This window comes from Dyadobacter soli (assembly GCF_900101885.1).
GTDB lineage: Bacteria > Bacteroidota > Bacteroidia > Cytophagales > Spirosomataceae > Dyadobacter > Dyadobacter soli.
Genome location: NZ_FNAN01000002.1, coordinates 57,672 through 173,014 on the forward strand (window position 1 = coordinate 57,672; position 115,343 = coordinate 173,014).

The 115,343-nt window shown below is 51.6% G+C and carries 96 protein-coding genes and 1 pseudogene (1 of these 97 only partly in view); 43 read left to right on the forward strand and 54 right to left on the reverse strand.

From position 1 onward, the window contains the following. Positions 1-851: 851 nt before the first annotated feature. Positions 852-1,061 carry a KTSC domain-containing protein gene (locus BLQ88_RS02485; RefSeq protein ID WP_090146415.1) on the reverse strand — a complete coding sequence of 70 codons (210 nt, stop codon included), beginning with the start codon at positions 1,059-1,061 and terminating at the stop codon, positions 852-854. A 9-nt stretch (positions 1,062-1,070) separates the two neighbouring features. After that, positions 1,071-1,724 (reverse strand): lipid-binding SYLF domain-containing protein, encoded by a 654-nt coding sequence (locus BLQ88_RS02490; RefSeq protein ID WP_229212542.1) that lies wholly within the window; start codon positions 1,722-1,724, stop codon positions 1,071-1,073. Between the two features lie 234 nt (positions 1,725-1,958). Between BLQ88_RS02490 and BLQ88_RS02495 the strand changes: the two genes are divergently transcribed. The 3 genes from BLQ88_RS02495 to BLQ88_RS02505 all read left to right on the forward strand — a co-directional run bounded on the left by BLQ88_RS02495 (position 1,959) and on the right by BLQ88_RS02505 (position 5,513). Next, complete coding sequence (locus BLQ88_RS02495) at positions 1,959-2,438, forward strand: Dps family protein (protein ID WP_090147082.1); 480 nt, start codon at positions 1,959-1,961, stop codon at positions 2,436-2,438. Between the two features lie 99 nt (positions 2,439-2,537). Continuing rightward, entirely contained in the window at positions 2,538-3,878 is a 1,341-nt protein-coding gene (locus tag BLQ88_RS02500; protein WP_229212543.1) for a cytochrome P450, read from the forward strand. Between the two features lie 21 nt (positions 3,879-3,899). Next, positions 3,900-5,513: a Na+/H+ antiporter gene (locus tag BLQ88_RS02505; protein WP_090146420.1), complete on the forward strand. Its 1,614-nt coding sequence runs from the start codon at positions 3,900-3,902 to the stop codon at positions 5,511-5,513. Positions 5,514-5,852: 339 nt separating this feature from the next. On the opposite strand, the gene BLQ88_RS02510 is transcribed toward BLQ88_RS02505, so the two are convergent. Genes BLQ88_RS02510 through BLQ88_RS02525 form a run of 4 tightly spaced genes read right to left on the reverse strand, consistent with a single transcriptional unit; the run spans position 5,853 to position 12,768 of the window. Continuing rightward, positions 5,853-6,797, reverse strand: a complete 945-nt coding sequence (locus BLQ88_RS02510) for a bifunctional metallophosphatase/5'-nucleotidase (protein WP_090146422.1) — start codon at positions 6,795-6,797, stop codon at positions 5,853-5,855. Next, positions 6,772-7,533, reverse strand: coding sequence for a 5'-nucleotidase C-terminal domain-containing protein (locus tag BLQ88_RS02515; RefSeq protein ID WP_229212544.1), 762 nt, complete (start codon positions 7,531-7,533; stop codon positions 6,772-6,774). Before BLQ88_RS02515 ends, BLQ88_RS02510 begins: the two co-directional genes overlap by 26 nt. 45 nt (positions 7,534-7,578) lie before the next feature. Next, positions 7,579-9,168, reverse strand: coding sequence for a RagB/SusD family nutrient uptake outer membrane protein (locus BLQ88_RS02520; protein WP_229212545.1), 1,590 nt, complete (start codon positions 9,166-9,168; stop codon positions 7,579-7,581). A 24-nt stretch (positions 9,169-9,192) separates the two neighbouring features. Continuing rightward, positions 9,193-12,768, reverse strand: a complete 3,576-nt coding sequence (locus BLQ88_RS02525) for a SusC/RagA family TonB-linked outer membrane protein (protein WP_090146426.1) — start codon at positions 12,766-12,768, stop codon at positions 9,193-9,195. Positions 12,769-13,133: 365 nt separating this feature from the next. Here BLQ88_RS02525 and BLQ88_RS02530 point away from each other — a divergent pair, with 365 nt between their 5' ends. Then, on the forward strand, positions 13,134-13,529 hold the full coding sequence (locus BLQ88_RS02530; protein WP_090146428.1) for a hypothetical protein: 396 nt from the start codon (positions 13,134-13,136) through the stop codon (positions 13,527-13,529). Between the two features lie 72 nt (positions 13,530-13,601). Here BLQ88_RS02530 and BLQ88_RS02535 read toward each other — a convergent pair whose 3' ends face one another. Then, positions 13,602-15,743, reverse strand: coding sequence for a M43 family zinc metalloprotease (locus BLQ88_RS02535; protein ID WP_229212546.1), 2,142 nt, complete (start codon positions 15,741-15,743; stop codon positions 13,602-13,604). Positions 15,744-15,909: 166 nt separating this feature from the next. Here BLQ88_RS02535 and dinB point away from each other — a divergent pair, with 166 nt between their 5' ends. Further along, on the forward strand, positions 15,910-17,028 hold the full coding sequence (gene dinB, locus BLQ88_RS02540) for a DNA polymerase IV (protein WP_090146430.1): 1,119 nt from the start codon (positions 15,910-15,912) through the stop codon (positions 17,026-17,028). Here the strand turns inward: dinB and BLQ88_RS02545 are convergent. Then, positions 17,023-18,207 carry a putative sensor domain DACNV-containing protein gene (locus BLQ88_RS02545; protein ID WP_090146432.1) on the reverse strand — a complete coding sequence of 395 codons (1,185 nt, stop codon included), beginning with the start codon at positions 18,205-18,207 and terminating at the stop codon, positions 17,023-17,025. The two genes, dinB and BLQ88_RS02545, sit on opposite strands and share 6 nt — an antisense overlap. 263 nt (positions 18,208-18,470) lie before the next feature. Between BLQ88_RS02545 and BLQ88_RS02555 the strand changes: the two genes are divergently transcribed. Genes BLQ88_RS02555 through BLQ88_RS02565 form a run of 3 tightly spaced genes read left to right on the forward strand, consistent with a single transcriptional unit; the run spans position 18,471 to position 22,273 of the window. Beyond that, positions 18,471-20,294, forward strand: a complete 1,824-nt coding sequence (locus tag BLQ88_RS02555) for an ABC transporter ATP-binding protein (RefSeq protein WP_090146435.1) — start codon at positions 18,471-18,473, stop codon at positions 20,292-20,294. Next, positions 20,295-21,230 (forward strand): glycosyltransferase family 2 protein, encoded by a 936-nt coding sequence (locus BLQ88_RS02560; protein ID WP_090146437.1) that lies wholly within the window; start codon positions 20,295-20,297, stop codon positions 21,228-21,230. Further along, on the forward strand, positions 21,227-22,273 hold the full coding sequence (locus tag BLQ88_RS02565) for a glycosyltransferase family 2 protein (RefSeq protein WP_090147088.1): 1,047 nt from the start codon (positions 21,227-21,229) through the stop codon (positions 22,271-22,273). The genes BLQ88_RS02560 and BLQ88_RS02565 overlap by 4 nt, the downstream gene beginning before the upstream one ends. On the opposite strand, the gene BLQ88_RS02570 is transcribed toward BLQ88_RS02565, so the two are convergent. Further along, complete coding sequence (locus BLQ88_RS02570; protein ID WP_090146439.1) at positions 22,203-23,117, reverse strand: glycosyltransferase; 915 nt, start codon at positions 23,115-23,117, stop codon at positions 22,203-22,205. The two genes, BLQ88_RS02565 and BLQ88_RS02570, sit on opposite strands and share 71 nt — an antisense overlap. A 127-nt stretch (positions 23,118-23,244) precedes the next feature. On the opposite strand from BLQ88_RS02570, the gene BLQ88_RS02575 reads away from it, so the two are divergent. Next, positions 23,245-25,200: a sialate O-acetylesterase gene (locus tag BLQ88_RS02575; protein ID WP_090146441.1), complete on the forward strand. Its 1,956-nt coding sequence runs from the start codon at positions 23,245-23,247 to the stop codon at positions 25,198-25,200. Between the two features lie 33 nt (positions 25,201-25,233). Beyond that, positions 25,234-27,363, forward strand: coding sequence for an outer membrane protein assembly factor BamB family protein (locus tag BLQ88_RS02580; protein WP_090146443.1), 2,130 nt, complete (start codon positions 25,234-25,236; stop codon positions 27,361-27,363). Here the strand turns inward: BLQ88_RS02580 and BLQ88_RS02585 are convergent, their stop codons facing one another. Next, positions 27,364-28,296, reverse strand: a complete 933-nt coding sequence (locus BLQ88_RS02585; protein ID WP_090146445.1) for an aldo/keto reductase — start codon at positions 28,294-28,296, stop codon at positions 27,364-27,366. Between the two features lie 136 nt (positions 28,297-28,432). After that, complete coding sequence (locus BLQ88_RS02590; protein ID WP_090147090.1) at positions 28,433-28,849, reverse strand: hypothetical protein; 417 nt, start codon at positions 28,847-28,849, stop codon at positions 28,433-28,435. Positions 28,850-29,083: 234 nt separating this feature from the next. Here BLQ88_RS02590 and BLQ88_RS02595 point away from each other — a divergent pair, with 234 nt between their 5' ends. Beyond that, complete coding sequence (locus tag BLQ88_RS02595; RefSeq protein WP_090147092.1) at positions 29,084-29,701, forward strand: GDSL-type esterase/lipase family protein; 618 nt, start codon at positions 29,084-29,086, stop codon at positions 29,699-29,701. A 15-nt stretch (positions 29,702-29,716) separates the two neighbouring features. Continuing rightward, positions 29,717-30,442 carry an esterase family protein gene (locus BLQ88_RS02600; RefSeq protein ID WP_090146446.1) on the forward strand — a complete coding sequence of 242 codons (726 nt, stop codon included), beginning with the start codon at positions 29,717-29,719 and terminating at the stop codon, positions 30,440-30,442. Here the strand turns inward: BLQ88_RS02600 and BLQ88_RS02605 are convergent, their stop codons facing one another. The 10 genes and pseudogenes from BLQ88_RS02605 to BLQ88_RS02650 form a co-directional block, all read right to left on the reverse strand. Then, positions 30,443-31,351 (reverse strand): hypothetical protein, encoded by a 909-nt coding sequence (locus tag BLQ88_RS02605; protein WP_090146448.1) that lies wholly within the window; start codon positions 31,349-31,351, stop codon positions 30,443-30,445. A gap of 11 nt (positions 31,352-31,362) precedes the next feature. Next, on the reverse strand, positions 31,363-32,067 hold the full coding sequence (locus BLQ88_RS02610; RefSeq protein ID WP_090146450.1) for a hypothetical protein: 705 nt from the start codon (positions 32,065-32,067) through the stop codon (positions 31,363-31,365). A gap of 34 nt (positions 32,068-32,101) precedes the next feature. Further along, entirely contained in the window at positions 32,102-32,464 is a 363-nt protein-coding gene (locus BLQ88_RS02615; protein WP_090146451.1) for a hypothetical protein, read from the reverse strand. A gap of 107 nt (positions 32,465-32,571) precedes the next feature. Then, a complete protein-coding gene (locus tag BLQ88_RS02620) occupies positions 32,572-34,290 on the reverse strand; it encodes a PQQ-dependent sugar dehydrogenase (protein WP_090146453.1) in 1,719 nt (572 codons plus the stop codon). A 109-nt stretch (positions 34,291-34,399) separates the two neighbouring features. Then, positions 34,400-34,744 carry a hypothetical protein gene (locus BLQ88_RS02625; protein WP_090146455.1) on the reverse strand — a complete coding sequence of 115 codons (345 nt, stop codon included), beginning with the start codon at positions 34,742-34,744 and terminating at the stop codon, positions 34,400-34,402. A 249-nt stretch (positions 34,745-34,993) separates the two neighbouring features. Then, positions 34,994-36,874 carry a RagB/SusD family nutrient uptake outer membrane protein gene (locus BLQ88_RS02630; protein ID WP_090146456.1) on the reverse strand — a complete coding sequence of 627 codons (1,881 nt, stop codon included), beginning with the start codon at positions 36,872-36,874 and terminating at the stop codon, positions 34,994-34,996. Between the two features lie 10 nt (positions 36,875-36,884). Beyond that, positions 36,885-40,049: a SusC/RagA family TonB-linked outer membrane protein gene (locus tag BLQ88_RS02635; protein ID WP_090146458.1), complete on the reverse strand. Its 3,165-nt coding sequence runs from the start codon at positions 40,047-40,049 to the stop codon at positions 36,885-36,887. 642 nt (positions 40,050-40,691) lie between these two features. Next, positions 40,692-41,477 (reverse strand): annotated as a pseudogene (locus BLQ88_RS02640) (SDR family NAD(P)-dependent oxidoreductase). Between the two features lie 5 nt (positions 41,478-41,482). Then, positions 41,483-42,343, reverse strand: coding sequence for an alpha/beta hydrolase (locus BLQ88_RS02645; protein ID WP_090146460.1), 861 nt, complete (start codon positions 42,341-42,343; stop codon positions 41,483-41,485). A 75-nt stretch (positions 42,344-42,418) separates the two neighbouring features. Further along, positions 42,419-43,798, reverse strand: coding sequence for a Gfo/Idh/MocA family protein (locus BLQ88_RS02650; protein ID WP_090146462.1), 1,380 nt, complete (start codon positions 43,796-43,798; stop codon positions 42,419-42,421). Between the two features lie 131 nt (positions 43,799-43,929). On the opposite strand from BLQ88_RS02650, the gene BLQ88_RS02655 reads away from it, so the two are divergent. Next, the gene (locus tag BLQ88_RS02655) at positions 43,930-44,412 is read left to right on the forward strand and encodes a DinB family protein (protein WP_090146463.1); all 483 of its coding nucleotides are present in this window, start codon (positions 43,930-43,932) and stop codon (positions 44,410-44,412) included. Positions 44,413-44,458: 46 nt separating this feature from the next. Here the strand turns inward: BLQ88_RS02655 and BLQ88_RS02660 are convergent, their stop codons facing one another. Beyond that, positions 44,459-45,097: a 3-keto-disaccharide hydrolase gene (locus tag BLQ88_RS02660; RefSeq protein ID WP_090146465.1), complete on the reverse strand. Its 639-nt coding sequence runs from the start codon at positions 45,095-45,097 to the stop codon at positions 44,459-44,461. A 225-nt stretch (positions 45,098-45,322) separates the two neighbouring features. Between BLQ88_RS02660 and BLQ88_RS02665 the strand changes: the two genes are divergently transcribed. Then, positions 45,323-47,725 (forward strand): PAS domain-containing sensor histidine kinase, encoded by a 2,403-nt coding sequence (locus tag BLQ88_RS02665; RefSeq protein ID WP_090146467.1) that lies wholly within the window; start codon positions 45,323-45,325, stop codon positions 47,723-47,725. A 10-nt stretch (positions 47,726-47,735) separates the two neighbouring features. Here BLQ88_RS02665 and BLQ88_RS02670 read toward each other — a convergent pair whose 3' ends face one another. Next, positions 47,736-48,026 (reverse strand): GNAT family N-acetyltransferase, encoded by a 291-nt coding sequence (locus tag BLQ88_RS02670; RefSeq protein WP_090146469.1) that lies wholly within the window; start codon positions 48,024-48,026, stop codon positions 47,736-47,738. Positions 48,027-48,098: 72 nt separating this feature from the next. On the opposite strand from BLQ88_RS02670, the gene BLQ88_RS02675 reads away from it, so the two are divergent. Next, entirely contained in the window at positions 48,099-49,100 is a 1,002-nt protein-coding gene (locus BLQ88_RS02675) for a phosphotransferase enzyme family protein (RefSeq protein WP_090146471.1), read from the forward strand. 34 nt (positions 49,101-49,134) lie between these two features. Beyond that, positions 49,135-49,653, forward strand: a complete 519-nt coding sequence (locus tag BLQ88_RS02680) for a hypothetical protein (RefSeq protein ID WP_090146473.1) — start codon at positions 49,135-49,137, stop codon at positions 49,651-49,653. Positions 49,654-49,685: 32 nt separating this feature from the next. Here the strand turns inward: BLQ88_RS02680 and BLQ88_RS02685 are convergent, their stop codons facing one another. Continuing rightward, positions 49,686-50,603 (reverse strand): sugar phosphate isomerase/epimerase family protein, encoded by a 918-nt coding sequence (locus BLQ88_RS02685; RefSeq protein ID WP_090146475.1) that lies wholly within the window; start codon positions 50,601-50,603, stop codon positions 49,686-49,688. A gap of 107 nt (positions 50,604-50,710) precedes the next feature. On the opposite strand from BLQ88_RS02685, the gene BLQ88_RS02690 reads away from it, so the two are divergent. After that, on the forward strand, positions 50,711-51,208 hold the full coding sequence (locus BLQ88_RS02690) for a VOC family protein (RefSeq protein ID WP_090146477.1): 498 nt from the start codon (positions 50,711-50,713) through the stop codon (positions 51,206-51,208). 3 nt (positions 51,209-51,211) lie between these two features. Here the strand turns inward: BLQ88_RS02690 and BLQ88_RS02695 are convergent, their stop codons facing one another. The 5 genes from BLQ88_RS02695 to BLQ88_RS02715 all read right to left on the reverse strand — a co-directional run bounded on the left by BLQ88_RS02695 (position 51,212) and on the right by BLQ88_RS02715 (position 55,508). After that, positions 51,212-51,547, reverse strand: a complete 336-nt coding sequence (locus BLQ88_RS02695; RefSeq protein WP_090146479.1) for a type II toxin-antitoxin system PemK/MazF family toxin — start codon at positions 51,545-51,547, stop codon at positions 51,212-51,214. Then, the gene (locus BLQ88_RS02700; protein WP_143016787.1) at positions 51,547-51,768 is read right to left on the reverse strand and encodes a hypothetical protein; all 222 of its coding nucleotides are present in this window, start codon (positions 51,766-51,768) and stop codon (positions 51,547-51,549) included. Before BLQ88_RS02700 ends, BLQ88_RS02695 begins: the two co-directional genes overlap by 1 nt. Positions 51,769-51,836: 68 nt before the next feature. Then, positions 51,837-52,973 (reverse strand): glycoside hydrolase family 5 protein, encoded by a 1,137-nt coding sequence (locus BLQ88_RS02705; protein WP_090146483.1) that lies wholly within the window; start codon positions 52,971-52,973, stop codon positions 51,837-51,839. Positions 52,974-53,054: 81 nt separating this feature from the next. After that, the gene (locus tag BLQ88_RS02710; protein ID WP_090146485.1) at positions 53,055-55,115 is read right to left on the reverse strand and encodes a M56 family metallopeptidase; all 2,061 of its coding nucleotides are present in this window, start codon (positions 55,113-55,115) and stop codon (positions 53,055-53,057) included. A gap of 30 nt (positions 55,116-55,145) precedes the next feature. Beyond that, positions 55,146-55,508 (reverse strand): BlaI/MecI/CopY family transcriptional regulator, encoded by a 363-nt coding sequence (locus tag BLQ88_RS02715; RefSeq protein ID WP_090146487.1) that lies wholly within the window; start codon positions 55,506-55,508, stop codon positions 55,146-55,148. Between the two features lie 194 nt (positions 55,509-55,702). Here BLQ88_RS02715 and BLQ88_RS02725 point away from each other — a divergent pair, with 194 nt between their 5' ends. Further along, entirely contained in the window at positions 55,703-56,227 is a 525-nt protein-coding gene (locus tag BLQ88_RS02725; RefSeq protein ID WP_143016788.1) for a PIN domain-containing protein, read from the forward strand. Positions 56,228-56,390: 163 nt separating this feature from the next. On the opposite strand, the gene BLQ88_RS02730 is transcribed toward BLQ88_RS02725, so the two are convergent. From BLQ88_RS02730 to BLQ88_RS02760, 7 genes are all read right to left on the reverse strand, one after another. Further along, positions 56,391-57,398, reverse strand: a complete 1,008-nt coding sequence (locus BLQ88_RS02730; protein WP_090146493.1) for a sugar phosphate isomerase/epimerase family protein — start codon at positions 57,396-57,398, stop codon at positions 56,391-56,393. 28 nt (positions 57,399-57,426) lie between these two features. Continuing rightward, complete coding sequence (locus tag BLQ88_RS02735; protein WP_090146495.1) at positions 57,427-58,551, reverse strand: redoxin domain-containing protein; 1,125 nt, start codon at positions 58,549-58,551, stop codon at positions 57,427-57,429. 289 nt (positions 58,552-58,840) lie between these two features. Beyond that, on the reverse strand, positions 58,841-60,424 hold the full coding sequence (locus tag BLQ88_RS02740; RefSeq protein WP_090146497.1) for a SusD/RagB family nutrient-binding outer membrane lipoprotein: 1,584 nt from the start codon (positions 60,422-60,424) through the stop codon (positions 58,841-58,843). Positions 60,425-60,469: 45 nt separating this feature from the next. Then, on the reverse strand, positions 60,470-63,889 hold the full coding sequence (locus BLQ88_RS02745; RefSeq protein WP_090146499.1) for a SusC/RagA family TonB-linked outer membrane protein: 3,420 nt from the start codon (positions 63,887-63,889) through the stop codon (positions 60,470-60,472). A gap of 237 nt (positions 63,890-64,126) precedes the next feature. After that, on the reverse strand, positions 64,127-65,158 hold the full coding sequence (locus BLQ88_RS02750) for a FecR family protein (protein ID WP_090146501.1): 1,032 nt from the start codon (positions 65,156-65,158) through the stop codon (positions 64,127-64,129). 18 nt (positions 65,159-65,176) lie between these two features. After that, positions 65,177-65,731: an RNA polymerase sigma-70 factor gene (locus tag BLQ88_RS02755; RefSeq protein WP_229212547.1), complete on the reverse strand. Its 555-nt coding sequence runs from the start codon at positions 65,729-65,731 to the stop codon at positions 65,177-65,179. Between the two features lie 553 nt (positions 65,732-66,284). Then, a complete protein-coding gene (locus tag BLQ88_RS02760) occupies positions 66,285-66,485 on the reverse strand; it encodes a hypothetical protein (protein WP_090146504.1) in 201 nt (66 codons plus the stop codon). A gap of 174 nt (positions 66,486-66,659) precedes the next feature. Between BLQ88_RS02760 and BLQ88_RS02765 the strand changes: the two genes are divergently transcribed. The 8 genes from BLQ88_RS02765 (at position 66,660) to BLQ88_RS02800 (ending at position 70,504) form a co-directional block, all read left to right on the forward strand. Then, entirely contained in the window at positions 66,660-67,067 is a 408-nt protein-coding gene (locus BLQ88_RS02765; protein WP_090146506.1) for a VOC family protein, read from the forward strand. Next, positions 67,057-67,599, forward strand: coding sequence for a YdeI/OmpD-associated family protein (locus tag BLQ88_RS02770; RefSeq protein ID WP_229212548.1), 543 nt, complete (start codon positions 67,057-67,059; stop codon positions 67,597-67,599). Before BLQ88_RS02765 ends, BLQ88_RS02770 begins: the two co-directional genes overlap by 11 nt. Before the next feature lie 77 nt (positions 67,600-67,676). After that, positions 67,677-68,225, forward strand: a complete 549-nt coding sequence (locus tag BLQ88_RS02775; protein ID WP_090146507.1) for a GNAT family N-acetyltransferase — start codon at positions 67,677-67,679, stop codon at positions 68,223-68,225. 119 nt (positions 68,226-68,344) lie between these two features. After that, a complete protein-coding gene (locus BLQ88_RS02780; protein WP_090146509.1) occupies positions 68,345-68,575 on the forward strand; it encodes a hypothetical protein in 231 nt (76 codons plus the stop codon). A gap of 105 nt (positions 68,576-68,680) precedes the next feature. Continuing rightward, positions 68,681-69,244: a Panacea domain-containing protein gene (locus BLQ88_RS02785; RefSeq protein ID WP_218132882.1), complete on the forward strand. Its 564-nt coding sequence runs from the start codon at positions 68,681-68,683 to the stop codon at positions 69,242-69,244. Further along, positions 69,210-69,641 carry a hypothetical protein gene (locus tag BLQ88_RS36990; protein ID WP_218132883.1) on the forward strand — a complete coding sequence of 144 codons (432 nt, stop codon included), beginning with the start codon at positions 69,210-69,212 and terminating at the stop codon, positions 69,639-69,641. The genes BLQ88_RS02785 and BLQ88_RS36990 overlap by 35 nt, the downstream gene beginning before the upstream one ends. A 238-nt stretch (positions 69,642-69,879) precedes the next feature. Further along, positions 69,880-70,143 carry a type II toxin-antitoxin system HicA family toxin gene (locus BLQ88_RS02795; protein WP_090146512.1) on the forward strand — a complete coding sequence of 88 codons (264 nt, stop codon included), beginning with the start codon at positions 69,880-69,882 and terminating at the stop codon, positions 70,141-70,143. Then, entirely contained in the window at positions 70,136-70,504 is a 369-nt protein-coding gene (locus tag BLQ88_RS02800) for a type II toxin-antitoxin system HicB family antitoxin (RefSeq protein WP_090147095.1), read from the forward strand. Before BLQ88_RS02795 ends, BLQ88_RS02800 begins: the two co-directional genes overlap by 8 nt. 67 nt (positions 70,505-70,571) lie before the next feature. Here BLQ88_RS02800 and BLQ88_RS02805 read toward each other — a convergent pair whose 3' ends face one another. Continuing rightward, positions 70,572-74,429 carry a PVC-type heme-binding CxxCH protein gene (locus BLQ88_RS02805; protein ID WP_090146514.1) on the reverse strand — a complete coding sequence of 1,286 codons (3,858 nt, stop codon included), beginning with the start codon at positions 74,427-74,429 and terminating at the stop codon, positions 70,572-70,574. A gap of 182 nt (positions 74,430-74,611) precedes the next feature. On the opposite strand from BLQ88_RS02805, the gene BLQ88_RS02810 reads away from it, so the two are divergent. Further along, complete coding sequence (locus BLQ88_RS02810) at positions 74,612-75,499, forward strand: hypothetical protein (RefSeq protein ID WP_090146517.1); 888 nt, start codon at positions 74,612-74,614, stop codon at positions 75,497-75,499. A 112-nt stretch (positions 75,500-75,611) separates the two neighbouring features. Here BLQ88_RS02810 and BLQ88_RS02815 read toward each other — a convergent pair whose 3' ends face one another. The 4 genes from BLQ88_RS02815 to BLQ88_RS02830 all read right to left on the reverse strand — a co-directional run bounded on the left by BLQ88_RS02815 (position 75,612) and on the right by BLQ88_RS02830 (position 79,220). Beyond that, entirely contained in the window at positions 75,612-76,520 is a 909-nt protein-coding gene (locus BLQ88_RS02815) for a bestrophin family protein (RefSeq protein WP_090146519.1), read from the reverse strand. A gap of 51 nt (positions 76,521-76,571) precedes the next feature. After that, positions 76,572-77,024, reverse strand: coding sequence for a hypothetical protein (locus tag BLQ88_RS02820; RefSeq protein WP_090146521.1), 453 nt, complete (start codon positions 77,022-77,024; stop codon positions 76,572-76,574). Positions 77,025-77,176: 152 nt separating this feature from the next. After that, a complete protein-coding gene (locus BLQ88_RS02825) occupies positions 77,177-78,538 on the reverse strand; it encodes a HAMP domain-containing sensor histidine kinase (protein ID WP_090146523.1) in 1,362 nt (453 codons plus the stop codon). After that, entirely contained in the window at positions 78,522-79,220 is a 699-nt protein-coding gene (locus BLQ88_RS02830) for a response regulator transcription factor (protein WP_090146525.1), read from the reverse strand. Before BLQ88_RS02830 ends, BLQ88_RS02825 begins: the two co-directional genes overlap by 17 nt. A gap of 162 nt (positions 79,221-79,382) precedes the next feature. On the opposite strand from BLQ88_RS02830, the gene BLQ88_RS02835 reads away from it, so the two are divergent. Next, positions 79,383-83,066: a BamA/TamA family outer membrane protein gene (locus BLQ88_RS02835; RefSeq protein ID WP_229212549.1), complete on the forward strand. Its 3,684-nt coding sequence runs from the start codon at positions 79,383-79,385 to the stop codon at positions 83,064-83,066. Positions 83,067-83,129: 63 nt separating this feature from the next. Here the strand turns inward: BLQ88_RS02835 and BLQ88_RS02840 are convergent, their stop codons facing one another. Beyond that, positions 83,130-84,059: a Fic family protein gene (locus tag BLQ88_RS02840; protein WP_229212550.1), complete on the reverse strand. Its 930-nt coding sequence runs from the start codon at positions 84,057-84,059 to the stop codon at positions 83,130-83,132. A 158-nt stretch (positions 84,060-84,217) separates the two neighbouring features. Then, complete coding sequence (locus BLQ88_RS02845) at positions 84,218-84,475, reverse strand: hypothetical protein (RefSeq protein WP_090146527.1); 258 nt, start codon at positions 84,473-84,475, stop codon at positions 84,218-84,220. A 590-nt stretch (positions 84,476-85,065) separates the two neighbouring features. On the opposite strand from BLQ88_RS02845, the gene BLQ88_RS02850 reads away from it, so the two are divergent. Next, positions 85,066-87,189 (forward strand): type IA DNA topoisomerase, encoded by a 2,124-nt coding sequence (locus tag BLQ88_RS02850; protein ID WP_090146528.1) that lies wholly within the window; start codon positions 85,066-85,068, stop codon positions 87,187-87,189. 2 nt (positions 87,190-87,191) lie between these two features. On the opposite strand, the gene BLQ88_RS02855 is transcribed toward BLQ88_RS02850, so the two are convergent. Beyond that, positions 87,192-87,434 (reverse strand): transcriptional regulator, encoded by a 243-nt coding sequence (locus BLQ88_RS02855; RefSeq protein ID WP_090147099.1) that lies wholly within the window; start codon positions 87,432-87,434, stop codon positions 87,192-87,194. Between the two features lie 192 nt (positions 87,435-87,626). Here BLQ88_RS02855 and BLQ88_RS02860 point away from each other — a divergent pair, with 192 nt between their 5' ends. After that, positions 87,627-88,472, forward strand: a complete 846-nt coding sequence (locus BLQ88_RS02860) for an aldo/keto reductase (protein WP_090146530.1) — start codon at positions 87,627-87,629, stop codon at positions 88,470-88,472. Positions 88,473-88,474: 2 nt separating this feature from the next. Continuing rightward, the gene (locus tag BLQ88_RS02865; RefSeq protein ID WP_090146532.1) at positions 88,475-89,224 is read left to right on the forward strand and encodes an SDR family NAD(P)-dependent oxidoreductase; all 750 of its coding nucleotides are present in this window, start codon (positions 88,475-88,477) and stop codon (positions 89,222-89,224) included. On the opposite strand, the gene BLQ88_RS02870 is transcribed toward BLQ88_RS02865, so the two are convergent. The 3 genes from BLQ88_RS02870 to BLQ88_RS02880 form a co-directional block, all read right to left on the reverse strand. Then, positions 89,225-90,580 (reverse strand): amidohydrolase family protein, encoded by a 1,356-nt coding sequence (locus tag BLQ88_RS02870; protein WP_090146534.1) that lies wholly within the window; start codon positions 90,578-90,580, stop codon positions 89,225-89,227. 44 nt (positions 90,581-90,624) lie between these two features. Next, positions 90,625-91,791 (reverse strand): Gfo/Idh/MocA family protein, encoded by a 1,167-nt coding sequence (locus tag BLQ88_RS02875; protein ID WP_090146536.1) that lies wholly within the window; start codon positions 91,789-91,791, stop codon positions 90,625-90,627. 118 nt (positions 91,792-91,909) lie between these two features. Next, entirely contained in the window at positions 91,910-92,743 is an 834-nt protein-coding gene (locus tag BLQ88_RS02880) for a DUF481 domain-containing protein (RefSeq protein ID WP_090146538.1), read from the reverse strand. 58 nt (positions 92,744-92,801) lie between these two features. Here BLQ88_RS02880 and BLQ88_RS02885 point away from each other — a divergent pair, with 58 nt between their 5' ends. Further along, positions 92,802-96,197: a DEAD/DEAH box helicase gene (locus BLQ88_RS02885; RefSeq protein WP_090146541.1), complete on the forward strand. Its 3,396-nt coding sequence runs from the start codon at positions 92,802-92,804 to the stop codon at positions 96,195-96,197. Here BLQ88_RS02885 and BLQ88_RS02890 read toward each other — a convergent pair. The 4 genes from BLQ88_RS02890 to BLQ88_RS02905 are packed head-to-tail and all read right to left on the reverse strand — an operon-like array spanning position 96,194 to position 100,815. Continuing rightward, complete coding sequence (locus BLQ88_RS02890; protein WP_090146543.1) at positions 96,194-97,336, reverse strand: glycoside hydrolase family 18 protein; 1,143 nt, start codon at positions 97,334-97,336, stop codon at positions 96,194-96,196. The two genes, BLQ88_RS02885 and BLQ88_RS02890, sit on opposite strands and share 4 nt — an antisense overlap. A gap of 30 nt (positions 97,337-97,366) precedes the next feature. Next, positions 97,367-98,539, reverse strand: coding sequence for a fibronectin type III domain-containing protein (locus BLQ88_RS02895; protein ID WP_090146544.1), 1,173 nt, complete (start codon positions 98,537-98,539; stop codon positions 97,367-97,369). A 55-nt stretch (positions 98,540-98,594) separates the two neighbouring features. After that, positions 98,595-99,497 carry a magnesium transporter CorA family protein gene (locus tag BLQ88_RS02900; RefSeq protein WP_090146546.1) on the reverse strand — a complete coding sequence of 301 codons (903 nt, stop codon included), beginning with the start codon at positions 99,495-99,497 and terminating at the stop codon, positions 98,595-98,597. 46 nt (positions 99,498-99,543) lie between these two features. After that, on the reverse strand, positions 99,544-100,815 hold the full coding sequence (locus BLQ88_RS02905; protein ID WP_090147101.1) for an NAD(P)/FAD-dependent oxidoreductase: 1,272 nt from the start codon (positions 100,813-100,815) through the stop codon (positions 99,544-99,546). 237 nt (positions 100,816-101,052) lie between these two features. Here BLQ88_RS02905 and BLQ88_RS02910 point away from each other — a divergent pair, with 237 nt between their 5' ends. After that, entirely contained in the window at positions 101,053-101,910 is an 858-nt protein-coding gene (locus BLQ88_RS02910; RefSeq protein WP_090146548.1) for an SDR family oxidoreductase, read from the forward strand. Here the strand turns inward: BLQ88_RS02910 and BLQ88_RS02915 are convergent. Both BLQ88_RS02915 and BLQ88_RS36635 read right to left on the reverse strand, forming a co-directional pair. Continuing rightward, positions 101,907-105,785, reverse strand: a complete 3,879-nt coding sequence (locus tag BLQ88_RS02915; protein ID WP_090146550.1) for a PAS domain S-box protein — start codon at positions 105,783-105,785, stop codon at positions 101,907-101,909. The two genes, BLQ88_RS02910 and BLQ88_RS02915, sit on opposite strands and share 4 nt — an antisense overlap. Positions 105,786-105,990: 205 nt before the next feature. Beyond that, entirely contained in the window at positions 105,991-106,167 is a 177-nt protein-coding gene (locus BLQ88_RS36635; protein ID WP_176884874.1) for a DUF6496 domain-containing protein, read from the reverse strand. 122 nt (positions 106,168-106,289) lie between these two features. On the opposite strand from BLQ88_RS36635, the gene BLQ88_RS02920 reads away from it, so the two are divergent. The 5 genes from BLQ88_RS02920 to BLQ88_RS02940 are packed head-to-tail and all read left to right on the forward strand — an operon-like array spanning position 106,290 to position 109,458. After that, complete coding sequence (locus BLQ88_RS02920; RefSeq protein ID WP_090146552.1) at positions 106,290-107,630, forward strand: amidohydrolase family protein; 1,341 nt, start codon at positions 106,290-106,292, stop codon at positions 107,628-107,630. 7 nt (positions 107,631-107,637) lie between these two features. After that, entirely contained in the window at positions 107,638-107,946 is a 309-nt protein-coding gene (locus tag BLQ88_RS02925; RefSeq protein ID WP_090146554.1) for a DUF6922 domain-containing protein, read from the forward strand. Beyond that, entirely contained in the window at positions 107,943-108,527 is a 585-nt protein-coding gene (locus BLQ88_RS02930; protein WP_229212551.1) for a nucleotidyl transferase AbiEii/AbiGii toxin family protein, read from the forward strand. The genes BLQ88_RS02925 and BLQ88_RS02930 overlap by 4 nt, the downstream gene beginning before the upstream one ends. 25 nt (positions 108,528-108,552) lie before the next feature. Then, the gene (locus BLQ88_RS02935; RefSeq protein WP_090146558.1) at positions 108,553-109,062 is read left to right on the forward strand and encodes a cupin; all 510 of its coding nucleotides are present in this window, start codon (positions 108,553-108,555) and stop codon (positions 109,060-109,062) included. A 27-nt stretch (positions 109,063-109,089) separates the two neighbouring features. Further along, complete coding sequence (locus tag BLQ88_RS02940; RefSeq protein ID WP_090146560.1) at positions 109,090-109,458, forward strand: VOC family protein; 369 nt, start codon at positions 109,090-109,092, stop codon at positions 109,456-109,458. Between the two features lie 51 nt (positions 109,459-109,509). On the opposite strand, the gene BLQ88_RS02945 is transcribed toward BLQ88_RS02940, so the two are convergent. After that, the gene (locus BLQ88_RS02945; RefSeq protein WP_090146562.1) at positions 109,510-110,388 is read right to left on the reverse strand and encodes an alpha/beta fold hydrolase; all 879 of its coding nucleotides are present in this window, start codon (positions 110,386-110,388) and stop codon (positions 109,510-109,512) included. Positions 110,389-110,673: 285 nt separating this feature from the next. On the opposite strand from BLQ88_RS02945, the gene BLQ88_RS02955 reads away from it, so the two are divergent. The 5 genes from BLQ88_RS02955 to BLQ88_RS02975 form a co-directional block, all read left to right on the forward strand. Beyond that, positions 110,674-111,717 carry a hypothetical protein gene (locus BLQ88_RS02955; RefSeq protein WP_090146568.1) on the forward strand — a complete coding sequence of 348 codons (1,044 nt, stop codon included), beginning with the start codon at positions 110,674-110,676 and terminating at the stop codon, positions 111,715-111,717. Further along, the gene (locus tag BLQ88_RS02960) at positions 111,714-112,868 is read left to right on the forward strand and encodes a glycosyltransferase (RefSeq protein WP_229212552.1); all 1,155 of its coding nucleotides are present in this window, start codon (positions 111,714-111,716) and stop codon (positions 112,866-112,868) included. The genes BLQ88_RS02955 and BLQ88_RS02960 overlap by 4 nt, the downstream gene beginning before the upstream one ends. Positions 112,869-112,902: 34 nt before the next feature. Continuing rightward, positions 112,903-114,057, forward strand: a complete 1,155-nt coding sequence (locus BLQ88_RS02965) for a glycosyltransferase (RefSeq protein ID WP_090146570.1) — start codon at positions 112,903-112,905, stop codon at positions 114,055-114,057. Between the two features lie 62 nt (positions 114,058-114,119). After that, on the forward strand, positions 114,120-115,046 hold the full coding sequence (locus tag BLQ88_RS02970; RefSeq protein WP_090146572.1) for a glycosyltransferase family 2 protein: 927 nt from the start codon (positions 114,120-114,122) through the stop codon (positions 115,044-115,046). Beyond that, a protein-coding gene (locus BLQ88_RS02975; protein WP_090146574.1) for a putative colanic acid biosynthesis acetyltransferase crosses the window boundary here: on the forward strand, positions 115,003-115,343 show its 5' portion. Its footprint extends 226 nt past the window's final position; the window shows 341 of its 567 coding nt (coding positions 1-341); it begins with the start codon at positions 115,003-115,005; its stop codon lies off the right edge, out of view. Before BLQ88_RS02970 ends, BLQ88_RS02975 begins: the two co-directional genes overlap by 44 nt.

Here is a 115,343-nt window from a genome sequence, read left to right on the forward strand (position 1 = left end):
GAAGCCGGTGTTGGGCATGCAACCGACAGTAACGTGACGCGGGAAGTTTGTTATGTTGTTGCATCCCTGACGGGATTATCAGATCGCATCGCAATGGTATTAATCTACCAATATTACATCGCTACGCGATTGGATTTGAGGTCATGATTGACCGGGGTTACTGGTGAGTGAAATCCATCAACTCGGGCTGGCTGCGCTGGCTCGAAAGTCATCACCGTCATAGCAAATACGGTCCTGAGACATTTCCTTTGCCTAAATGTGCATTCCCGCATTCTTTTTGTAAAGTGTTTAGTTGATACAAATACCAAAATCGTAGTTTCGGAATCGGACGAGCGAAATGCCGTCAGGCATGCAACATTGGTAGTAAAACCAACGCAAGGTCACCTCGGCGAATGCCTTTGGGCATGCAACCGATCCGTATTGTGACGCGGGACGTTTGTTATGTTGTCACATCCCTGACGGGATTATCAGATCGCGTCGCAAGGGCATTATGCTAACAAGGTTACATCGCTACGCGATTGAAAATGGACCGCGGTAAACCTGACGTTCGGGTTACCGGAACGTTTATACACCTTGAACCTGAAATGATTGGCTGATTTAAAATCTGAAATGATGTCGCGCATAAAACGGCGATGATGAATTGAATATCGAATCGACTGCGGATCAGGTGAAGGCGTTGGCCCGGAGGGCCATCCCGTTTATAGCAAATGCAGTCTCGGCGAATTTTTTGGCTCCGGAGGAGCCTCCTCGCGGACGAAGAAGGAGGCTCCTCCGGAGCCGGGAAATGTGGTGGCGATATGGTTTGCTATAAACAGGTTGCCGCTCTGCGGCTTGCGATTACACCGCCGCGGTCAATCATTCCCTCCCTCCACCTTCTCAAACTCAAAATTCCCCTTGATATGCTTATTCAAAAACGTCCCCTTCGAACCGGAGGTTTTCATAGCCTGGTACACTTCCCAGGGGACGTTTTTGTAGTCGTACACCATCCCGGAAACATATACGATGCGCAATGTTTCCTTCTCCTCGTTGTAGATCATCTGGGCAACGACGCTGGATGGCATGGCGGGGTTTTAATTAAAATCATCCAATGTGTCGCGCAGCTTGTCCACCGCTTCGGATGAAATGTTTGAATCCGTAAAAATCGATTTGACGGTGGCTTTGCTGCCGTAGAGGCCGGTATTGGCGCGCACGTCGACGTCGAGCATAGCGCCGTTCACGGTTACGCCGGCGAAAAGGCCTTTGGACCGCGAGTAGGAATATACTTCGGCTTCCAGCTTGTAGTCGGTCGTGGCGGAGGCGTTTTTGCTAACCGGGCCGGCCGCTACGGATACGTCGCCGCCGAGGGTGTAGTCGCCTTTTTCGATGTTCATCAGTGATTTTTCACTTTTGAATACCAAAACTAAATCCACGGCCTGCACGCCTATCTGCGCGCCTACGCTGCCGCCGGTGATAGTCACAAACACCGGGTCGCTCCATTTGCCGTCTTCGCGTTTGATCATTGCGAGGCCGCGGCCATGCTTGCCGCCGACGATCAGACCGCCGTTGATCATTCTCGGCACGATGATAATGCCTTTGGAGGCTTCAATGAGCTGTCCGGGAATTTGTATTCCGTTGAAATCACTCAGTACGGAAGTGGCGGCGTTTATCTTTTCTTCTTCTTTGTTTTGTGCGAAAGAAGGGGCTGAAATGGCTAGTCCGATCAGGAGGAAGGCTTGCATTTTCATTGTTTTCAACTTGTTGAGGAACATAATTATTGGGATTAACAGGTATAAAAAAGGTACTTCAAGGATCGTGCCTGTCGGTATCAAAAACCGCGTTCCGACAACAGGAACAGGTATTCTGACATCGATCCGGCATTATCCGCAACTTTTAACGCAGGACCTGGCGGTTTCTGATCCGTTGGTATGATTTTGATGACATTTTTACATGAAACAATGTCAACCCCAATCACATTTATTATGGATGCCAAAGCAATCAGTCTGAGCGAAACCGACGTGAAACCTGTTGTGGATCTGCTGAATGACTACCTAGCCAACTACCACATTCATTACCAAAAACTGAGAGGCTGCCACTGGAACATCAAGGGGCAAAACTTTTTTACCCTGCACGTGAAATTCGAAGAATTGTATACCAATGCGCAGGAAACGATCGACGAGATCGCCGAGCGGGTACTCACCCTGGGTAAGCCGCCGCACAGCCGTTTCGCGGATTATATCAATGAATCGGAGATCAAGGAGATCAATACCATCGGCATGAAGGACCTGGATATGGTCGATGCCGTACTTGATGATTTCGGCAAGCTCATCGCCCTCGAACGCGAGCTCCTTACCGCCACCGAAGAAGCCAGCGACGACGGTACCAACGACATGGTGAACCGTTTCATGCAGTTCAAGGAAAAGAATACCTGGATGCTGCGCTCGTTCGCCGGGAAGAAATAAATGAAACCTATGCACACCCATGGCCGCGTTTTCAAATGAAACGCGGCTTTTTTGTGCATTGCATTGTGCGAGGGATTAGTTTATTTGCGGTAATTCTCCATGCCTCATACGAAAATGCGTCCCATTCCCGAATTCAAAGTCGGCCCAGTTCCGTTGCTCTCCGCGATCCGTTTTGCGCGCGATCCGCTCCGTTTTCTCCGGCAGGGCTTCGACGAATGCGGGGATACGTTCAAAATCCGGCTTTTCAGGGAATTTATCGTCACGCGTGACCCGGCTTTTTTCCGGCACGTGCTGCAACAGCACCATAAGAATTTTAAGAAAGGCAATTCGGTCAAACTGCTGCGGCCTGTACTTGGTAACGGACTGGTGATCAGCGACGGCGATTTTTGGTTACGACAAAGAAGGCTCGTACAGCCCGCATTCCATCGCGAGCGCCTTTTGGAATTGTTCATCACCATGGGCGATCTAACGGCCGCCTTCCTGGAAGAACTGGAAGCATTCCGCGGCAAAGCGGCGATCGATATCGATGCCAAAATGATGGGTATTACCTCCGACATCGCATTGAAAACGCTGTTCGGGAATATGAATACCGAGGATAAGGAGCAGATTTACCGGCAGGTAAGCCGCACGCAAACTTACCTCGTTACCCGCGTACGCAAGCCGTACCGACTGCCGCTCATGGCCATTAACGGCGAAGACCGGCGTTTCAAATCCGACCTGGCGTATTTCAACAGCCTGGTTTACGACTTTATTCGCAAACGCCGCTTGTCCGGCGAGACGCCCAACGACCTGCTCCAACTGCTCCTCGACAGCACGGACGAGGAGACCGGCGAGCAAATGAACGACGAACAGATCCGCGATGAAGCGATTACCATGTTTGCAGCCGGCCACGAAACATCCGCAACCGGCCTCAGCTGGCTGCTTTGGGAGCTTTCGGCGCAGCCGGAGGTCCTGGCCCGCATCCGAAAAGAGAGCGAGATATTTGAAACAGTACCCGGCTTCGAGCAGCTCGTTCAAATGCCCTACACCCGGCAGGTTGTGGAAGAAGGCCTTCGCCTGTACCCGCCCGCGTGGACGATGACGCGCGAGAGCACGGTCGATCAGGAAATTGAAGGTTATGGTATTCCAAAAGGCAGTTCGGTGTTTATGTCGATCTTTGAATTGCATCGAAATCCCAACTTGTGGGAAAATCCCGGCGCATTCAATCCGGAGAACTTCCAGCCGGAAACCGTCAAAAACCGGGCGAAATTCAACTACCTGCCATTTGGCGCCGGGCCGCGGATTTGCATCGGGCAGCAGTTCGCATTGATGGAGATGCAGCTCGTGCTGGCAGCGCTGGTTAAGCGCTTCGACTTCGTGCGCGAGCCTGGTGCGAGCGTGGGAATGCATCCGCAGATTGTTTTAAAATCGACCAACGGTATTAAATTGAACATCCGATAAGCCGATACTGAACGAATTTTTATGCACGAATCCATTATCCTCTATCTTTCGCTGGTGGTGGTGATCATGTTCCTGGTCATGCTGGCGCAACGGATCAAAATCGCCTACCCGATCGTGCTCGTGCTCGGCGGGCTTGCATTGAGCCTCGTGCCCGGACTGCCTTCCGTGGAGATCGACCCGCAGCTGATTTTCCTGATATTCCTGCCGCCATTGCTTTATGAAGCCGCCTGGGCTACTTCCTGGAAAGATTTCTGGAAATGGCGGCGCGTGATCGGCTCATTCGCATTCATCATCGTAATTCTCACCTCGTGCGTGATCGCGTACGTATCGCAGGCGGTCATACCCGGGTTTACGCTCGCGCTGGGCTTCCTGCTGGGCGGTATCATTTCCCCGCCCGACGCGGTGGCCACGACTTCTATTTTGCAAAATGTAAAAGTCCCCAAGCGCCTCATTACCATCGCCGAAGGTGAAAGCCTGCTGAACGACGCATCGTCGCTGATCGTCTTCCGTTTCGCATTGGTAGCGGTTGCGTCGGGCCAGTTTGTGCTTACCGACGCGATCGGCAGCTTTTTCCTCGTAATTATCATGGGATTCGCCGTCGGCCTGGGCATCGCACTCATCTTCTACGCAATCCTCCGCTGGCTTCCCACCACGCCAAGCATCGACACTATTTTGACGTTCGTGGCACCGTATGCGATGTACATTACGGCTGAGGAATTCCACTTTTCGGGGGTGATCGCCGTCGTTACCGGCGGGCTGTTCCTTTCGCGGAACCAGCACAGCATCCTGAGCCATCTGAGCCGCATTCAGGGTATTAATGTATGGTCCACGGTCGGATTTGTACTCAACGGCATTGTATTCATGCTGATCGGTCTGGAACTGCCGGTGATCATCCAGGGCCTCGGGGACGCATCCCTCGGCGAGGCGATCAAATACGGACTGATCATCTCGGCCGTTGTCATCGTCACCCGCATTGCCAGCACATTGGGCGCCTCCATTTTCACCGTCTTTATCAGTCGCTTCATCCAAACCGCCGACAGCAGCCCCGGCATCCGCATGCCGCTGCTCTTCGGCTGGGCAGGTATGCGCGGGGTAGTTTCCCTTGCCTCGGCGCTGTCTATTCCACTGCTCCTTAATAATGGGCAACCGTTTCCGGAACGGAATATGATCCTGTTTATCACATTTGTGGTGATATTGGTAACACTTGTATTTCAAGGACTTACATTACCTATCATCGCCAGATGGCTGCGAACGGAGGACCGTGACTATGAAATACCGGCACATGAACAGGACGTCATTATCCGCCGGAAACTCTCCGCGGCCTCCCTGGATCTGATCAATACAAAATTTGCCCGGGAAGTAGACGGCAATGAGCTGTTACAGAGCCTGAAATCGAAGCTGGAAAGCGACATTGGCTTTCTCGAACACGTGCGCAACTCGGAAGTCGGTGACGCGGGGCACGCCTACATCGGCCGCTACCAGGAAATCAATAAGGAACTCCTCGAACACAAACGCCGCATTCTGCATCAATTCAACAAAAAAGAAACCTACGAAGAAGAAATCATCCGCCAACACCTCGCGCAGCTGGATTTGGAAGAAGAGAAGGTGCGGCAGCAGTTTTTGCATATGGATTGAGGGAATTGGGAATGAGTGACCGGGTTGCCGAAGCGATGAGCGAGTGAATGGGTCGCCGCGGAATGCGGAATACAATCGCGTAGCGATGTAATATTGGTAGCAAAGAGTTTCGGATACGATTTAAAATCCCGTCAGGGATGTAACAACAAATCGGTGGCGCCAGGGTTGTCATGCCATGTTGTTACATGCCTAGCGGCATTCGTCGAAATGTGTGCCGGTCTCTGGTTTGCTACCAATATTGCATGCCTGACGGCATTTTTCGCAGTGGATATTAAGGACGTCGAAATTTTTCGCTCAGTTTGAGCCACCGCAAAGCGAAACCGGCTATTGTTCAATTCACTACCCTAACAAACGCCCCCCAACCGGCAGCACCGCCGAAACCATCGTCTTCCCGCCTTTGTCCCGATCAAAAAAGTAATCCAACCGCCCCAAATTGATACCTGCAAACCCAACTTGGTTAATGGTCGTGACCTTCCCGTCCAGGTTCAAAACGGTCTCTGGTTCTTTCATGAACGTGTGCGTGTGGCCGCCGATGATGAGGTCGATGCTGCGGGTGGATTTGGCCAGGATCTGGTCGGAGACTTTGTTTTCCTTGTATTTGTAGCCCAAATGCGACAGGCAGATCACGAATTCGCAATGCTGGTCGTTTCTGAGCAATGCGGCCATTTCATTGGCTTTGGCGATCGGGTCGAGGTAGATGGTTTCGAGGTAATTCTTTTTATTCACCAAACCTTCCAGTTCGATACAAACGCCGAAAACGCCTATTTTCAGGCCGCCTTTCTTGAAGATTTTATGGGGTAACGTCTTCCCTTTCAGTTCAGTATTGCTGAAATCGTAGTTGCTGACCAGGAATGGGAAGTTGGCGTGCGGAAGCTGCTTTACGAAACCGGCAATGCTGTTGTCGAAATCATGGTTACCCATCGTGGCGGCGTCGTAGCCCATTTGGCTCATGATCGTTAATTCGAGTTCGCCGCCGTACAGATTGAAATACGGCGTACCCTGGAATACGTCGCCTGCGTCGAGCAAAAGTACATTAGGCTGTTCGGCGCGGATTTGCTTCACCAATGCGGCACGGCGGGCTACGCCTCCGAGGCCCTGGTTGCGCGAACCGTCCATCGGGAACGGGTCGATGCGGCTGTGGACGTCATTCGTGTGGAGGATAGTGAGGTGTACCACCGAATCGCGCTTCGCGAATGCGGGTAGCGTGCCCAGGCCCAACGCAGCGGCCGCCAGACCGCCCTTTTTGAGGAAATCCCTTCTATTTGTCTGAAACAATTCTTCCATCGAGTTGAGCGGTAATTTTCTTGCCCTGACGCGTCAGGTCGCTGATATTTTCGAATAATGCTTCCCTAACCTTCTGGTTGATTTCCCGGCGTTCGAGCGGGTTGCGAAGGCATTCGAGGTCGTCGCCGCCGTCGGCGAGGTAGTCGTAAGTGAGCAGGTTGTAGTTTTTGTTGCTATCAAAAGGCTCCCCGCCGATCGTGACGTCGTAGGCTTTGTTATCCCTGATTTTCATGCGGATACCGGCCACGGGTTCGCCGTCTTTTTTAGCTATAAAATCGATGACCTGCTGCACATTCGGCCCCGACAGTTTGAGCACAACCATTTCATTTTCAAACGGCATGAGCTCGAAAACGTGGGAAACCGTGATGTTACCTTTCGGGAATGTGGTACGCAGGCCGCCTTTCGTCGCCAGCGTAAACTGAATGGTGGGATCTTTTTTCAACCCCTCTTTGAGCATCGCATCGGCGAAGAAGTTGCCCATTAGGGTTTCCGGATCGGAAGGCTTGGTGAGTGCCTGGTCCGTCTGGCCTACTACCCGGTTCATTTCAGCCTGCATTTTGTCTTTGTAAGGCTGATAGTACCGGATAATAGCAGAATCGGCACCGACCGACTGGTCGATGCCGTACTGTTTGTATTCGCTTTTGGAAACGGCGAGGTGCTTCTGGCATGAAGCCAGCAGGCCGAAGCCCGCGAGAAGTACCGCACCGTAAACCGGTCTGAAATGCGTTTTCATCATGTAATTTAAAAACCGGAAATTACATCCGAAACTCCGTATTTCCTGCTACCAGCCGTCATTCTGCCGCAGATTCGGGTTCGCGTCGATCTGCGATTGCGGAATGGGATAGAGTTCCAGGCGCGGCGTGTAGGGGATCAGCACATTGTCGACGATCTGGTCTTCGGACATCGCGGCGATCTCTTCCTGCAATGTACCCCAGCGGCGGATATCGAACACGGTGTTGAATTCCCCGCTCAGTTCCAGCCTGCGTTCGGTACGGATGGCCGTGCGCAACGCCGCTGCGCCGGATGCTTTCGAAGGTGCCGCCTTCGCACGGGCACGTACGCGGTTGAGCAGCGATAGTGCCTCCGCAGGTTTGCCGCTTTCTACCGACGCTTCCGCGAGCATTAGCAATACATCCGAAAACCGCATTTCGATCAGGTCCGCGCTGTAACCTTGCACGGGAGCTCCCGGCGGACGGGCCTGGCGCGCCAGTTTACCAAAAGCGACGCCATATTTGAAATCGTCATGGGCAAACGGTTGCTTGGTGCGCTGATTGAGGTAATGCGAGGTTTTCGCGTCGTAAATGATGCTGTCGCCCGGCTCGGCACCCGCGCGGGCGCCGCCCGTGAATGCATAGCGCGATACCAGCGTAAAATCGCGGCGCGTATCGGTTTTGTCGAACAGTTTGTAATAATCATAGGTCAAACCGTAGTTGGTTTGCTCATCGCCGTTGACGAGGCCCGAAGGGAACAGATGGAATGGCAATATGTTCCCATTCTGGTTCGACGGATTAACAAAATAGCCAAAGGACAATACGATCTCGCGGTTACGCTCATTGGCCAATGCGAAAACATCGGCAAAATTAGGCAGCAGCTCCATATCGTACTTCTCTTCATTGACCGCTCCCACGAGTTCGCTCAGCTTCTCGATGGCCTTCTGGTAATTTTCAGTCTTGTTCAAAGGCTTTCCGGCCATGGTAAGATACACCTTGCCCATTAATGCTTTCACCGTTCCGGCAGAAACGCGGCCCAGCTCCGCCCCGCCGCGCGAATCCGGCAAAATCGGTTCCGCGAATGTGAGATCGGCCAGAATAGCGTCGTATACTTCTGCTTCCGTGGCACGGGGCGCAAAAATCAGGTCTTTTTCTTCAAATGATTTGATTTCCTTCAAAATTAAAGGCACGCCGCCGAACAGCCGCACGAGGTTGAAGTAGGCATATGCCCGCAGCACACGCGCTTCGGCAATGTAGGGATCAGCCTCCTCCTCCTCGCCCGGAACCGCCATCGTAGCATTGTCGATCACAGTATTAGCGCGGTAAATGATTTTGTAAAACCGCGACCAGACCGATTCGAATGCACCTGAGACCGAGTTGTGTGCGAAACGATAGTAAGGATCGGCGCCGGAGCCGAGAATGCCGGCCGTGGCATAGCGGTGGCCCGATTCGGTGAGCACGAAGCGGTTGAAAATGTCGGAATGGTCGGTGGTGGTCCAGGCCTGGTACACCCCGATCGTCGCCTGGTTCAGGCCGTCCTCGTCCTTGAACGCCACATCCTTGCCGAGCGAGGAATAAGGCGATTCTTCGAGGTTATCCTTGCAGGAAGTAATGCCCAGCAGGGCCAGCAGCATTACGGATATCTTGATATGTATTTTCATGTTTTTCAAATGCATTGGTCGACACTAGAAATTGCAGGAGAACCCGATCGTATACGAACGCTGCGCCGGGTAAGCACCGTAATCGATGCCTTGTTGCAGCAACGATTGAGCATAGGAACTCACCTCAGGGTCGAAACCGGAGTAGTTGGTTAAGGTCCAGAGGTTGGTACCGGTCACAAAAAGCCGCGGGTTCTGGATCGGGCCCAGTTTCGGGAAGGTGTAGGAAACAGTGAGCATTTTCAGGCGGGCGAAACTACCGTCTTCCAGCATCACCGAGTTGATATCCCCCGAGGCAATGCCCCGCTGCACACCTGGATATTTCACATTGTTATGCGGCCGGGCTTCGGTGTAGCGGTTCTGGAACCATTCCTCCGACTGGTTGAACCCTACCCCCCCGTAATCGACCACGCCATTGCTGATATAGAACCGCGTCAGGTTCAGTACATCGTTTCCGACAGAACCGGTAAACAATGCATTCACCGAGAAATTCTTCCAGGTAATGTCATGGCTCCAACCGAAGGTGAAGTCGGGCGTGGACTTGCCGAGTACAACCCGGTCGTCGGCGGTGATAATGCCGTCACCATTCACATCCGAATACTTCCAGGCGCCGTAAAGCGGGCTGCCTTTCGAGCCGGGAGGCCGCGGGCCTTCGAAAGTGGCGAATTTAGGGTTACCATCGGCGTCGAAATCGTCTTTTTGACTCAAACCGCCCACAAGGTAGCCGAAGAACCGGCCTACTTCCTGTCCGGGCTCCAATATGCCGGATACGCCGCCCAGCAGGTTGCCATTAATGCTCACGTAATCAGGCTGGGTACGGTCGCCCAGGTCGATAAGCTTATTAATATTTCGGGAAATGTTCAACCTTGTGGAGTAAGTCACATTCTTTTTCTGGATGATATTTCCCTGAATGCTCAGCTCCACGCCGCGGTTACGCATGGTTCCGTAGTTATCGATGATCGTCGCCACACCCGCCTGCGTAGGCACCTTGCGCGGTTGCAGCAGATCGGAAGTCACTTTGTTGTAATAATCAAAACTTAATACAATGCGGTCTTTCACTGCATTGAAATCAAAGCCGACATTGAACTGCCGCGTCCGCTCCCACGAAAGGTTCGGGTTGGCGATCGTGTTCGGAAAAACCCCGGTATTGATCACCGAGCCATCTCCGCCGGGTCCCATTTCGTAAAAACCGGCACTGTAAAGCGAAAGTGACGAGTAAGGCGAGATCGCCTGGCTACCTGTTTCACCATAAGATGCGCGGAATTTGGTATTGGTAATGAAAGTAACTCCCTTCATAAATTCCTCCTGATCGAGGTTCCAGGCGACGGCCACAGCGGGGAATATCCCGTACTTCTTGTTGGCTGCGAAAGCCGAAGCACCATCAGCACGTACCGAGGCATTGAGCACATACCTGCCTTTAAAAGAGTAGTTCGCACGCAGGAAGCCCGATTGCAGAATGCGTTTTTCCTTGAACGACGCGATCACCTGCGACGACGCGCTGCCGATGTTATCGACCCCGAAAAACGGCACGGCGAAGCCCGACGAGCTGGTGTTGACGAATTCAACAGTCTGGTCGTTATATTCCACACCCAGCGTCGTATTGAGGTAATGGTTCTTTTTGAACGTCTTTTCGTATTGCAGGTATGAGTTGAAGTTATAGCTATACGTATTGGCGGTATTATTGCTGCCCTTTCCTTTGACCTGGTTACCCTCTGCCGTAGACGGCGGCAGGAATACTTTCCGGCGGGTGAGGTTCTGGTTACCGGCGAGGCTTACCACGAGTTGCAGGCCGCTCGCGATTTTGAAATAGTTCTCCACGTTCACGATCGAATAATCGCTTTGGGTGACATCCGTTTTGGCCATCAGTTCATTATAAGGGTTGGAAAAATAATAACCCTGATAGTTTGGAATACCTAAACTATTGTTGCCCAGATAGTCGACTTCCAGCGTAGGTGCGGCGCGCAGCCCGTCCATCAACCCGCCCGAGCTCGGCCACGCGCGTGAGGAAGTTATGGCCCGGTTGGTTCTCTGGCGGCTGAATGAAACCTGCCCTTTGACCGTGTACCAGTCGTTGATCTCGTTATTCAGGTTCACACGCAGGCTCGCCCGGTCGTTGTTCGAATTGATAATGGTACCCTTGTCTTTGAGATAATTACCTGAAATGTAGTAGGAAGATTTGGGGCTACCTCCCGACAAACTCAATGTAATGTCCTGCCGGAAACTCGGCTGCGTAATGGCGTCCACCCAGTTGGTGTTCGTCATGGCGCTGTCCAGGTTTTCGAACGGCGGGTTACGGTCGGTTACGCGAAAGCTTTCATTGATCACCTCCGCATATTGCCGCGAGTTCATCATCCGGATCGGGTTGGCTACCCGGCCGAAAGAAGTCTTGTTGACGAGTTCCACGCGGCCCTCGCCCCGCTTGCCGGATTTAGTCGTGATCAGGATTACCCCATTCGCACCGCGCGAGCCGTAAATGGCCGTTGCAGAAGCATCTTTGAGGATTTCCATGCTTTCGATATCGTTGGGGTTAATGCCGTATAAGCCGTTCTGCGTGTAGGAACCATAGAAATTGGTCCCTGCTTCCCGGTAAGGCGGCATCGGGAATCCGTCGATCACGTACAGCGGCTCGTTGTTACCGCTCAGCGAGTTGTTACCGCGTATGCGCACCACCGCCGAAGCGCCCGGCTCTCCCGAGCTTTCCACAACCTGCACACCCGTTGCCCGGCCCTGGATCGCCTGGTCGATGGTATTGATCACCGCCGACTTGTATTCCTGCGAGGCCACCCGCGAGGTCGAACTCGCAAGATCGCGCTTGCTCTGCGCACCGTAACCGACCACTACCACTTCTTTCAATGCCTTGGCTTCGGGAGTGAGCTGCGCATTATAGGTGCTAAGGCCGGTGATGGCTACTTCCTTGGTTGTGAAACCTACGAAGCTGTACACCAGTATGCCGCCTTTCGCGGGTACCTTCATCTGGAAAGAACCGTCGGGCTCGGAAATGGCCTGGATCTGGGTTCCTTTCACCAAAACTGCCACGCCGGGCATTCCCACGCCCTTTTCGTCTTTCACCACACCTTTGATATCGCGTGCATCGGGACCTGCGTCGGTAATGCCGCCGGGAGCGGGTTTCTGGGCAGTGGCCGAATCGGGCGTTTGCGTTGCATTCTGCGCCGGTTGTGCCAGATTGGTGTTCGCGGGCTGCGCGGGAGCGGCTGTGCTATCAGCTTTGCCAGCGCTGTCGGGTTTGGTAACGGCTGCGCCTGGATTGTTCAATGTATCTTTCTGAGGGGCCGGTTTCACCAGCGGGTCGAAATTCTGCGTGGGTTTCACCAAAGGTGAGGCGGAGGATTTGGATGCAGAATCGGAAGTATTTTGAGGCTTGGGAAGGGTGTCGGAGGCCGGTCGGGTCGATGTGGAATCGGGTTTCCGGACTGGGGTGCTGAGCGTATCGGGCCTGGTCTTTCGGGTGGAATCCGGCCCGACCTGCTGCGCGCTACTTCGCGATATCGGGCCCGAAAACAGTAACAGGAAGAAACCGATCCTCAGGAAAATGAGCGGGAGCGAACAAGGCACAGGCTCATTGACGCGTTGAGTTTTTCTCATATCAATCTTGGCTAAGTGACGGGACAATGCCCCGGAAATAAAAGTTGATTAGCCGCTACAAGACAAAAACCATACCGTTACGTTTCTCCGCAGGATAAAACAGGCACTTCTGAATGCTGTAAGAGTTCTACAAAACACCCACGAATTATATTTACACCACTAACCTATGCACCTATATGACGGGAGCTTCCGAAGCACCCGCGTCATCGCAAATGCCCACTTGATCGTAATTTTTCAAATATCGATGAAACGGGTCCTATTATTTTTGGAAACATCATGGTTACGATTACATTTGTCAAAACGCCCACACGAGGCGGGTTTGAAATTTGCCAAGTTTTAAGGAGTGTAAAAAACCAACTTCGACCATGCGCCAGGAACAACTGCTAACTGCCGACTACATTGAGTCTCAGATCGGAAACGTAATAGAATACTATATCCGCTGGGAATTTGAAGAAGATCCTTTTTACGGTAAAGCCCGTATCAAAGGTCTGGTAGAGGACGAGACTGGCGGGTTGAAGATCATTTGCGATGTGATCGAAGGAAGCGACCTCGAACTGGCCTACGAGCAGGAAGAAGTCTTCATGTACTCCGACCATCACCCCATCTACACCGGCCAGTTCCCGGAAATCTATTCCGCCAACTGGGTGAATACCGACGGTAAGAAGAAAAAACAGATTTTCATAGCCCCAGCGAATGAGAACGCCAAAGAGTTCGCTGTTTCCCAGACGAATAGCAAGGTGGTGGTGAAGCGGATATATTAGTTTAATGAGTGAATGAGTGAATAGTCGTTCAAAGTCCATTCACTCATTCACTCATTGACTCATTGACTCATTCTAATTCTTCACAATCTTCCTAGTCAGCACCCTATCCTCAAACTCTGCCTTCACTACGTACAGCCCTGACGGGTAGGTCGTTAAATCGAAGTTATAGATGTTTGAAGCTACTTCCCCCGTAATGACGGTTTCCCTTATTTTCTGGCCCGTTGCATTGTAAATCGAGACGGATTTCAGCTTCTCGGGATGTGGGTAGAACTGTACCGATACCTGGCCGCTCGTCGGGTTAGGCATTACGAGGAAGCCAGCTTCTTTGAGGTTCGGATTGACGGTAACAGTCCTGATATTGATATCGTCGAGGTAAATATCGTTTTCATTACCATTGATATTCAGGAACGCGACGAGGATTTCACCCTGTCCGATGAAGCTTCCCAAATTGATTTCCTCACGCCGCCATTCGTTCACCCCCGGCGTGAATGCGGTACGTGTGGCCGTGCTGCGCGTGATGAGGCTCGATCCCCATTTTTTGTAGACACTTGTGTAAGTCTGTCCGCAATCTGTACTAATAAGCACCTGCAAGGTATCCCACACGTTGCCCTGGGCAGCGGAGTTGGTATACGTCGCAGCGGCAACCTGGAACGACACAAATGCGGAGTCGACGCCCGCGATGCGCACCGTTGGCGAACGCAGGTAATCGCGCTGGCCTACCACCTGATTATCAAAGTTGCCGATCTTCACAGAAGCGCTGCCGGTTTTGGATGCGGAAGTGGTTTTCTCCCAGGTAGAGCCGCCGTCTTCATTGACAATGTCCCATCCCTGCGGCGGGAACAGCCCTTCGAAACCTTCCCTGACAGGCGCCTCGAACGGTTCGTAATAAATGAAATCGAGGCTCAGCGCGTCGTTGGAAGTATCTTCATCGGCTGCCCCGTTCGGATTCGAAGTAGAAATGCTCAGCACGTGGTTGCCTTCTACGGTGGTGAGGGCCGATAATGTCACAGTAGCTTCGGCGTAGGTAGCCAGCGAGCCGGTCCAGTTGTAATTCTGCACCGTCCCATTGTCGATCACGGCGTGGATGGTTACCGAAGTGAGCGTTTCGCTACCCTTGTTCACGAGCGTGATCTGCGGCGTGAGCGAATTGGTGCATATCCGCTGCGCCGGTTGGCGGATCGCTTTCAGCGACGCATCTTTTTTCTTTACGTCCACGGGCGTACAGCCATTCGACATCGCCAGCAGCGAACGATAGGTGTTGAACGCCGTTTCCATTCTTGCGACCTGCATTTTCGTAAACATGAACAGGCAGGCATCGGGCGTGTAATCCATGTAGTTTTGGTACATAATGCCCGGGGAAGTGGTAGTACAGCGGTCGGTCACAATGCCGGTCTGGCAAGTGGTGGTGCTGTTGCTTTGGTTGGGGGTATCGTCCACCTCGTCGGTGCCGGCGCAGGAGCCGTTATCGTCACCCCAAATGTGGTATAAATTGAAATAATGCCCTATTTCGTGAGTCAATGTTTTGCCTTGATTGAAACCGGTGGCGGTTCCGTTGGGCAATGACGCATAGTCGACTGCCACGCCCTGCTCGTCTTTCACACCGTCATCGGGAAAAGTGGCGTAGCCTAATGTGGTGCTCGAAAGGTCGCAGATCCAGATATTGAGGTATTTGTCGGTATCCCAGGCATCCGCCCCGCCCGATTCGGCGTGTTTCACCTGGTTGGTGGTGTAGTCGAATGAATTGCGCGTGGTGGTGTAGCGCACGATCCCGGTCGAGGGCGCGTCGTTGGGCGTACGCTGCGCGAGGCAGAACTGAATGCCCGATTGCCCGAACAGCGATTTGAAATGCGAAGGAACTTTGTCTGCGCCCGCATTGGTACCCGCGTAATCTTTGTTGATCGTGTCGAGCTGCGCCATAATCTGCGCGTCGGTCACCATCGATTGCCGGCTGAGTACGACGTGGAATACAACGGGAATGGTAACCAGGCCGGTTGTACGCATTGTTTTGCCAGAAGCAACCCTTTCGCGGATGAGCTGTTTCAAACGCAGCTCCCGCTGATCGAACATCAGTTTGAGCGCCGGCTTGTCGGTAAACCGTTTTTGAAGCAGCTCCATCGACGCGCAACGGTCCTGCGCCTGGGCGGCGCCGGAGCTAATGCGGAGAAGAAGAAGGATGGCGAAAAAGTATTTGATCAATAGTATAGGATGTCGCATCGAAGTTTTCCAGGGAACTGAGTAAATGAATGGCCCGCTAGTTACATACCACTCGCGGATTTATTCACCTACTACGAAAAAAAAGTGCCCTGTGATGCGAATGCAATGTTATTTAATTTGTTTTTAATTGACATAAACCCCTATTAGCGGAAAAATCGCCCAATCCATGCAGGAAACGCCCAACATAAAGCCAGTCCGCAAGATCATCCATATCGATATGGATGCATTCTACGCGTCGGTGGAGCAGCGCGATTTCCCCGAATACCGGGGCAAGCCGCTGGCTGTGGGTGGCTCTCCTACCGGTCGCGGCGTGGTGGCGACGGCGAGTTACGAGGCGCGAAAATTCGGGGTGCGGTCGGCGATGCCTTCGCGGCAGGCCATTCAGCTTTGCCCGCAGATCATATTCGTGCATCCGCGGTTCGAGGTGTATAAATCTGTTTCCAGAAGCATTCGCGAGATTTTCTCCCGTTACACCGACCTCATCGAACCGCTTTCGCTGGACGAAGCTTACCTGGATGTGACGGAGGACAAAATGGGCATCGGTTCGGCAATGGAAATTGCGAAACAGATCAAAAAATCCATTAAAGAAGAGCTCAACCTGACTGCCTCAGCGGGTATTTCGATTAACAAGTTTGTAGCTAAAATCGCTTCCGACATTAATAAACCCGACGGCCTTACATTCATCGGGCCTTCCAAAATCGAGCGTTTCATGGACGACCTGCCCGTGGAGAAGTTTCACGGCGTAGGAAAAGTGACTGCCGATAAAATGAAGGGAATGCAGCTTTTCACGGGTTCAGACTTGAAAAAGCTGTCGGAAGACCAGTTGGTCAGCAATTTTGGAAAAACAGGCCATTTCTTTTACAGAATCGTCCGTGGGATCGATGACCGTGAGGTACAAACGCACCGCGAAACGAAGTCGCTCGGAGCAGAGGATACATTCACCTACGACCTTACCACGCTCGACGAGATGAACAAGGAGCTCGACCGCATTGGCGTGACCGTCGCGAACCGACTCGAAAAGAACCAGCTGAAAGGCCGTACCGTGACTTTGAAAGTCAAATTCAGTGATTTTACACAAATAACCCGCAACCAATCTTTCGCCCACCCCATCGGCGACCTCGATACCATTACCGAAACCGCCAAACAGCTGCTCGAAAAGCTCGACCTGGAAGATAAGGCGGTGCGGCTGCTCGGCATTTCGCTATCCAATTTCCATGAACCGGAAGTTAAATCGCGGAAATACAAAGACCCTGAGCAGCTCGAACTCTTCCCTTTCGGATCATAGCAACAATGCGTCGACCCGGTGCGCCTGCACCATATTCTCGCATTTGGACCAGGAAAATATCGTAAAGCGACCGTCCTGGGAAGCGACCAATGCAATGGAGTCGCGCTGGTCAAACACAAACTGCGCCGCCGACAAATGCCGCGTGCCACCATTCTGCACCGGATGCACGACCATAGCCGTGTTTCCGATAACGGGCTCGGTGATCAGGATTTCTTCGACGGGCTTTGCATCCTGCGCACGGCCGATCTTCGCGCCGAATGCGAGTAGCTCGTAGCGGTCGTTGATGACCGTGGCCCCGTCTACGGCCGTAAGTCCGGCCATATTGGCCACTGCGGAACTGAACTGGTTCTGCCAGGTGATCGGGTTCGGGTCTTCCACGTATTTGCGGTGCAGGTCGGCCAGTTCGGAGAATGGCGGCTGGACGTCGTAGGTAATCGGGTGGATGATCGAATCGCTCCAGCGTTCCTTGCCTTTGGGAACCACCAGCAATATCCCGCCGCGCTCGTGGCTGCGCATGGACGCGGCCAGCTGCACGAGCAGGTTGGGATAGTCGCTCCACAATGTAGTCGATGAAAAACCCATCAGCGAGTTGATCAGCGACGGGCAATCTTTCACCTTCCGGCTTTCTTCGTTCACAATCTTTACCTGGTCGCCTTTCAGCACGGCCACGTTCACGAATTTGCCGAAACCTTCCACCCGGCGGTGCTTTACCACCAGCATGCCCGGCTCGATCACTTCCAGCACGAAACATAACCCGGGGATCACGCGGGTGGTGCCCCAGATACGCAGCTCGCCGTCTTCCGGCCACACGCCCAGGTGTATCCCCGAGCGCTCTACCGCGGGTGCGAGCTTGGTAAGCGTGTTGGCGCTTAATGTAAGTTTTTCCGCAAAAATGAGGGGATGCTCGGCCGCTTGCGGCGGCAGGTAGGCGATCGAAACTTTCGGCGAACGGCCTTCCTCGCGGCGCAGGCTGGCCCAGAATGTCGTATCGATGATCGTTTCGATGATCCGGGGATCGGGCCGGGGTGCGAGTTCCTGCTCGTAGTATTTGGAAACCGCCTCGTGGTGCCGTTCAAAATGGCTGGCAACCAGCCCCGCCACCGACCGGGCTGCCTTATAAGTAGTTACAGGCACGGAGTCACCTGTTTCAATCGAAAATATATCGGGATTCGTGATCATCGTCTGGCGGTTTACTTTTGAACAACGACTTGTTTTAAAAAGTTGGGCTCTGCGCCGATTGTCCGCTTTTTTCCGCTTTCTGCTCATTGCTTCCAACCTTTCGTCCGGCCCCGGCATCGTACTTACCAGCGGCCTGCCGGGAATTAATTGATGTCACGGACAGTTGTTTCGCCAGATAAGCGTTAATTTGCGCGTTAATCCGAAAAACCCGGTTTCGGTTTTTTTTACTTCCGGCATGCGGCGAGTATGCCATATATCCAAGAATGAAAACATACTTCAGACTATTATCTTTTGCTCAACCGATTGCCAAATTTGCTGTCCCATACATCATTTGTACCCTGCTGGGAGTAGTATTCAATACATTAAACCTGGCCCTGCTGGCGCCGCTCCTGAATACACTTTTTCTTAACCAGGGGGGAGCGCCGGACCCAAGGCCTGAAAACGGCTGGCTTGATCCTACGGGCATGCTCAACTACTACGCGCAGCAGGCCAACCTTACTTTCGGGCCGCATGGTGCATTGCAGGTTGTGTGTGCGGTAATCGTCGGTTCCGTACTGCTTTCGAATATATTCAAATATTTCTCGCAGCGGATCATGGAAAACCTCCGTATCCACACGCTGCTGAACCTTCGCAAGCAAGTGTTCGACAACGTGATGGACCTGCATGTGGGCTATTTCAGCAACCAGCGGAAAGGGGATATCATTTCAAAGATCGCATCCGACGTCGGCGTTGTACAGTTCTCGGTAACCAGCACTTTGCAGGTAGTATTCAAGGAACCGATGCAATTGCTGGCTTATGTATTTATGCTCTTCGCTACTTCGGCCAAGCTTACCTTTTTCGCCATCCTGGTTATCCCTGTTTCCGCGTTCCTTATCTCGAAGATTGTGAAAAGGCTGAAACAGCAAGCCGCGCTGGCGCAGCATTATTTCGGGCTGATGATCAGTTACCTCGACGAAGCGCTGACAGGCATCAAAATCATCAAGGCATTCAATGCGACAGAGGCTATCAAGGACAAATTCCATTCGGAAAATATCCGCTACTCGGACCTGGGGCGCAAAATGGCGAAGCGCCAGCAACTCAGCTCGCCGGTATCCGAATTTTTGGGTGTTACCATGGTCGCCATTATCGTTTTGTACGGCGGATCGATCATTCTCGATAACAATTCCGATCTGGACGTTTCCAAATTCGTGACCTATATCGGCATTTTCTCGCAGGTAATGCGCCCGGCAAAAGCATTAACGGAGTCATTCAGTACCATTCACGCGGGTATTGCCGCAGGCGAGCGCGTACTCGACCTCATCGACGAAAAACCGGAGATACAGGATTCGCCCAATGCGGTCGATATGAAAGATTTCAAAGAATCGATCCGCCTGGAAAATGTGTCGTTCTCCTACCCTTCGCGGCCGGTGCTCAAAAATATTAATGTGACCATTCCGAAAGGTAAGACGGTGGCATTGGTCGGGCCTTCGGGTGGAGGCAAGTCTACATTCATGGATCTTTTGCCGCGTTTTATCGATACTGCCGAGGGCCAGGTGCTGATAGACGGTACCGATGTGCGACAGATCAAACAGGAATCGCTGTGGTCGATGTTCGGGCTGGTGAACCAGGAGTCGATGCTCTTCAATGATTCTATTTTCCAGAACATCGCATTCGGGAGCCCGGACGCGACGTTGGAACAGGTGCAAGCGGCGGCGCGCATTGCCAATGCACACGAGTTTATCATGGAAACCGAAGAGGGCTATTACAGCAACATCGGGGACCGCGGTATGAAGCTTTCGGGTGGTCAAAAACAGCGTATCTGCATTGCCAGGGCCGTTTTGAAAAACCCGCCGATCATGCTCCTCGACGAAGCGACCTCAGCCCTCGATACCGAATCGGAAAAACTGGTGCAGGAAGCATTGAACAACCTGATGAAAAACAGGACTTCGCTCGTGATCGCACACCGCCTGAGTACCATCCAGAGCGCCGATATCATCCTCGTACTGGAAGAAGGCAAGATCATCGAACAAGGCAACCACGCCGAGCTCATCGCGCGCGACGGGCTGTACAAGCGCCTGATCGACATGCAGCAATTCACCGACGTTTAAATGGAAATCCAGCCGCTGATATCCATTGCCCTGTGCACTTACAATGGCAGCGCATTTCTCCGGGAACAGCTGGATTCGGTCCTCGGGCAGCGGTATACCCACTGGGAACTGGTAGTCGTGGATGATTGCTCGACCGATTCCACACGGGCTATTTTGGAAGCGTATGCGGGAAGCGATGCGCGCATCAGCCTACATTATAACCCGCAAAACCTCGGCTACAACAAGAATTTCGAGAAAGCATTGGGTTTCTGCCAAAGCGAGCTCATTGCGATATGCGACCAGGACGATATCTGGCATCCGGAAAAGCTCGAAAAACAGGTGCGGCTCATCGGCAACCATACTTTGGTTTACCACGATTCCGAGTTTGTGAACGCGGAAGGACAGTCGATGAACCGGCGCATTTCCGACAAACTGCGTTTTTACCGGGGCGGCGCACCAGAAGTTTTCCTGTTCCTGAATTGCGTTTCAGGCCATAGTATCTTAATGAAAAAGAGCGTGTTGCAAAAATCGCTGCCATTCCCGGCCGACTTTCATTACGACCAGTGGCTTGCATTCAACGCCGCCTGCATGGGTACCATCGATTTCCTGCCGGAAGCGTTGGTCCAATACCGCCAGCATTCGAGCAACAACACGGATATCCTCGCATTGAAACCGGTGGAAAAAAGTGTGGATCAAAAAGTGCTGGCGCTGGAAATGGAAAGCCGCTGGCTTATGCTCTGCGCACGGCAATGCGCGGGCAAGGCACACGGGCTGATCAATGCATTATACAGCCAGAGCCTCCGGCGCAACGACCGCTTTTTCGACGCGGCGTTTGGGATACTCGTCTGGAAACACCGCGATACATTGCTGCGGCTTCTGAAAAAATCGGATACCAGCAAGTTTTTTTATGCGCTCCGAAAGGCATGGGGCACAAAAGCCAAAATGACAGCAAAGTGAACAACCAACCCGATTCTGATATTCAAAATACCTCCTACCCGCTCGTTTCGATCGCATTGTGCGTTTACAACGGTGAAAAGTACCTCGGCGAGCAGCTCGATTCGCTCGTAAACCAGACTTACCCGAACATCGAAATCGTAGTTGTGGACGATGGCAGCAAGGACCGCTCGCGCGAGATCCTGCGTGCCTACGCGGAGAAGTACCCGTTTTTCAGGATTTTCGAAAACACGGCGAACCTGGGTTATGTGAAGAATTTCGAAAAGGCGATCGGCCTTTGCGCGGGTGAATACATTGCGCTGTGCGACCAGGACGATATCTGGGACCTTGAAAAAATCAGCAAGCAGGTGACCGGCATCGGTGATAACCTGCTGATTTACCACGATTCGGCATTCATGGACGAGCAGGGTCGGCAAATGACCTGGAAACGGAAAATGTCGGACATTATCCACCTCTACCGGGGCGACGATCCGAAGGTTTTCTTGTATTTCAATTGCGTTTCGGGGCACAGCATTCTCTTCAAACGCGACCTGCGCGACGAGTTTCTGCCGTTCAATCCCGACCATTTCCACGATCACTGGATTGCCTACGTGGCCGTAAACCTGGGCAGTATTGAAGTAATCCCTGAAACGCTGGTTAGGTACCGCCAGCATACGACCGCTTCTACCGACATTTTGAACAAACGGAAGAAAATCCGGAAGAATTACCACGAAAACCGCGATATCAAGAAGCTACGCCGGGATTTGAAATGGGTACAGCAATGCGCCTCATTCAAAAATAACCGTGACCAGCCCTTCCTCGACCGGCTCCGCTCGTTGTTCGAGGAGCGGCTCGAATCTTTCTTTTCGTTTGAATATGCCGGTATTATCCGAGACAACTACGAGAAACTATACTTCATTCCGGTTTACAAAAAGTCGAAGAAGGTAGCATTCGTTTACCGGCAGATATGGGGCTTGCGCGCAAAGTTGCTGTGGGCTAGGTTCTTTGCTCGTCCGGAAAGGGAAGAATATGTAGTTTCAACTTCAGAAGATGAACGAAACCCTTGAAAACCACACGCGTGGACATCTGCTTCGTTTTGGAACTATGCCAGAGCATTGTCTGGATTTGCCAGTAGCTGTACTTCCAGCGTATCATTTGCTCGACGACCTTTTTGAATGACCTTTTTTCGATATCGTACATTTCATTTCCCCGCATCACCGAGGTCGTCTGCGGCAACGCGTAGCTCCATTTTTTGTGCAGTTTCAGTATCTGATCCAGCCATTGCTTGTTGAAATTGCCTTCTGAGGCGTGCTTCATGAGCACGTCGTAAGTCACCATGATTTTGTAATGCGGGAAAACGCTCAGGCAAAAATCGAGATCGTAGCAGTGAAAGCCGGTGAGGAGCTTACTATCGAAGGGAAACCGCAATGCAATGTCGCGGCGGGTACAAAACCAGAGACCATCCACACACACGACCCTGCTAAGCCGCTCGTTCCTGGGGTTATGATAAGCGTGAATCTCCTCCTTCTCGTTGAACTTATAGCCTTGAAGCACATTCTGGTAGGACCTTTCCTCTGAATGAAATTCCAGCTGGTACCAGCCCTCCGGCGCAAGCGATTTATAACCGCCTCCCGCCACGCCCACGATTCCAATTGCCGGGTCACGCTCAAAGATTTGCGAGACAACAGCTCCCCAATTTTCAGTCCTGATTTCAATATCCTCATGCATGAAACAAACCAGGTCGAAACGGGCCATCTTCGCACCTTCATTATATACTTCACAAATACCCCGCGGCGTGGCACGGTTATCGATCGCGATGATTTCGTGGGGAATGCCTACGGTTTGGCGGATATTTTCGGAAACTTTGGACAACTCGGCCTGGTCGGCCGAACAAATAACAATGGAGATCATGGCGTATACTTGAATAGGGGCTAAAAGTAATGCCAAAATCCCTAATGCGAATGCCTGTGCGCACAAATCCAGTAGAATCCGCCCACTTGCGACATTTATAGATAACCAAAAATCATTTCTGCTCTTCATGAAACGCGTATTGATATTACTGCTCCTTGCATGTGCGACGTCGTCGTTCGCGCAAGTCAAATTTGCCCGGCTGTTCTCCGACCACGTCGTGCTACAACGCCAGAAGCCGATTCCCGTCTGGGGATGGGCCAAACCAGGCGAAAAAGTGAAGGTAACCCTGGCGGGGCAGGCCATGGAGGCAAAGGCCGACCCGGCCGGAAAGTGGCGCGTGAATTTCAAACCGTTGGAGGCAGGCGGGCCGCATTCGCTGCAAGCGAGTGCCAAATCAGGCAATGCGGCGGTGAATGACGTGCTCATCGGCGAGGTATGGCTTTGCTCGGGGCAATCGAATATGGAATGGCCGGTGTCGGCGGCTAAAAACTATGAGGATGAGCGCAAAAACGCGGATTTCCCGCAAATCCGCCATTTCCGTGTCGACCATGTGGTAACGCTCCAACCCGAGCAGGACCTGGCAGCCGGCGAATGGAAAGTAGCGAATTCTGAAAACGTCGGCGGCTTTACCGCGGTGGGTTTCTTTTTTGCCCGTGAAATCTACCAGAAACTGAATGTGCCGATCGGCATTCTGCATTCATCGTGGGGCGGCTCGCAAATAGAAGGCTGGATCAGCAAGGAAGCCATGCTGAGCAATGACGAATTGCGGTCTTATGCGCAAAATCTGCCTAAAACCTGGGAAGAAGCGGATGCGATCATGGATAAAAAGCTCAAAAAACACCTCTTCAAAAGTGCTACGTACGACCCTACCTGGGAAGATGAAAAGAAATACATTTCGCCTGATGTGGATTTCACAAGCTGGCAAAAAACGGCCGATGGTGTTGGCCAATGGGACTGGAAAGGGCTTATGGGCTTCCGTGGCAAAGGTTATATGGCCAAAGAGGTGGGAATAGCGTCGGACTGGGTGGCCAAACAAACTACCCTTTCGCTGGCAGAAAACGACGGACTTGTGGAGGTGTATGTCAATGGGAAACCGGTTTACGAAGGTGCCGTCAAAGGTTCGCGCAAAATCCAGCTCCCTGCCAATACCTGGAAAGAGGGGAAAAACATCCTGACCATTAAAACCAGCAGTATGGCCAGCGCGGCGTGGTTCGGTCCGGGATTTACGGGCTCGGCCAACGAAATGTTTGTGGAAGACGGAAGCCGCAAAATAAGCCTGGCCAAAGACTGGTACCTGATGCCCGCATTCGCTGAAAAACATGAGTACGCGCATTTGATGAACAACGTGGGCACCACGATTTACAATGCGATGATCGTGCCGCTGCTGCCGTTCGCCATTCGCGGATCATTGTGGTATCAGGGTGAGAGTAATGCGGGCCGCGCATACCAGTACCGCCAGTCATTCCCGCTCATGATCAACGACTGGCGTAAGCTTTGGAATGACGAGTTTTCGTTTTATTGGGTGCAGCTATCGAGTTACGGTATTGATCACGACAGCAACAAAGGCAGCAACTGGGCCGAGCTTCGCGAAGCGCAGAACATGACATTGAGCCTCCCCAAAACCGGTATGGCCGTGACTACCGACGTAGGTGATCCCAACAACATTCACCCGACCAACAAACAGGACGTCGCGCACCGCCTCGCTACCAATGCATTGAAAAACGACTACGGCCAGAATATCCCTTACGCCTCGCCGCTGTATGACCAGATGCAGGTGGATGGTAGTAAGGCCGTTATTTCGTTCAAAAACGCAGAAAATGGGCTCATGATCAAGGACCGGCATGGTTACTTGAAAGGTTTTGAGGTCGCAGGTGACGACAAGGTTTTCCATTATGCCAAAGCGGAGATCCAGGGTAATAAAGTGGTCGTTTCGAGCCCGAAAGTGAGCAAACCGGCTGCGGTGCGCTACGCCTGGGCAGATGCGCCGGAAGATGCCAACCTGTACAGCGTGGACGGCTTCCCTGCCAGCCCATTCCGTACCGACTCCTGGCCGGGCATTACCGTAAACGCCCGTTTCGAGTAACCTCCTTTTTCAGACCTGATTTTTCAATATTCTATGCTAAAACCCTTATCGTGGTGTATCGGCGGCATTGCATTGCTGCTGGCTGGCGCACAAACAGTTAAGAACCAAAATGACGACCAGCGCGAATGGCGCGAATACCTCGGCGGCCCCGACCGCAACCATTACTCGCCATTGACGCAGATCAATAAGGACAATGTCAAAAACCTGAAAGTAGCCTGGACCTGGTCCATGCCGGATTCGGGGCAAACGCAGGTGAACCCGATCGTCGTTAATGGCGTGTTGTATGGCGTTACCGCCACCGTACAGGCATTCGCGCTCGACGCCGCGACCGGCAAGCAGCTTTGGATATTTGGTGATAAGTCCAAAAATGGCTCCAATACCAGCCGCGGCCTCACCTACTGGGAGGACGGCGACGACAAGCGCATCCTGCACGCCATGGGCGCTTACCTGTACGCATTAGACGCGCGCACGGGGAAAGTGATCGAAAGCTTTGGCGAGAATGGCCGCATTGACCTGCATACCGGCCTTCCCGAGTCCGCCCAAAACAAATACATGGTTTCCAATACACCTGGAACAATTTTCGAAGACCTGATCATCATGCCATTGCGGCTTTCGGAAGATTCAGACGCAGCTCCGGGTGACTTGCGCGCATTCAATGTGCGCACGGGCAAGCTTGCGTGGACATTCCATACGATCCCCTACCCCGGCGAATTTGGCTACGAAACCTTCCCGCCCGATGCCTACAAGAATACATTTACCGGCGCGGCCAACAACTGGGCAGGCACCGCCATCGACCGCAAGCGCGGCATTCTGTTCGTTCCGACCGGCTCGGCAGGTTATGATTTTTATGGGGGTAAACGAAAAGGCGCTAACCTGTTCTCCAACTGCCTGCTGGCGCTCGATGCACGCACAGGCAAGCGCCTCTGGCATTACCAGACCATGCACCACGATCTCTGGGACCGTGACCTACCCGCACCGCCCAACCTGATCACCGTCACACAAACCGGTGCCGACGGCAAACCACGCAAAATCGACGCTGTCGCGCAGGTCAGCAAGCAGGGATACGTTTTTATTTTCGACCGTGTGACGGGAAAGCCATTGTTCCCAATTAAAGAAGTAGCTGCGCCCAAAACCGCATTACCCGGCGAGTACCCATGGCCCACTCAGCCCGTACCAAGCAAGCCGGCGCCCTATGCGCGGCAAGCCTACACACTCACGGAGAACGACATCAGCATTCACGCGCCCGACCGCGATTCATTGAAAATCAAATTCAAAGGCTACAAAAAGGCACTTTTCGCGGCACCCAGCAAAGAAGGGACTGTCATTCTCCCCGGCTTCGATGGCGGGGCGGAATGGGGCGGCGCTGCGGCCGATCCCGACGAGGGCATCTTGTACGTCAACAGCAATGAAATGGCGTGGATACTCACGATGAAAGACACGCCGAAAGCCAGCGAGCTGTCCAACCTGAGCCCCGGCGAGAAGGTTTACACCACCTATTGCGTAACCTGCCATGGACCTCAGCGGAAAGGCAATGCGAAAAGCGGCTACCCTTCACTCGTCGACATCAGTACCCGCCGCGACAAGGCATTTGTGAACCAGTTGCTAACCACCGGGAAAGGTATGATGCCCGGTTTTACGATGTTGACAGCTGCCGAGAAGCAGTCGCTCGTTTCGTTCCTGTTTGGTGATGAGAAAGTGGAAGCCGTTTCAGATATGCCCGCTTCGAAGAAAGTTTACCTGCCTTATCAAAGCACGGGCTACAACAAGTTCCTCGACGCGAACGGCCTGCCGGCCATTTCGCCACCCTGGGGCACACTCAATGCGATCGATTTGAACACTGGCAAGTTCCTTTGGAAAATACCATTCGGGGAAGTGGAATCGCTCAAAGCGAAGGGCGTGCCTACAACGGGTACCGAAAACTACGGCGGGCCGGTGGTTACCGCGAGCGGGTTGCTTTTTATTGCTGCTACCAAAGATGGAAAGTTCAGGGCATTTGACAAAAAAACCGGCAAATTGCTTTGGGAAACGCAATTGCCGGCTGCCGGGTTTGCTACGCCCGCTACTTATGAGGTCAATGGAAAGCAATATGTGGTGATCGCCTGTGGCGGCACCAAGCTGGGTACTAAAAAGGGTAACCAGTATGTGGCCTTCGCATTGGAATAATTAAACTCCCGCGATCCATTCAACCATCTTTTTCCTGCCCGCCTCGTCGGGCAGGCGGCCTTCACCGGCGCCAAGATTGTCGACCAGGTGCTTCACGTCCGAAGTACCTGGGATCACGCAGGTAACGGCGTCGTTGCTGATGATGTATTTCAGGAAAAACTGCGCCCAGGATTTGATATCGTAATCGCCCGCCCAGGACGGTAACTCCTTCCCTTTCACCGCACGGAACAATGCGCCCTGCTCGAACGGCTCGTTGATGATTACCGCCACACCTTTATCCCTAGCCGCTTTCAGCAGGCTTTTCTCCGCATTCCGCGAGCGTATGGAATAGTTGAATTGTACAAAATCGATGCCTTCGGATTTCACGATTTGTTCCAGCCTTGAATGCGCGGCGTCGGTATAATGCGTGATGCCGATGTACCGGATTTTACCCGCTGCTTTCCAGTCTTTAAGCGTTTTGAGGTGTGTTTCCCAATCCTGCAAGTTGTGCACCTGCATGAGATCGATCTTTTGCCGCCTCATTTTCCGCAGCGAAGCATTCATCTGGTCGATACCTTCCTGCTTACCGGTGGTCCAGACTTTGGTAGCGAAGAAAAACCGGTCGTTCAGTTTCAAATCCGTCGTCAGATCGCCGATTACCTGCTCCGCGCGCCCGTACATAGGCGAGGCGTCGATCACTTTGCCACCCATTTCCTGCATTCTTTGCAAAACCTCCTTCAATGGCGCACGCTCGGCTGCACCGGCTCCCACGTCGAACTGCTGCCACGAGCCCAGGCCCACCACCGGCAGGCGTTCACCGGTCGACGGTATTTTTCTTTCCAGTATCATTTTGAGGTCATTGTTTGCGGAGGAAGAAAACGGGTTTAGGGCCAGTCCGGCACCGGCGGCAGCCAATCCGGCCAAAGCCTCTCGTCTTGTAAAAATATGCTTCATTAGCTGGTTAATGGGTTTTTGGAATGTTCAAGATACGAACAAAATGCGTTGGGAGCACTTGCGGGGCTAAAAATGAGAAAAGGAGCCAGGACAATCCTGGCTCCTTTTGCTGCACTTCACACCAAATCTGAATCTATTACTTTTTTACGATGGATACTGCGATCTTGTAGTCTTCCAGCTTAGGCGTTTTGGAAAGTTCCGGGTAAGGAAGCACTTCCGATACGGTGATCACATACTCCACGCCGCCCAGCTTAAACAACTGTTCGTTCTTTGCATTGCCCTGGAACTCGAAATTCACATTCACCTGATTAGAAGCGTCGGAAACCGCGAACACCAATTTTGCGCTTCCCATTGATACGCAATTGGCGTTCATCGGACAGCGGCTGTCGGTTACTTCTTTGAGCTCCACTTTCAAATCGCTTCCGGAAGTGCGGACTGTCGTCGCCTTTTGATAACTCAGACTGATCGGGTTTGGATCGGGGACCGCGCTTTCTTTTTTATCGCAGGAGATGGCTGCGATACAGATTAATGCGAGTAAAATCGTCTTTTTCATGCCAATAGTAGTTTTTGAAATATAATGCAGAGAAACCGAACCGCGGGCGATGGTTGTAACCGATTTATAAAAAATTATATTTCTCCAAGCAGGCGCACTGCTTTCTCCACTCATTTTCACAAAACTTTGATAATTCTCATTCCGGTGACTATTATTTAACTGTATGTTAATGTGGCATACTTATTTTTACGGATATCCACCCAAAAATCAGCGGGATACGAAATACAGGAAAATATGGTCTGGTACGAAGAGGAAGTACAAAGAGTAGAAAAAGAACGATCCACATTGAATTACGAACCCGACACGATCTTCTACGGGAGTTCGAGCTTTACATTGTGGACCGGTTTGTACCAGGATTTTACAGAATTGAAGCCCATTAACCTCGGTTTCGGCGGTTCGACGCTCGCCGCCTGCGTGTGGTTTTTCGAACGTATTATGTCCACCGTGAATGCGCCGTCGCGAATCGTGATCTACGCCGGCGACAATGACCTGGGCGACGGACGACACCCGACGGAAGTACTGCTGTTCTACCGCCAGCTCATCGCATTGATCAGGGCCCGATATGGGGATATTCCGTGCTTCTTCGTCTCGATCAAGCCCAGTCTGCAACGATTTGAGATCATCGGGTCCATCAGAGCGGCCAATGAGCTGATCCATGAGGAGATCGAGAAAGATGCCAACCAGCACTACATCGACATTTTCCCGCTAATGGTGAATTACCAGGGGTATCCGCGCAAATCGCTTTTCGAAGCGGACGGGCTGCATTTGAGTGCAGATGGCTATGCCATATGGAAGAAAGTGATCAGTGAAAAGATATACGCCGTTATCGGGGCACTTCAAAAAACTTCTTAAACAAACCGCTTTGTCATGGAAAGGGCGTATCACAAATGGTTTAGTCCCACTTTGGGCCGGTATATGGAGATGCTCGTATTTGGCAGCGAGGGAATTCCGGTGATATTTTTCCCGACCCGGTCGGCCCATTTCTATGACTTCGAAAACTGGCGCGTCATCGATGCGATGAAAGACAAGATCATAGCAGGCAGCATCCAGGTCTACTGTGTCGACAGCATCGATAGCGAAAGCTTCTATTCCGACGCTCCCCCGCCACTGCGTATTGCCCGTCACATTCAGTATGAAAAGTACATCCTCAACGAAGTGGTACCATTTATACGCATTCAGAACAAAAAGCGCGAGCTGGTGGCGGCCGGTTGCAGCCTGGGCGGCTACCATGCGGTGAATATTGCATTCAAGCACCCGGCCTTGTTTACAAAAGTTGTCGGTATGAGCGCCCGTTACGATCTCACGCAACCGCTACCCTTTTTCGCAGACTTGTTCGACGGGTATTTTGATGAAAATATTTACTTCAATATGCCCAACCATTTCGTCCCCGGCATTTCGGACCCGTGCCTGCTGCAACAGCTGAGGGATATGGATATCACGCTCGTGATCGGGCGCGAGGATACTTTTTTGGATAATAACCGCCATTTAAGCGATTCCCTCCATCAGCTCAGTGTGCCACATCAGTTTTACATCTGGGATGATGAGGCACACCGGCCGCGGTACTGGCGGGAGATGGTGAAGATTTATTTGTGATTAATCGACCAGTTGAAGGAAATGCAGGTCGTCGGAATTGGCCGAGGTTAGTAAAAATGTGCGCGTGGATGCCAGATACACCATTCGGTCTATCGAAAACGGCAAATCCAGCGACGAAAGGCTTTCAGGCTTGCCTGCTACTCGCAGGATGTCGATCCCGTGCATTCCTTTATTAAATATCATGTAGTCGTCTATCAGTTCAAAAGACCGGGCCGCTGTTGAAAGGGAATACGCTGCGGTAAATTTGCCTTCGTGATAGTCATAGATTTTCAGGTAACCCATCCCGACAGCGAACATCTTTCTACCATTTGGAGCGAACGCGATTTGGTAGCAAACATTGGGAAGCTGATCGATCTTGACAGTTTTCTCGAATCCTTCCGCATCAAAAGGCTGGGCATACAATTCACCATAATTCGTGCCGTAAACAATCACATTTTCAGCTGGATGCAGCATTTCTGCCGTTTTGCCTTTCCCTTTAACCTTCACTTTCGCAACTTTGACGATATCACTGCCGGCGGCTTTAAGCAATGCAATTTCTTTTTCTTCCAGATAGAGCAATACCGAGTCGTGTGCTTTAAGCGGAACGGGACGGAAATTGGGATGGTATTTATTACCCTGATGGATTTTCAGGTAATCTTCGACATTCAGCAATTGAAACCCTGAAATCCCGGCTTCTCTGATTCCTTCGTAGAAAGGGTCGGAAACACGGTCATCGTAAACACTGCCAAATTGATAGGCATTCTCCTTGTCTGTCGTGCGCCAAAGGACGTTCACTGAGCCATCTGTATCCAGGCGTACCATGTTCCAGCTATCGCTGATCAGGAATGCGCCTTCATTGTTCAACGTCCAGATGATCAGCGGCTTTTTGCCGAGCGGCGAAGGAATGCTTTTCGTTAGTGTGAGTTGCATGGCAGTAGGGTTTAAAAGATTCCATTTTGATACAAACTATCCGACTTTAACCGCCTTACCTCCGCCTGGAATGCCTCGGAGTTCTGTTCCCCGTCGATTGCGATCAGGTAGTCGTTTACCCGGAAATCTTCGATGGCAACATCGTGGTACTGCATGCATGGCTGGATTTCGCGGACGTAGGAATAGCCGCTTCCGCTCTGTTGCAGGCATTCGAAAAATACGACACGAACGAATGCGGATTTGGCCGAAAGCAATTGCGCGTCGTAGTCGGACAGTACGTGCTGATCAACAGCCAGCGGCTTGGAGGTAAATTCGAGCGTTTTGTAAAGTGAATGCTGTGCGCCTTGCTTTTCACCGAACCAGCATTCCAGCTTTACATTGACCAATGCCTGTGTATTGTTGGCAATATGGAGCGTGAGCTGGCTGCGTTTCTGGGCAGGAAACCAGGCGTACAAATCTCTGGCGCCGCCTTTGATAGCAGGTACCAGGAGAAACAGCAACGGAATGCAGAGGATCGCGAGGCCGATGGTTTTGTTTTTCCAGAAAAGCAGCGCCAGCAATAGTATGCCGAGCAGCCCGGCCAGGTAGAAGATCCCGATCGCCCACCCGACCGAGCTATCGCCGGCCGGAGCGGGTTTCACGAGGTAGTAGACCACCGCGATCAGTAGAATCAGGGAGAAAAGTCCCAGTAATGCGAGGTAGGTAAACTTGATCATTTCAGTAATAGGTGTGTGTCAGCGACATTCCGGCTCAAACTTCAAAAGGGAGGTCGTACTCCCTTGTATTAGGCTTCGAACTACGCGTTTTTACAGTAATGCGGGCTTTGAGAGGGCTACCCAGCACGAGGAAATATTTCACGTACTGGTCTTCGTGGTAGGTCCAGGATTTGTCTTCCAGCAAATATTCCGAGGCGCCTTCCTTGCCGGCCTTGTAGGCCCATTGCTCTACGATATTGGGTTCGTAGGTCACGAAATGCCCCATGCACATGATCTGCACGCCGGGCTGCGAATTGTTTCCCAACTCTGTGCAGCCCTCTACGAGCACACTTATACTGGAATTGTCTTCGAGGTCTTTTACCGACCATTGGTCGAGTACGGTTTTAACATTGGCCATAATAGATGTTCTGAGTTTCCATTTAATGAGGGCTGCAAAGAAACAACCCCCATTGAGAATCAGGACAATTCAATTATTTACCGGCCGGCAAAAACTATTTTACGCCTTCAAGGCTGATTTGTCGCGTAAGCCTTGCTTACGCGCCGGATCTTGCCGTCGCTTTTGGTCGTGATATACAGCTCTTTGGTAAACCGGTCGTACTCGATCCGGACATCCACCCTTTTCGATCCCGACATTTCGATCAGGTTGGTTTCCTTTCCATCTCGCACGATCATCAGCTCATACACCGACTGATCGCTCAGTTTCGGATCGATATTGGCATAGAAAATACGGCCGTTGACTATGTCCCCGAATATGTATTTGTCCTTCAAAGCGGCTATCGGACCTTCGTACACGTAGCCGCCGCTGATCGCATTGCCGTCGATGTGGTCGTATTGCAAAAAGGGCCTTTCGAACTTTCCACCTTCGGCTGCGGGCACGGGATACACGTTTTTGAGGTCTTTGGAAGAAATCCCGAAATTGCCCTCGCGCACATTCCAGCCATAATCTCCGCCTTTAACAATCACATTCACCTCTTCGAAATTCGATTCCCCTACTTCTGCGCTGAACAGCTTGCCATTATGCCATGCGAGCCGGTGCGGATTCCGAAAACCATAGGCATATATTTCTTTATAAACGCCACCATTATCATTCACAAACGGGTTGTCCGCAGGGATGCCGTAATGCCCGTTTTTACTATTATTCCCCAGCGGATCGATGCGGATGATCGTACCGAGCAATGAATGCAGGTCGTGGCAAAGCTCAGGGTGTTTGCTGATCGTGGAGCCGCCGTCGCCGGTACCTATATACAGTAAGCCGTAATCTTTGTCCCCTTTTTTAGCCTCGGGGTTGAAGCCGATATCCTGTGTGCCGTGTACCACATTCGGCACATTAATCCGCAGCAATTCCCTTCTTTCACCTTTGAAAACATTGCTTTTGACATCGTCGATCTTCCATTCCGAAACGACCCATTGCAATGCTACTTTAATTGAATCATTGTATTTGTAATCGGCGGGTTTGCCTTTGGGCGACTCCGTGTGCGTAATGTAAATCAAGCCATTCTGCAAGTAATCCGGATGGAATGCGAAGCTGCCGAGGCCAGTACCCAGGCCGGGTTCGTTGACATAATCTTCGACCTGGTTCCGCAAATCCAGAAAGGTCGTTACCTCTTTTCCTTTGATGCGATGAATAATGCCGCGCTGGTCGCTCACGTATAGCGTGCCATCTTGCGACGGGTGCGGGCGCATGTTCGCGATGCGCGTACGAGGCATTTTATCGCTGGATGGAGGGATCGTTACGAAGTCTTCAAGTTCAATCCTAAGGCCGGTTTTGATGACAGGCTGTGCTAAACGCGCATTGGACGCGGTATCGATTTTGACTTCGAGCGGAGCAATATTATGAAGTTTCGTTTCCGAAGTAATGTACCCCAGGATCGAGCGGATTTCTTCATCCTTCAAAAAATCAAACGGCGGCATGATCATCTTATACCGTTTGGAAAGGCTCACTGCCCGTGCATTACCCGATTCGATAGCGTGATTGGGATTTTTGATGAATGCGATTAGTTCCTTTTCCGAAAGCACATGGGTAACGCCGCCCAGCCGCGGGCCTATTTCCTCCTGCTCCATCGTGTGACACGAAACGCAATGTGTTGTAAAAAGCTCCTTGCCCTGCGAATCGGTGCTGGCGAGCTGGCTGCCGGAGGAGGTGCTTTGCTTTCTGCCGACACAATTGAACAGCATGAATGACGCCGCGGCAATGCAGCATAAAGAACGTAAAGTGAAGGTCATTTAATGATGGGTTAGGTATTTTCAAAAGCGGGTTCAAAGTTAGCGACTGGGACACAAAAAAAGCCGGATCGCTCCGGCTTAATCACTGAATAATGAAGGAATACTGTGGTTATCCTACGTTTCTTCCCTCTTTGTCAAGTTTCACTCTGGCATTCTGGCTGCCATTCGCGACTTGCAACTCGTAATATTGTGGTTTATCAGGCTCGGTTACCAGGAATGCCTTTTTAACCGTCCAGCCGCTAAACTCGTCACTTTTGATGGTCTTTTTGATGCCCTCCGGCAGATCTTCCGGTTTCACGGCAACTTTTTCTTCTTTATCTGCCTTAGCTGCTTTCTGTGTCGTCGCTTCCTTTTGCGCTGATTGTTCAGCGGTGGTCTGATTGGCCGTTTGGGCCTGAACAGAAGCAAACGAGATAAGCGTCAGGGCCAATGCCGATACTACTAGCTTTTTCATAATCCTTGTTTTTTAGACAACTATTAATGTTTTTGGTCTCGTGCATTCGCACTGTTGCCAACAATTTTAACAGGATTATGCCAAAAGTTTCAACCATCTGATTTTCAAGCAATTAAAATTATTCTACTAATTTGATAGTGTTTACCTAAATCCACGTTTTGTGGGAATTTGTCTTCAAAAAACCTCAAAAACGACAACTGCCCGCACTGAATCAGCACGGGCAGTTGGTATTAGTATGCTCAGGATCTGTTACTTGTCGTAGCCAGGGTTCTGAACCAGCTTCGCGTTACGGTTCATTTCGTCGCGGCTGAATGGACGGAAGTACATTTTGTCCACCCAGGTACGGTTCTCGTGCGATTTGTCCTCGGTCGGCGTGTAGGTGTAGTCGTAAACGGTCGGATCGTAGTGGTACGGCTCCTTCATCGACTTGCCTGCCTTGAACTTACCGATCACGGTAATGAACTGCAACGAACGGCCCAGCGTGGTGGAAGCGATCATCCAGCGACGTGCATCGTGGTAACGCTGCTCTTCGTAAGCCATTTCAATGCGTTTTTCATGACGGTAAGCTTCTTTCAAAGCAGCACCTGAAACTTTCAATGCAGGCATACCGGCCCGGAAACGGATCTTGTTCAGCAGATCAAGCGCTACCGCGTCCTGCCCCAGCTCAATGCTCGCCTCGATGTAGTTGAATGCCACCTCGGTCACGCGGATGAACGGCCAGGGAATGTTCTGGCGGTCGGTGTTGTCGTACAATGCAGGGTTCGGATCAATGAACTTGCGCATGTAGTAACCGGTACGGCTACCGTTCCAGTCTTCGATAGAGCTGCTGCGGGTATCCAGTCCTTTGCGGTTGAACAATGCACCTTTATCATCCAGGAGGTCATAAGAACCGGTCTGGAGCTGATTAGCAGGGTCTTTTGCATCGGAAGGACGTGGTTTCCACGTAGCGCCGTCGTACATTACGGTTGCGTAGAAACGTGGATCGCGGTTCACGTATGGGTTAGTCTTATGGGTAGGATTCGTCCATGAGAACGGCGTGCCGTCCATCATTTCATAATCATCCACCAGCAATCCGATCGGCGTGTTACCAGCCCAGTTGTGGTAGCCGTTAGGACCGTTGTTCAAACCGGTCTGACGGGCACCGTCCGAAGTCTGGCTGGCTGTGAAATAGCGACCGAAGATAATGTCGTCACCACCGGAAGCATCCAGTGATTTATCGGCGCTATATCCTGCCATTGCGATCGAAATGTAGTTGGTCTTGCCTTGCGCAGCTGTAACCGGTGCAGTCAGGTTGAGTTTGTAACCCGCTTTCGCATCCATTGCAGCTTTCGCGGCAGCCTGTGCGGCAGTCCAGCGCGCCTTGCGGTCGCCGGCCGTGTAGCCCAGGAACTCAGGGTTCGGGAACGCTGCGATCACCGCCGATTTCGCTTTGGCAGTAGTTACGTCATGCAAATCGCTCGCAGCGTACAGCAAAATCCGTGATTTCAATGCCAATGCAGCTACTTCGGAAGCACGGCCTTTCTGTTCGGTTTTGCCTTTCAGCAATGCAGCGGCGCTGTCGCAATCCGCGGCGATAAACTTCACGCATTCCTCGAACGTGTTACGCGCTACGGAATAATCCTCGTTCAACGCATATACTTTCGTGATCAGAGGCACCGAGCCGTAGTAACGAACCAGCTGCTGATAGTAATAAGCACGCAGGAAGTGCGCTTCGCCTTTCAAACGGTCTTTCAAAGTCTGATCCGCGAAAGTAGATTTCGGCAGTTCCTCGATCGCCTGGTTGGTGGCGCGGATACGCGTATACATAGGTCCCCATCCGTAGGTATCATCCACCCAACCCAGGTTGGAAGGGCTCAAACTACCTTCATTGATGGTGTTGATGTTACGGCCTGTGTGGGTAAATACCGCTTCGTCGGTCAGCGATGCCAGCATTTGCTCGCTGAAACCGCCTTGTTGAAGCCCCTGATAAATACCGGTCACAAAACCTTCGGCCAATGCACCATCCTTCCAAACCTCCTCGGTAGGAATTTCGGTGGGAGGCGTTACATCCAGAAAGTCAGTGTCGCACGACACCAGCCCGGTTGTGGCCAGCGCCGCCAGAAAAATCCAATTTTTATAACTCAGTTTCATTTTTTAAGTCTTAGAAAGTTACACGTACACCTGCATTAAGAACTCGCGACTGCGGATAGTATTGTCCGTTGGTAGAAGTCGCTTCCGGGTCCCAGATCTTGATTTTGTCGATCGTGAACAGGTTCAATGCGTTTACATAGAGACGCAGGTTACCTACGCCGATTTTCGAACCGATTTCCGAAGGCAGGTTATAACCGAGCTCGATGTTTTTCAAGCGCAGGTAGTTATTGCTTTTCAGGTAATAAGTGTTGGCACCCGGGGAATCAGCGTTAGTCAGGTTGGTGTAGTAGGTATTGTTACGGTTAGCCAAACGCGGGTCTGTCGAGCTTGGGTTGTCGATTGTCCAACGGTGGTCGTAAGCGTATTTCAGATAGTTACCGATATCACCGGATTCTGTCTGACCTACATATTGCAAACCGCCGGTCGCGCCCTGGAACAGGATAGACAAGTCGAATGCTTTGTAACCAAGGTTGATGTTTACACCACCGGTGAAGCGCGGACGGTTGGTTTTTTCTGAACGAACCATGTCGTCTTTCGTGATTTTACCATCGCCGCTCACGTCCTTGAACTTCATGTCACCCGGGCGGAGAGTACCTGTGATACCTGAGTAATCGATTGTGTTGGCATCGATTTCAGACTGATCGCGGAAAACACCGTCGTATTGATATGCCAGGAATGCCTGGTAAGGACGGCCGGTAGTCGTCTGGTAAGAAGGAATACCCGGAGTTTCGTTCCAGTATTTGATGGTGTTTTTGGCATAACCACCATTCACACCCACCGAATAAGTGAAGTTGTCGACGGAACCGTCGTAGCTCACTTTGAATTCGAAACCTTTGTTTTGCAGTTTACCAAGGTTCACAGGAGGAAGCTTGCCATCGATACCAGCCGACGAAGGCGTAGAACCCGTCATCGGGATCAGGATTTTCGAACGGTTATTGATAAAGTAGTCGATTTCGAATGCAATGCGGTCTTTCCACAAAGTACCCTCGATACCGAAGTTGGTGTTGTTGGCGACTTCCCACGTGAAGTTGTCGTTCACCACCCGTGTTTCAAGAAGTGTTTTCACCACCTGGTCGTTCACCACGTAGGTACCGAAGCCCATCGTGTTCAGGTATTGGTATTCCGCCAATGTTTCTGTACCGAGCAAATACGGCTCAGCACCCATTTGTCCCCACGATGCACGCAGTTTCACATTGTTCACGAAGTGGATATTGTTTTTCCAGAATCCTTCTTCGGAAATACGCCAACCCGCCGATACCCCCGGGAAGAAACCAAAACGGCCTTCTTTCGGGAATACATACGAACCATCCGCACGCCACAGGAACTCGGCCAGGTATTTCTCCTTGAAGTTGTAACCCACGCGACCGAAGTAGCTCAAACGTGCGCGCTTGTACAAATCAGCATTGTTGGTACCCGAGTTACCGATGTTCTGCTCAGGCGTACCACCCGCAAAAAGCTGGTCAACCACAGGCGAGATGAAGTAACGACGGTAAGCGAAGAAGCCGTCCGCATCTACCGTTTCGCGTTGGATACCCACCATTGCATTAAAGTTGTGCGAGCCGAATGACTTCTCGTAAGAAGCCTGGCCTGTCAGCTGGATCGAAAGCTCCTGAGAAGCAGTTTCGGTCAAACGTGGATCGCTGAATGTCGAACGCACGGCGCCGGTCAGCAAAGGCGTTGTGCCATCCGCTTCGAAAGTCTTTTTATCCCAGTAGTAAAGTGTCCAGGGCTTCTGAAACGACTTCTGGCGACGCATTTGCTTGTCAATCGCAGCCATTGCCGTTACTTTCAAACCTGGTACGCCTGGCACGTCGATATCCAATTGCCCATTGGTTTGGATGTAGTCGCGCTTGTCGTTGTTGTAACCCGTCGTGTTGGTAGTAATCACCGCGGGGTTCTGTCCGTTCTCGATATCGGGACCAGGACGACCGTCCGGCCAGATCGCGACTTCGGTAGGTTTACCGCGCATGAGCATACGGAAGATATCGCCCGCGCCACCGCCATTCGGGAAGCGACGGAACTCTTCGCGTAGTACAACACCGAGTTTCGCGGTTACGTATTTGTTGATTTTCGTGTCGAGGTTCACACGCATGTCGTATTGCTTGTAACCTGTCGCGGAATTCACATAGTTACCGTCCTGGTTGATATAACCCAATGAAGCCAGGTATTTGATGTTCTCGCTACCGCCGGTCAATTGCAGGTTGTGACGCTGCTGTGGCGACCAGTTGCGGATCACCGAGCCGTACCAGTCGGTATTCGGGTGGGTAAGCGGATCAGAACCGTCACGGAACTTTTGAAGGTCGGCTGGCGTGAACACGGCGCTTAGCACGTTACCATTGTCGGTACGGGTATAAGAACCGTTGGTATTGAAACCTTGCAATGCACCTTGCCACTGTCCTACCGGCAGGTTATCGTAAATCTGCAATTCGTTACGGATTGTCCCATATTCCGCTGCATTCGACATCGTCGGCGTGCGCGTAGGCTGTGCTATTCCGAGGTTCAGGTCGTACGAAAGCTGTGGCTTGCCGCTCTTTCCGCGTTTGGTGGTGATAAGGATTACCCCGTTACCCGCACGTGATCCGTAAATTGCCGCAGCCGCATCTTTCAGTACCGAAATACTTTCGACGTCAGCGGGATTGATACGGTCAAGACCACCGGAACGGTTAGGTACACCATCCACCACGATCAGCGCATTGCTGTTACCGAGGGAGTTGGTACCGCGGATACGGATCGCCGAGCCGTCGTAACCAGGCTCACCGCTCGCTTGTACCGCCGAAACACCCGGCAAACGACCACCCAATGTGTTGGAAAGGTTGGTTGAAGGCGCTTTTTGAAGCTCAGCACCTTTCACGGCCGTTACCGAACCGGTGAGGGTCGCTTTCTTGGCAGTACCATAACCCACGACCACAACCTCGTCGAGTGCTTTGGTATCCGATGCCATTTTCACATCCAGGCTGGTTTTGTTGCCCAATGGAATCTCCTGCGTAATGTAGCCGATGAAAGAAAACACGAGCGTTGCCGTACCCGGCGCATTCACTGTGTAGTTTCCTTCAATGTCCGTCACTGTACCCGCCGACGTCCCTTTCACCAGGATGCTTACGCCGGGCAGTCCCTGCCCTTGCTCATCATTCACTTTTCCCTTCACTGTTACATCCTGAGCGTATGCACCAGTCATGACCAAAAGGGTCAACAGAAGGGAGTAAAAATACCGTGTTAGGCTCCGGTACTTTTCCCGTTCAGAAATCCTCATAGATTAAGTATAGATAGATAGTAGATAGTTAAAAAAATTATAAAAAAATAAACAGATATTACAAACCAGGTTCCATGCATAAGCCCTTGTCTTTCAACAAGTCAGAGAAGTGTCGACCGTACACAATTTGTCTTACAAAAAATCTTAAAAATCCTATTTCAAAAATATCGCACGTAACCATACGGCGATTTATATATACTTATTGGGGAGACAAAACTAGAAAATGTTATATTTTGTAATCCAGCAATACCGGCGCGGACGCAGCAGTAACCGGATGTACAAAAAGATATGAAATTATTTACATAAACAAGCTTTCCTACTTTCTGACTATGTTTTCTTGGAAAATAACCACTAGTTATTTGACGTATACCCTTAACCGGTCTCTATACGCAGCAACTAGTTAGATAGGCATAAAAAAACCGCTTCCATTGCTTGGAAACGGCTTTTGAGTAGATAATAATAGCAAATTTGCAGGAACTTACCAGATTTTTGCACCTATCCTGAGGAAAGTAGGTATGCAAACGTTTGAATCTTTTAAAAATTATATTTCATCAGATTAAAAAGCGATTAACGCGCCGTCCAGCCGCCGTCGACGGTGAGCACCGAACCCACCATATAACTTGCTGCATCGCTGGCTAGAAAAATGGCTGCACCCTGGATTTCGTGCAAATGTCCCCAGCGGCGTAATGCGGTGGCACCGAGGATGATATCGCGGGCATCGTCGCTCTCGGCGATCGGAATATTCATTTCCGTAAGGAACGGACCCGGACATATGGCGTTGACCATGATATCGAATGGGGCCAGTTCAAGGGCCAGCGCCCGGGTCATCTGCACGATGGCTCCTTTGCTGGCGGTGTAGGGCGTGCGGTTGGCGAGGCCCACAAGGCCCAGCGTGCTGGCCAGGTTGATAATGCGACCGCTGTGCTACGCTTTCATATGCGACGCAACCGCCCGGCACGCGAGCCAGGTACCGGTTACGTTCACGTCCATGACGTGCTTGAAATCCGCCGACGACAGTTCGTCGATCGGCCCGCGAATGTTGATCCCTGCGCTATTAATGAGAATGTCGATCTTCCCGAAACTTTCCATCGCGAATGCCACCATCGCATTTACCTGCTCCTCGCTGGTGATATTGGCGGCATAGGAAAGCACGCGCGTCCCGAACGAAATGCACAGCTCGGCAGCACTGCGCTCACCGTCCACCGCGCTCCGGTTGACGAGCAAAATGTCACAACCGGCGGAGGCCAGACCGGCCGCCATCGCCAGGCCCAGGCCTTTCGAGCCTCCCGTGACGATGGCGACCTTCCCGGTGAGGTCAAATTGTTTGATACCCGGTAAAACGTCGTGCACCATGGCGATCAGTACTGATGAAATGCCTGGGAAACAAATGCAAGCACCTCCGGCAACGACTGCCGCCAGTAGGTCCACGTGTGCCCACCCTCGCGTACGCGGAACTCGTGCGGCACTTCTTTTTTGCGCAATGCAATGTGGACAAGACTGTTGCCCTCATACAGAAAATCGTCGTCACCGCAATCAATATACCAGCGTACGGCCTTTTTCTGGTCGTCGGGAATCTTGTCGATCAATGCCAGTGCGCTATGGCGGTTATAATATCTTTCGACGGTCGAATCGGCGATATTCGGGTTGTTACGGATCAGGCCCTTTTTAGCATCTTCCAATGTAATCGGCCCGGTGGATGCGCTGAGCGGGCAGGCCGAGGAGAACAGTTCGGGATGGTGCAATGCGTACATGAAGCTTCCACCGCCGCCCATTGATAGCCCGGCAATGGCCCTGAACCGCTTTTCGGTTTTAATGCGAAACTTCTTTTCGACGTAAGGCATGAGCTCCGTGAAGAAAAAGTCCTCGTAATTCCAGTCGCCCTTTACATCATTGAAATACCCTCTCCTACCCGTGTTGGCATCAGGCATGACAATGATCATCGGCGTAGCTTTGCCTTCGGCAATAGCCTTGTCGGCAATGTGCAGCACCTCCCCGAACTGCACCCAGCCGGTATGGTCGTCGCCCGCGCCGTGGAGCAGGTACATCACCGGGTAACTACGCTCGGAACTGGCGTAGTCCGGCGGGAGGTAAATCGCAAATTTGCGGTCTGATTTGAGCACTTTGGAGGGCACCGAGAGGTTGTCGAGTACCTTACCCGTCTGGGCAAGCGCGGGAATGGCCAGCATTGCGGCCAATGCGATCGTAGCGATGATCTTCATTCAGGAACTGTTGGGTTTGGGTTGAAACAAGAAAAGCGGGAGACGCAATGCATCTCCCGCCCGGTATGAAGGTTTTTATTTCTTCTTCATTTTCATCGCCACGGGGTCCCAGTGAACGATCTTTTTGCTGAAATAGCTCTCATTGCAAGCCAGTACCGGTGCCGCCGCACGGAAACCGAATACGGGATCTTCCACCGTTCCCACACTGCCCTTTTTCACGTTTTCGAAGAAATCCCTGAAATGGTTGGCATGCGCATCGTCCTCTTTCGGAGCTTCGAAACGCACCTCTTTGACCGGCTCGGCCTTCCGGGTATCTTCCGGATATTGCGCGTCATATTGTTTCTTGAATTCCTTCTGCTGTTCTTCCGAGAAGGTATTAAAACTATCGTAACCGCCCATTCCGGGCGCTTTGGGCAACTTTTTCTTGGTGAGTACCAGGTTGTTCTCTGTAAATTCAATCTGCCCCTCGGTACCGATAATGCGGGTATTGTTGGCAATGGCCCCTGCATTGGCGAAGTTCACACGCAGCACCATCTGGAAATTGGCGTGAATGTCGGTTTTAGGGTAATCCAGAATCGATACGAGCACGTCGGGGACATCGCGGCCATCTTTCCAATAGCTGAGCTCGCCGGACGACATCACTCGCTCGGGCCCGAGTGAGTTGGTTACAAAATGCACGCCGGTAATGAGGTGTACAAAAAGGTCGCCGCCCACACCGGTACCGTAATCCTGGTAATTTCTCCAACGGAAAAACCGCTTCGCGTCGAATGCATGCTTGGGCGCATCGCCGAGGTAAGTATCCCAGTCGACGGTGCTTGGCGAAGCGTCGGTCGGGATGGAGTAGTTCCACGCGCCGATGGAATTGAAACGGTCGTTATTCGATTCCACATAATTAATCTCGCCGATCTCCCCTGCCTGAAACAAGCGCTTAGCCTCTTTAAATGAAGCGGAACTGATCCGCTGGCTGCCTACCTGCATGGTTTTACCCGACTTTTTCCACGCATCAATCACTGAAAGCCCTTCATTAATGTGATGCACCATCGGCTTTTCACAATACACATTCTTACCGGCCTGCAATGCGGCTTTGGTAATGTGGTCGTGCCAATGGTCGGGAGTAACCACGAGCACGGCGTCGATGTCTTTCCTTTCGAGGATCTGGCGGTAATCTCTTGTCGTAAAAATATCTTTTCCGTAAACCTCTTTCACGCGGGTAAGGCGGCCGTCGTACAGGTCGGCTGCTGCCACGAACTCCACGTCCTTCGAGCTGCGCAGGGCGGCTTTGGTATCGCTGTTCCCCTGGATACCCATTCCGATGGTAGCGAAACGGATCTTGTCGTTTGGACTGATTTTTTTGAGGTCTTTGATAATGTGAAAGGGTTTGGCAAAACTTTCCGTGGCTAACAGTGCAGACGCGGCTGTTACGTTTTTGATGAAATTACGGCGGTTAGGCTTCATTTGAAGAATTTCAAAGGTTTAAGAAGATGACACCCCCTAATTTAAACAATTAGGGATTTGTTGTACCGGTAAATCAAAAATATGTACATTTTGCCGCCTAATTCCTCACCCTGCTAATTAACTAACATTCCATGCACGCCGACCAGCGAAAAAAACTGATTAACGAACTGTCCGACCTCATAAAAGGCGGAAATGCACACGTCACATTGGAAGACGCGATCGCCGGCATCCCGGCAAATCTGCGCACCGTGATCCCCGACAACCTGCCGTACAGCATCTGGCAACTCCTGGAACACATCCGGATAGCCCAGAAAGACATCGTCGATTTCTCGATTTCGAAGGATTACAAAACGCTCATCTGGCCAGACGAGTACTGGCCCGAGCCTACCGACGAGGTAAGTGATGTGCAATGGGAGGCGAGTGTGAAAGAGATCAGCGACGACCAGCAGCGTTTTTACCAACTTTTACAAGACGACGAAAAAGACCTTTTCAGTCCATTGCCTTGGGGTAGCGGGCAAAATATCGTCCGAGAAGCAATGCTGATCGCCGATCACAACTCCTACCACATTGCGGAAATCATCGTAGCCCGGCGATTGCTGGGCATCTGGAAGTAAGGATATTACAAAACCGTCGGCACTTGAAGTGCCGACGGTTTTGTTGTTAAAGCTCTTCGATGATAATGTCCTTATAAAATACCTTGGCCTTCCCGCCGCCGTGAATTTGCAGGCCTATAAGCCCTTTTTGCGGAATGGATTTATCGGGCTCGGTATAATCGACTGTTTTCGTGCCATTTAAAAAAAGCTGAATACGGCCGTTGCGGCTGTGTACTTCGTAGTTATTCCAATCATTCCGCTTCACGACTTTCTCTACCAATGCGGAGTCGGGCGCGATCAGCGTCTTGTTCCTCCTCGATTCGTCGTAGAGGCTTGCCCAGTATTTATCACCCAGATCGGCCTGGTAACCTGTCATTTCGTAGGCCGGATTTTGCAGCCGTTTACTATGAAACTGCACGCCCGTATTGATAAAACCTTCGTGACCTGTCAGTTTAAACTTCACTTTCAGTACGAAATTCGAATATTCCTTACGCGTGCACAGGAATTCGTTATGCGGCACATTCTCTTCCAGCGAACCGCCTGCAATGGCGCCGTCTTCGATTTTCCAGGTTTTGACGGTATCCCCCTCCCATCCGCGGAACGTTTTCCCGTCGAAAAGAGAAACCGGTTTTGGGGGCTGAATCATAATGCAACCGGCAAATGCGAGCGCAGCAGCGCAAGAAAAATAGAACGGGAGTTTCCTCATGGCACGATCGGTTTGTTGCTAGTACACTTTTTTCTGATGATGGTTAAAGAAATCGGCGGAAGGTTTTTACTTTAAAAGGCATTTACATGGAAATCGGAAAGACGGTTAGCCACGTACGTATGCCCGGCAAGTAACCGCCATTACTTTTCACCTGATATTTGTATTTTTACAACGTTTGCCCACCATAAAATGGCGCTTACGTAAACCTGAGTATGTTTTTTACCAATGACTGAGACTACCCTTAATGAACGCAAGAACGACCTCCTGCTGGCGATCGAGCGGTTTAAACTTGTGGCAAAAGCTACCCATGACGTGATCTGGGATTGGGACCTGGCACGGGGCACGGTGTGGTGGAATGAAGGTATGCAGGAAATTTTCGGGTACCGGCCGGAAGATATAGAGAGCGGACCGAATTCATGGTTCGACCGCATTCACCCCGACGACCAGGAGCGGGTGGTGAAAAAGATGTACGGCGTGATCGACAGAGGCGAGAGCAACTGGTCGGACTTCTACCGTTTCCGACGCGCCGACGGCTCCTACGCGCACGTACACGACCGCGGCTACACAATCCAGAGCGCAGGCAAGCCTGTGCGGATGGTGGGTTCGATGATGGATATTTCGCAGCAACTGCATTCGGATAAGGCTCGCGAGGAAAGTGAAGAGAATCTCACATTCGCAATCCAGGCGGCCCAGCTCGGTACCTGGAACCTGAACCCGGCAGACAAGTCGGCGCTTTTCAACGACCGCTGCAAGGAGCTGTACGGCTATCCGGCGGAGGCGGATATGTATTACGAGCGCCTGGTGCAGTTTATACACCCCGACGATCGGGGCAGGGTGATAGAAGCCATCCAACGCACGCTCGACCCGTCGCTGAGGGTTCCTTACGATGTCCGCTACCGGGTAATCGGCGCCAGCGACCGGAAGCTCCGCTGGCTGCATTGCACCGGCCAGGCCTATTTCGACCAATCCGGAAATCCCTACCGCTTTTCGGGCATTTCCCGCGAAATCACTTCGGAAATTACCAGCCAGGAGAAAATCGCCTGGGCCGACCAGCAGGCCGCCATGACCATCGAAGGGTCGGGCGCCGGTTCATTTATGGTTACCCTGGCGACAGACGAGGTCATTTACTCGCCTACTATGGCGCATATCCTCACCGGAAGCGAAGACAGCGACATTACCCGCGAAGTTTTTGTGGCAAGGCTGCACCCCGACGACGCCCCGATACGTGATGCCGCCTATGAGGAAGCAGCCGCGAGCGGGGAGCTTCGGTACGAAGCAAGGTTTGTCTGGAATGATGGTTCCATTCACTGGGTACGTGCACTGGGCCGCTACCTGTACGATAGTTTGGGTAATGCCGTGACGTTGTCGGGCATTGTGATGGACATTACCGATCGGATAGAGTCGGAACAGCGACTGAAAGTGAATGAAGAGCATTTGCGGACGCTCATCGAGCAGGCACCGGTTGCTACGGCATTGTTTATCGGGAAAGACATGGTAGTCGACATTCCGAACGAGGCCATGCTGAAAGTGTGGGGGAAAGGGCGGTCGGTAATAGGCAAGCCGCTTCGCGAAGCATTGCCGGAGCTCGAAGGCCAGCCTTTCCTGGGCATTCTCGATCGCATTTACGAGACGGGAGAAGCGCATTCCGAACAGGGCGCCAGGGCCGACCTGGTGGTGGACGGGGAACTGCAAACATTTTATTACGACTATACCTACAAACCCCTGAAAAATACACAGGGCGAAGTATATGCGATCCTGGATATGGCTGTGGACGTGACCGAGCAGGTCGTTTCGCGCCAGGAGCTTGAACAGAGCGAAGAGCGGTACCGGCAGCTTGCCAGCGAACTGGAAAGGCGCGTCGGCCAGCGTACAGACGAGTTGCACCAGGCCAATATCGAGCTTGTGAATTCCAACAATAACCTGCAACAGTTTGCCTACGCCGCCAGCCACGATATGCAGGAGCCGCTCCGGAAAATCCAGTCGTTCGGCTCGCGGCTGCTTTCAACCTATTCCGACAAGCTCGACGACAACGGCAAATACATGCTGAACCGCATTCAGGACGCGTCGAAGCGAATGTCGGCCATGATCGATGACCTGCTCGCCTACTCCCGCCTGACGACGCGCGAGGGAGAGTTCAGCGACGTGCGCCTACACGACATTGTGCATTCGGTGCTGGCCGACCTGGAATTGTCGATTCAGGAGCAAAAAACGGAAATCATTGTGGAGGATATGCCGGTGGTTTGGGGTAATGCTTCTCAACTCACGCAGCTCATACAAAACCTGATCAGCAATGCCGTGAAATACCGGCTGCCCGACCATGAATCCATTATCCGGTTATCCTATCGCGCGGTGGACGAAGCGGAGAGAGCCACTTTACCGAAACTGTTGCCCGACCACGATTACATTCGCCTCGAAGTGAGCGATAACGGCATCGGCTTCGACGAAATTTACCTCGACCGCATTTTCCAGATGTTCCAGCGGCTCCACGGACGCAGCGAGTTCTCGGGCTCAGGCATTGGCCTGGCTTTGTGTAAAAAGGTCGTTCAAAACCACCACGGCTACATTACCGCCCAAAGCCAGCCCGGAGAAGGCGCCACGTTTATCGTATACCTGCCGCAGCCTCGCTAACGCGGCAGGGTTATTTCTGCCAGACATCTGAAAATTCCTCGGGATGGCGGCGGAACTGACCATGCACATACTCGCATAGCGGCATTACCTGGAAGCCTTGCTCGCGGGCGTAAGCCACCATCGCATCGAGCATTTTGCGCGCCAGTCCGCGGCCTTCCATCTCCGGATCTACTTCCGTGTGGTAAACTGTCAGGGTGGTTTCGCTCAATCCGATCACCATTTCGCCTACCTGTTTACCGTCTTCCTCCACGTAAAAAGCCCCACGGCGGCGGTTATCCAGCTTGAATTTGATCTCTGCCATAATTTTTGTTTAAAGTACGATACGTTCCGGGCAAATATATCCATAATTTTGCCGCCCCAATCGCCTTACGCCATGAACGTCTTCCCTGTCACGAATTCCAATCTTTCGCCGGTCCACCTCGGTCTTTTTGTTCAAAAGAACTATTTCCCTGAACAACAGGTCGAATGCCGGATCTTAAAAACCGGGATCAGCGACACGTACCTTATTAAAACGCCCGGGAAACGCTGCATTTTCCGCGTGTATAGTTTCGGATGGCGTACGCCGACGGAGATTGCGGAGGAATTGCGGTGGTTGCAATATTTGCAGGAAAACGGCATTTCGGTTTCCTACGCGATTCCTGATCTTGAAAACACATTGATCCATTCATTCGCCGCGCCGGAGGGTGAACGTTTTGGCGTACTATTCTCTTTTGCCGAGGGTGAAAAGGTGCTCAATTTCGATGCCGAGACGCATTTTCGCGTGGGCAAACTCATGGCTGAAATGCATTTGCTGGCCAAGGATTTTGCATTGCAGCGCATTACCTATACGGAAAAAGAACTGCTGATCGACTCGCTCGCGCAATTGGGCCACTTCCTGCCTGCCGATACGGAGGAAATGCATTATATGAAATCAGTGCAGGAATATCTGATCTCCGAGCTGCAAAATGCTGATTTAAGCCAAATCAGAAAAGGTGCCGTCCACCTCGACCTTTGGTTCGACAACATGAACATCACTCCCGAAGGCGACATTACTTTCTTCGATTTCGATTTTTGCGGCAATGGCTGGCTGTGTATGGATATGGCCTATTATATGCTGCAAATCCATTCCACCGAGAAAGACGAGGCGGAACGCGAGCTTAAAACTGCCCGATTCCTGCAAGGCTACGAATCGGTAGCGCAAGTGAGCGACGAAGAAAAACGCCTGATCCCGATCCTCGGCATTTGCCTGTATTTCTTCTACCTGGGTATCCAGTCGCAGCGGTACGACAACTGGTCGAATGTGTTTTTAAATGAAATTTACCTGAAACGGTTCATTAACCTTTTACTCAAAAAATACTTTGATTATCACCAGCTTGGGCAGAAGCTGACGTCGTAATTGCTTACTTTCAGCGCATTGTAAATGATTTTTTATGATGCTCAAAATCCTTTTCCCGCTGCTGTTCATCGCCGGGCTGTGGTTCCTGATCCGCAGCATTGGCCGGATCATAGAGATTTACGGAGGTAAGAAAGTAACCTTGCCGCTCGACAGGCCGCTTCCGGAGTTCCATCTTTCCGAACCGGGTGAATACGAGATTGCCTACCGTCGCCCGGCAATTCTCGGTATCATGCCTACGAAAGTTTTGTATACACTCGTATCCGTTCCCGACGGGAAGCATTTTACCGTAACCAATGTGGTCAACATCTTCGGATCGCGGAAGGATATGACGAGTAGCCGTGTGGTACCGGTTGCGGAATTCAGTATCGACGCCGCGGGCGCTTACCAGTTGAGCGTCGCGCAGCTTCCGGAGATCAAAAATGGTGACGGGCTGGTGATCATGAAAAAGACCGGCGGGAAAGGCTTTGTCATGATTTTTGCCATTCTCATTTCTGCCATAGCCACCATCGGCGGGCTGGTAATGAGCATTCTGGCGTTTTTGAATAAGCTATAAAAAAGGCCGGCGATTATACCGGCCCCGTATCGTTAAGCTACGCCTTCTACGATCTTTTTCATCTTCGCGAGGCTGGTCTTCGCTACCTGCAATGCATCCTGCGCCCAATAGTCCTTATTGAATACTTCAAATGAAAGGATGATCGGCTTGTCCGGGTTTTTAAGGCTTTGAATCACGTCCTTCCAAGGGGCAATGCCGTCGCCCACGTACACGCGGTCGGCATCCGTAATGCTCTCGCGCGGCGGCGTTTTGGGGTAATCGTTCACGTGGAATATCTCGATCAACGGCTTTCCTACATCTTTAATGGCCTCCATTCCCGACCCGCCTTTGTGCAAGTGGTACACATCCATGAGCAAGCGCGCCGAAGGGTGGCCCGACTCGACGGCCACATACAATATTTCCCCTACCCGGCTGAGGTTTTTGGAAAAACCCCACAGCTCCAAATGCGGTACCACGCCCGTTTTGTCGCCCAATTCCAGGATCGCACGGTAACGTTCGGCTACGCGCGCGAGGTCGAGCGACGCGCCGGTGGTTGCGCCCATGGGTGGGGCGGCTATGCGCGGGCAACCAATGGCCGCGAGCTGTTCCATTTCGCCTTTCAGCTGGTCCAGTGCCTTGGCCCGGGCCGTTTCATCGTCCACGATCCAGGTAGCAAAACCGATCGCATCCTCCACTTTCAACCCGAGATCGCCGATAATGCGTTTGGCCTCCTGCAGAGTACCGCCGCCTTTGAGATAATCCTGTAAAGTACTGACCCATATCTCCACGGATCCGTAACCTGCTTTTGCCGCCACTTCCAGCTCCTTGCGGAAACCGAGTTTCTGGCCGCGCAAGGTGCTCATATTGAGGGAATAAATAAATGGCTGAACTTTGGCTTTCGCAGCTTCGGCTGGAACAATGCCTGCTGCGCTCACAGCGGCGATCGAGGATAATGCTTCCCGGCGGTTCATTAATGTGTTCTGAATGGTTAACTGATTTAATTGTAAAGCCGCTTGCCGGAATTTTTTACCGCAAATCCATGTAAATTGATTGTTACACCAAATCGAATACGCCTCCCATGGAACCAGATAACTATATCATACCGGCCCAAACGAAAATCGGCCACGTACACCTGAAAGTAGCCGACCTCGACCGTGCCGTCGATTTCTATTGCGGGCTCCTCGGCTTCGAAATCACCACCCGCTACGGCACCCAGGCCGTGTTCATTTCCGCCGGCGGCTACCACCACCACATCGGCCTGAACACCTGGTACAGCAAAGGCGCGCCTCCCGCATCGCCCCACGGCGTCGGCCTGTTTCATACCGCCATTCTCTACCCTACCCGGAAAGATCTCGCCGTCGCATTGAACCGCCTTCTAAAAGCCAACTACCCCCTCACCGGCGCCAGCGACCACGGCGTTTCCGAAGCATTATACCTCAACGATCCCGACGGCAACGGCGTAGAATTGTATTGGGACAGGCCGCAGGACCAATGGGAGTACTTGCCGGATGGGTCTATCGAAATGTATACGAAGAGTTTAAATATTCCGGGGTTGCTTGCTGAGTTGAATAAGTAAGCACTAAAATATATCCAGGTGTATCAATATGGCCAGCTCAACAGCCTTCATCTTCGTGCTGTTTAACTGGCCTATTTTATTGCCTAACCTCGATTTATCGATCGTCCGGATTTGGTTTGCCTTCACCTTCGACTCATTGCGCAGGCCTCCCTCGTTTGCTGCGAGCGGGACCTCGAAGGGATAGATTTTCGCCGTGCTGGATGTTAACGGTAACACCGTGATGGTACTGCTGTATTGATTATTGACATCATTCGAAACAATCAGCACCGGACGTGTTTTGGCTGTCTCGCTACCCACCACGGGGTCGAGCTTAGCCCAGAAGATATCTCCTTTCTGCATTACAAATTTTCAAAATCGGCATGTTGAAAATCATTTGTAATGGAAAGGTCTTCTTCCCGTGTGGCCTGATAACCCTCTTTGAGCAGCTCGTCAAGAGAGTTTCGTCGCTCACGTGCTATTTTCTCCTCAATAGCCTCTTTTGTAAACCCTTCCTCTTCTTTTTGAAGTGAATGGATAAACTGAACGTCCGATTCGGAAAGTTCTACTTTGATCGTCTTCATGTGTGTAGTTTTTTTCCAAAGATACGATTTATCAAAGCCCATTCAAACAGACAACCTCGGCAGCACTCCTAGTACTTCATCAGCAAAGTCAGCAACTTCCGATCCAGCTTGTGCCCGTGCCAGTCTTCATAGGCAACGTCTTCGCGGCGTGAATCGAGGACGCCGAAATCTCCGGCGAACTCCCAGAGCGAGAAACCGATGCCATTGGACGAAAGGATGTCGAGCACGTCGTTGAACCAGGCCAGGAAAACGTCGTGGGGTGTTTTATTCCAGCAGCCACATTCGCCGCAATGCACGCCTACACCCTTGTTGACGAGCTCGATCCAGGGTTTATAGAATTTTTCGAGCATCGCGCGGCTCAGGTATTGGTCCCCTACCTGGCCTGGCCACTTCGGTGTGGGCGCATTGTCGGGGTCCTTCATCGCCCATGGCGCTTTGTAATGCGAGATAATGCCCGGATGATAACCGCGGCAGCTCTGTGCGATGTCGAGATCGGCGAGCTCGGGAATAACCGAGGTGCCTACATCGTTGCCGTCGGCAATGATCAAATGGTCCGGGTTTTCTTTCCTGATAGCTTCCGAAGCGGCAATGGCGAGTTTGCGGTAAACATCACCGGGTACCGACGAGCGTTTGGAATGCTGGTCGTTCATATCCGCGCGCATGCTCGGCTCATTGAGCAGATCGAAACTGATGCGCTTCGACGATGTGCTTTTATATCTTTTGGCCCACATATTCCAGTGAAAACAGAATGCGTCGAGCGCCTTCTGGTCGGTCCAGAGGTTGTAAGGCTCATTGAAACCGGCATTCACGCAATACCCCGGCGCTCGGTGCAGGTTCAGGCTTACGTGGATATTATGCTTGTGCGCGGCTGCGACAAGTTTATCGATACGGTCGACGGCCTGCTCGTCGATCTGGTAAATTTCTTCGGGTGTGATGTTCCGCGTGCGATCGAATTTCAGGTAGGCCGGGTAAGCCATTGGAATGCGAACGAAGTCGAAGCCCCAGTCGGCCATCCATTTAAATTGTTCTTCCGTGGTAGCTTTGCGGCCTTTTGCCGGATCGGGCGAGAAGAAATCGAGCAGGTTGAACCCTTTCCATTTCGGCAACTTGTTCTGCGTGACCTGTCCCGAAACAGCAAAACCGGGAGTTAGCGCGGCCCCGGTTGCTACAATGGATGTATTTTTGATAAATGTCCTGCGATGCATGGCGGTTCGGAAGTTATTCGTGGTAACTTCCTATTAAACGCATCGCGACGGTGGTTTTACTGATAATCGACTATCGCGAGCCTAGCGGGTCGTCGTCGAATAACCCGAGCGACCGTTGTAATTATAGTACATTTCAGACTTTTTGCCGCCATCGGTTTTCAGGTACGTGTTCTTCAATTTCAGGTGCAAGTCGGCTGGTTGTTTCACGCCATTCACGATCAGCTCATCATCGCCCAGCTTGAACGACAGGTTGTGCTTATCCTTTATTACACCGGCATTACCCAGCTCCTCGATCACATCATCCTGCATTTTGATATAGACCTCGCGCTCTTTTTCAGCGACCTTTCTCATTTCTTCGGCCTTCTGGCGCTGCACTTCGGCCTGTGCGCGCTGTTCGGCGGCAAGTTCCCGTTGCTTCTCGGCGTCGAGGCGCATCTGCTCGGCCTGTTTACGCATACCGTCGGCAGCTTCGCGCATTTTCTCAGCTTCCTGTCTCACCTTGGCCAGCTCGTCGCGGTTTGCATTGGCACTCACCCGTATTTGCTCAGCTTGCTCACGTTGCTTTTCAGCATCCAGCCGCATAGCGTTAGCCTTTTCGCGCTGCTTTTCCGCTTCCTGGCGTTGTCCTTCCGCCATTTTCCGCATTTCCTGCGCTTCCTCACGTTGTTTCTCCGCGAGCTCACGTTGTTTTTCCGCTTGTTTGCGCTGTACCTCCGCTTGCTCACGCTGTTTCTCCGCCAGTTCATGCTGAACTTTAATCTCCTCCATGATCTTGTCGATCTCCAGCTGATGTTTCGCGTAGTCGCTTTCGGTTATCTCCTGATTATCGATAAAAAGCGAGATAATCTTGCCGTTGCGCTTCACAATCTCGTATTGCTTGTTGTTACGCGTTACATTATACGTACTGATCCCTTCCTGCGCGGAGTAGATGTTCGCGGAATGCACCTGCATTTCTCCCGATTTCAGTTTCTTCCGGGGAAGCGTGTCCGTTTCGGAGTTTGGGACGGCAGGTTGTTCAGGCAATGTGATTTTTTCAACCGGGCGGTTTGCCGGTACCATCGGCAATGACTGCTTAACCGGCTTCTCCGGCGCAGTTGCCGCCGACAATGCGATCGCCGCCGCCAGACTGAATGTTACAAATAGTTTTTCCATGGCATCAAGTGGTTTATTATTGTTATTGACAATGCGTTTGATCCTGTCCAGCAAATGGTTACGCTTTTTTGAAAAAGCCATTTCAAAAGCCGGACGCGACTGGTTGTACTCCTGGAACGAGACGAGTGCATGAATGAACGACGTTTTGTTCTGCATCACACCGATCGCCAAGTCGTCGCAGCAATGCTCGCGCTCCTCGCGGATCAGTTTGGAAATCCACCACACCGCCGGGTTGAAAAAGAATACATTCTCGCAGAATATTTGAACAAGGTTGATCAGGTAATCGCGGCGGCGGATGTGCGCCAGTTCGTGCAGCAGAATCGCCTCCACCTGGGCGGCGGGAAGGTTGGCCAACATACCCAGCGGCACCAGCACCACGGGATTCAGGAAACCTACGACCATCGGCACCGCCACTTGCAGCGACTCGCGCAGCTCCACTTCCTGGCTAATCCGCATGCGTTCGGCGAGTTCGTAAAACCGGACGATCCATTTCATTTCCGGCGTTGAAACCTGCTGCGCTACCTTTCTGAGATATAGCAGACCGCTCGCCGCCAAAAGTGATTTCAATGCAAAAATCAGGAACCAAACGGTGACGATAACCTGTGCATGCTCGGTAAAAAATGCCATGATACGCATTACCCAGCCAGTTTCTGTGGCTGCGATGGCGGCGTTGCCTGCGTTTTGAAATGCAGCCTGCATTATCCATTCACCGGAAAAGACAATCGCCGAAGCCGGCCTGGCGCCTTCCTGTACCGCAGCAGTATCGCGCATCGTCAAAACGAAAGTCACTACCGCGGCAGAAACGAAGAGTAGCATTACCAATGCGAGCATATTGTAGCGGAATGCAGGCCTGCTCTTCCGGGTGCAGAGCAGAATGGCTCCGGCTACAATCGCGGCGATGAGACCTTGCCAGAGCGAATGCACGAGCGTGAGGCAAAATGCGCGGACCCATTCGTGGGCGGTAGGCTGATCGATGATATTCCAGTTCATGGCTAACGGATATAGTCAGTTTGCTAATTACTAATCCAGATTTTTGAGAAAATCCCTGATCTCACTCAGCTCCTCGGCGGAAGTATTTTTATTACCAAAAAGCTGCATTACCAGGCTCGATGCGGAGCCTTTGTACATTGAGTCAACGAACCGTTCCAGCAATGCCGATTTCGTTTTATCCTCCGGCTCCGCTGGGCTGTAAATGTGCTTCATACTGCTCTCATCGCGCATTACAATGCCTTTTTCAGCCATGATCTGCATCAGTTTTAAAGTCGAAGAATACTGTACCGCACGCTTCTCCTCATTCAACTTATCATTCACAAACCGCACCGTCGACGGCCCATGCTCCCATAGCACTTGCAGTATTTCCAGTTCTGATTTTGTAGGTTCCATTGGTAGTTTTTGAATCAACTCTTCAAAGGTAGGAAAAATTTCGTACGAAAAAATATTTACTAGAAAATTTATAGATTTGTTTAGACAAAACCACACTACTATGTACACAAAAACCATCACTCCTGAGACGACTTCTGTCACGATCGAGCTACCGGCTGACTTTGTCGGGAAGAATATAAAAGTGACCGCGGTTGTTGAAAGAAGAAAAAAACCTCGCAGGGTTCAATCCTTGGAGGAGATTCGCGAAAGGTATTCAAAGTTCCGTAAGGCAGATTTATCACAATTCAAATTTGACCGGGACGAAGCCAATGACTTTGACTAATGCATTTCTTGATTCTAACATCATCATTTATCTTGTCGACACACATTGTGAAAAAAGTGAAATAGCTGGTAGGCTGGTCGGTTATGGCTATCGTATCAATGCGCAGGTGCTGGTCGAGATTGGAAACGTATGCAAGAAGAAACTCAAATGGAGCAAACTTGAGATTTGGGAATTATGGTATCAGCTGATGACGGATTGCGTGGTAACCGACATCACTGAAACAACCATAGCCGACGCTATCTACCTGACAGAAAAATACGACTTTCAACTCTTCGACGCCATCATAGTATCCGGCGCACTCGAAGCAGGATGCAGCGTACTTTATTCTGAGGATATGCATCACCAACTCGTGGTTGAAGAACAGCTTACAATTATCAACCCATTTCTGACCTGTTGACTTTCATTCTTTAAAATTCATAATTTCCCCTTTAATCCTGCCAAGCGCCTGGCAGAGCCATCCTGTCATATTTGTATCATCAATCACGAACAAAAGTATCTGAAAAAGCAAACGGGTCGCGAAGCAAAATGCTCGCGACCCGTTTGCACTGATTTATCCTCGATCAGGCGCCCAATGCCTTGCGGGCGAATTCGACGCATTTGGCAGTTTCCTTCAATGCGTCGGAACCAGCAGGAATTTCGTATTCAAGCTCAATTGTTGCGGGGAATTTGTATTTTTTGGCACGCATTGTTTCCAGTACGGCAACAATCGGTGTATCGCCCTGGCCCCATACCACGTTGGCGCCGCCATGTTCTTTACTTTTGCGGTCTTTCACGTGCATGCTCACAATGTGGTCATGCTTTGCTTCGAGCAGCGGGAACGGATCGAAGCCGGCTGCCACATAATGCCCCATATCGAAGTTCATCGCATTGTATTTCGACTGGCTCAATGCAGTATCCCACCACGTTGGCGTCTGCTGCGTGTGGCCGTGGTAGCCGCAATACACCTTGTTTTTGGCGGCAATATCGCCCAGGCGTTTCGTTTGCGCGGGGTCGTTCGGCAGCTCCACGTTCGCCTGGTTGGCGCCGAGCGCTTTGGCCGCACGGAAAGCGTAATCCACCTCCGCATCGGTGCTGTTCGTATTCAATGCATTGGGTTTGAAGCCATAAATGCTCACACCCGCATTGTTATACATTTTACGAAGCTGTACAAACTTGTCCATCGACACTTTTGCACGCCATTCGGCCATTTTCGTAGCATACTCCTTTTGAATGGCCTTCTGTTCGTCCGTCATTTCGGGGCGCTTGCCATCCGGGCCGGGCGCCAGGTTCGGACGCGGCGGCGCTTCGGGTGCGCCCGCGAATGACTCGCCGGTAGGCCCCATGAGTTCGATCGCGCTGATATTGGTTTCAATGCAGTATTTCAAAATATCCTCCGCGCTGCCCGGCAGGCTCCGCCACGAATAGGTAATGGCCCCTACCTGCACGCCGTTGAAAAGCGAATTCGGTTTACCGAGGTTTTTGATATAAGCCGGCGCGCCGAAAATGGGTGTACGCGCCATCACGAAACCCGCCGCTGCAAGGGCCGATGTGCCCAGAAAACGGCGTCTTGAAATGTCCAGGTCTTCCATAAAGTCAGGTTGGTTGTTTGAATATGGGTTAGTAGTACCGTCCGACATACTTGTTTTCCACGATGAGCTTCTTCATTTTCGCGGGGTCTATCGGCCCCTGCTGCGAATAGACGATCTTACCGCCCGGTTCCACAAGTATGGTATACGGTAAAGCGCCCTGCCATTTCGAATCTACCGCTTCGATAAGCTTGTATTTGTCCTCGATATTGAAAATATAGTTTTTGTTGGAGGCAAACTTGCCTTGCAGGAATTTGAGCGCCTTGTCCTTCTTGTCCGGGTTATCCGCACTGATCGAAATAAATTCAAAATCACGGCGGCGGTACATATGGTGCATCACCATAAAATCCGGGAATTCCGTCACGCACGGCCCGCACCAGGTAGCCCACACGTTAATGAGCCGCAGCTTGTCGGATTTGTTTTGAATTAATTCTTTTAAACCCGCCTCGTCGATCGTTTCGAGCGTCACCGGCTCCTTCGCCCAGGCCGTCTGTTCTTTCTTCACATTATCCTCCTTCGACGCCCATTTCATCGAGCAACCGAACGTTTTGGTAGCGGCTACCGGCACCGGCTTGCCTGCCAGCATCGCCTCGATCGCGTTCCGGGCATCGATATTCTTCGGCGTTCCGGTTGGTTTTTCCACGTCGTCGATGCGGCCGTTGTATTGGAGTTTTCTGGCTTTGTCAAAAATAAAAATATGCGGTGTAGCCACGGGACCGTAAGCTAATGCAATCTTCTGATCATCGCCGTCGTAGAGGTATGGAAAATTGTAAGCCATATCCTTCGAGCGGATCTTCATTTCGGCGTAGGTATCGCTCATGTCGGTGTAACCCAGCTCGTCGAGCAATATAGCCTTAGGATCATTGGACGAAATCGCTATCACCGCGACCTTTTTGGCTTTGTAATCGGCGGTCAGCTTCTTGATGCGCTCCTCGTACGCCTGTGCGGTCGGACAATGGTTGCAGGTAAAAACGATGGCGAGAATGTCGGCATTCGCAAAACTTTTCAGAGAATACCGTTTCCCGTCGACCCCCATCAGGTTAAAATCCGGCGCCTGCGCCCCGATTTTCAGCGTTTCCGGTTGGTCGGCAGCGAATGCAACAAATGCGTTGACAAACAATGCAATAGCAAAAAGCAGTTTATGAAATACCCGCATAGTCCTGGTTTTTGGTTGAGTTATGAATTTAAACCAAAAGCGGCCGCGGTACAACAAAATACTGGTTTTGTGCTATCTAATTAAAAAGGGAGGATGGAGGGAAGGGAGGAATGGGAGGATGGAGGAAAGGGAAGAAAATTAGGTACCATGGCGCGAAGGTCTTCCTTCGCGCATACTATTCGCAGGCCTCCGGCCGGCCGGTACCGTAGCAACGTTTCTGCGGTATCGACCGGCCAGAGGCCTGCGAATAAGTGTACAAATCAGGAGATTTGTACTAGCTTCCTAAAAACTATTTATCCCACCAAATTCGCGTTGTGAACAAATCAGGCCCCTGCTTGCTTACCGCCGCACTGTACGCCTCTCGGTTCAAACTAGCCTCCGATTCCGGATAGCGTAGCCGGCGCGGAATGGTGCCGCCTGTCTCATTCCCCGCATAGTTGGTTGGTGTCAACTGAGGGTAACCTGTGCGGCGCCAGTTGGCATACACTTCAATATTGTTCATGAAATGCGATGCCCAGAATTGCGTATGGATTTGCTTCAAACCGGCTTCCAGTGTAGTCGCATTATAAGGATTTGCCGTCAGGTACGCCTGTATCTGCGCGGGCGTCACGAGCACATTGCCCGGGTACAGGCTCTGCGATTCCATCGAAGCCTTCACCGCGTTCTCATAGTAGGTTTTCACATCCCCCGAAGTCCATTTGCGCAACGCGGCTTCGGCGAGCAGGAGCGACACTTCCGAATATGCCTGAAAGATCGTCGGAGCGGCCAGCGCGGCGATGGTATTGATATTGATCTCCGAATATTCGGCCTGCATATTGTCGGTCCAACCAGGAATGAGGTCTTTGATGGTGGTATAGTCGTAGCCACCGGGAAGGCCTTTCTGAACGTCGGGAGCGCTGGTTTGCGGGAGTTTGGCCGGGTCGGCATTACCTTGCCATAAGGTGGAGTAGAAAGGCAGACGCGGGTCTTTGGTGGCTTTAAGGTAATCGATAAAGGTCTTGTTCAGTTTGGAATAACCCTTACCCTGGGCCGATGGCGGCACCCCTTCCCCACCCTGCAAAAGATAGCTGTTCACATTCCAGTTGTTGGCCGAGCCGCCGGTGTGAACGAGTTTTGCGATGTCGGCATTGCTCTGCATTACCCCTCCCGCAATCGCCTTTTTCACCCAGGTTTCGGCCATACCGACGTCAACTTTCGTGAGGCGCATTCCCAGGCGCAGCATGAGCGAGTATGCGAACTTCTTCCATTGGGCAGGCGCCCCGCCGTACAGGAAATCGGCGCCGCCATACGATGCTTTCGATGCGTCCAATGCCTGGGCGCTGGCTTCCAGCTCACCCAACATACCCGCATAAATCTGGTCCTGCGTGTCGTAAGCAGGCTTGTACACCGATTCAATGTAGCCTAAACCCGCCTGCGAGTAAGGAATATCCCCGTACATGTCGGTCACGCGGTGGAGGATAAACACCCGCCAAATGCGCGCGATGTGGTACATATTGCTCATGTCGGGCTTGTCTTTCAGGAGCGCGATGATTTGCGCGGTTTCTTTGAGCTCGCTGCTGTAAGCCGTTTCGAAAAGGCCCTTGTTGTAGTCCTGTTTATAGAGGTATTTGTCGCCGGTCCATTGCCAGGCATTCAGGGAAGCGAAGTATTGCACGAAGCAGCCCGACAGTTTATCGTGGGCATAAAGCGTGTTGTTGTCCCCGTCACCGGCCGTTTTGATGATGCTGTTCGAGAAAAGGTTGCCGATCACGGGCTCGGTGTAGGCGTTCGGGTTGGTATTCATTTCCTCGAAGCCATTGTCGCAGGCGCTCAGGCAGATAGCGCCGGAGAGCAGGACCGTGAATGTTTTCAGACTGATATTTTTATAGATCATAAATCAAGGTCAAATTGGTAGTTTAAACACAAATTTTACTCACTATCAGAACCTTACCATAAGGTTCAAACCAAAACTACGGGTAGGCGGCACACCGAAATTCTCCAAACCCTGCGCATTGCCATTGCTATAATTCGATTCCGGATCGACGTTTTTAACCTGACTATAAATGAGCAGGAGGTTACGTGCAACGAACGAAAGGCTGGCCGACTGGAACGGCGTCTTAGCCACCACGTGCTGCGGTAGCGAATAACCGAAAGTCAGCTGACGGAGTTTTACAAAACCGGCGTCGGACACAAACTGATCGGTGAGCGAAAATGCGATACCCTGATAGTAGTTTTGGGCAGGGATGGTTTTGCTGAATGGAGCCCCTTCCTGATCCACACCGTTGACGGTCACGCCGGTTTCGCGGACGTTGTTCTCCACGGTGCGCTTGGCCAGACCGTAATTGGTCGCATATGCATTAGTCGATACGTACATTTTGGAACCGAACTTGCCATCGAGCAGGAAGCCGAGCGAGAAGGTTTTGTATCGGAATGTGTTGGTCAACCCCAAAGTCAAAGGCGGCACACCGCGGCCCAGTGCCGTGAATGCACTCTGTAATGGCAAGCCGCTGTCTCGGTTATAAACCACATTGCCGTTCGCATCCGTTTTAGCACGGTAGCCGGAAATCATTCCAAACGGCTGACCTTCATAATGGTACACGAAGCCGTTCTGCGTACGCGCGATCGCGCCCGGCAGCGCCAGGCTGGTGAGGCCGTCCGCGATTTTGACTACCGTATTCTTATTGTAAGCCATATTGAAACTCACATCCCAGCCAAATCCGCTGGCCGATTTCACCGGCGAGCCTGTCAGCAACAGCTCGATCCCACGGTTCTGCACCTTACCTACATTGAGCGAAACATTGGTATAACTGGTTGAAAAAGGAACAGTTGCGCGGACGATATCGTCGGTTGTGGTCCGGTCGTAAACCGTAATATCCGCCCCGAGTTTATTTCCAAACAACTTGGTTTCAATACCAAACTCCGTGGTGGTGGAAGTATAAGGTTTCAATTTGCTGTTGGGAATGGTAGTCCCGTTGATCGTCATGAGCGGCTGGCCCAAATGCGACTGCGGAGGCGCTGCGTAAGCCAATGTGAGCCCGTAAGGATCCGGCGCGCCGCCGCCCACCTTCGCCCAGGAAGTACGGACTTTTCCGTAGTCCAGCCAGGAAGGTTTGTTCTTAAATCCATCTGAAAATACATAACTGAGGCCGACCGAGGGATAAAACAGCGTGTTATTATCGGCCGAAAGCGTCGAAAACCAATCCTGGCGGCCGGTAAGCGTCAGGTACAGGAGGTTGTTAAAACCTATATCCGCCGAAGCGAAAAGTGAATTGATACCGAACTCCCGCGCGGTTTCAGTGTACACCTGGCTGCTGCCATTGTTGATAAAATAGTTGAAAGGCACATTCAGCCTGCCGCTGGTCGCATTCACGCCGTTGACATTGTTGTACATTTTATTGCCACCAGCCATCGCCGACACCGAAAACCGGCCAAACTCCTTGTTAAAGCCCAAAATTGCCTCCGCATTGGTTTCGTAGGTCGTCAGCCGCCGCGTCGCCATTTCGCCCTGGGTATTGTAGGCGGTTCCGGTGGGCGTAATATCAATGCCGCGGATCGAAAACTGGTCGATACCCAGGCGCCCGCGCAGGTAGAGGTAATCCGTAAAATTGTAACGTGTACTGAACGAGCCGATTATGCGACGCTTGTCGTCCTCATTTTTAACTTTGTTCACCGCGAAGTATGGGTTCATCACGTACACATAGTCATTCCAGAGGTTCTCATAGCCCCTATCGTCGTAGCCGGGCGAAAGCGTGCGGATATCGAGATTCGTAGCTGCCAGCTGTACCGATGCATTCGGGTTTTTGGTAAAATCGGCTACATACGTCCTGTTTTTGACATTTTCGATATTGTACTGCACGTTTCCTTCGAAAACCACCTTTTTCGCGAGTGTTGATGAAGCGCTGAGATTAAACGTCTTACGATTCACCGACGAGTTAGGCACCACGCTTTTGTTGTCCATATTGGAGGCTGAGAAACGGAAATTGGTCGTCTCGTTCCCGCCGTTGATCGCCAGCGTGTTGCTGAATGTGCTGCCCGTGTTATAGAAATTTTTGATATTGTTTTTCTGGGCAACATAAGGCCGCGCTTCGCCGTCGGGCTGCATCACGCTGGAACCGTCGAGCTTCGCGCCCCACGAGGTCCGACCATACGAAATGGCTTCCGCCTGGGTTGTAGGAGCCACGCCGCGCGCGCCGGCACCGTATTGATATTGCCAGTCGGGAAATGAAAGCGGCCGTTCGAAAGTGAAGTTGGAATTAAACTCAACGCCAAGGCCTTTTTGCCCCTTGCCGGATTTAGTAGTAATCAGGATCACCCCATTCGCAGCGCGGGAGCCGTAAAGCGCCGCCGCGGTACCGCCTTTCAACACCGAAATGCTCTCGATATCGTCCGGATTGATACTCAGCAAACCGTCGCCCTTGTCGGTACCGCCGTAAGTTCCCGGTGTTCCCTGGTTCGCATTATTGATTGGAATACCATTCACAATGTACAACGGCTGGTTATCCCCGCTGAGCGAACCGTTGCCCCGGATGACCACGCGGCTCGAACCGCCTGCGCCGTTGGCTGTGCTGGTCGCATTCACACCGGCAATTTTTCCCGATAATGCATTGCCCAGATTCGCTTCGCGGGCCTGCGTGAACTCGCTGCCTTTCACCTCCGTCACGGCGTAAGTCAATGCCTTTTTGTCTTTGGCGATACCCAATGCGGTGACCACCACTTCGTTGAGCGACTTGGCTTCCGGCGCCATTCTAATACTGATATCGCTTTGCGCATTGACCGGTATCTCCTGCGCCACGTAGCCTACAAAGCTGAAAATCAGCACCGCATTGTCATTTGGCACGTCCAGTGTAAACTTACCGTCGGCATTGGTAGTGGTACCCGTTTGGGTGCCTTTTACGAGAATGCTTACGCCGGGCAACGGATCGCCTTTCTCGTCGGACACAGAGCCCGTCAGCTTGCGGATCACCGACTTGATATCGGGCGCCTGCACCGGCTCCGCGGTTTTACGGTGCAGCAAAATGTGCGAATCCACGACTTCATAACCCACGCTCAACGGCGTCAGCAGTTCGTCCAGTACCTTCGAAAGCCGGCTGTTCACGGCATTCACCGACACTCGCTGACGTGCATTGATGCTGTTGCCGCTGTAAATGAATTTGATGCTGGTTTGCTTTTCGAGCCGCGCAAGGACCGTTTTGACCTCCGCCGACTGCACCGTGAGCGACACCTCCTGCCGCAAAATTTCCTGCGCCCTCGTCTCGGCCGCGAAGGACAGCCCGCAGAAAAGCGCGGAACAAAGCAGCTGTACGACAGTTATTTGCATAGCACGAATCAATAACCGTTTGACGGATATAGTTTTTTGCATAATTTTAAAATGTTTTTGATTTGTAAGAGACTCAGAAACAAGGGCATCCGATCCGGGATTGGCGTTTCGGGCGGATGTCGACAGGGCCAGTAATGTTCGCAGCATTATTGGCTTTTTTGTGGGTCAGGGTTTTGGCATAGGCGGGTTTAGCTAGGGTGTCAGGGTTGGTTAGGAATAGTCAAATGTGGTTAAGAATGTCAGGAATGGTCGGGTGTGGTCAGGAATGTGACGTGTGCATTACTTGGGGCAGCCTTCGCCGTTGACGAAAACGGTCGTCCCGCGCGTTTCGTAGCTGGCATTCACCGATTTGCAAATGAAACGCAACTGGGTGTGCAGCGGCAAGCCGGTAATATCGCCGGTGAATGTGCAGTTGTTCAAGGCCGGGTTTTCGACCACTATTTCAATGTCGTAAGCCTTTTGCAATGCATTCAGTACCGTTTGCAAAGGTGATTCTTCGAACGCGAGGTCGCGCGTCTGCACGGGCAGTTCCACCAATACCGGCGCTTCCACCAGTTCGGGGATCAGCTTTTTGGCTTCCTTATCAAATGTAATTTTCTGATTAGGCCGCAGTACCACACCATTCCGGCTTTCGGATGATTTCTCCTCGTTTTCATACACCGAAACCTTCCCGCTCAGCACCTGCACCTCGATCGTCCGCGCATTTCCGAACGACGTCACCTTGAAACTCGTCCCCAGCACCTGCGTCACGAGCTCACCCGAGTACACGAAGAAAGGCCGCGAAGTATCGCGTTTGATATTGAAAACAGCCTCGCCTTCGAGCTCCACCTGCCGGTTTTTAGGGTCGAAATGCCGCGGGTACCGCAATGTGCTGGACTTGGCGAGCGTGATTACCGAGCCGTCTTCCAGCGTGAGCGAACGGTCGTCGCCGCTATTGTTTTTAAATACCAGAAAATCATTTGAACGCGGCGCCAGTACACGAACCGGCTTCGCTTGTTTAGTCAGATGCCTTTCAGTACTACCGAAAATTTCCGGCCGCAACACGTACAATGCAGCAGTGAACAACACCGCCGCCGCGATGCCCGCTCCTATCCGCACCATCGTTGTGCGCCATGTGGGCGCAGGCAACGCGTTCTGCCGGATGTTCTTCCATATCTTCCGCTCGATAATTGCCTGTTCCGTGCCCGTAAGCGGCTCCGGCGCAAGCACATGCACCCGCTCCGACCATTCGAGCACCTGCCGCTCCTCCTCGGGGCTGCATTGGCCGGCCAGGTATTTTTGTAAGAGTATATCGAATTCGTGTTGATTCATTATCGATTGGTTTTCAGGCTAATGATCGGAATTATAAACCCTGAGCTGGTCTTTCAGGACTTTAAGCGATTGCGTAATGTGGTATTCGACGCCCTTCTCCGACAGGCTCAGCCGCTCGGCAATGTCCTTCACCGACTGGTTTTCGAACCGGCTCAGCCTGAACACCTCGCATGTTTTTTCGGGCAGTTTTTTCATCACCTCATCCACAGCACGCGAAAGGTCCTCGAAACGGACGATCTCTTCCGTGCCATACGATTGCCGTATCTCATTCAGGATCAGATACTCCTGGTATTTGCGTTGGGTAATGCAGGATTTGATGTAGTTGGTAATGCGGTGCTTCATCGACACCACCAGGTAGGCTTTCAGGTGGCGGATAAACGAATCTTCGCGCTTGTGCCAGAGGTTTTCAAACACATCCTGGACGAGCTCCTCGGCTTCCTCCCGCGTCCCCGTCTCCTGAAACGCGATACCGAACAACCGGTACCAGTACCTGGCATAGATCTCCTCAAAAGCGCGTGCATTGCCCTGTTGAAGCAAATCTACCAGCTGTTCGTCGGTAAAGTGTTGATACATGGGTTTAGGAATAGCGTTGCGCATATATAGGCAACTAACTCCGAAAAACCCCTAGACGGTTTGGTGAAAAATTTTGAGAAAATTTTTATTGGTAGAATTTTCTATTGCGGTTTGGAAGTTCCGGCAGTGTTTCAAATCGCAATTAGGACAAGCTGGCTATGATTTGCAAAAACCGATTCATGGATATAATGCTCGTGCTTTTGTGCTTCTCTAATACAAGAAGATCCTTGTCGCCAGTAACCAAATAATGAGCCCGGCATCTATCACATAACCCTATCAGATAGTTATCACAAGGATCTCGAACGAGCGAGGGCTCGACTGCGACAGTCGCTTTTCGAACTTTTTTAGGACGAAGTTTCGTAGGCGAGCGGCCTGCACTAGCGATAGATACTTTCGGAATTTATTTCTCGGAATCACTTCATCAAATTCAGCGAGAAGTTGCTCCGAATAGTAGACCTCAATTTGGTGGTTTTTAAGTATTTGATAGTATAGTGTGCGACGCGACTTATCGTTGATACAAGCTGAAACGTACTAGTTGGCGTCTATGACGACCTTAACCGTTACGTCTTTTTTCATCCCTGTATGCATTTATTTCAGCCTGGATCTCATCCTGCGACATCTCTATATCGGGCAGTTCAGCAGATATTTCCTCAAAAAGCCGATCCATTTCCTCCCAGTAAGCTTTTTTGTCCTTCACAAGCACTTTTCTTTCTGAAACCCTGTGAAATGCTCTGATAATTTGCTCTCGTGCCATAATGATTTATTCGTGTTATCAAATTTAAGTTTTTAACAACCAGCTTAAAAATCCGATTTTCAAACGGTTGCGTGAGCGGCAAGCTTTTTTAGACTTTCTGAAACCTGTTGACACTAGGCTGTCACAGCATGAGTTTAGTTTTGTATTAACTTAAACCAAAACCCAAAAACGAGCATGGCCAACGCAACATCACTCAGAGGATTCGCTACTTTGAATTTCTATGCAGCCGATCTGGATGCCGCAAAAAGCTGGTATTCAGAAGTATTTGAAATGCAACCCTATTTCGAAAGGCCGGGCTATATCGAGTTCCGTGTGGGTGATTATGAGCACGAAATCGGCATTATCGATGCCAAATGGGCTCCACCGGGGGCTGCCGGCACACCCGCGGGAGCGATCATCTACTGGCATGTAGACGATGTAGAAGGCGCGTACAACAGATTGCTCGAACTAGGTGGTACGAGTTATCAGCCGGTAACTACGCGGGGCGAAGGTTTTGTGACGGCTTCGGTGGTGGACCCGTTCGGCAACATCTTGGGTGTAATGTTCAACAAGCATTATCTATCGATCATCCATGGAAACTAAAAACGGCATCGAAGCGATTCCAGCGCCCGGCAATAAGGAATGGCGCGACTGGCTGGCGGAAAACGGCAAAAAGAAAGATGCCGTTTTCCTGATCATTTACCACAAAGACAGCCCCACCCCGAGCATCGGCTACAAAGAATCGATCGAACACGCATTGTGCTACGGCTGGATCGACAGCAAGGCCATCAAACGCGACGCGGAGAGTTTTTACCTCACATTCACGAAACGCAACCCGAAAAGCAAATGGAGCACCGTGAACAAGGAACGCGCCGCAAGGATGACCAAGGCAGGCCTGATGCGCGCCGAAGGTCAGAAGATGATCAACCTGGCGAAGGAAACCGGCGCCTGGGATGCCCTGGAAACCGCAGGTAATGCAGTAGTGCCCGACGATTTGCAAAAGGCATTCGACGGTAATCCAACGGCATTTGAAAACTTCGGGAAGTTTGCGCCATCTTCCAAACGGCTGATCCTGGAATGGATTTTGAATGCCAAAGACCGGAGACGCGCGAAAAACGCATTGCTCAGTCGGTAGAAATGGCCGCGCGCAATGAACGTGCCAACCATCCGCGCTAACCTTGCGTAATACCGCGCCTGTAAATACATGCACACATGGGAGCTATCAAAAAGTCCGAATACCAGTTCAAACCCGTCGACCGCAAGACCTGGCCCGATCTCGAAAAGCTTTTCGAAGGAAAGGGCGGCCCGAAATACTGCTGGTGCATGGTCTGGCGCGAGCTGGACGCCTCACTGCGCAACGACAACAAAGCCAAGAAAAGCGCATTGAAAAGCCAGGTCGATCATAAAATCCCGATCGGTCTTATCGGCTACCACGGCGAGGAGCCCATAGCCTGGTGCTCAGTAGGCCCGCGCGAGAGCTTCCGCGACCTCGGCGGTGACAGCGACCTTGAAAACGTGTGGTCGATCACCTGCTTTTTTATCCGCAAAGAGCACCGCAAGCAGCGCCTCACCGAACAGATGATCACCGAGGCGACGCGTTACGCCAAAAAACGGGGCGCCAAGCACGTGGAAGCCTACCCCGTCGCCCCCGATTCGCCGAGTTACCGTTTCATGGGATTCAAGCCGCTATTCGAAAAAATGGGGTTCGATTATCGACATAAAGCCGGCTCGCGGCGGTATGTGATGGTGTCCGATGTCTGAAATTTCCCCTTACCACGGAAACTTTTCGAGCCGGTTGATACCTTTGCTAACCAGTTGCGCATTCGTTCGCGACCATTGCAACCAACTTTTGACGCCCAGACTTCACCATTACATTCACCATGCCTGAACCACAACTCACCGGCCTCCAAAAACGCGCTTCGAAATACATTAACAAAGCCTTTTCCTACCAAATGCGGCCAGGCGTGGTGATTGAGGGCTATTTTTCCGGCTTCGACCCAAACTCGATCGACCGTGCGGTGATACAGCTGTCGAATGCGGCTGATAAAACGACGCTGCCTTTGATGACGGTTTTGAATTATTTTGAGGGGGATGAGGAGATGGAGTTGTGATTTTGCGGGATTGCAAATTTGTGTGCCGTTTGAAAATCGGATTAGGTAAGCGCAATTTTCTTTTTCTACCTTACGCGCCAACACCTAATCTATCCGATCTTCATCATGCAAACCGCACTATCAATGCCTGTTATCGCACTACCACCACTCCGGCTTCCCGAGGCCACCAGTGCCGATCAGATCGCCGATTACTTCATGGCATTCGCGAATGCAACCGGCAGTCTGATAACCAATATGAAGCTGCAAAAGCTTGTTTTCTACACGCAAGCCTGGCACATCGCTGTTTTCAATCAAGAAATTTTTGAGGAAGACTTTCAGGCCTGGATTCACGGGCCTGTGGTGCCGTCGCTTTATGAGCGATATAAATCATTTCAATGGAGGCCTATTATTAGGGATGATCTAAACGAGGGTTCACTACGAACATTGGAGAATGCATTTTCGACGAGCATGCAAGAGATTCTTGCCGACATAATCATTGAATACTTCTACAAAGATGCCTTCGCGCTGGAACAAAGCACACATAGCGAAGCGCCGTGGCGGATCGCTCGCGGTGGCGTTGCCGCTGATGAGCCTTCTACGAATGTTATTGACAAGAAAACTATACACGACTATTATTCTCAATTTGTGAAATCGGATGGCCAAGAATTTCAATCCTCCCAAGGTTTGTAAACACACCAAGCATATCAATGCATCTTTAACACGCGAAAACACTCACAACGACCTAGTTAAACTCTCCTTCAAATATCTGGATGTGGAACACGAGGTTTTCATCTTTCAAAACAAGGAGACCGCCTACTTCAACAGCCTCATTCATAGGTTAAAACATATTTGTTGTCTTAAATGCAAGGAGTTGAAATATCCAACAGTGAAAGCGTTACGGAACCATTTCATCCGTTGGGGCGATACTTCACAGAAATGTTTTGGCTTGCCGAATGAGGAGCAATTGGTGGAGCAACCATTTCAATTCAGCGTATCTGCCAATGAACATGGGCGGGTGATCGGGTTCTTTATTGAAACAACTTTTTATGTGGTTTGGCTGGATGTGGAGCATCGCACGTACGGCTGAATTATCTGTGTTATCAATCTTCAACCACACGCTGAATACAACTCTGCTATTATCACACATTGAAAACAAGCTGGTAACAGTTCAAAAGTATCCAAACGCAGTGCACAGCGGGTTTGTGCATTTCGAAATTGCGATCGCGCGGCGCAGCAACATTCTGCGTTAGAACTTTGGCTAAAATTTGGAATATCAGGCAAATAACCTATTTTTGTAACTAATTTCCAGTTACACACTATATAGCATGAGTCAAATTGAAAAGTTGCTAGCTCGTTTCCGCAGCAAACCGAAAGATCTCCTCTGGAAGGAATTGACATTAATTCTGAGATTCTACGGCTACGAGGAAATTGCTTCAGGGAAAACAGGTGGTTCCAGAGTAAAATTTGCGCATTGTCAAAGGCGAATCATCTCCCTACACAAGCCTCATCCTACCCCTATTGTTAAGTCATATGTGATTGAACAGATCATCACAACACTAAAAGAAAATGGAAAAATCAAGAATGATTAACTCACTATCGTACAACGGATTTACGGCGAATATACATTATAGCCCTGTGGATGAAGTGTTTTTCGGAAAGTTGATTGCTGTCAATGATCTTGTGACTTTCGAGGGAACGTCTGTGGACGAACTGAAACAAAGTATGAAAGAAGCCGTCGACGATTACATCGAAACTTGTAAGGCTTTGGGCAAGTCGCCCGAAAAGTCTTACAAAGGTGTTTTTAATGTTCGGGTTTCTTCTGATCTGCACAAGAAAATTGCATTGCTTGCTTCGCAATACGATGTCACTTTGAACGATTTCGTGAAGTCTGTTTTACAGTACGCTTCATCGCATCAGGAATTGGGTGATGAGGTGTTTGGGCTCAGGTAAGGACCGGCCGGAGGCCTGCGAATAGTTAGCGCGAAGCTCCCGCTTCGCGCCATGGTTGTTGCTTTCTTTATTTTCCTCCGCTACCCTTCCCCAACGGCACCTGCGCCGTAGTCCGCAGGTACGCAATCAATTCCGTAACCTCCTTCTCCGACAAATTTTCCAACAACCCCGTCGGCATCATCGATGAGGGAGTTACTTCCCGGGTTTGAATGTCTGATTTGTTGATCAAAACAGCGTCCTGGCCTACAATGCGTAGGGTGAGCTGCCGGTCGGTTTCCTTTGCAACGTTACCTACATACGTGCGCCCGTCGCGGGTGGTGATGACGACCATTTTGTAGTCGTCCTGGATTTCGCCGCTGGGGTCGAGGATGTTGCCGAGGAGGTAGTCCAGGTTGGCGCGGTTGGAGCCGGTGAGCTCCGGACCGATGATGCCGCCTTCGCCGTAGAGTTTATGGCAAGGCGCGCAGGTGCGCTGGAATACGAGGCGACCACTGGTTTTGCTGGCGTCGGCTACGGCCTTGTCACTGAGCAGGGTGCGGTATTTTTTGTAGGCCTTTTCATCGAATGCGACGTGGTCTATCGGTCCCCATACTTCCACGAAACCACTGCCGACCACGCGGCGGAGCTGGCGGGCGACGTAGGTAGGGACGTCTTTTTTAGGGATCACATTCTTTGAAATGGCCTGGGTAAGGAGCCAGCCGGATTTCGGGCGGGAGGCCAGGGTTTGCACGGCTTCGGATTTTTCCGATGCATTGAATTTCGGATAGGCGTCGATGAGTTGCTTGGCCAAGGGCTCCCTGTCATAACCGGCCACGGCGCGAATAGCTTCGAGGCGCAATGCATTGTCGTTCAGCAATGCAGGAAGCTCGGCAGCGAGTTCAGGGCGCTGGCGGGCGGCGAGGGATTGTAAGGCTTTTTTGCGCTCATCCAATGCAGATGATTTATTCTTCAATGTAGCTAATGCGGTTTTGGCAGATTCGGTGTCGCCGAAGTGACGGCCGAGATCGGCGGAGAGGTTGGCCGTGGGCTTGTCAGCTTGTTTCAGTTTGGCGTAAACTGCGGTCCAGTTTTCGGGTGTTTTAATGTCGGTGCGGCCTTCCAAACCATCGCGCATGCCAGTGAGAATGTCGACGCGGTTCGCGCTTGATTTGCCTACGGTTGCTACTAATGTATTGATCTGATCCGCATCTACCAGCCTACGAGCGATGAATTGGGTTACCATCGGAATTTTGCTCGTTGCAGCCAGTTCCAATGCTTTGGCAGCATTATCCTTCACCAACGGCTCCAATCCGAACCAGATCATTTTGGGCAAATTATGGTCCTGGGTATCTTCCGCATGGGCTGTCAAACCTTTGATAATGCTCCATTTTACTTCCGCGTCGAGGCGCTGCAATGCCGAGGCCAGGTACAGGCGCACGACAGGCGACGGGTCGTTAGCCGCCATTTGTGCAAACTGACTAGTGATTTCCGCGCCAGGCTGCGCATCCTCGCACAGGAACTGGACCGCCCATGCACGTACATGCGCATCCGCGTCTGTGAGTGCTTTTGCTAATGCCGCATTATTCAGATTATCGGTCACTTTCAATGCCCACATGGCGCGGAGGCGGTTGTCGGAGTTGTCTTTGGATTGGTATAATGCGTTGAGTTTTTGAACGGCGTCGGATGCTATTTTGCCATTGGCCGCCCGGCTCTGCAAAATGACGCGCGCACGGCGGGCATGCCATTCGCTTTTACTGGTTTGCAATGCGGCAAGGTCGGCGTCGCTGAGTTTGTTGAGATCGTCATAGCGGCCTTTCCAGTTTTCAGCGAGGGAGCTTTTGGGCATTACCCTGAAAATCCGGCCGGTTTCGGAGTTGAGCACGTCGGAACCGCAAATGTCGGCGTCATGCCAGTCGAGAATGTACATGCCGCCCTCCGGCCCTATTTCCATACTGAAACCGACCCATTGCGCATTGTTGGCCATCAGGAAATCGTCGCTGTGCTTGCCGGAAAAGCCGGAGCCTTTGGGTACCAACTGATCGGAAAGAATGCCGTGCTCATGAATGTTGGCCATGAATATCTTGCCGCGCTCCGAGGCGGGGAATGCGTCGGAGAGGTAAATGCGCGCGCCGCCATGCGCCGAGCGGTGGCTGTGGTCGGCGATGGTTTTGATATCATTATACACATACGGATTGAAATGCTGCCCGCCTTGCCGGTGGTAAATGCCGCCCGGCACGACGTACCATAAATGCGGGATCACGCAAGCGGTAATGAACAGCTGGCCTTTGGCATCATAATCAATGCCCCACGGATTGCTGAAACCGTGTGCTACCACTTCAAATTTCCGTTTCGTAGGATGGTACCGCCACACGCCGCCATTGATATCGACGCCGTCCTCGACTTCGATGTTCTCCGGAAATGCATCGTTATGTTTATATAATTTGCCTTTTCCAACCGGTTTACCCACTTTCGACGGTGTCGCGAAGCCCTGTAAACCGTATAGCCAGCCATCCGGTCCCCAGTGGAAGCTGTTGAGCGTTTCGTGCCGGTCGCGGATACCCCAGCCGGTAAGACGAACTTCGATATCGTCCATATCAGCCTTGTCGTCGCCATTTTTATCAGGTACAAAAAGGAGGTTAGGCGGCGCCCCTACGAACACACCTCCAAAGCCGACCGCCAATGCAGCCGGAAATGCAACGCCTTCCATGAATACCTTCTTATTATCGGCCACGCCGTCGTGATCGGTATCTTCGAGAATGAGAATGCGGCTGGTACCGTTGTTGGAAAAGCCTTTTCCGCGCGACTCGTAATCCTTATTTTCTGCGATCCACATCCGCCCGCGGTCGTCCCAGCAGAATGCCATCGGCTGGGTCATCATCGGTTCGGAAGCGAATGCATTCACCTGGTAACCATCCTTCACGGTCATCGCGGCCACCGCTTCCTGGGCGCTGAGGAATTTGGCTTCCCTACCCTCTTTTTGCGCCAATGCCCAGAGCGCCGTAGTGTTATACTGCCCGGTGTTACCAATGAATTCTCCGAATGTTTTATTCAATTCCACATCCTTAAAATCACCGGTATAAACCACCAGCTCATGCTTGATGATCTCGGTTTCACCCTTTTTGATATGCCAGTCGCCCTTGCGTGCACGCGCCGGACCCGCGCCCAGCTGTCCGTCCACGCGCCAGGTCTGCGGATAACCTTTATTACCCGGATGATCAAGAATGGCAATGTGAGCGAGGTCGTTGCGGCCCGGCACTTGCATACCGATATCCACCCACATCGCAGCCTGGCCTTCCGCTTTTTCGTTCTTCTGGCGGGCCGCGTTCACGACCTCACCCTTGATACCTTCTTTCCATGGCATGCGCACAAACAGGCCGCCGTAATCGTATTTGCCAATTGTCACATCGGTTTTCGCCTCGCCGTTCCATTCCAGGTCGAGGAGATATTTGCCATCTTTCACGCGCATCGACCAGTTTTGGGTTTCGGTTAATACGGCCGCGCCGGTAGAATCGAGCAGGTCGTAGACGGTCTGCCATTTCACTTCGGTACCTTTCGCTTCGACTACGCTCGCGGACACTTTCTTCCAGTAACCATCTGTCGGATGGTGAAAATAATCGCGGCCATTTACACGGGTATAGCCCCAGTAAATGCCGGTCTGATGCTTATGGTGCCCGGGGCTGTATTCGGTGAGGACGCCCTTACCGTCGGGGGCGACGATCGGGTGCAGGTACGGGCGGAAATCAGGTTTTGCATTCTGCGTCAATATCGGTTGGCTCTCGCTGCCGCGGAAAATACTGATTGTTTCGCCTTTGGCATCCTGAACGGCACGCATAGGCGTATCGGCGGAATGAAGCGGCCCGTAATCCGATGCAGGCAGTTTAGGTTCTTCTTCAAATCCAAATAATACAAAAACAAACAGCAGCGGTAGCAACCTGAGCAAGTTCATGAGCAGAAGTCCTGGGTTTTAGGATTAAAATCGGATCGCGTATCAACATCCCGATATGCCGACATAAGTAAAATATGACGCCGAATTACTCTAAATTTCATGTTCCCGCCAGGTTACTTCTTTTGGATTGAAAGAAAATAATTAACTTTAGGGTATTGTTGCCTCCCATCAACAGCCTCGCCATGACATCCTTCAAACTCTTGATAATCTTCATCATGATCACCATGATGCAGCACCACGGGATCATCTACCGAACGGGCACGAAACGCCCCAGGCTCCTCAACCGCCAAACAAAGGAAGAGCGCATCAGGCCGATACCCGCAAACATGCTTGGCACCTGGCGCATTTCGGGCGTGAGTACGACGCAACAGGGCGTTATCCGGCCCGACGGCCAGCCTGTGACGCAATATGACCAGAGTGAGAAGCATAATATGCTGATTTCTTTCTTCCCGGACAGCACTTTCACAAGAGTGGGCACCGAGGGAGAATACGCGACCGGCAAATGGGATTTCGATTCCACTGCCCGCACCATTTTCCTCACTTCGAACCGCAAAACCGAAGAAATAGGCGTGTTTTTCTCCTATGCCGATAATGGCATGCGGCTGATCAACTTCGAGTTTTCGCCGACCGAGAGTGTTTCATTAACCGAGTACGGCCACAAACTGCTGCGTTTCCAGGACGATCCCTATTTTGAGAAAAACAACTGGTGGCGCATTAAACCCGAACGGTCCGAGAACGATGTACAGATCCGCGCGAGGCTGCTCAACTACCTCGCACACACAGCCTCCATTCTCAGCAGCGCGCAGATCAGGGAGCAGGATTATATTTCAATGGAATTTTCGCAGGGTATTGTGAGGCTTTACAATGTAGGAGTAGGTGTGGTAAAAAAAGATAAAATCCCCGCGACGTGGATCAGCTCCTTCTACTCGCCCAAAGAAGCGCATAAGGCTTATGATATGTTTGAAGATTACCTGTTCACCGGCAAGCATAAGAAATACCAAAGCGGTAACTGGGTGCGGGATGATCACCACATTCTTGTGGATATCCATAATGGAATGAGGAAGAAATAGCATACGATTCGAAGGCCTCCGGCCGGTCGGTACCGCGAAAACGATGAGCGTCTTTCGGTACTGACCGGCCGGAGGCCTTCAAATAGTAGGTACGAAGCAGAGCTTCGCACCATTACAAAATATAGAACTTCTCTGGCTCGAACGCCTGCGGTACGGTCTTGTCACGCATCATCTGCTTCAAATCACGTTCGATATTCCGCGAAATGGACAATACCGGCGTGTCGGTAGGCTTGTTTTCGAACGGGTCCTGCAAATGGATAGCCATTTTTTCGATCAGGAAAAAACATGCGGTAATCACCACGAGCACAGGCACCATCAGGAAGCCGAACAACTGAACGAGCCCGAAAGGCAACAAGAGGATAAAGAAGTGCAATGCCAGATGAATGTACAAGCTGTATGTCGCTGGAAACACGGTGTTCTTGATCCGCTCCGACTTACCCATGTGGTCGCACAGGCGTGTGAGCGTCTGGTCCAGCTCCACTTGCTGATACGGATTCACCCAGCCTTGTTTCAATGCATTATTCAGGTCACGGGCATGCAGCTGCACAAGCCCGACGTGCTTGTTATCGAAATCTTTGAGATATTCCAGTTCCTCTTCCGACACAAACTTGCTGATCATCGGCATCGGGTCGTCGCGGCGCAGGCCTTTACCCAATGCATAACACCAGGCGATCTGCCGCTTGATCATCCGCTTCTTAAAGCCGTCGATCCGGTCCGGGTCCAGTGGGTCCTCCATCAGGGAAAGGATCTGCCTTGCAAATGTCCGGGAGTCGTTCACGATAGCGCCCCAAATGATGCGGGCCTCCCACCAGCGATCGTATGCCTGGTTGGAGCGGAATGCGAGCAGCAGCGAAATAATCGTCCCCAGTACGCTGTGTACCGTCATCGGGATCGAAATGTTGGTAATATGGAAGTTCTGGTAGATGACCTCGATAGCGATACCGTAGATCGTCACAAACAGGATCTCATATTTGATTTTACCAAAAATATAGCGGATAGGGATATTCTTTTTGAGAAGCATAGTTCACTGATATTTACCTGTTTCACAATCTCATAGTCAAACCAAAATGCCCTACCGGTAGCTGTCGGCCAGCGATGAAGCGCGCACCATATCGGCGTTGATCATCGTATAGCCCGTCTTTTTCAGCACCGGCATTGCTTCCAGACTGCTCCTGGTCAGTTTGGGGATGCCATATTGCTCGGAATAGGCAATGAAATCGGTTTCGTAGTATTCCAGGAAGTTTTTCAACAGCGCCAGTTTGTTGCCGTAGAAAAAGTCGATCTTGATGCTGCTCAGCTCGGGGTAGGTATCTTTCAGCATCTGACATTCCTGCCAGAACTCCTCCGGAACGAGTTCATATTCCTTTTCGCGGTAGGTCGAAAAGAGCAGGTCCTGGATGTCGTCAGCCACGTGGAAAAGGTGTGTAAAGATCACGCGCACCTCGTCGCGGATGTCCCTCACGATGGCTTCGGCGATCTGGATTCCTTCATTTGTAAAGTCCGTAGGTATCACCACTGTTCTCATATAAATGCCGTCTTTTTAGTTAACAATGCCTTGATAATCAATTAACAATGCAATGTTACGGCTGAGAAATTAGCCCTGATTAAGAGCTGCATTATAATGTAGTGAGAGACTTATTAGAATGAAATAAGAATGTTAAAATGAAATAAGAGGCCCTAAAAATACTTGTAAGGCAGGTAGGTTGTGAAGCGCGTCCCCTCGCCTACGCGGCTGTGCACGTCGGCCTTGCCCTGGTGCATGCGTATGATATTGTGTGTCAGCGGTAAACCGATCCCGTACCCTTTGTATGGTGCCGTGTTGGAAGCCCTGAAAAACGGTACGAAAATCTGCCCGATTTCGCGGTCGGGGATACCGATACCCTGGTCGGTGATATCCACGATCACATATTTGCTATCGGCGCTGATCTTGACGGTCACCGGCTTGTTGTCGGAATATTTGCAACTATTAAGAACGATATTGGAAAATGCGGCTTTCAGCAATGCGAGGTTGCCGTTCACTGTAAGCTTGCATTCATCCTCCGGCAGGTTATCAAAGTCGATAGCCACTTGATTCTCAGGAATAATGCGGTCGGCGGCTTCTTTTACCGAAAGGATAAGCTCATCGATGCGTACTTCTTCCCATTGCTCCTTTTTGCCGTCAAAACCCGTTTGCGCGAGACTCAACATGCTGTTAGTGAGATGCTCCAACTTTCCCACTTCCTTGTAAATATTCAAAAACGACTCCTTCGCGCCATCCGGCAGACCTGGCATGGACATGCCCAGCTCTGCTTCACCACTTACGATCGTCAGCGGCGTGCGGAACTCGTGTGAAGCATTGCTCACGAAATTGTTCTGCATTTCAAAAGTAATTTCGAGCCTGTCGAGCATATCGTTGAAAGTCCTCGAAAGCGCTTCCACGTCATCGTCTGTGGGATCTACTACCAGGCGCTGGTGCAGGTTATGGGCATTAATCCCCTTCACATTCCGGATAATGCGGCGGATCGGTTTGAAAATTTCGTTCGAAAAGAGCTTGCCAAATGTGAATACAAACACCATCGCAATGAAAAACCCGATCAGCAGCACGTGTTTCAGATTCCCCATTTCCTGCATTCCGTAAGTATCCAGCGCCGACGATACCACCATTAACTTCTTGTTGTCGCGCGCCACGCGCAGCACCACATACGAGGTATCGCGGTTGAAATACCTGACGGGAACATCGCTCTGTGCTGCTTCATAAAAGGAGGAAGGCAGGGAAAGCCGTTTTCGGGTCGCTTCGTCGGGCGGATCGGGCAAAATGCGGTGCTTCTCATAAGGCAGGCTGCCGAGGTGCCGCTCTTTAATATCGTAGTAAATAGATGTAAGCGACTTGTTCTCCTGCAACGCGGCGTGACCCACGATATCCGACCGCACTTCGAGCCGGTGGAAGAAGCTGGCGGAAATGCTTTCAGACGCGAAAAAATAAACGAACGCACTCAATGCGAGGATGATACCCGCGCACAACGCCGTAAAAATCAGCGCAATCTTATTTTGTATCTTCATACGACTGACGTACCACATACCCCATACCGAAAACAGTGTGTATCAATTTGATATCGTAATTCTTATCGATTTTTTTCCGGAGGTAATTGATATACACATCCACCACATTCGTCCCGAGATTGAAATTGATATCCCACACATTTTCGAGGATTTCCATCCTGTTCAACACGCGGTTGGTATTGGAAAGAAGGTATTCTAAAAGACGGAATTCGGTAGCAGTGAGCTCGATCGACTGGCCTCCGCGTTTAACAGTCTTCGTTACCTTGTCGAGCACGAGGTCTCCCAGGGTCAGTATTTTATCGTTTTTCTCCTTTTCGGGCTCTTTGCCGCGGCGGATGAGCGTCCGGAGCCTGGCTTCGAGTTCGGCGAGTTTGAAGGGCTTGGTCATATAGTCGTCAGCACCGGCGTCGAGGCCCGACACGATGTTCTCCGTCGTTCCGAGGGCAGTCAGCATTAAAATCGGCGTCGTTACCTGCGCCTGACGTGCGCGGCGGCACACTTCCATGCCGTTGATGATCGGGATCATCAAATCCAGAATTACTACATCAAACTGGTGTTGCAGAACCATTTGCAAACCCGACTGCCCGTCCATGGCGATTGTAATCTCATGGCCGTTGGCCGTAAGACTGCGCTGGATCAGGGATATCACGTTAGGCTCATCTTCAATGAGCAATAGCTTCATGGGTAGCTTGGAAAACGGCATTGCAATAGAGGTTTTAAATGGTAAGGTATAAAAAAACCGCGTGGCAATTCATTTTTCCAACATTTACGTTAGTCAAGCCATTTCAATCGGAAGTGATTAATACTAAATTGTAAGAATTTTTACACACAACGTTCCACCACCTTGAATATACTTTTACCAAACACCCTTAACAGCCTGAAAATCTGCGCAAAAAACATGTTCCTGTGCGCGGTAGTCGTGCTTTTGGCCATGTTCGATGCGAGTGCCGCCGACTTTAAAGTGATCCTCACCGGCAACACGGCCGACTTTGAAAATGCCGCCGATATTTTCCCCGTCATCGAAAGCTACCTGGCCACCAAACCCGGCCCGGTCCTTTGGGTATTCAACGGCGATGCCTTCCCGGAACCAATGACCATCGACCAGGTGACCGACTGGAAAAGAAAGGCCAATGCACTGCTCGACCGCAACCCGGAGCTGCATATGCTCCTCAACCAGGGCGACCGCGAGTGGCTCGGCTCCGGCAAGGACGGCTGGCAGCGGGTAATGGCATTTGAGAAAGCACTTGATCATGAAAAACATGCGCGTTTTCAGGTATTCCTTGGCCACGGCTGCCCCGGCCCGTGGACTGTCTCTTTCCCGATGCTCGAAGTGGTGGTAATCAATTCGCAATGGTGGAACCACCCGCACGACAAACCCAGGCCCTCTTCCGACGCCTGTACCATTGCCGATACCGATAATTTTGTGGAAGAACTCGAAGGCATTCTCGACGAAACAACAGACAAAAATGTACTGCTGCTCTCCCATTTCCCGGTTGAATCGCTGGGAAATTATGGCGGAAGGTTTTCCGCGGCTTCCTATTTCTCGCCTCCGCTGGTCGGCAATGCATTAGTCGGCTTCCGGCAGAATGTCGGGACAAGTCGCGACATTTCAAATACCAACCTCGGGCCATTCCGGTATAAACTGAATGGTGTTTTGCAGGATTACGGCTCGGTAATCCTGGCGTCCGCGCATGAGCGGAACCAGTCGATCATGCGGCGTGGCAACAATTTTTTCATCAACAGCGGCGGAATTGCCGGCGGCGCATTCATTGCCCATGGTTCCAAAGCTGCATTAACCTCATCATCAGCAGGTTTTGTTGAAATAAATTATACTTCCAATGGAAAAATAAGCTATCAACATTGGCTGGTGAACGGGAACCAGGTTTCCAAAAAAGAAGAAGGTCAACTTTTCCAATCGGCTTGCGAAAATGCAGGTAAGGGCATTACAAATACACTTTTCCAGCCCTGCAACCCGGTCATCAAGCCATCCGACAAAATGGATACGCCCCGCACCGAGCCGACGACCGTCGCCGCAGGCAGCGAATACGCGAGCAAACGTTTCAAGGAAAAATGGTTTGGAAAGCATTACCGCGATTCGTGGACGGTGCCCGTAAAGGCCCCCTACCTCGATATGGATACTACTTTCGGCGGACTCGTGATCGCCGGAAAGGGCGGCGGCCGGCAGACGACCTCCCTTAAACTTATTGCTGGCAATGGCAAAGAATACGTGTTCCGCTCGGTAGACAAGGACCCTTTCCGCGCGCTCGCCTACGAGCTGCGCGGGACCGTCGTTTCGCAGGTCCTCAAAGACCAGACATCTACACAGCAACCGTACGGCGCGATGACCGTAGCCCCGCTGCTCGACAAAATCGGCATTCTGCACGCTAGTCCGGAGCTCTTTGTATTGCCCAAAGACAACAAGCTCGGTGCATTCAAGGAACAATATGGAAATCTGTTCGGCATGCTCGAAGAAAGGCCGACCGATAAAATCGGGAAAGCCAAAGTATTTGCCGGTGCCAAAGACATCGAAAAGAGTTTTAAACTATTTAACAAACTCTACCACGACCACGACAACCGCGTGGACCAACGCGAATTTGCCCGCGCCCGCATGTTCGACCTCTGGATCGGCGATTGGAGCAAGCACGAAGACAACTGGAAATGGGCCGGCTACAAAACCGCCGACGGTGAAGTATATCGCCCCATCCCGCGAGACCGCGACCACGCATTTTCGCGCTGGGACGGCATTATCCCCTGGCTCGCCGACCGCGAATGGGGTATGCCCAATGGCGAGAACTTCGCCGAACGCATCCACGGGCTCCGCAGCCTCATGTGGCAAGCCCGCCACCTCGACCGCTTCGTAGGCAGTGAGCTAAGCAAGGCGGATTGGGTTAATGCAGCCAAAGAAATTCAGGAAGCTATCAAAATGCAGGACATTACCGCGGCGGTGCACAATATGCCTGCTGCAATCTATGATAAGGATGGTCGCGAAATCGAACGAAAACTGAAAGCCCGTATCGGCGACTTGCAAAAATATGCGGCTGAATATTACGCGCTACTGGCAAAGGAAGTGGATGTTGTGGGCTCCAACAAAGCCGAATATTTTAAGGTAATGCGGGAAGCGAATGGCCAGGTACGGGTAAATGTTTACAATGTTTCAAAACAAAACCGGCAGGCCGATACAGCTAAGATTTACTATCAGCGCGTTTTCGACCCTTCCGAAACCCGGGAAATCAGGCTGAACGGGCTCGGCGGCGACGATGTTTTCGATGTTCAGGGAAAATCGGAACAGTCGATTCTCGTGCGGATTATCAGCGGCGGTGGAGATGACTATATTTCCGACCAATCCGAAGTCCGTAAGGGCGGCAAACAAACGCTCATTTACGAAAAAGACCCCAACCCGCATCATGAACTCGGCTCCGAAGCGCGCGAAGTAAAGCCCACCGACGAGCGCTACTACGAATACGACCGCAATGCATTCAAATACAATACTTACCTGCCCGTTGCATTGCTCAACTACAACCCTTTTACCGGCTTTGCCGTCCATGGCGGCATTACATTCACCCGCCAGCGTTTCGGCAAGCCCGATTTTGCGTCGAAGCATTCACTCGGTGCGTCGGTAAGCGTGAAGGGGAATTATGAGTTCAGTTACAGCAACCAGTTCAGGCAGTTATGGGGCAAATGGGACGGTATTTCGCAGGTTTCACTCTCGCGGCCGCTCAACTACAACTTCTTCTTTGGAGTAGGAAACAACACGCCCAAAAACAACGACCTGCCCTCGAATTACTACCGTACCCAATACAACTCTTTTGCGGTATCGGCGGGCCTACTACGTCAGTTCTGGAAACAGAGCAAAATCGAGATCGGCGCCAGCTACGAGCTCGCAGAAGGCATTCAAAGAAACAACAGCTACCTCGCCGACCACCCGGAAATTTTCGGCAACGAACAGCTGCATTTAATCTTCGCAAAAGGTATCCTGAACCTCGATTTCCGCGATCGCGCCGCATTACCCGAGCGCGGCTTCCGCGTACAGGTGACGCAGCAGGCCGGCCACGTTTCCCAATCAAAGAACGACCTGGCTTCTATTTCAGAGCTTGAAATCGAGCAGTACCTGTCGACGCACCGCAAAAATCCGCTCACGCTCGGCCTTCGCCTGGGCGGCGGCATTGCCAAAGGCCAGTTACCCTTTTACAAACTGTTTTCGCTGGGCCAGCTCAACGACCTCCGCGGTTTCAAACGCAACCGCTTTACCGGCGAATCGAAAGGTTTCCTCAATACCGAGCTCCGCTGGCAGCTCACCGAGACGAGGAACACGTTCGTCCCGCTCAAAATGGGCGTACGGGCATTTTATGATGTGGGAAGGGTGTGGGCCAAAAACGACCCGGGCAGCGCCGACTACTGGCACCAGGGCTACGGCGGCGGGTTTTATATTACCCCGTTCCGCGAGCAGTTTGCATTCAATATCAGTGCAGGAACCTCGAAAGAAGAATCGCTTTTGCTTATGATCTCCATCGGAAGTTTTTTCAGATAAAAACTGGGGCGAACCTCCGGGTTCGCTCCCGCTATTACAAGGCCTCTGGCCGGCGCGACAGCACTAGCGCTTCCGCTTCCGGTTCTCTACATAATCCTTCACAGCCTCCCGCGAGGTATACCACACGTTCCCCTCCTTATAGGCATCGATCTTACCCTGCCGTGCCAGCAGGCTCACATACTCCTGCCCGTAAGGCACTCCCGGCTCCTCCACAATGCGCACAATCGGCTCATATTCATTATCATATCCCGGCAATGCATTCAGGTAAATGTTAAGACTCCGCTCCAAAGCCTGCGTCATCAAAAGCCCAAGCTTCTGGTACGACCCATTATTGGCCTGGTTCAAAGCGTCATAATATTTCTTCCGGTCATTTTTCAGGATAATCGCCGGCGGAAACCCCGCACGCATCAGCAGCAAATTCATAGCCAACCGCACCGTACGGCCATTACCATCGAAAAAAGGATGTATCCAAACCAGCCGGTGATGAAAAATCGTTGCCAACACCACATCATTCAAGCCCATCGGATTCGAATTCGTAAATTCGATCAGCTCATCCAGCATATCCGGCACTTTCCGTGCATTCGGCGGCACAAAGTTCGCGCCCGCGATACGCACGCCCCCATTGCGCACGCGCCCCGCAAAATCGTCCTCGATCGACCGCAGTACCAACCCGTGCAACGAAAGGATATCGATACTCCGCATGGAATACCCGGGACTCACCAGGCCATACAGGTATTGAATGGCCTTCTCATGGTTATGCGCCTCGAAATGCTCCCGCAGCGACTTCCCCTGAATGGTAATGCCCTCCTGCAAAACCAGCTGTGTTTCCCGCAAGCTGAGCGTGTTGCCCTCGATACTGTTGCTATTGTAAGTCCATTCCAAAGCCAGCCCTTCCCGGATTTTCGAAAGCGCGGACGCAGGAATCGGTCGGCTGCTTTTTATCCGGTCGCGTTTTTCATACAGCCTGGCGATGAAAGGCTGCAATTCATACATGTCGATTAGGTTGATCTCAAACATGCCACTAATATCGGCATTGCCATTCATAATCCCTATCCGATATTAAGAAATCAGCCACAAAAAAAAGGGAGAAAATATCCTCCCTTTTTAAAACCATCAATCAATCTTAACCGAACCCCATGAGGTTCAATCACTTACTTCGTAGTTACACTTTTCAATTGGAGGCCTACGATAGCAGCTTTCTGAGCTGCGCTACGGTTGTTGGTGTCAGGCGTATTTTTCACTTTTTGTGGTGCCGGGCTGTCCAGAACTGGTGCGGAAGCAGGCAATGTATTGTTAACAACAGCCACTTTGGCTTTTTCTTCAACTGTATATGTAGAATTGTTGTTGGCGTAAGCTGCGCTAGTTAATGCTACCAAAGCAACGGCTAGCAGGTTTTTTGCATTTTTCATTGGTAATAGTGTTTTGTGTTTTGCTTGTGTTCTTGATCGTATTTCGAGTACAAATATAATACAATTCTTTGAAAACAAACGTTCAACACATTGGACTATATAACAATACAAAGTTCGCCCAGAGCATTCTGAGGCGTTATTACTATGAATTATATATAACTATTCAAAGATTCGAAAATAAAAAATGACCGATTTTACGATTTCCGGATCAGATAAGATTTGGCACCGGACACCCGCTTTATTACCTTATTGTTAACAGGCATTAAACACCTCTATATTATTTCAGATCAGTTACTGAAAACCAAATTATATTCGGACAGGATTCTACCAATACCAAAAATGACCGAAGAATTAGCCCGCGAAAAGCAAAAAGCACGAAATTTTTTCAAAAAAATTTTAAAAAAATTTTCTACGGATTGATTATCCGGTCAAATTCACCGGCATCCGGGCTGATCGAACGGTTCCGAGTGCGGTAAATCGAGGGTTGCCGGGGCGGGAAGTCTGGACAAAAATGACCATCTTTGCAGCCCTCAAAACGGATCGACAACAGACACACCGGTCGCCCACAAGCGGCAGCGGGAAATGAGATTATGAAAGTTTGCATTGCGGAAAAACCCAGCGTAGCCAAAGATATTGCAGCAGTGATCGGCGCCAGCCAGCGCCGCGATGGCTACTACGAGGGCAATGGCTACCAGGTTACCTGGACTTTCGGCCATTTCTGCACGTTAAAAGAACCCCACGACTACACCGAGCGCTGGAAATCATGGCGCCTGGAAGAGCTGCCCATGATTCCGTCCAGTTTTGGTATCAAGCTGATCGATAATGAAGGTGCCATGCGGCAGTTCGGGGTGATCGAGAACCTGGTGCGTAACTGCGAGGAAGTGATCAACTGCGGTGATGCCGGCCAGGAAGGCGAGCTCATTCAGCGTTGGGTACTCCTGAAAGCCAAATGCAACGTGCCCGTCAAGCGGTTATGGATTTCATCATTGACTGAACAAGCGATCCGCGAGGGTTTCGACAAACTCCGCGAGGGAAGCCAATACGACAACCTTTACGCAGCGGGCAGCGCACGCGCCATCGGCGACTGGCTGCTGGGAATGAATGCGACGCGCCTTTTTACCAAGAAATTCGGCGGCGGAAAGGCCGTACTTTCTATCGGCCGGGTGCAAACCCCTACCCTGGCATTGATCGTCCAGCGGCAGAAGGAAATCGATGCATTCGTTTCGGAAGAGTATTGGGAACTGAAAACCATTTACCGCGAGACGGAGTTTACGGCGACGATCGATCGCATTAAGAATGTAGAGAAAGCCAACAAAGGCCTGGCGTACCTGCAACAGCACGATTTTGAAATAACCTCATTTGAAAAAAAGGAAGGCAAAGAAGGAAATCCGCGACTTTTCGACCTCACTTCCCTTCAAGTAGAAGCCAATAAAAAGTACGGCTATTCGGCGGAGGACACCTTGAAACACATTCAAAACCTCTACGAAAAGAAATTCGTTACTTACCCTCGTGTCGATACCACTTATCTTTCGGAGGATTTACACCCGAAAGTCGAAGGCATTCTCCGCGAGCTGACTTATTACAGCCAGTTTACGGCTCCGCTTCTGGCCAATTTACCCATACCGAAATCGAAGAATGTGTTCGACGATAAAAAGGTAACCGATCACCACGCCATTATCCCCACCGGCGTGCTCCCCGTGCACATCAGTCAGGACGAAAAGCGCATTTATGACCTGATCGCCCGACGCTTCATCGCGGTTTTTTACCCGGAATGTAAAGTATCCAACACTACCGTGCTAGGAATGGTCGGGCAAGTGGAATTCAAGGCCACAGGCAAGCAAATCCTCGAACTGGGCTGGCGGGAGCTATATGTGAATGATACTGCGCAGAAGAAGGAAGTCGAAGAGGAGAAAGTCATGCCGATTTTCGAGGTCGGCGAACGCGGCCCGCACGAACCCCGCGTACACCAGGGCAAAACCTCCCCGCCGAAAGCCTACACCGAAGCCACGCTGCTCCGTGCGATGGAAACCGCCGGTAAGCAGGTCGAAGACGAGGAAATGCGCGAAATCATGAAGGATAACGGCATCGGCCGGCCTTCGACACGCGCTAATATCATCGAGACGCTCTTCAAGCGCAAATACATCGAGAAAAAGAAAAAGAATGTGTTCGCGACGCAAACCGGCGTCGACCTGATCGACACCATTCAGAACGAGCTGCTCAAAAGCGCCGAACTTACCGGTCACTGGGAACGCAAGCTCCGCCTGATCGAAAAAGGCGAATACGCGATGGACACTTTCAAACAGGAGCTGATCGAGATGGTAGTGAAGCTGACGCACGAGGTCAGGAATGAACGGGCGCGGTCCATTACCATTATGGAAGAAGCGCCGGTTATTGAAAAAGAGGAAAAGCCCAAAAAAGAACGCAAGCCGCGCGAGCCCAAGGAAGAGGTTTCGATTGAAACCCTTACCTGTCCCAAATGCAAGGAGCATTTGCTCAAAAAAGGTAAAACAGCTTACGGATGCAGTAATTTCCAGGCTTGCGGTTTTAAAATACCATTTGAATTCCTGGGCAAAAAACTGACCGACAAACACATTTTCGACCTGCTCAGTAAAGGCAAGACCGCCAAAATCAAAGGCCTCCAGATTCCCGGCAGCCCCGACCCTATCGATGCCCGGCTGGTGATGAACGGCGACTTCAATTTTGAAGTCGGCTAACGCTACATAGGGCTGTTGGTCGTCTCTACATAAGGCAGATGAAACGTAATGCCCGAAATCTGGCAAAGCGCCAGAAACTCCGACAAATTGGGCATTACGCCCTGGTTAAGGATTTTTTCAGACGATTTACGTGAAATACCCGCCTCTTCCAGCGCGTCGATCAGGCTGATTCCTTTCACTTTTACAATCTCCTTGATGTCGTCGACCAATTCCCTGGCGCGCGCTTCAAATACTGTCGTTTCCATTTGTTGATGATGTTTGGTTTTGAGCTGAAAAGAACAAAACCGTGCCAGGCATTTGCAGACATGCAGCCACGTAATACGCATGGCCTGACATTTGCTTTGTGAAAAATGAGTATGATTAATCCTCCCACATCCTTGAATGAAAACCGCTGTCCGGCAGTTTTCAAACTAAAATACCTTTAACTATTAAAAATTATGAACAACTATCATCAACATGCCGGCACATTTAAAATCGGTGGAGAAATTGAGATCAACCGGCTCGGTTATGGCGGCATGCAGCTCACCGGCCAGGGTGTCTGGGGCGACGCACCGGACCGCGAGAATGCGAAAAAAGTCCTTCGCGCAGCCGTGGACGCCGGCGTGAATTTCATCGACACGGCCGACTCCTACGGCCCGCATACCAATGAAACGCTCATCGCCGACGCGCTTTTCCCGTATCCCGACAACCTGCTTATCGCCACAAAAGGCGGCTTCGACCGCACCGGCCCGAACCAATGGCGTGTCAATGGCAACCCGGAGCACATTCGGCAGGCGATCGACGGCAGCCTTCAACGACTGAAAAAAGATGTGATCGACCTGTGGCAATTGCACCGCATCGACTCGCGCTTTCCGGTGGAAGAAACGCTCGGGCCGGTGGTAGACGCTGTAAAAGCCGGCAAAATCCGTTTCGTGGGGTTATCGGAAGTAGATGTGGAGCAGGTCAAACGGGCGGAAAAGACGGTGCCGATCGTGTCGGTTCAAAATCTGTATAATCTGGGTAACCGGCAATGGGAAGATGTGCTGGATTACACGGTCCAGCGCGGAATGGCATTCATCCCCTGGTACCCGCTGGCTTCCGGTCCTGAAAAGTTGAAAAATAAGATCGCCGACATTGCCGAAAAGCACGAGGCTACAACCGCCCAGATCGCGTTGGCATGGCTGGTAAAACGCGCCCCGAATATCCTGCTCATCCCGGGAACGGGTTCAGTGAAGCATCTGGAAGAAAATTTGCAGGGAGGCACTATCCAGCTGTCCGACGAGGATTTCAAAGCATTGTCCTGATCATGAACGACTATCAAAACAAAGTAGTGATCGTAACCGGTGCCGGAAACGGCATCGGGAGCGTCGTGGCTTCGCATTATGCACGCGTGGGCGCAGCCGTGGCGCTATGGGACCGCGATGCCGACGGCCTGAGAACCGTTCAGGAAGCATTAGAAAAAGAAGGTCTCAAAGCCGTTTCCCGTGTCATTGATCTCACCAATCCCGATGAAATAGTCAGGGGCATCGACGCAGTGAAAGAATCACTTGGAAGAATTGATGTGCTGATCAACAATGCAGGGTTAGGTCGTACCAAATCTCCTTACGATCTGCCTGTCGATGACTGGGATTATGTTTTGAATACCAATTTGCGGGGTACATTTCTATGCGCGCGGGAAGCTGCGAAGGTCATGCGCACACAAGGCAGGGGCGCGATCGTGAACATTGCGTCCACGCGGGCGCTTATGTCCGAGCCCAACACGGAGGCGTACGCGGCTTCGAAAGGAGGCATTCTCGCATTGACACACGCATTGGCCATTTCGCTCGGCCCCGACCGCATTATGGTCAACGCCATTAGCCCCGGCTGGATCGAAACGGGCGATTACAGCCAGCTGAAAGCCTCCGATCACGCGCAGCACCCGGCCGGCCGCGTCGGTAAGCAGGACGATATTGCCAGGGCATGCCTCTACCTCACCGATCCGGAGAACGATTTCATTACCGGCGCCAACCTGATCATCGACGGCGGTATGACGCGCAAAATGATTTATGAGGAATAGCTACTTCTCGATCTTTTTCAGCTCGCTATCGAGGAAAGTCCTGGGCAGCCATTTGGTACCGATCATCACACCTTCGATGGTTTTGGTATTACCAATATTTTCCAGCGGATTGGCAGCCAGCAATACGAGGTCGGACACATTACCGGCTTTAATCGAGCCTGAATTAGGTTTGTTCAGATAACTCGCCACATTTACAGTACCTGTTCTCAATGCCTCGTACGGCGTCAGTCCGGCGTCTACGAGGTATTTTAGTTCATGGTGGGTCGCGAAGCCGGGCACATTCAGTACCTGAGGTGCGTCGCAGCCGAGCATCAGCTGCACGCCGCCTTTCTGGCACGCGAGGATCAGTTTGCGGCGGATGTTCACGAATGCTTCCGCCCGCTCTTTGTTGAATTTGGGATTATTGACGTAGCTGCTCTTCGCATTCAGCCAGTTCTTCTTCTCGTCGGCGGTCATGTATTTCAGCTCCGGATCGTTTTCGTAAGCTGAGGCCGGTAGTGGCGACAGCCAGCGCTCGGCGATCGCCTGCGTAGGTACGACGCGGATGTTTTTGTCCTTCAAACCTTTGATGAGCTTCGGAATGCGGGTAGTATCGGCCGCATAGGCGATCCACGTGCCGAAAAGACCGGTTTCCTGCTCTGCGAGCGTGTCGGTACCGGGCACAATGGCTTCCACAAATCCATCGAGATGGTCGATGGAGGAATAACCCGCGTCGATGGCCGCCCACACGCCCACGGCGAATGAAACGTGGCCGACCATGCCGATACCGAGCTCTTTGGAAGTTTTGGCAATGCCGGGGAACGTTTCTTTCGTCAATCCGGGAAGCAGTTTCAGGTAATCGTAACCTGCCGCCTTTTCTTCCTTCACCATTTCAATGCCCCGCGCGGCGGTTTTCACGGTTTGTCCGCTGAATGCCGGGCCGGTAGTGTAGAAATTCGGTCCCAGCACCTCCCCGCTCCGCACCTTTTCGCGCAGCTCGAGGTGTTTGGAATTGCCTAGCATTCCGCGGATGGTGGTAATGCCGTTCGCCAGATATAATGTAAGCACATCCTTCATCGGCCCGAAGTCCTCGATCGCCGGGACGTGTGCATGCATTTCCGACCAGCCGGGCACAAGGTATTTACCTTTGGCATCCACCACAAGCGCATTACCGGCAGTTTTTGCATTGGTACCAATCGAAACAATCTTACCGTTCCTGACCACCACTGTCTGGTCTTTCAAAACCGTCTCGCGGTCCATCGGGATCACATTCACCGATTTGAAAACGATATCACGATCGACATTGCTTACGGGGCCTTGCGCGAAACCCGTCTGGGCGCACATCAACCCCAAAATGAAAATCAGCCTGCGTACCATAGTTTGTGAAGTGTTTTGAAGTGGTCAGGAACGGGAAAGATGCATTAGCTTATCAACGCCACATTCTGCGCATTCTTCTGCGCTTTGAGGCATAGCTCGGTTGCCAGGAAACAGTGCTCCTGCGACATGGCCGTTTCGGTGCGGTTCAGCACGTCGTCCACAAGCTGGCGGCCATAAGGCAGTTCCACCTTGCTGCAATCGACGTAGGTCGTTTCTTTATTATTAATCACAAAAAGGTGGTTACCTCCCTCGCGGCCGCCGATATCGATGTTCTTGCGGATCTCGATAAATCCTTCGGTACCGAGCACGGTAAGGCGTCCGTCGCCCCAGGTTTTGAGGCCGTCGGGCGTAAACCAGTCGACGCGGATGTAACCCGCACCGCCATTACCGCGCAACATGGCATCCCCGAAATCCTCGAATTTGGGATATTGCGGATGGTTTACATTGCCCACCTGCGAGGCTACCACCTGTGCCTTGGTGGAATTGGTAAAAAATAAATATTGGTCAAACTGGTGGGAAGCAATGTCGCAGATAATGCCGCCGAAGCGCTTTTTATCGAAAAACCATTCCGGGCGCGTGTTCGCATTCATCCGGTGCGGGCCGAGGCCGATCGTTTGAACCACTTTACCGATAATACCTTCCTTAATAAGCTCGCCCGCCTTCACAGTCGCGCGGTTTTCGAGGCGCTCACTGTACATAATGGAGTAAATGCGCTTGGTTTCCTTCTGCACTTTACGCACTTCTGCAAGCTGTTCGAGCGTGGTGAGGCCCGGTTTATCTACCATATAATCTTTCCCCGCCTTCATCACGCGCACGCCCAGGGGACCGCGCTCGTCGGGTATGCCCGAGCTGAGTACGAGCTGAATGGATTTATCTTCCAGGATTTCCGCTTCCGATTTGGCTTGCTTCGCATTCGGGTAACGCTTCGCAAATGCCGCCGTAAGATCCGCTTCTTTGGCAAAAAACGAAACCAGCTCGCCGCCTCCGCGCGTCACCGCCTCCACCTGTCCGTAAATATGGCTGTGGTTCATACCGATCACCGCGAATTTGATGCGGGACGCCGGTACAGGCGCGAAAACAGGGCCTTCGGCTGCGACGGTTTTGATGGAGCCGTAGGCATTCGGCGTCAGTTGGGGAAACATCGCCAGGCCGGCGGCTGAATAAAGCGAATTACGCAGGAAGTCACGGCGATTGTCCTGTTGGTCTCTCATTGCTCGATTTGGAATGTAGTGAATACTTAGTAAAGCACATTTTCGGCAGATATAATGTGCTGTTGATATGGACAGTATTCCCAGCCTTTTTCCCTGACAACCGGCAACCGGGAATCGTCTATTTATTTCCCACGGAAATCCCAAACGTAATGCGCGAATCCGTCCGCTTGCGACCTACTTCCACCACGCTTTCATAGGAGTTTTCAAAACTGGTCCGCAGCGTCACCCATTTGTTGAGTGGCAGCTCCGCCGAAAGGATCGTATTCCAGCGCATGTTCGAGAGGTCGTTCAATGCGGGCTGGATGAATGTGAGGTGATTAAACCGGAACTTGTCCGACAAAAATGAATGCTTACCCTTGATCCGAAACGAGTTACGAATGGTGGTGACTGTGGCTTTTTCAAAAAAGTTGGTCGATTCGTAGAGCAATGCATTGGTAAAGCTCAGGTCGTGCGATTTGGTTTTGATCATCCGGTAGCCGATACCTGCACCGGCCATTTGGCGGAAGTCGATCCGGCGAAGATTGCTCGTTTCCAATGCGGCGAGCCCGAAAACATAGGTTTTGCGCTTTTTAAATACATCCACAAAAAGGTCTACATAGGTATCGCGCTCGGCGAGGATGCCATTTTGTTCCCCGTAAGTAAACCGCGGATTGGTGGCGATATTGATGACCGGCCCGCTGAAAGTCAGCTCGGCACGAAGGACCATCAGGCTGCGGTTGACGTTCCCTTTGGTGAAATTACCGTCCCCGATGAACCGGTAGCGGATGGTATCGATCAGCACTCGGGGCGGCGCGATGGCCGTATCGGGTTTCGGCGCCACCGTGGAGTCGGCCGGAAGCAGTTTCAGGCCTGTCGAGTCCGGTTTTGCGTCCTGCGCCAATGCACGGGCAGAATTCAAAAGAAAAAGAAAAGCTAAAAGTTGTAAGAAACGGATGCAGGTGAGATTTTTCATTAACGCAAATTTTGCAAAATAATGGTGCCAAACGTACGGCAGTTGGTTAATTTGCCTTATGAAAAAGAATGAACCCGCCGGGGCCGCGCCGAGCCAGCACAATTACATCTTCCTGGACTTTAACCTCGCCGAGCTTTCCACTACGCACATTCTCAATCACAGCGCCGACATGCCCGCCACCGAGCGCCGGGGCTATTTCGAGATCCAGCCCGACGATATGGTGGTGGATTATGCCGCATTCCGCATTCAATGGGGTGGCGAGGCTTTCAAGGTAGTGGTGAAACAAAGCGACCGCACCGTAAACCTCTACTGCGAATGCACCCGTCCCAAGCGCAAGCTTTGCGAACACCAGGTACAAGTGCTGTACAACCTCATGAACCGCAGGGATTTCCGCGCCTTTTTCGATAAAAACATTCGTAATGACCGCCTGCGCGCCCTCGCTGCCGACTACGGCATGGAGTCAGAACCCGATCTGAACCAGTATTTTACGATTGAGTATGTAAACCGTGAACTGCGCGTGTTACCGTTGATCAAGGAGCTAATTCCGATCAATCAGGCGGCAGTTTCGGCCATGCAGGACCAGCTCTTTTCGGACCCGGCCCGGCATTTACCGGAATCCAAACCAGCGGATTCGAATACCCGCACCGTCGTCGCCATCGGTCTCAACAAGTATTACGACCATTTTTTCGTCGAAATGCACGAGGCGCCGGTAACGCGGGACGGCAAGCTGAAAAACCCGTTCGTCCAGCTAAACCCATTGGAACAGCTCTGGAAAACGCAGGATCACGACCTGTCGCGATTCTACACGGCGATTGCGTCGTTCAGCAATAATTTCAGGAAAAAAAACGTGGACACCGATCTTGCCGGACTGCGTGCGGTGCTCAAAAACCCCGAAAAACTGGATTTCTACTACCATAACCCGTTGATCTCCGACAATATCAATGCGGGTTCACTCGTGCCGGTCAAGCTCGCGCAATCGGACGTGGACGTGCACCTGACGATCGACAAGAAGGAACCATTTTTTCGCATTTCCGGCCAGCTGATCATCGACAGCGTCCACCTCGACCTCGAAAACGTGGAGATCCGCTTCGACTATTTCGTGTTGTACCAGGATTCGCTGCATTTGATTGAGAGCGAGGACATTTTAAAAGTACTCTACTTTTTCAGACAGCATGACCAGCGCATTTACATCCACGAAAGCAAGTTCGAGGATTTCCGCCAGAACCTGCTCGCCAAACTGCCCCCGCGCATACGCATATCGTACACGTACGTGAAGCCCGCCACGCCCGCACAACGCGAGGAACAGGGTTTCGACGGGCGCGTGGAGAAAATCATTTACCTCGAAGACGTGGGCAACTACGTGCTCATTACCCCGATCGTGAAATATGGCAGCGTGGAAGTGCCGTTGTACAGCAAAAACGACATTTACTCCGTAGACGGGCATGGTAACCCGTTCATTGTGAAGCGCGACGAAGCGGAAGACCTGCGCTACATGGCCGCGATGATGCGCCAGCACCCGGATTTCGAGTACCAGCTCGAAGGCATCGAGGACAAGCATTTCTTTTACCTGCACCGAGCCCGGTTCCTGGACGAAAACTGGTTTCCCGATGCATTCGACGAATGGAAAAACCAGGGCATTACCATTCTGGGCTTTAACCAGATCACCAAAAACCGCCTTAATGTAAACAAAGCGAAGGTTGCGATACATGTGAACAGCGGTATCAACTGGTTCAACACAACGGCCACGGTGCAGTTCGGAACGCAGAAGGTGACGCTAAAAAACCTCCATAAGGCGGCCAAAAACCGTAACAAATATGTGGAGTTGGGCGACGGCACTTTGGGCATTATGCCGGAACAATGGCTCGAAAAGTTTGCCAAGTTCTTCGAAGTGGGCGAAATCGTGGGCGAGGAAATCCACACTCCGAAGATCAGTTTCGCCGCCGTGCACGAAATGTACGACGCCGAAATGCTCGACCGCGAGGCGCAGGAGCAGATTGCATTCTACGAGTCCAAATTCACGGACTTTGAGTCGATCAAGCCGGTGCCGGTGCCCAAAAAGCTGAAAGCGAGCTTGCGCGGCTACCAGAAACAGGGCCTCAACTGGCTTAATTTCCTTGACGATTTCAACTTCGGCGGCTGCCTGGCCGATGATATGGGCTTGGGGAAAACCTTGCAGATCATCGCATTCATTCTGTCACAAAGAAAGAAACAGGTACGGAACACCAACCTGATCATCGTCCCTACCTCGCTGGTTTTCAACTGGCAGGCAGAGGTTGCGAAGTTCGCGCCGGACATAAGAATGCTCACCATTTACGGCGCCGACCGGGTAAAGGATATTACGGATTTTGATAATTATGAAATCGTCCTCACCTCCTACGGCACGCTGCTATCGGATGTGAGTTTTTTGAAGAAATACCATTTCAACTACATTATCCTCGACGAATCGCAAACCATCAAAAACCCTGAATCACAGCGCTATAAGGCTGTGAGACTATTGAATGCACGCAACCGCATTGTGATGACGGGTACGCCGGTGGAGAACAATACGTTTGATTTGTACGGGCAGCTTTCGTTCGCCTGCCCCGGACTGCTGGGGACCAAAACGCAGTTCCGCAACCATTTTTCCATGCCTATCGATCGGTTTAAGGATGCCGGGCGGGCCGTGGAGCTGCAAAAGCGGGTGAACCCGTTTATCCTGCGGCGCACCAAGCAGCAGGTGGCTTCCGAGCTGCCGGAGAAAACGGAAATGGTGATTTACTGCGAAATGGGCGAAGAGCAACGTCGGGTGTACAATGCGTACGAGCTGGAATTTTACATTTACCTCAATACAAAAAGCGAAGGCGACATTAAGCGCTCACAACTCCATGTGCTGCAAGGACTTACCAAGCTGCGCCAGATCTGCGACTCGCCCGCATTGCTCCGCGACGATAAGTTTTACGGCAATGCATCGGCCAAGATCGACACGCTTGTGGAGCAGATCGAGAGCAAGGCGCCGCAGCATAAAATCCTGATTTTCTCGCAGTTCGTATCCATGCTCGACCTGATCCGCCCGGAACTGGAAAGCCGCGGCATCGGCTATGAGTACCTTACCGGCCAGACGCGCGACAGAGCGGCGAAGGTGGAAAATTTCCAGACTAACCCGAATGTGCGCGTGTTCCTGATCTCGATGAAAGCCGGCGGTACGGGCCTTAACCTTACCGAAGCCGACTATGTGTACCTCATCGATCCGTGGTGGAACCCGGCTGTTGAAAATCAAGCCATTGACCGTTCGCACCGCATCGGGCAGGATAAGCACGTGATCGCCGTGCGGCTCATTTGCCCCGACACGATCGAGGAAAAAATACTGGAATTGCAGGAAACCAAAAAGGACCTGGCCAATGATCTGATCAAAACCGATTCCGATATTCTCAAATCACTGACCAGGGACGATCTATTGCGGCTGGTAGCGCGTTAGTCGAGGTTTTTATGGATTTCGTTGATCAGGTACTCTTTCGGGTCATTGAAATACTCCCAAAAGAAAATACCTGCTAACTTATTCTTTTTGATATACTTACACTTCCCTTTAATCGATTTTTCGTCCTCGTAGGTGATAAGCACTTTGGTGGAGTCGTTGAACAGGTAAGGTGCTTTGGCCTTCTTGTCATAATACTTTTTATAGCCATTCTGATCGATCATCGTGTCTTTCAGTTTGGTATAACCGCCTCCCTGCACCGATTTCACCCGTTTTGCGCCCAGGCCGTGGTTATCGGCCGTTTCGGCTTCCCAGCCTTTGCCGTAGAATGCTCCTCCGAGGCCTATCTTGTGCGCAGGCACGCCGGCGGCGATGAAATTCTTCACCGAACGGTCGGCGGATGAGCCTTCGCCCGACGGATCATAATCGTAAAGGTTGGTATGGTGGCCTACCGTGCCGTTGCGGCCGCCGTAATCGTAGGTCATGATGAGCACGTAATCGAGGTAGGCTTGTGCGAGGCCCATTTCGGTATGTTCGATAAAGGATTTCGAACCGCCCACAGCGGTGGTGAGGAGGTATTTTTTACCCTTTTCTTTTTCGAGCAAATTCAATTCCTCGCGGATCGCTTTAAACATCAGCGTAAAATTCTGCTTGTCTTCCGGGCGGAAAATGTTGCCCTCTTCCCCGCGCATTCCGGGATATTCCCAGTCGATATCCACGCCGTCGAGGTCGTATTGCCGGACAATATCGACGCTCGATTTCGCGAATTTCAACCGCGACGATTCCGTAAGTACCGCATCCGAAAAGTTTTCGCTCCACGCCCAGCCGCCGATAGAAATCACGATTTTGAGGTCGGGGTTGATCTTTTTCAATGCATTGAGCTTCCGAAAATTGGTAGAATCGGTCGCCAGGTTGGTGAGCACCGCCATGCTGTCCTGCACATTCACGAATGCATAATTGATGTGCGTGAGCTTCTCGGCATCAATCTGCTCCACGTTCGCGAGGCCGCGGAACCCGCCTACGTACGCATTCACAATGTACTTTTTCTTCTTTTGGGCCGAAACGGCGCCGGACATGATCAGGCACAGGGCAAGTGCCAGGAAAGGGAAGCCGGAAAACGGCTTCGCGATAGCGCATTTCATAGAGGTCAGTAAATTTAGGTTCAGGATATATCAATAAAGCAGTATTCGCTTCGATATTACTTCATTGCCCGTATCGGTTACAACCACATAAACGCCATTGGGCAGCGAGCTGAGATCTACGCGTCCTTCCCGCCTGATTTTCTTCACATTACACAGCCTACCAGCCATATCGTATACCGACAACTTCGCCTCCGCAGTACTATTCAATGCTACCACGAGCGTCGTGCCGGCCATATAAATCGAATGCTGGTCGTTCGGAGATTCAACGCCGGTAATGATGGAAGCCGCGCGCACGATCGCGATCAGACTGTAAGGCGAGGAGCCGCCCGCATTCACGGCCTTGATACGGTACAAATAATCGGCGGTTTCAAGTTCTGATTTATCCTCGTATTGCAGTACCGACGCCGCTACCTTGGCGATTTGAGCAAAGCTCCCGTCACCTTTTGCACGTTCTATCACAATTTCCGCGGCATTAGCCGTCGGCTTGGCCCATCGCAATTGAATCAGGTCGGGTGCAGTGGGTACTGCCGTCAGTTTGGTCGGCGCGTCCGGTACGGGAATGTTCTGGGTTTTGGCAGAACCTGTATTGCTGTATGCCGAAGCCCCGGCCGCATTCACAGCCCTGACGCGGTAAAAGTATTCGGTCGCGGCGGCCAGCGTGGTGTTTTTGTAGGTCGTAATGTTGGCGGCAAGGTCGGCGATTTTCGTGAAAGTCGTCCCGTTCTGCGAGCGCTCGACCTGGTATCCTGATTCATTATCGGCGTTATCCGCCCATTTCAGATCGATTTGCGAAGTGGAGACGGCCGTGGCCGTCAGGTTGGAAGGCGCGTCAGGGGGTACTTGAAACGTGGTAGCATTGGCGAGGCTGGACCAGGCCGAGGCGCCGGAAGCGTTTTTGGCCCGCACACGGTACCAGTATTTGGTGTTAGGTTTGAGTGATTTGTCCTGATAAATTACGGTATTGGCGGGCAAATCGGCGATTTTGGCAAATTTCGTCCCGTCCGCCGATTGTTCTACTTCAAAACCCGTTTCGTCCTTCGCCAAATCCAGCCAGGTAAGGTTGATCTGGCTCCCCGACGCGGCCATGGCAACCAATGTGGATGGTGCCTTTGGAATAGCCGCCCAAATGCGGACGGGAGCCATGAAGGCAATGCAGAAAACGATGATTAGCGGAAATGTGCGTAGCGTAAAAGTTCGGTTCATAGATTCGGGAAAGTAGGGAGGCAAAAATAGCGTTTAAAAGCATTGATGCCACCACTCAAAGCCATCCGCGCCTTTTAAACCACACATAAATCCCGAAAGTAATCAGGCCCATCAGCATCATTACACCCGGGTAACCCCATTTGAGGCGCAGTTCGGGCATGAAATCGAAATTCATTCCGTAAATGCCGACGATGAATGTGAGCGGCATGAAAAACACCGAAAACACCGTAAGCACGCGCACGATCTCGTTGGTGCGCTGCGAAGAAATCGAGAAATAAACCATTACCAGGTGGTTCATATTCTCGAATAATGTGTCGTAAATGTTGTGCAGCTTCACGTACAGGTCGCGCGTGTCGCGCGTGTAAGTGTTGGAATGCCCCGGGATATCCATTTTGTCAACGATTTCGTGCGAAAGCATCAGTATGCGCCGCGTTACCTCTACCCTTCTTCTCAGGTAATATAGTCCTTTTAAAAGGGAGGCCTTGCGATTTTTGAGGAACATATTTTCCTCGTAATACTCGATATCCTGGGTCAGTTTCAACGACGGCCCCTCGTAAGTGGCAATACAGGCTTTGATAATTTCATTTACCAGGTGATGCGTGTCCTCGCACGAATGCGGATCGACTTGCTGTTCGCGAATGGTTTCCGGCGCGGTCCACTCCTTTTTGTGCATGGTGATCACGGCCTCCTTCGTCATGAAAATGGCCAGCTTATCGGTCAGTTCGGCAACGGTATCGGCTTCTGTACCTACTTTTTCGCTGTGCATCCTGAAAATGATGAACACATAGTCGCCGACGGTCTCGTATTTGGGCAAATGGTCGGGTTGCAGCCAGTCTTTCACGGATGAGTCGTGCAATGCATACTTTTTCCTGATCTGTTTTAATTCCTCATCATCGGGGTTCGTCACATCGATCCATTCGAACGGGTACTGGGACGAATCTGCAATAGTCTGGATCATAAGGAAATGCTGCTAAAATTTAGAATGTCAAATAAAAATATTCAGATCAATGCGCCGGCTTTTCGGGCTTGGAATCCATGATAAATCGCAGCGACTGGTCCCTCGTAAAGAACGCAACCATCCAGTTATAAAACGTTTTCACCTGATTACGGTAGCGGATCAGCGAAAACAAATGCACGACCAGCCATAGAAAATAAGCGATAAAGCCCTTGAAATGCAAGCCCGGCAGATCGGCAACGGCTTTGTTGATACCGATAATCGCCATCGTGCCCTTATCATTGTATTCAAAAGCCTTCGGCGACTTTCCTCCCCGCCACAGCGGCAGGTTATGCGCCAGGTTACGTCCCTGCTGGATCGCTACCTGGGCCAGCTGCGGATGACCGTTTGGGAATTTTTCATCGGCGTTCATCAGGCAAATGTCACCGATGGCAAAAACGTCGTCAAAGCCCTTCACGCGGTTGTAGGCGTCCACCAGCACGCGTTTTCCTTTGCCCAGAACATCTTCCGGCAAGCCGGGCAATGCCGTCGCTGTCACGCCCGAGGTCCAGATCAGGGTTTCGGTTTCGATCGTCTTCCCATTGGCAAATGTGACTATTCCATTGTCGTAGTCTTTCACCGCATGGTCCAGCAGCACCTCTATACCTAATCCGCGCAGCTCTGCAAGCGTTTCCTCCTGCGATTTTTTGCTCATCGGGTTCAGTACCACTGGCAATGCGTCTACGAGGTATATTTGTACTTCTTCTCGTTTCAACTCGGGATAATCCTTTTTGAAAATACCCTTGTGCATTTCCGCGAGCATTCCCGAAACCTCCACGCCCGTCGGGCCCGCGCCGGCTACCACGATGGACAGCAGTTTCCTGCGCGTGGCGGCGTCGGTTTTCTTGCTCGCCTGCTCTTTCAACCGTAGAACATGGTTGCGCAATGCGAGGGCGTCTTGCACGGTTTTCATCGGTACCGCATTTTTCCGCACATTTTCCATTCCGAAATAATTGGTTTCGGTGCCGGTCGCGAATATGAGGTAGTCGTAGTAAATATCGCCGCTTTCCGTCGCGATCTTCTTTTCATTTGGAAAAACCCTTTCAAAAGCGCCGAGGCTGAACCGAAGGTTGTTTTTGTCCTGAAAAAACTTGCGGAAAGGATAGCTGACATTCGAAGCTTCGAGAAAACCCGTCGCTACCTGGTAGAGCAGTGGCGGGAAGAAATTATAGTTGTTCTTGTCCACCAATACGATTTGAAACGATTTATTCCGGGAAAGCTTCTGGGCGAGGTTAATGCCGCCGAACCCTCCGCCCACGATCACCACTTTTTTTGAATCCATATTGCTACACGTTTGCCGGCCGGTGTTTGCGCCGCAACGCGTGCTTGCATTAATAACCATGCCGAACGCATCCGCAGGCACCGCATCCCGCATTTGGGGCTCAAATGCATGCAACCGGGTGTGAAAATCTTACTCATTTCCAGCAACGGGCCATTGCTCAATGCGCCGGGTACCGGCAGTTTCCGACTGGCATGTGCTTTTTGACAAGGCGCCGAATCTACAAAACATTCAAGCATTATGAGTTTAGACATCGATACCCGCGGGCAAACGCAAAGTTCGCAGCCCGGCATAGAAGAAGTAATGGACCCGGCACCAGTGGTGATCCGCGAAAACTATCGTGGAAGCGGCAAATTACAGGGCAAAACAGCCCTCATTACCGGTGGGGATAGTGGCATAGGGCGCTCGGTGGCAGTGCATTTCGCCCGGGAAGGCGCCGATGTGGCCATCGTTTACCTGGATGAAACCCAGGACGCCGCCGATACGAAAGCGATGGTGGAAGCCGAAGGAAAAAACTGCCTGCTCATCCAGGGCGACATCCGCAGCGAGGCGTTCTGCAAAGAAGCCGTAAGCCGCGCAGTCAACGAGTTCGGGAAGCTGAATATCCTCGTCAACAATGCCGCAGAACAGCACCCGAAGGACAGTGTGGACCAGATCTCAGCCGATCAGCTGAGCGATACATTTGCCACCAACATTTTTTCTTTCTTCTATTTCACACAGGCCGCATTGCCGCATCTCGGCGAGGGAGACTCCATTATTAATACTACATCCATAACGGCCTACCACGGCAGTCCGTCGCTGCTCGATTACTCCTCTACCAAAGGGGCGATCGTCGCGTATACACGTTCGCTGGCAGGTAACCTGGCGGAAAAGGGCATCCGGGTGAATGCGGTAGCGCCGGGGCCGATCTGGACGCCGCTGATCCCCTCCACTTTCGATTCGGAGCGGGTGAAAAAGTTCGGGAAAGATACGCCTTTTAAGCGCCCGGGACAGCCTTGCGAGGTGGCAACCTGCTACGTTTTCCTCGCCAGCGAGGACGCCTCGTACATGAGCGGGCAGGTACTCCACCCCAATGGCGGGCAGGTAATTAACGGCTAGTTCATTTTAAGAAGCCATTTGCGGACTGCGGCTTCGAGCGTTTCTTTTAAAACCGGTTTGGTGAGGTAATCGTCCATTCCAGCTTCGATACACTTTTCCCGCTCGCCTACGACGGTCCCGGCTGTGAGCGCGATGATCGGCACGTGCGGTCCATCCGCCTGCCTGATCTCGCGCGTGGCCTCATACCCGTTCATTTCCGGCATTTGAATATCCATGAAAACGATGTCGGGGCTCGTACGGCGGAATGCCTCGATGGCTTCCTTTCCATTGGCCGCTTCGATCAGCTCGCTGCCCGGTAATATCTTGCCCAGCATCGATTTCACGAGCAGCATATTGATCTTGTGGTCTTCCGCAATGAGTATTTTCACTTCGCCTGTTTCGTAAGTTTCGCCTGATAGTTTGTCCTGCGCCGGCATTTTCGCGCGCTTTTCCGGCACTTTCGCTTTGAGTCCAAGGTCGGACAGCGCGTGGAAAAGTTGCTGAATCTTAACCGGTTTCACTAAAAAGTGCCTGATATCCAACTCATTACTAAAACCGCTTAGCGCTTCCTCGTCAAACGAATCGTTCAGCAATATCACCGGCTGATTTGCGACGGGGCCTTCCAGCTTCCTTAGCTTCCGGATCGTTTCAATGCCGTCCCAGCCCGGCATCTGGCAGTCTATCAGCACTACATCGTACTGTCTGCCCGACGACAGCCTGTTATACGCTTCCTCACCACTGCCGGCGTAGTCGGCTCCAATGCGCTTGTTGGCGAGCATATCCTTCAAAATCTGCCCGTTATGCGCATTATCGTCCACGATCAGCACACTTTCGATCTGTTCCACATTCTCCCACTCGAACCGGTCTTCGCCCTCGATTGCCCGGAATGTGGCATCGAAAAAGAAAGTGCTCCCGTGTTCGAGCTTGCTCACCAGTTGCAGCCGGCTGCTCATCAATCCGAGCAGGCTGTTTGAAATAGTAAGCCCGAGACCGGTGCCTCCAAACCGCTTGGTAGTGGAGGAATCTTCCTGCGAGAATGCTTCGAAAATGCGCCGCTGGTTTTGCGGATCAATGCCAATGCCCGTATCACGGACCGAGAACCGGAACGTATAATCAAGGCTGCTTACCTTCTGCAACAGTTCTATTTTCAACTCAATTTCCCCCTTGCTCGTGAATTTGACGGCATTACTGAGCAGGTTTACAAGAATCTGCCGCAACCGCACCGAATCGCACCAGACAAACTGCGGAATGTCGGCCGGGATATTGAGCAGCATTTCCAGGTGCTTTTGCTGCGCCTGATAAGTTACCATATCGGCTACCTGGCCGCAAATTTCGAGCAGATCGGTCTTCTCCGGCGTCAGTTCCAGCTTGCCGGCCTCAATTTTGGAGAAATCGAGAATGTCGTTGATAATGTCCATCAGCGAGTTCGCCGACTGGAATACCATCGACATGTATTGCTGCTGGGTTTCGTCGAGATTGGTTTTCATCAGCAAATCCGTAAAACCGACCACCCCATTCAACGGCGTGCGGATCTCATGGCTCATATTGGCCAGGAACTCCGATTTCAGTTTGCTGGCCGCCTCGGCATGCTCCCGTGCTTCGAGGAGTTCCCGCTCCGCTCGTTTCCGCAAAGTAATGTCGCGGATCACCGCCTGAATGATCTCCGAATCATTCACTTTCATCAGGTTAAGCAGCACTTCGGCAATGAACGACTCCTTCGAATCACCGAAGCGCTTGTATTTCCATTCAAAACTATGGCTGCCTTTCTCGTAAACCGCCTGCACATGCTGGTTACCCTGGGTCTTCTGGCCCTCCATACCCATTTCATTCAGACCGGACAAGTCACCCATGGGCATACTCAGGAAGGTTTCAACGGAATCGATCCCGAACATTTTCAATGCGGCATCATTGCAATCCAGGTAGCCATTCCGGTCAAAAAGGATCACGGCATCGCTGGTAGAATCGTACAGGCTGCGGAATTTGACTTCCGAATTCTTGATAGCCATTTCTGCCTGCTTCTTGTAAGTAATGTCCTGGAACGCCCCGTAAATGCGGACGCACACGCCGTCCACGATTTCGGCATTCCCGATCGTCCTCACCCATAGCTCATTGCCTTTCGCGGTAACAACCTGCAACTCGCTATCCCAGGGTGTTCCGTGAGCAAGCCCCTCCTTTACCGCCCGGGTGATGGCATCCCGGCTGTATCCTTCCTTGTAAAATTGAATGGCCGTTTCGGTATCGGGTACGTAATCCAGCGGCACTTCATGGATTTCCTTCGTCGTCGACGACCAGTAGAGCTCTCCCGTACGCGCATACAGCTCCCATCCGCCCACGCGTGCGACGCTGTTCGTTTGTTCCTGGATGTCCTTGATCCGTTTAAGCTCCTTATCCGCCTCTTTCCGGGCGGTAATGTCCCTTTCGACCGCGATGAAATGGGTGCAGTTGCCGTAATCGTCGAAAACGGGGGTTACTTTGAGGTCGACCCAATAACTGACGCCAGCCCTGGTGTAACAAAGTACTTCTTCCCTGACCACCTTCTTTTCCCTGCAATGCAGCCACACCCGGTCGAGTGTGTCCGGGTCGGTTTCAGGACCGCGGAGCAAAAGCAGGGGATTCTTGCCTTTCACATCCCGCCTGTTGTACCCGGTATGCGTTTCGTAGGCTTTATTTACCCAGGTAATGAATCCCTGGCTGTCTGTTATTACAATATAATCTGTTGTATTAGAAGCCACTACGGCCAATTCCTTCAAACGCTCCCGCGAGTCTCGCAACTCGGTGATGTCGTGGCTGGTCAGGATAATGTCCCTGCTCACCGGGTCGATATTGGCGCTCGTGTTGCTCCACGACCATGATCCGTCCTTGTGCCTGATACGGTGCTCCACGCCACCGGGAACGGGTACGCCGGTTTCGGAGGTAATGCGCAATGCTTCGAAGCAAATATGGAAATCGTCGGGGTGAATGAACTCGGTAAAGGACCGCCCCACCGTTTCCTCGATCGTGTGCCCGTACATCGACGTCCAGCTTGGCGACACATAGGTGAAGAATCCTCCGGGCGAAATCGTAAACAGCACGTCCTGCATATTGGATACCAGCACCGACAGATCCTGCTGCACTTTGAGCTGCTGGGTAATGTCGTACCCGAGGCAGAATATCTCGGTCAGTACGCCGTTTTCGTCGGCAATGCCGGTGAACTCCCATTGCGTGGTCTTCACGCCGTCGCGACGCGAAAATTTTCGCAGTATTACCGGGTGCGGCATTCCGGGGTTGACAAAGCATTGTTCCCCTACCTGCAAACATCGTTCGATGTCGTCCGGCACGACGCCGCTCAATGAGGATTTACCGATGATCTCGCTCCTTTCCAGCCCGTAAAATTCGCAGAAATGGTCGTTTACGTACTTATAGTTTCCTTCGAGGTCGATGGTCGTGACGTAAACCGCATTGCTGTTCAGCAGGGATTGGTAAAGCTCCGTATTGGTAACCAACCGGGGCAACTCGGGGAGTGTATCGTCGCGGCGGAAGCCCGATAAAACAAGCCAGCCGAGCGATTCGGAGAATGCACACATGGAAGTGATCGCAAGCCGCAGCGAGGGCAGACTACCCGCCACAGCCCTTACCGTGCCGTGGAGCGGTTGCTGGCTTTGGGGAAAGCATTTTCTGGCATTTTCAAGATGTAATGAAAATGAAGGGATTTCAAAAAGTGAGACTGGCCGATCGTCACCCTGCCGAACACCCATACCGGACGCCAGTGTCTGCTGCAATTTCGCATCAGCCCAGCAATCACGGGGATTGGAATGCTTCCAGATCAATAATCCGTCTGTGGCCGAGTCCTGGATCAAGTCGAAGATACGATCATCCTTTTGCAGCAGCTTCAACAGCTCCTTCCTCAGGTCATTCATTTTCAAAAAAACTTACAATTAGGGACGTCAGTAGTGGCCGTACAATATAGCAGTTATTCAACTATTTTAGGGATTCAAGCGGCATATGGAAGCTAATTTTATTATATTCTAAAAGAAATTCTACATTTCGATCGATTACAATATGTTATTCACAAAAAGGCCCTTTTTCCGGTTATTGAAAAAGGGCGTTTGATGTAAAGTGCTGTTAATCTTTCTTTTTCGGGACTTTGGCGCCTTCCTTGCGCGCTTCGGAAAGGCCGATGGCAATGGCTTGTTTCTTCGACGTCACCTTTTTCCCCGATCCCGATTTCAGCTTGCCTTCTTTTTGCTCGTGCAAGACCTCTTCAACCTTTTCACCCGCTTTTTTCGAATATTTGGCCATGATATTATTTTTTAGGTGTTGATGTTTTTATTTTTCGCACCTGGCTGGCGTGCGTTTTATAGGATCAAAATGTATACCAATGCGCCGCTGCCGCATTCCGCTGTACTCTAAACCCGTAGTTCATGAAAAAAAGATTATTGTTATTCCAATTGACGGGCACTCTTTTGAGCATGGCCGCCGTGGCTCAAAATTCCGGTTCCGTGCTTTTTAAAAATGCCACGGTAATCGACGGTACCGGTTCTGCACCGCGTACCAATACCGACATTCTGGTTACCAGCGGGCAAATCGCCGCCATTGAAAAAGGTATTAAAGCCAACGGTGCCCGGGAAATCGATCTTGCTGGCAAAACCGTCATGCCCTCGCTCATATGCGCCCACGCACACGTGGGGACGCTCAAAGGAACTACGTCCTCAGCCGACAATTATACCCGCGAGAACCTGTTGCGGCATCTTAAAAAATATGAAGATTATGGTGTAAGCGCCGTGCTCGCCATGGGTACCGATCGTCCATTGATATTCAACGGTTTTATCGACTCCACCCAGGCGGGATTGCTTCCCGGCGCCAGACTCTACTCGGCCGGTTACGGTTTCAATACCCCCGATCCCAACCCGGGCTCGTGGATGAACCTGCTGCTACGGCCCAACACCGCCGAAGATGTGCCCGCAATGATAGAAAAACTGGCGGCCGTGAAACCGACGGTCGTCAAGATATGGGTCGATGACCACGGCGGGAATGCACAAAAAATGAAACCGGAGATTTACCAGGCCATTATCCGCGAGGCGCATAAGCGTAACATCCGCGTAGCCGCGCACCTGTTCTACGTCGAAGACGCCCGCAAGCTCACCGAAGCCGGCATCGACATCATCGCCCACAGCATTCGCGACAAGGAGGTGGATCAGGACCTGCTCAACAAAATGAAGCAGAAAAATGTCACCTACATTCCCACGCTCTCGCTGGATGAATACCAGTTTGTATACGCCGGCAATCCCGACTGGATCAACGACGCGTTTTTCAAAGCCTCGCTCGAACCGGGCGTCTTCGAAATGATCACGGATAAAGCTTATGGTGAAAAAATCAAGAATTCACCGGACTACCAGCGCAATATGTCGGCATTCAAAACGGCGCTGATCAACCTGAAAAAAATCTACGATGCGGGCATTAAGGTAGCGCTCGGCACCGACTCCGGCGCATTTCCGATCCGGACGCAGGGCTTCACCGAGCATCTCGAAATGGAACTGATGGTCAAAGCCGGCCTCACGCCCGCGCAAGCCATCACCATCAGCACCCGCAACGCCGCCGCCGCCCTGCGCATCGACAACGAAAAAGGCACGCTGGAAAAAGGCAAAAAAGCCGACTTCCTCATCCTATCCGCCAATCCTTCCGCCGACATCCGGAACACACGCAAAATCGAATCCGTTTGGAAGGAAGGGAAAGAGGTGAGTAAAGGGCCATTAAAAAACTGATAGCGAAATGGAAAGCACGTCCGCCAACAGGCCAGCCGTATCCAAAACAGCATTCTGGGACGTCGATTTCGACCAGATCGACTTCGAGGAAAAGGATCTGTTTGTAATGGAAAAAGTGTCCAATTATGGAACCTGGGAAGATTTCATCAATGTAATCCGTTTCTACGGCATTAATCGGTTCAAGGAGCGGATCGTGTTGGCCGCTTACCTTAAAAAGGATGTTCTAAACTTTATTTGCGTCGCATTTGACCTGCAAGAAAACGATTTTAAATGTTACACAAGGAGACAGTCGCAGGGCCAACCCTGGAACTCTTGAAACAACTCATGGCTTTGCCGGAGCTGGCATCGTTTTGCCTCGTGGGCGGAACAAATCTTGCATTGCGACTCGGACACCGGATTTCGGTCGATATCGATTTGTTTACAAAAGATTCGTTCGACCTAGCGGAGGTTAAAGACGCGATCGCGAATGTATTTCCGGCCGCCTTAGAAATGAATGCGCGGAATCAGACATTGCTGTATCAAATCGACGGTGTCAAAACGGACTTGATCAGACATCAATATAATGAAATCGCCGCGGTCGAACATATCGAGGGCATAAGGCTTGCTTCACTGCCGGATGTGATTGCGATGAAACTTGGCGCAGTAGCCGGCAGAGGTGCAAAAAAGGACTTTTGGGATGTACACGCGCTTTTAGGGAAGTTTAGTGTAAAGGAAATGATCGACTACTACGCCCTTAAATATCCTTCCAGTGATCCGGGCCAGGTAGTCCGTTCACTGGTCTATTTTGAGGATGCCGACCCGCAGCCGGACCCCATTGATTTACTAGGTATAAGTTGGGCGGCGGTTAAAGAGAGTCTGCGAAAAAAAGTGAAAGCTTATACCAAAAGCATTCTATAAGGATACCATCAACACCAAAAACCCCATGAACATCACACAACCTCACACTTACCAGTTCAAAGACGACGGCAGTATTCCTAATAGCAGGTTTCCGCTGCTGGTTTACCATGGTGCTTTCAAGGGTAGTGGCCAGGAGGGTGCGGCGTGGCTCGAAAAGCGGTTTGCGGAGAATAACTGGACAAATTCGTGGCGGAATGGCGTGTTTACTTACCATCATTACCACAGCATCACGCATGAGGTGTTGGGCGTGTATGCGGGCAATGCGCTCCTGCATATGGGCGGGGAGCATGGCGAGAAGTTGCACGTTACCGCCGGAGATGTGCTGGTGATACCGGCTGGCGTCGGCCATAAGAAGTTGGAAGCCTCTGCCGATTTTGCCGTCGTAGGCGCTTATCCCGACGGCCGCGATTACGACATCCTCCGGGGCGAAGCGGGCGACAGGCCGCGGGCATTGGAAAATATCCGCCAGGTCCCTATCCCGCTTTTAGACCCCATTTGGGGTTTGGAGAAAGGTTTATCCAAAATATGGGTGTAGTTTTGATGCCCGAAATCACTCCTGACTATGAAGATTAAATTCAAAAGACTCGACCACATCATGCTTTGCATTCCGCCGGGTGCCGAGCAGCAGGCGCGGGAATTCTACGGCGGGGTATTAGGCCTGGAAGAACTGACGGACCTGGGCTACCCGCTTCCCCATAGCGCCATCTGGTTCCAGATGGGCGATATTCAGCTGCATATCCGCGCCGAAGAGGTTCATGCGATCTCGCAACGCCATCCGGCATTCGAGGTGGACAACCTGGAAGAAGCCCGCGCATTGCTCGAAAAGCATGGGTTGGCGCTTAAAAATGAAAGCAAGATCCCGGATCGCAACCGCTTCTCGTTCCGCGACCCGTTCGGTAACCGCATTGAACTGATTGAAATGATCGCATAAAACATGGGCAGCGCCGATGACGCTGCCCATGCGACAGATAAGCAAGTACAATTATGACGCAATATCGGTGTACGGATTGCTGATCGTCACAACCTCCTGATTGATAAACTGAACCAGATTTTCATTCAAACGCTCCTTGTGCGTAATGAACAGTCCGTGAGGCGCGCTTTCATATACAATGTACTCCGCGCCCGGAAGCATGGCAGAGGTGCGTTCACTGCTTACTTTGATAGGAACCGTTTTATCGTCCTCGCCATGGATGATCAGCACAGGCACATCCAGCAGCGATATTTCATTGCGGAAGTCGGTAGCGCTGAAACTGCGGATGCATTGCGTAGTAGCACGCCCCGAGCCTTGCAATGCGAGCATCCCGTGCCAATTCAATATCTCGTCGCTCACCGCATTGTTCAGAAATCCGTTTCCATAAAAATCTTTGGCGAAACCGGCCAGGAATTTGGGGCGGTCGTCTTCGATGTCCTTTACGAACCCGTCGAACATTTCCTGCGGCAGGCCGTCGGGATTATCGTCGGTGTGCAACATATAAGGAAGCACGGTACTGATGAGCACCGCTTTGGCAACCCTGCTGCTGCCGTATTTACTCAGGTAACGCACCACTTCACCACCGCCCATTGAGAAGCCAACGAGCGTAACGTCGTTCAGGTCCAGCGCCTCGATGACCGATTTAAGGTCGTCGGCGAGGGTGTCGTAATCGTAGCCGCTCCACGGTTTGTCGGATTTACCAAAGCCTCGGCGGTCGTAGGCAATGCAGCGAACGCCGTGTTTGGGCAAAACATTGAACTGGTACTCCCACATTTCGTGGCTGAGCGGCCAGCCGGAGATGAATATGACGGGCTTCCCCTGCCCTACCTCGTGTACAAAGAGCTGCACCGATTCTCCGTGGATACCCGCTTTTGATGCTATAAATCCCATGATTTCTGTTTTTAGGTTCTTGATTGATGGTAAACTGCAACCGCACGCTAAAAAGACCTGTGCCAGCGGCGGGAGGCCCAAAAATGACTTGCAGGCACATTCGCGCATTCTCTGTGCCGGAAGCGCAATTGGGGATGTATATGAACAGCGGGGAGGAACATCAGCAGAAGTGACCATGCCACATTAAATGCCCGGATATTTAGTTAACGAAAGCCGAAAAAGCAGTAATTGGAAAAAGTAATCCTAAATTTGCAGTCACTTTCGACGCAGAAGACGATCCACTTGATGTTAAAGTTTGTTTACGGTTTTTTAATTGCTATTGTCGTTCTTGCGGGGATCACCGAGGTTGTACTAAGGGTAAAATATGGCTTTTGCAACTCGCCGCTCTACGTCTCCGACCCTGATTTTGAATATATATACGCACCTAACCAGGACGTCAAAAGGTTCGGTCAGGTGCTGCGCACCAACAGCCTCTCCATGCGGAACGAAGAATTGCTGCCTACCGACAGCCTGATTATATTGCTGATCGGCGATTCGGTCGTGAACGGCGGCAGCCTTACCGACCAGGACAGCGTTGCTTCCACCTTGCTCGAAAAGCGATTTTTGAAAGACTTCAACAAACGCGTCCGCGTGCTGAACATTTCCGCGGGTTCGTGGGGGCCGGACAACATCGCCGCTTACCTCAAAAAATACGGCACTTTCAAAGCCAAACTGATATGCCTCGTGACGAGCAGCCACGATGCGCACGATATTATGTCGCACCAGAGCCCGGTAGGTGTAGATCCGGGATGGCCCAACAAACAGTACAAAGTAGCGCTTTACGAGCTCTGGGACCGGTATCGGTGGATGTTATTCTATTTCCTGGATACTCTTTTCTTCGCGCCCGAACCCCAGAAAAAGCAGGATAATATCGCCATTGTAAAACCCGACGTGACCGATAGCGCACACGTTGCCGCGGATGCGAAGGCAGTAGAAGACACGGTGGAGGCCAGAAAACTGAATGACGCGGGTATCCGCAAGCCCGGCCTCACATTCAATCCCGGCTACGGGCAGCTTTACGAAATCGCCCAAAAGGACAGCATACCAATGTTCATTTACCTGCATCCTGAGACTTCCGAGATCGACCTCGGGCATTTCAACGACCAGGGCCAGGAGATCGTGGCATTCGCCAAAGAAAAGAATATCAGGCTGATAGACGAATTCAAGTTCGGTGTTTCAAAAGACCGGTACCGTAAAATGGACGTCGTGCATTTCAACAGCGGCGGGCAGGTGTTCCTGGCCGACAACCTGTATCCATTGTTTCAGGAATATCTTAACCTTCGGAAATGATGCGGGTACTGATCGTTCACAACCAATTATGGGCGCATTATAAGTCGAAGCTTTTCAGCGAGATCGATAGGGCTATCAAACGGTCGGATTCTTCGGATGAACTGCTTGTTGCGCAAATCGCATTATACGAGGAAAGCCGGAAGGTAATGCAAAGCGACGATACGGTCGTTTACGATTATCCTTACAAAGTCCTTTTCGAACGCAGCCTCGACCAGGTGAGTTTCCGCGAGCGGCGTGAGGCGCTTTTCAAAGTTTTCAATGCATACCGGCCCGACGTGCTCAATATCACCGGCTATTTCGACTGGGCGCAGGTGCTGCTGATGTTCCATGCGCGCCGAAAAGGCGTGAAAGTGGTGCTTTCATCGGAATCGTCCTCCGCCGATCATAATCGTTCCAGCTGGAAAGAGAGGGTTAAAAAAGTGATCGTAAACCGCGCCAATGCATTTTTTTGCTTTGGAAAAACATCCGCGGAATACCTGGAAAGCCTGGGCGTCGCGAAAAGTGCTATCACAGTGCGTAATGCGGCGGTGATCGACGAGCAGATGATCCGGCAGCGGTATGATGCAGCTAAAAAGGAACTTGCTGCGAATGTGGTTTCCAGGAAATTCGTATATGTAGGAAGACTTGCGCCGGAGAAGAATCTGACAACATTGATCCTTGCATTTGCCCAAGCTGTGAAAACGACCGGTTCGGATTGGCAGCTGCTTTTTGTGGGCGGCGGTCCGGAAAAGGAACGGCTGGAAAAGCTGGTAAGTGATTCGGGCATTGCCGATAAGGTCATTTTCGCGGGCGGGTTTCCATGGTACCAGGTGCCGGACTGGCTGGCGAAGAGCGACGTGCTGGTGCTGCCGAGCCAATCGGAGCCGTGGGGACTGGTGGTAAACGAGGCAATGGTATGCGGAATGCCGGTCATCGTATCGGAAACCTGCGGATGCGTCGGCGACCTCGTACAAAATGGCGTGAATGGATTTACATTCAAGCATACACAGCAGGCCGATTTGGAAAAGCATTTAACCTGGTTTATCCAAAACCCGGACCGCATTGCCGGAATGGGACAGGAATCTTTAAAACTGATCGCTCCGTTTGCGGCCGGCCCAGTGGCTGCGCAAATGGCTGCGACCTACCGCGAGCTGGCTGGCAAAGCCCGGTAAGCATAACGAACACAACTATACATTAACCCCAAGCATGCGAATACTGAATATTTGTGCATATACATGGGCGATCGGAGGCCCGGCCCGCATTATTTACGACCACACCACGGAGGTAGTGAAGCAAGGCCACCAGGTCGATATCCTGAGCCCGATGACGCCCGGCGAAAAAATGTACCCCGTACCCGAGGGCGCCCGCCTGATTGCCGTTGCGCGTACGACGCCCCTGAGCAACATTTACCGGGAGTTTTCCGTAGAATTGTACAAATACCTCAAAAAGCACATCCATGAATACGACGTCGTGCATATGCACGGAATCTGGCATTTCGGCAGCCTGGCGCCGTTCCTGATCCCTTCCAGGGCTGTGAAAGTAATTACCATTCACGGCCTGCTCGACAAATGGGCTGTGGCGCACAGCAAGTGGAAGAAGGATTTAGTCACTTTATTGTACCAAAAAAAGCTGCTGGGCCAGGCCGACCTGATCCAGATCAACAACACCGATGAGGAAGAGGATGTGATCCGCTACCTGGGTTACCGGCCGAAAAACATGGTGATCGTACCCAACGGTATGAAGCTCGATGACTATAACAGGGCAAATTTACCGGCGAAAGGCCTTTTCAGGGCCAAACATGGCATTTCACCCGACCAGCAAATGGTGCTTTTTCTGGCCAGGTTGAATATCAAGAAAGGACTCGACCTGCTTTTACCTGCATTTCAGAAAGTGCATGAACAATTACCGAATGCACAGCTGATACTGGCCGGCCCGGACGATGGCTACCAGGCCGAAACCGAAGATTTTATCCGCAAACATAATCTTCAAGACCGCATAAAACTCGTGGGAATGCTGACGGACACCATCAAAAAGGAAGCATTAGCCGACGCGGACCTGTTCGTTTCGCCCTCCTATTCCGAAGGATTTTCGATTGCAGTACTCGAAGCAATGACTTCGGGCGTGCCCGCGCTCGTATCCGACCGTGTAGGTTTTGGTGACTACATTGCCAGGTATGACGCAGCCTATCTGACACCGCTCACCAGCGACGGCGTGGCCGACGGCCTTCTTAAAATATTACAAGACAAGCCCTACGCCGAAGGCATCGCAAATCGAGCCTACAAGATGGTTACCGAAAATTTTGACATCCAGGTGGTTGCCAATCAGTTATTGGAAGAATACAAGAAAGTTCAAAAAAACTAACTACATTTACAGTCGAATGTAACCGCTGACCGGCGCCAGGTACAGGTTCTGTTTAATCCTATATGGTCGATTTATCCGTCATTATTTTAACGCACAACGAATCCAAGCACATCGGCCGGTGCATTCAAAGCCTGTTACAGGTTACCGATAAAATTTTCATCGTCGACTCGTTTTCCACCGACGACACGGTCGCGATCGCCGAAAGCCTCGGCGCTACCGTCGTTCAGAATCCCTGGGTTTCCTACGCATTCCAGTTCAATTTCGGCATTCGGAACAATCCGTTCCAGACGCAATGGCTCATGCGCATGGACGCGGACGAGTACATTACGCCCGAACTCGCCCGTGAGCTCAACAGCTCAATCGGACAGGTGCCGGAGGACATCTCAGGCCTTTACGTGAAACGTCGGGTGATTTTTATGGAGAAATGGATCCGCCGCGGCGGGTACTATCCGATCTGGCTCCTGCGTGTGTGGCGGCGCGGGCTGGGCATTTGCGAGGAATTGTGGATGGATGAGCATATCAAGCTGAGCAGCGGCACCACCGCGCAGTTACAGCATGATATCGTCGATCATACCCTCAACAACCTGACGTGGTGGACGCAAAAGCATAACAATTACGCAATCAGGGAGGTAATCGACCTGTTGAACATTAAATATAACTTTGATAACAAGGAGACCGTCGAGCCGACTTTCTGGGGAACCCAGGAGCAGCGCACGCGTTTTCTGAAAATCAAATACGCCAGCATGCCGCTGTTCACACGGCCGTTTATCTACTTTGTATACAGGTATTTCGTCAAATTGGGATTCCTGGATGGAACAAAGGGACTTATCTGGCACGTTTTACAGGGGTTTTGGTACCGGTTCCTGGTGGATGCCAAGATTTACGAGGTGTATCACCGGGTAGGCCGCGACAAGGAAGCTATCATATCACATTTCAGGACGGAATATGGAAAAGACCTCAGAAACCCAAACCAATCTGTCCGTTTATAACAACGATTGGTATAATCCGGGCGGCTATCCGAAGCTGATCATCTGGTATCTGGCCAACCGCCTGTTCATTCACACACACATTCCCTACCCTTCTGCATTCAAGGTCGCATTGCTCCGGCTGTTCGGCGCGAAGATCGGCAAAGGGGTGGTGATCAAGCCAAAAGTGAACGTGAAATACCCCTGGTTCCTGCAAATAGGCGACCACGTATGGATCGGGGAAAATGTGTGGATCGACAACCTCACATTGGTGACTATCGAATCAAATGCATGTTTGTCGCAGGGCGCAATGCTTTTGAC

Excerpts from the sequence above, each read along its gene's own strand:
- BLQ88_RS02485 (WP_090146415.1), bottom strand. The coding sequence starts at position 1,061 with ATGCCATCCAGCGTCGTTGCCCAGATGATCTACAACGAGGAGAAGGAA.
- BLQ88_RS02490 (WP_229212542.1), bottom strand. The coding sequence starts at position 1,724 with ATGAAAATGCAAGCCTTCCTCCTGATCGGACTAGCCATTTCAGCCCCT.
- BLQ88_RS02495 (WP_090147082.1), top strand. The coding sequence starts at position 1,959 with ATGGATGCCAAAGCAATCAGTCTGAGCGAAACCGACGTGAAACCTGTT.
- BLQ88_RS02500 (WP_229212543.1), top strand. The coding sequence starts at position 2,538 with ATGCCTCATACGAAAATGCGTCCCATTCCCGAATTCAAAGTCGGCCCA.
- BLQ88_RS02505 (WP_090146420.1), top strand. The coding sequence starts at position 3,900 with ATGCACGAATCCATTATCCTCTATCTTTCGCTGGTGGTGGTGATCATG.
- BLQ88_RS02510 (WP_090146422.1), bottom strand. The coding sequence starts at position 6,797 with ATGGAAGAATTGTTTCAGACAAATAGAAGGGATTTCCTCAAAAAGGGC.
- BLQ88_RS02515 (WP_229212544.1), bottom strand. The coding sequence starts at position 7,533 with ATGATGAAAACGCATTTCAGACCGGTTTACGGTGCGGTACTTCTCGCG.
- BLQ88_RS02520 (WP_229212545.1), bottom strand. The coding sequence starts at position 9,168 with ATGAAAATACATATCAAGATATCCGTAATGCTGCTGGCCCTGCTGGGC.
- BLQ88_RS02525 (WP_090146426.1), bottom strand. The coding sequence starts at position 12,768 with ATGAGAAAAACTCAACGCGTCAATGAGCCTGTGCCTTGTTCGCTCCCG.
- BLQ88_RS02530 (WP_090146428.1), top strand. The coding sequence starts at position 13,134 with ATGCGCCAGGAACAACTGCTAACTGCCGACTACATTGAGTCTCAGATC.
- BLQ88_RS02535 (WP_229212546.1), bottom strand. The coding sequence starts at position 15,743 with ATGCGACATCCTATACTATTGATCAAATACTTTTTCGCCATCCTTCTT.
- dinB (WP_090146430.1), top strand. The coding sequence starts at position 15,910 with ATGCAGGAAACGCCCAACATAAAGCCAGTCCGCAAGATCATCCATATC.
- BLQ88_RS02545 (WP_090146432.1), bottom strand. The coding sequence starts at position 18,207 with ATGATCACGAATCCCGATATATTTTCGATTGAAACAGGTGACTCCGTG.
- BLQ88_RS02555 (WP_090146435.1), top strand. The coding sequence starts at position 18,471 with ATGAAAACATACTTCAGACTATTATCTTTTGCTCAACCGATTGCCAAA.
- BLQ88_RS02560 (WP_090146437.1), top strand. The coding sequence starts at position 20,295 with ATGGAAATCCAGCCGCTGATATCCATTGCCCTGTGCACTTACAATGGC.
- BLQ88_RS02570 (WP_090146439.1), bottom strand. The coding sequence starts at position 23,117 with ATGATCTCCATTGTTATTTGTTCGGCCGACCAGGCCGAGTTGTCCAAA.
- BLQ88_RS02575 (WP_090146441.1), top strand. The coding sequence starts at position 23,245 with ATGAAACGCGTATTGATATTACTGCTCCTTGCATGTGCGACGTCGTCG.
- BLQ88_RS02580 (WP_090146443.1), top strand. The coding sequence starts at position 25,234 with ATGCTAAAACCCTTATCGTGGTGTATCGGCGGCATTGCATTGCTGCTG.
- BLQ88_RS02585 (WP_090146445.1), bottom strand. The coding sequence starts at position 28,296 with ATGAAGCATATTTTTACAAGACGAGAGGCTTTGGCCGGATTGGCTGCC.
- BLQ88_RS02590 (WP_090147090.1), bottom strand. The coding sequence starts at position 28,849 with ATGAAAAAGACGATTTTACTCGCATTAATCTGTATCGCAGCCATCTCC.
- BLQ88_RS02595 (WP_090147092.1), top strand. The coding sequence starts at position 29,084 with ATGGTCTGGTACGAAGAGGAAGTACAAAGAGTAGAAAAAGAACGATCC.
- BLQ88_RS02600 (WP_090146446.1), top strand. The coding sequence starts at position 29,717 with ATGGAAAGGGCGTATCACAAATGGTTTAGTCCCACTTTGGGCCGGTAT.
- BLQ88_RS02605 (WP_090146448.1), bottom strand. The coding sequence starts at position 31,351 with ATGCAACTCACACTAACGAAAAGCATTCCTTCGCCGCTCGGCAAAAAG.
- BLQ88_RS02610 (WP_090146450.1), bottom strand. The coding sequence starts at position 32,067 with ATGATCAAGTTTACCTACCTCGCATTACTGGGACTTTTCTCCCTGATT.
- BLQ88_RS02615 (WP_090146451.1), bottom strand. The coding sequence starts at position 32,464 with ATGGCCAATGTTAAAACCGTACTCGACCAATGGTCGGTAAAAGACCTC.
- BLQ88_RS02620 (WP_090146453.1), bottom strand. The coding sequence starts at position 34,290 with ATGACCTTCACTTTACGTTCTTTATGCTGCATTGCCGCGGCGTCATTC.
- BLQ88_RS02625 (WP_090146455.1), bottom strand. The coding sequence starts at position 34,744 with ATGAAAAAGCTAGTAGTATCGGCATTGGCCCTGACGCTTATCTCGTTT.
- BLQ88_RS02630 (WP_090146456.1), bottom strand. The coding sequence starts at position 36,874 with ATGAAACTGAGTTATAAAAATTGGATTTTTCTGGCGGCGCTGGCCACA.
- BLQ88_RS02635 (WP_090146458.1), bottom strand. The coding sequence starts at position 40,049 with ATGACTGGTGCATACGCTCAGGATGTAACAGTGAAGGGAAAAGTGAAT.
- BLQ88_RS02645 (WP_090146460.1), bottom strand. The coding sequence starts at position 42,343 with ATGAAGATCATCGCTACGATCGCATTGGCCGCAATGCTGGCCATTCCC.
- BLQ88_RS02650 (WP_090146462.1), bottom strand. The coding sequence starts at position 43,798 with ATGAAGCCTAACCGCCGTAATTTCATCAAAAACGTAACAGCCGCGTCT.
- BLQ88_RS02655 (WP_090146463.1), top strand. The coding sequence starts at position 43,930 with ATGCACGCCGACCAGCGAAAAAAACTGATTAACGAACTGTCCGACCTC.
- BLQ88_RS02660 (WP_090146465.1), bottom strand. The coding sequence starts at position 45,097 with ATGAGGAAACTCCCGTTCTATTTTTCTTGCGCTGCTGCGCTCGCATTT.
- BLQ88_RS02665 (WP_090146467.1), top strand. The coding sequence starts at position 45,323 with ATGACTGAGACTACCCTTAATGAACGCAAGAACGACCTCCTGCTGGCG.
- BLQ88_RS02670 (WP_090146469.1), bottom strand. The coding sequence starts at position 48,026 with ATGGCAGAGATCAAATTCAAGCTGGATAACCGCCGCCGTGGGGCTTTT.
- BLQ88_RS02675 (WP_090146471.1), top strand. The coding sequence starts at position 48,099 with ATGAACGTCTTCCCTGTCACGAATTCCAATCTTTCGCCGGTCCACCTC.
- BLQ88_RS02680 (WP_090146473.1), top strand. The coding sequence starts at position 49,135 with ATGATGCTCAAAATCCTTTTCCCGCTGCTGTTCATCGCCGGGCTGTGG.
- BLQ88_RS02685 (WP_090146475.1), bottom strand. The coding sequence starts at position 50,603 with ATGAACCGCCGGGAAGCATTATCCTCGATCGCCGCTGTGAGCGCAGCA.
- BLQ88_RS02690 (WP_090146477.1), top strand. The coding sequence starts at position 50,711 with ATGGAACCAGATAACTATATCATACCGGCCCAAACGAAAATCGGCCAC.
- BLQ88_RS02695 (WP_090146479.1), bottom strand. The coding sequence starts at position 51,547 with ATGCAGAAAGGAGATATCTTCTGGGCTAAGCTCGACCCCGTGGTGGGT.
- BLQ88_RS02700 (WP_143016787.1), bottom strand. The coding sequence starts at position 51,768 with ATGAAGACGATCAAAGTAGAACTTTCCGAATCGGACGTTCAGTTTATC.
- BLQ88_RS02705 (WP_090146483.1), bottom strand. The coding sequence starts at position 52,973 with ATGCATCGCAGGACATTTATCAAAAATACATCCATTGTAGCAACCGGG.
- BLQ88_RS02710 (WP_090146485.1), bottom strand. The coding sequence starts at position 55,115 with ATGAACTGGAATATCATCGATCAGCCTACCGCCCACGAATGGGTCCGC.
- BLQ88_RS02715 (WP_090146487.1), bottom strand. The coding sequence starts at position 55,508 with ATGGAACCTACAAAATCAGAACTGGAAATACTGCAAGTGCTATGGGAG.
- BLQ88_RS02730 (WP_090146493.1), bottom strand. The coding sequence starts at position 57,398 with ATGGAAGACCTGGACATTTCAAGACGCCGTTTTCTGGGCACATCGGCC.
- BLQ88_RS02735 (WP_090146495.1), bottom strand. The coding sequence starts at position 58,551 with ATGCGGGTATTTCATAAACTGCTTTTTGCTATTGCATTGTTTGTCAAC.
- BLQ88_RS02740 (WP_090146497.1), bottom strand. The coding sequence starts at position 60,424 with ATGATCTATAAAAATATCAGTCTGAAAACATTCACGGTCCTGCTCTCC.
- BLQ88_RS02745 (WP_090146499.1), bottom strand. The coding sequence starts at position 63,889 with ATGCAAAAAACTATATCCGTCAAACGGTTATTGATTCGTGCTATGCAA.
- BLQ88_RS02750 (WP_090146501.1), bottom strand. The coding sequence starts at position 65,158 with ATGAATCAACACGAATTCGATATACTCTTACAAAAATACCTGGCCGGC.
- BLQ88_RS02755 (WP_229212547.1), bottom strand. The coding sequence starts at position 65,731 with ATGTATCAACACTTTACCGACGAACAGCTGGTAGATTTGCTTCAACAG.
- BLQ88_RS02760 (WP_090146504.1), bottom strand. The coding sequence starts at position 66,485 with ATGGCACGAGAGCAAATTATCAGAGCATTTCACAGGGTTTCAGAAAGA.
- BLQ88_RS02765 (WP_090146506.1), top strand. The coding sequence starts at position 66,660 with ATGGCCAACGCAACATCACTCAGAGGATTCGCTACTTTGAATTTCTAT.
- BLQ88_RS02770 (WP_229212548.1), top strand. The coding sequence starts at position 67,057 with ATGGAAACTAAAAACGGCATCGAAGCGATTCCAGCGCCCGGCAATAAG.
- BLQ88_RS02775 (WP_090146507.1), top strand. The coding sequence starts at position 67,677 with ATGGGAGCTATCAAAAAGTCCGAATACCAGTTCAAACCCGTCGACCGC.
- BLQ88_RS02780 (WP_090146509.1), top strand. The coding sequence starts at position 68,345 with ATGCCTGAACCACAACTCACCGGCCTCCAAAAACGCGCTTCGAAATAC.
- BLQ88_RS02785 (WP_218132882.1), top strand. The coding sequence starts at position 68,681 with ATGCAAACCGCACTATCAATGCCTGTTATCGCACTACCACCACTCCGG.
- BLQ88_RS36990 (WP_218132883.1), top strand. The coding sequence starts at position 69,210 with ATGGCCAAGAATTTCAATCCTCCCAAGGTTTGTAAACACACCAAGCAT.
- BLQ88_RS02795 (WP_090146512.1), top strand. The coding sequence starts at position 69,880 with ATGAGTCAAATTGAAAAGTTGCTAGCTCGTTTCCGCAGCAAACCGAAA.
- BLQ88_RS02800 (WP_090147095.1), top strand. The coding sequence starts at position 70,136 with ATGATTAACTCACTATCGTACAACGGATTTACGGCGAATATACATTAT.
- BLQ88_RS02805 (WP_090146514.1), bottom strand. The coding sequence starts at position 74,429 with ATGAACTTGCTCAGGTTGCTACCGCTGCTGTTTGTTTTTGTATTATTT.
- BLQ88_RS02810 (WP_090146517.1), top strand. The coding sequence starts at position 74,612 with ATGACATCCTTCAAACTCTTGATAATCTTCATCATGATCACCATGATG.
- BLQ88_RS02815 (WP_090146519.1), bottom strand. The coding sequence starts at position 76,520 with ATGCTTCTCAAAAAGAATATCCCTATCCGCTATATTTTTGGTAAAATC.
- BLQ88_RS02820 (WP_090146521.1), bottom strand. The coding sequence starts at position 77,024 with ATGAGAACAGTGGTGATACCTACGGACTTTACAAATGAAGGAATCCAG.
- BLQ88_RS02825 (WP_090146523.1), bottom strand. The coding sequence starts at position 78,538 with ATGAAGATACAAAATAAGATTGCGCTGATTTTTACGGCGTTGTGCGCG.
- BLQ88_RS02830 (WP_090146525.1), bottom strand. The coding sequence starts at position 79,220 with ATGAAGCTATTGCTCATTGAAGATGAGCCTAACGTGATATCCCTGATC.
- BLQ88_RS02840 (WP_229212550.1), bottom strand. The coding sequence starts at position 84,059 with ATGTATGAATTGCAGCCTTTCATCGCCAGGCTGTATGAAAAACGCGAC.
- BLQ88_RS02845 (WP_090146527.1), bottom strand. The coding sequence starts at position 84,475 with ATGAAAAATGCAAAAAACCTGCTAGCCGTTGCTTTGGTAGCATTAACT.
- BLQ88_RS02850 (WP_090146528.1), top strand. The coding sequence starts at position 85,066 with ATGAAAGTTTGCATTGCGGAAAAACCCAGCGTAGCCAAAGATATTGCA.
- BLQ88_RS02855 (WP_090147099.1), bottom strand. The coding sequence starts at position 87,434 with ATGGAAACGACAGTATTTGAAGCGCGCGCCAGGGAATTGGTCGACGAC.
- BLQ88_RS02860 (WP_090146530.1), top strand. The coding sequence starts at position 87,627 with ATGAACAACTATCATCAACATGCCGGCACATTTAAAATCGGTGGAGAA.
- BLQ88_RS02865 (WP_090146532.1), top strand. The coding sequence starts at position 88,475 with ATGAACGACTATCAAAACAAAGTAGTGATCGTAACCGGTGCCGGAAAC.
- BLQ88_RS02870 (WP_090146534.1), bottom strand. The coding sequence starts at position 90,580 with ATGGTACGCAGGCTGATTTTCATTTTGGGGTTGATGTGCGCCCAGACG.
- BLQ88_RS02875 (WP_090146536.1), bottom strand. The coding sequence starts at position 91,791 with ATGAGAGACCAACAGGACAATCGCCGTGACTTCCTGCGTAATTCGCTT.
- BLQ88_RS02880 (WP_090146538.1), bottom strand. The coding sequence starts at position 92,743 with ATGAAAAATCTCACCTGCATCCGTTTCTTACAACTTTTAGCTTTTCTT.
- BLQ88_RS02885 (WP_090146541.1), top strand. The coding sequence starts at position 92,802 with ATGAAAAAGAATGAACCCGCCGGGGCCGCGCCGAGCCAGCACAATTAC.
- BLQ88_RS02890 (WP_090146543.1), bottom strand. The coding sequence starts at position 97,336 with ATGAAATGCGCTATCGCGAAGCCGTTTTCCGGCTTCCCTTTCCTGGCA.
- BLQ88_RS02895 (WP_090146544.1), bottom strand. The coding sequence starts at position 98,539 with ATGAACCGAACTTTTACGCTACGCACATTTCCGCTAATCATCGTTTTC.
- BLQ88_RS02900 (WP_090146546.1), bottom strand. The coding sequence starts at position 99,497 with ATGATCCAGACTATTGCAGATTCGTCCCAGTACCCGTTCGAATGGATC.
- BLQ88_RS02905 (WP_090147101.1), bottom strand. The coding sequence starts at position 100,815 with ATGGATTCAAAAAAAGTGGTGATCGTGGGCGGAGGGTTCGGCGGCATT.
- BLQ88_RS02910 (WP_090146548.1), top strand. The coding sequence starts at position 101,053 with ATGAGTTTAGACATCGATACCCGCGGGCAAACGCAAAGTTCGCAGCCC.
- BLQ88_RS02915 (WP_090146550.1), bottom strand. The coding sequence starts at position 105,785 with ATGAATGACCTGAGGAAGGAGCTGTTGAAGCTGCTGCAAAAGGATGAT.
- BLQ88_RS36635 (WP_176884874.1), bottom strand. The coding sequence starts at position 106,167 with ATGGCCAAATATTCGAAAAAAGCGGGTGAAAAGGTTGAAGAGGTCTTG.
- BLQ88_RS02920 (WP_090146552.1), top strand. The coding sequence starts at position 106,290 with ATGAAAAAAAGATTATTGTTATTCCAATTGACGGGCACTCTTTTGAGC.
- BLQ88_RS02925 (WP_090146554.1), top strand. The coding sequence starts at position 107,638 with ATGGAAAGCACGTCCGCCAACAGGCCAGCCGTATCCAAAACAGCATTC.
- BLQ88_RS02935 (WP_090146558.1), top strand. The coding sequence starts at position 108,553 with ATGAACATCACACAACCTCACACTTACCAGTTCAAAGACGACGGCAGT.
- BLQ88_RS02940 (WP_090146560.1), top strand. The coding sequence starts at position 109,090 with ATGAAGATTAAATTCAAAAGACTCGACCACATCATGCTTTGCATTCCG.
- BLQ88_RS02945 (WP_090146562.1), bottom strand. The coding sequence starts at position 110,388 with ATGGGATTTATAGCATCAAAAGCGGGTATCCACGGAGAATCGGTGCAG.
- BLQ88_RS02955 (WP_090146568.1), top strand. The coding sequence starts at position 110,674 with ATGTTAAAGTTTGTTTACGGTTTTTTAATTGCTATTGTCGTTCTTGCG.
- BLQ88_RS02960 (WP_229212552.1), top strand. The coding sequence starts at position 111,714 with ATGATGCGGGTACTGATCGTTCACAACCAATTATGGGCGCATTATAAG.
- BLQ88_RS02965 (WP_090146570.1), top strand. The coding sequence starts at position 112,903 with ATGCGAATACTGAATATTTGTGCATATACATGGGCGATCGGAGGCCCG.
- BLQ88_RS02970 (WP_090146572.1), top strand. The coding sequence starts at position 114,120 with ATGGTCGATTTATCCGTCATTATTTTAACGCACAACGAATCCAAGCAC.